Source organism: Kribbella sp. NPDC058245 (assembly GCF_042882005.1).
Classification (GTDB): Bacteria; Actinomycetota; Actinomycetes; order Propionibacteriales; family Kribbellaceae; genus Kribbella.
This window is the reverse complement of sequence record NZ_JBHVWY010000005.1, coordinates 168,021-268,031: the sequence shown is the minus strand read 5'-3', so window position 1 is coordinate 268,031 and position 100,011 is coordinate 168,021. Positions and strand designations below refer to the sequence as shown.

Here is a 100,011-nt window from a genome sequence, read left to right as displayed (position 1 = left end):
AGTTGTGTGGTGACTGACCAAACCAAAAGAAAAAGACTTCCCTGGCGGAGGTGGTGCGCCGGCCCGCACCGGCGGGGGGGTCCCCCCCCCCCCCCCCCCCACGGCCGAGGCGGTCGGTCAGGTACGCGTAGGCGAGCTGACGGTCCGGATCGGCCCAGCCGACGCAGCAGTTGCTGCCGTTGTGCCCGAACGTCCGCGGACTGCTCAGCTGACCGAACGCAGCGTCGACGGTCGGCACAAACACGGCTGCGACCGACTCCGGCCGCAGTACGCGGCCCGCCGTACCGATGCCGTTGTTCAGCAACATCAGGTAGAGCGCAGCGAGGTCGTGAGCTGTCGCCGACACACCTTCACCGGGTACGACGGCCTCCCGGGTACTGCGGCGGTTCACGAGCCGGTCGCTCTTGACCGGGACATGCTTGCCCCAGAGCTGTGGCGGCAGACCCAGGTGTGTGTCCGTCAGCGCGAGTGGGCGGAGCACCGCCTCCTGCAGCACCACCTGAATCGGATGCCTGGTGATGCGCTGGATCACCTCAGCCAGGATGAAGCCGTAGGCGAGTGAGCTGATCGGGTTGTGCAGCGGCTCCGCCTCGATCCGGCGCACGGACTTCGCCCAGTCGGCCATCGCCCGTGGCTCGTACCGCTGCGGACCGGTCGATCGGTAGTGCAGTACGTCGCGGACCGTGACCCCGTCCTTGCCCTCCCCCGCGAACTCCGGCCAGTACGCCGCCACCTCGTCGTCCAGATGCAGTGCACCGGACTCCACGAGCTGGTGCACGAGAATCGCGACGTACGGCTTGCTGGCCGAGAACAGCCAGAACAGGGCATCCGGTTCGCACCCGAAGGACTGGTCGACGACCACGCGTCCGTCCCGGATGACGCACAGCTGAGCCACCCCGCGACGTGTCTGTACCTGCTCGATCGCCGTCCGCAACCGAGCAGCGTCCAAACCGACCTCTCGCGGTTCACACTCGCCGCCGAACTCCACAGCTCCAGAGTGCAGGGTGGGGCAAGTAAGGTCGATGATGTGAGCGTTCCTGCAGCTAATCCCCGTCCTGACAGCGAGATCGAGCGGGTGCTGGCGGTCGTCGCCCACCCCGACGACATCGACTTCGCCGCCTCGGGCACCGTCGCCGCCTGGACCAAGGCTGGGATCGAGGTGCACTACTGCATCGTCACCGACGGCCAGGAGGGCGGCTTCGAGCCGGACCGGGACCGCTCCGAGATCCCAGCGGTGCGCCGCGCCGAGCAGACCACCGCAGCCGAGCACGCCGGCGTACAGGACCTGCACTTCCTCGGCTACCACGACGGCGCTGTTGAGCCGACGGCCGAGCTGGTCCGCGACATCGTCCGAGTGATCCGCCAGGTGCGTCCGCAGCGGCTCATCACCTCGTCCCCCGAACGCAACTGGCAGCGCCTGCCGGTCTCTCACCCGGACCACCTCGCCACTGGCGAAGCCACCCTCCGTGCCTTCTACCCGGCCGCCGGCAACCCCTACGCGTTCCCTGAGCTCACTGAGGAGCCGTGGGACCTCAACGAGCTCTGGCTGGTTGAGCACCCCGAGGTGAACCACTACGTCGACATCACCGACACCATCGACCAGAAACTCGCCGCTCTGCTCTCCCACACCAGCCAGCACCGCGACCCCGAGTGGCTGGCCACCCACATGCGCCAGCTGTCCCAGCGCCGCGCAACCCTGGCTGGCTTCCCCACCAACCACTACGCCGAGCCCTTCACCGTCATCCGCCTCTAATCGAGTTGCGGTGCCGCGTCCGCACCCGAGAAGGTGCGGACATGACGATCTCGTACGACGTAGTGGGCAACGGCCCGCCCATCCTCCTGGTACACGCAGGCGTGGCCGACCGCCGCATGTGGAGCGCCCAGGTCGAAGAACTTAGCCACACCCACCAGGTCATCACCCCAGACCTCCGCGGCTACGGCGAAACCCCGGTGGCGCCCAAGTACTCCGACGCCGGTGACCTCCTCGACCTCCTGGACCACCTCGGCCTCACCCACGTGACCGCAGTAGGAGCGTCGTACGGCGGCTATGTCGTCCAGCAAGCCGCCAGCCGCCGCCCCGACCTCTTCACCCGCCTGGTCCTCATCTGCGCCCCCACCGACAACGTAGAGCCCGACGACGCCCTCCGCGCCCTCTGGGCCGAGGAGAACGCCCTCATCGAGGCAGGCGACGTAGAAGCCGCCACCGAGCTCACCGTCCAGCGCTGGATCGGCCCCGAAGCAGACGACGAAGCACGCTCCCTCCTCCGCACCATGCAACGCCGCGCCTACGACCTGCAGATCCCAGCCGGCGACGTAGACAACGAGGAGTACCCCGTCACCCCCGAAGCCCTCACCATGCCCGTCCGCCTCATCACCGGCGCCCACGACTTCCAGTTCTTCACGGACTCAGCGACGTACCTGCAAGACCGCCTCGCCAACGCCGAGCGCATCGACCTCCCCTGGGCGGGCCACCTCCCCACCCTGGAACGCCCCGCTGAAGCCCTACAGCTGATCCTCTAACGCAAGACCTCACGCCAAGTGTGATTTAGCGTCCGAAGAATCGCCGACCTCGTGCACCGATCCTTCGGACGTTGGCGTTGGGTGACCTAGTCGGCGAGGGCGCCATCGGGTCCCAGGCGCGGAGGACGATCGGCGCCGAAGCGTTTCAGCCGACCGCCTTCAGCGGCCGAGGTCGCGCGACGGCCGGGGTCGCACGGCAGCCGGGTCAGCGCGGCAGCCGGGGTCACGCAGCAGCCCGGGTCACGCAGCAGCCCGGGTCACGCAGCAGCCCGGGCACGCGGCGGCCGGGTCAGCGACTCGGCCGGCTCGGTGGTTGCTGCCCGCAATTTGAGGGGATCTCCCCTCAAGTTGCCGGTTCTCCCCTCGTTTTTTGACCAGAGAAGGGTCAACTTGAACGGATACCCCATGAGCTGGGGGGTTGCCCACCGAGCTGGGGGGTTGCCCACCGAACTGGGGGGATGCCCACCGAACTGGGGGGATGCCCACCGAACTGAGGGGGTCGCCCACCGAACTGGGGGGATGCCCACCGAACTGGGGGGATGCCCACCGAACTGAGGGGGTCGCCCACCGAACTGGGGGGATGCCCACCGAACTGAGGGGATGCCCACTGGGCTGGCGGGTTGCCCATCGAGCTGAGAGGATCTCCCCCCAAATTGCCGGTTCTCCCCTCGCTTTTTGACCAGAGAAGGGTCAACTTGAACGGATACCCCATGAGCTGGGGGGTTGCCCACCGAGCTGGGGGGTTGCCCACTGGGCTGGGGGGGTTGCCCACTGGGCTGGGGGGGTTGCCCACCGAACTGGGGGGATGCCCACCGAACTGAGGGGAATGCCCACCTGAGTCGTGAGTGGGCGACCCGCCAACGGAGTGGACATCCCTGCTCGCTGGGAGCCGGGGAGGTGGTCAGCACGACGACGGCGGTTGTCAGTGGCCGTTTTCCGTGGAGGTCCCGGGGGTTTATTAGGAAACGGCGGCCGTGAACACGGCATAACTTGTTCAACGCCCCCACCAGACCCGCGCACCCCGACGCCTGGACCCGGAAACGTACCCACACTGGCGCAAGACCTCACGCCAGCTAGCGCAAGAGCTCACGCCAAGTGTGATTTAGCGTCCGAAGAATCGCCGACCTCGTGCAGCGATCCTTCGGACGTTGGCGTTGCCGGGTGATCTAGTCGGCGAGGGCGCCCATCGGGTCCCAGGCCGGGAGGACGATCGGCTCGTCGGTGAGGCGGGCTTGGAGGTCGGCGGGGAGGGCGGAGCGGCGGACTGCGATCTCGAAGACGTGTTCGCCGTACCAGGAGTCGTTCATGGTCCAGAAGCCGCTGTCGGCCTTCTCGTCGCCCCAGCTGTTCTCGACGCGCCAGCGGCGGGGTTCGCCGTCGACCACGTCGACGCCGGTGAAGAGCATGGCGTGGGTCATCAGGGTCTCGTGATGGAGGAGACGCTCGGCCTTGTTCAGGGTGAAGGTCGTGTCGTAGACGGAGCCGAAGTCGTAGAGGTTGGCGTCCCAGATGCCGAGGTCGCCGTTCATCTGCTTGCCGACGTCGCAGCCGAACCAGACCGGCTCGCCGCCGACGATGGCGTCCTGGGTGAGCTTCTTCATCAGGTCGATCTCGACGTTCAGGTAGACGACCGGCGGTGCGTCGATGACGTTGCCGAGGTAGTCGACGGTGAAGGTCTTGCCGACCGGGCTGGACTCGCGCGGGTCGTGCACCAGGCAGACGTAGTCGTCGACCGGGACCTGGACGTAGGCGGCGGCGAACTCGGCCGGAGTGGTCCAGCCGTCGCGGTGGAAGCCCTTGTCGCTGTCCTTCCACTGCCACAGGAACTTCTGCGGCGGGGTGCCGAGGTGGATGCTCAGCGCGCGGTGGATGGTGGTGAGGAGCTCGCGCTTGCGCTCACGCTGCGCCTCGGTGTCGCCACCGAGAGCACGCAGGTCGCGGGCGCCCTGGCGGAGCAGTTTGCGGAGTGTGTCGTTCAGCTGACCGGTCGAGGACGAGCTCTCCGTCTCGGGCATCGCCGACTTCGGCACCAGGCCGTGCTTGCGGACCAGCGCGACGAACATGTTCCACTGGCCGCCGTCACCGATCGGGTCGGACAGCAGGTGCGCCACCGTCCGGTCGTCGACGTCGCGGTCCGCGGTCTCGATGATCGCCTCGAGGAAGAAGTTCGAGCGCTCGAACTTGTCCCAGAAGAGCAGATAGTTCTGCGAGAACTCGAAGTCCTTCACACCGAGCTTCTCGGCGGCGCCGACGCGGAGCAGGTTCAGCCCGGCGAACAGCCAGCACCGCCCGCTCTTCTTCTGATTGGTGACCTTCCAGTCGTCCAGCAGGTTCGACACCGAGTGGTCGATGGAGGTGACGACCTGACGGTCGAGTGCGATGGCGTTCACCGGCGTCTGCGTGACGGCGTTCTGCATCACCCGGTACTGCGGGTTCGACGCGAACTCCTTCTCGAAGAGCGCGAGTTGTTCAGCTGTGAGATTCCGCTCCATAAGGATCGACGGTATCTCAGCAGCCAAGCCTCTACCGCCCCTGCCGGGGTGGCGAATCTGTGCCCTGTCCACAACCAGCCACCCAGTCCGTCGGGCGGTCTCAGGAGATGAGACCGCGTTGGTAGGCACGGACCAGCCGGCGCGGCACGCGCAGCTGCTTTCCGTTCACCACGATCGGCACCAGGTCGACCGGAGCGGCCTTCCACTGGGCCCGCCGCTTGCGGGTGTTGGACCGGGACATCTTGCGTTTCGGGACAGCCATGGCACTATGCTAAATGAAAACGACATTCAATACCAAGGGAGCTCCGAGCAATGGCGCGACGACCACCGGTCACCGGCAAGCGCAAACCCAAGCAGAACCCGCTGGACCGCGACGGCATCACCTTCATCGACTACAAGGACACCGCCCTGCTGCGGAAGTTCATCTCCGACCGCGGCAAGATCCGCTCCCGCCGCGTGACCGGCCTGACCGTCCAGCAGCAGAAGCAGGTCGCCCGCGCCATCAAGAACGCCCGCGAAATGGCGCTACTCCCGTACAGCTCCGCCAACCGCTAAGTCAGCTGTACGGCGCTCGACCAGGCTGACCGCGATGGCGCCCAGCCCGCCGACGAGGGCGAAGGCGTAGAAGCCCCAGGGGAACGCCAGTCCGGCGGAGAGTAGTGCGCCACCGAGGATCGGGCCGGCGATGGCGCCGAGCCGGCCGACACCTGCGGTCCAACCGAGGGAGGTCGCTCGGTTCGCGGCTGGGTACATGCGACCGACGTACGCGTAGACGAGCACCTGTGCTGCGAAGACGAAGACACCGGCCAGCAGCACAACGACGTACAGGATCACGCTGGGGAGCCGGATGCTCAGCAGGGCCAGAGTGATCGTCGCCCCGACGAACCAGCCGAGCGTGACGGGCCGTAGCGCGACCTTGTCGGCAATGCGACCAGCCACGAGCAGTCCGGCCACTGCGCCGAGGTTGAGCACCAGCAGCAGGCTGAGCGCCGCACCAAGCGGGTAGCCCGCCTCACGCATGATCTGCGGCAGCCACGTGTTCAGACCGTAGACAAGCAGCAGGCCCATGAACGACGTCACCCAGAACGCCAGCGTCGGACGCCGGAACTCCGGGCGCAGCAACGACTTCACCGACTCCAGCGCCGGACTGGCCGCCTCACGTGAGAACGAAGGCGACTCCGGCAGGTAGCGCCACATCAGCGGCAGCAGCACCAGCGCAGGTGCCGCACCGATCACGAACATCGCCCGCCAGCCCAGCGACGGGATCACCAGGATCCCGAGCAGTGCAGTGACGACAGCGCCGACGTGGTACCCGGTCATCACCAGTGTGGTCGGGCCACCATTCCGGCCGTGTGGCGAGTACTCCGTCACCAGAGTGATTGCCGTCGGCAAGCAACCGCCCAGACCGAGACCAGCCAGGAAGCGCAGTACGCCGAATGTCCCCGCGTTCGGCGCGAAAGCGCACAGCAGGGTGAGGAACGAGAAGCCGGCGACAGCCAGTAGCAGTGCGCGCCGACGGCCGATCCGGTCGGTGACCGTCCCGATCGTCAACGCACCAACCGTCATACCGGCCAGACCGGCTGTCGAAACGGCCGCAGCGATCGACGGCGTGTAGCCCCAGACCTTGTCACCGAGCAGCACCGGGGTGATCGTCCCCAGCACCACCAGGTCGAATCCGTCCAGCAGGACGGCACTCCAGCACAGCGCTCGAACCCAACTGCCGCGGGACATCGGACCTCCGGTCAGCCGGACGGGCGGATCCCGGCCAGGCTTGACAGCAAGGTCCCGGTACGGCGCCTTACGCGCCAGCCCGCCTTTCACTCAGTGAAAGGCGGGCGCTGAGTGGAAGCGCGTCAGACCAGACGGCGGTCCGTCGCCCAGCGGGTGAGCTCATGGCGGTTCGAGAGCTGCAGCTTGCGCAGTACAGACGAGACGTGGGTCTCGACCGTCTTCACCGAGATGAAGAGCTCCCGCGCCACCTCCTTGTACGCATACCCCCGCGCGATCAGCCGCAGCACCTCGCGCTCACGCTGTGAGAGCCGGTCCAGGTCCTCGTCGACCGAGGCGATGTCGATCGCGCCGGAGAACGCGTCCAGCACGAACCCGGCCAGCCGCGGCGAGAACACCGCGTCGCCCTCGGCGACCCGGTTGATCGCGTCGACCAGCTCGGTCCCGCTGATGTTCTTGGTGACGTAGCCCCGCGCACCGCCCCGGATCACGCCGATGACGTCCTCGGCGGCGTCCGACACCGACAGCGCGAGGAACTTCACCTCGGGGTGCCGCTGGTGCACCTGCTTCATCACCTCGGTCCCACCGCCACCGGGCAGGTGCACGTCGAGCAGTACGACGTCCGGCTCGGCCGCGACGATCGCCTTCACCGCGGAGTCGACGTCGTTGCCCTCCCCGACGATGTCGACCGACGCACCGATCTCGCTGCGCACCCCGGCCCGGAACATGTCGTGGTCATCGATGACGACAACGCGCCTGCTGCTCATCTGTCCATCTCCAGTCGCACTTCGGTCCCTGTCTCCGGATCGGAGCGCACTGTCGCGCGCCCGCCGTGCCGTTCCATTCTGCCCATCACACTGTGCCGCAGGCCGAGCCTGTCGTCCGGTACGCCGTCCACGTCGAAGCCCTGGCCGCGGTCCCGGACGAACATCTCCGCCCGGTCACCGTCCACCTCGACGAACACATCGATCTTGGCCGCACCGGAGTGCTTGGCCGCATTCACCATTGACTCACGTGCAGCCCGCACCATGGCCGACAGCGGCTCACTCATCTCACAGTCGCCGACCGTCACCACCTCGATCGGCACCCCGTGGGAGTCCTCGACCTCAGCAGCAGCCCGCTTGGCCGCTCCGGACAGCGTCTGGTCGGTCAGGTCGTCCTCGTCGTACAGCCAGGACCGCAGCTCGCGCTCCTGGGAGCGGGCGAGTGTTGCGACCGCCTTCGGGTCACTGGCCTGCTTCTGGATCAGGGCGAGCGTCTGCAGCACCGAGTCGTGCAGGTGCGCAGCCATGTCGGCACGCTCCTGGGACCGGATGCGCTCCGCGCGCTCCGCGTTCAGGTCTCTGGTCAGCCGCTGCACCCACGGCCCGGCGATAACGCCCAGACCGACCACTGCGAGCAGCAGAGCGATCAGTACGTCGCCCACCTGCGACAGCCGGCCGTTCTGCACCAGGAACACGGCAACCGCCGTACCGAGCAGGATGAGGCCGACAGCGAGCCGGATCAGCGACTTGGCACCACCCTTGCCGAGCAGTACGCCGAGGACCGGGACGCGGACGCCCTTGGTCCACTCCGCCTTCTGACCCTCGTCAGCCTGCCGCCAGATCAGCGCCAGACCGGTCCCGGCGAAGATCAGCGGCCAGAACATCTTCCCGGCGATACCGATGCCGGCGACCTGCAACAGGAGCAGTACGGCGGCTCCGACGACCACCAGCGCGGTCACCTGCCCGCTGCTCTTCTCCCGCTTCCGCGCCTTCGCCTCGGCCACCGGGGGCGGCGGCTCATCCGAACGCAGCCCGCTCCGAGTGTGGGCGGCCAGACCAGGCGCAGCCGGGGCAACCGGCGTACCGAGAGGCATCAGGAACCACAGCACGGCATAGATCAGCACTCCGAACCCGCCGAACACCGTGGCAGCGATCAGCACCAGCCGCACCAGAGTGTCCGAGATACCGAGGTGGTCCGCCACGCCGCCGGCCACACCGGCGACGACACGCCCCTCGGTACGGCGGTAGGCCCGGCGTACCGGAGGCAGTTCGTTCGGACGGCTCTGACCACCAACTGGGCCAGGCGGAAGCGCCCCCGCTGAGGCACCAGCGGCGGCCTGCCGCGCGGCGTAGGCGGCGTACGGGCCCTGGTACTGCCTGGGACCCTGCGGTCCCCAGCCCTTGTAGCGCCACGGCTGCTCCGCTTCGGGGGCAGGCGGTGCCTCGGCTGGGGCTCCGTGACCGGATGTCCCACCCGTCGGCGCGGCGGAGGCTGGCTGACTCATCACCACGATCGTCTCAGGCGGACAGGGCCGACACCAGCAGGCTTCTCCCCGGCCGGCTCCTCAACACCCCACCCTGAGCGGTCAGGGTCCCCTCGGGGGAAACCCCGACCGGGGCCGCCACCCGGGGGAGGTCAGGGGAGATCCCCGATGTCTTGGCGACCGTCAAGGCGTCAGTATCGATGTCATGGAGCAGAACTCGAGTGGACCCGGAGGGTTCGACCGCAGCCGCCTGCAGAACGTGCAGAACTGGCAACGCAGTCGGTCGGACCGGATGCTGGCCGGTGTCTGCGGCGGGATCGGCCGAGCGCTCGGCATCGACCCGGTGCTGATCCGGGTGGTGATGGCGGTGCTGATCATCAGCGGCCCCGGCGTCATCTTCTACATCGCCGCCTGGGTGCTGATGCCGGACGAGGGCTCCGACCGCTCCCCCGCGCAGGGCCTGCTCGGTGACCGCATCCGCCCGGACCACCCGTGGCTGGGCCCGATCGTGGTCGGCGTCGCCGTGTTCGTGGCCATCGCGATGATGTCGTCGTTCAACTTCGGCCGCTTCGTCCCCGGGCCGCTCATCGTGCTCGCGATCATCGGAGTGGTCGCCTACCACCGCAAGGGCGGCCGCCGCGGGCGCAGCAACACCCGTAGCGAGTGGGCCGGCCCGTCCGGGAACTGGACCCACGGACAACCCGGCTGGACGCAAACGCAGAGCCAGACCCAGCGCCCGGTCCAGGACACCCCTGCGCCGGCTGCAGCTAGTCAGCGACCACAGGACCGTGTGAGTGAGCCCGTCCAGCCGGTCTGGACCGAGGCCGACCCACTAGGCCTGTACGTCGATGAGGCGCCGGCCGCACCACCCTCCACGACCCGTACGGCGGAGCCACCGGCCAAGGGTGTCCGCGGCGTGAAGTCGATCGTCGTACTGCTGACCGGTGCTGCCATCGGCATCTGCGCACTGGTCGGTGTGGCCACGCCGACCATGCTGATCATCGGAGTCGCAGTCCTGGGCGCTGGCATGCTGCTGGGCGGTTTCGTCGGCCGGACGGCCGGACTGCTGCCGCTAGGCCTGCTGCTCGCGGCAGGAGCAGTGCTGAGCAACCTGTTCCCGAGCGTCCCGCACAACTTCGCCGACGTGAACTACGTGGCGCCGGCCGGACAGGTCATCGACGCGACCAGTTCGACGTACAACTTCGATGCCGGAACCGTGCATCTGGACCTGACCAAGGCCACGTTCGCTCCGGGCGCCAAGATCGACGTCCACGGCCGGGCCGGGGACGTGGTCGTCAAGCTGCCGCAGAACGTCGACGTCGACGGGCAACTGAACGCCGAACTGGGTGAGCTGGACGGACTGACCAGCAAGCAGAGCGGTCATGGTGCACAGTTGACGCTGAAGGATCTCGGCGCCGACCAGAAGGCCGGACCGGAGCAGGTGGTCCTGGACCTGGACCTCAAGCTGGGAACGATCAGAGTGGAGCGGGGATGAGCAAGCCGAAACCGGATGTGGCCGGCATCATCGCCGGCACCGTGCTGACCGGTGGCGCGTCGATCTGGATGCTGAACGACCACGGTGTCCTGCAGACCAAGGACCTCGGCCTCACCGGCGCCCTGCTGCTCCTTGCCGCAGGCATCATCGGCCTGGCCGCGTCCCACCGCGGCTAGCGTCCTAGGGCTCGGATAAGCTGACGTCCGCTATCCGAGGGGCCTGGGTACGACGGGTCCCGTGGTCACAGGAGTTCCGATGGTGCGCGGCACCGTGAAGTGGTTCAACGCCGACAAGGGCTACGGCTTCCTCGCCGTGGACGGGCAGGACGACGTCTTCGTCCACTGGAGCAAGATCGTCTCCGACGGGTACAAGACCCTCGAGGACGGCCAGCCCGTCGACTTCCAGATCATCGACGGCCCCAAGGGCCGCGAGGCAGAGGCTGTCACGCCAGTCTGACTTCCCAGACTGCGTGTCGGCGTAGCACCCGGTAACCTGACCACCTCACCGTGGGAGGGGTCCGAGACGTGACAGAGCCGGTACACGTGGTCCGGAGGCTGGAGAAGGCGCTGGCCGACGACGACTTCTCGTGGACGTTCGTGCTGGTCGGGGAGGACCAGACCGACAAGCTCGCCACGCTGACCGGTGATCTGCGCGGTCCGGTCTCGGAGACCGGCGACGGCAAACAGATCACCTCGGGCTTCTCGTACTGGGGCATCGGCCCGACGATCGCCTGGGCGAACGCCACCAACGACCCGTTCTACCTGGTGATGAAGGCCGGTAGCGAGTCGTTCCAGCGGCACTGGCGCAAGGTCAAACCGCATGTGGACAAGGGCGGCTTCCACTTCGTCAGCCTGGGCATCGGCACCGGGGTGAAGGACCGCACGATCCTGGAGGACCTGCGCCGGCGCAGCCCGGACATGTTCTACGTGCCGGTCGACATGAGCTCGGAGATGCTCCGGCTCGGCGCGCAGGAGTCGGTCCGCAGTGGCCACTTCCCGATCTCCCAGGTACTCCCGGTCCAGATCGACTTCTCGATCCGGGACAACATGTCCGAGCTGGCCCAGATGCTCAACCGGCTGGTCGGCGACGAGCCGCTGCTCTACAGCCTGACCGGGAACACTCTGGCCAACTTCGACGATGACGAAGACCTCCTGCAGCTGATCACCGACGCACTGCGGCCGCAGGACCGGCTGCTGCTCGAGGTGGCCACCACGATCCAGCTGGACGACCAGACCGCCAAGGCGGCCGCCGACGAGTACCACCAGACCAGGGCCTTCGCGGAGTTCGTCACCAGCGCCCTGCGCTACAACACCGATCTGAAGATCGACAACGAGCGGGTCAAGTTCATCGGCGAGATCGAGGACGACGACGCCCTGCTGGTGAAGGTGCTCTGGCAGAACGACACCCGGGAACCGATCCGGATGGGTCTGCCGGACCACACCGAGGTGGTGCTGCCGATCGGCGACACGATCCGCCTCTACACGACCCGGAAGTACTCGACCGCCCGGCTCAAGCGGCTCACCACCGCCTGCAAGCTGACCCCGATCGAGGCGATCCAGTCCCAGTTCCGCTACATGCGCCGCCCGAACCCGTTCGGCCTCGAACTGCTCCTGCTGGCGCCGGAGTCCTCCGGCGAGCGCGACCACACCCTGGCCGACGACATCTGGGCGCGATGACTGTACACATGCGACGCCTCCGGCGCCGCGCGTCATGGGGCTGTAACTCCAGCCCTTCCCTCGTCACTCCAGTCGCTGCGCTCCCTCCGCTCCTCAGTCCAGGTCAGGAGGCCCCATGACCGGCTGGGCCAAGCACCGCCGTACCGTCGTCACGGCGATCAGCTACGGGCTGCTCGGCCTGGCGTTCGTACTGGGGGTCATCTGGTTCTTCTGGCCGAACAACTCCCGCTGGGAGCCCGCGGTGAACTCGCTGACCCTGGTCGCGGGCCTCACCGGCATCTTCGTCGAACGGCTCACGGCCGAGGCAGAACGCCGTACCGAGGTGCTCCGGGCAGTCACGGACGAGTTGCAGGAGAACACCCGGCTGCTGAACGACGCGCGGTTTTCCCCGCAGGCACCGACCACCCGGCAGATCTACCCGCGGCTCGTGGTGTCGGCGGTCGACGCGGCGCTGGTCTCTGGCGCACTCGGTCTGCACCGTGACTCTGAGCTGGTCGGTCTCCTGCACCGCTGGCGCGACACGGTGCACCTGTTCAACCGCCGGCTCGACCTGACCGAGATCAGCACCTTCTCCGCGACCACCTCCGCCGACGAGCTGGCCGCGTTCCATCGCGCGCTGCATCGCAAGGACAGTTTCTTCACCGGGACGCGCGAGCAACTGGAAGCGTTGGTCGCGAAGCTGCTCTAACGGGCAGGCCCGAAACCGGAGCGCACGCTGCCACAAGTGGCAATTCATGCCGAACCGTTGACTTAGTCATGCCCTCCGGCGCTTACTTTCGGACAGGACCGTAAATACGGCACCCCGGAGGCATCCCTTGCGCCCATTCCGCCCGCTCCTCGCCCTGACCCTGGCCGTCTCACTGGCCATCGCGCCCGTCGCGACGGCCGGCCCGCCACCGCATGCAGAGGCGGTATCCCTCGGCGTACCGCTGTCCGACGTCCTGCTGATCGGCGGCACCGTCGCGCCCGGCCCGAACGGCAAGACCGCGATCTGGAACGTGTCCACCGGCGGTCCGGCGTACCTGAACGCCGTCGACCCGGTCACCGGCAACAGCCTGCTCTCGACGCCACTGCCCGGCGCCGAGGGCAGCTACGCGGTGGCCGCGACCCCGACCGGCACCATCTACGTCGGCACCTACAACAACGGCCACCTCTACCGGCTGCGCCCCGGCGCGACCACGGTCGAGGACCTCGGCCGACCGATCGCCACCGAGACCTTCGTCTGGCGGATCACCACCGACGAGCAGGGCAATGTGTACGGCGGCACGTATCCGAACGGGAAGGTCTTCCGGTACGACGACCAGACCGGCGCGGTCCGGGACTACGGCCGGGTCCTCGCGACCCAGACGTACGTGAAGAGCATCGGCTACGCGAACGGGAAGGTGTACACGGGCTCACTGCCCGACGCCCGCTTCACCGAGCTCGACACCACCACCGGAGCCATCACCGAACTGCCTCCGCCGCCCAACCTCGGCGACCCGAAGGGCAAGTCGGTCTATGACCTCAACGTCCGCGGTGGCCGCGTCTACGTCCGCGTCGGTACGGCGTTCCCCGGGCCGATGTATGTCTGGGACATCGCGTCGCGTGCCTGGGTCGACGAGATCCCGACCGCGCACGGTCTGGACATCTCCCCGCTCGACCCCGACGGCAAGCTCTACATGATCCAGGCCGGCGAGCTGAAGAAGTACGACCCGGCCACCAAGGCGCTGACCGGCACCGGGCTGACCTTCACCGGCCGGGTCCAGAACGCGCGCGCGATCGGGTTCGCCGACCTCGGCCTGCCCGACTACCCGGGGACGAGCGTGGTCGGCACGCTGTGGCGCGGCGAGGAGTTCCGCTACAACCCGCAGACCGGCAAGTCGGAGATCTTCCAGACCCAGGTCCGCCGCGAGCCGATCGAGATCCTGTCGGTCTCCGGCGGCGCCAAGACGGTCTATACCGGCGGCTACCTCAACGGCGGCATCTCGCTCACCGACCCGAAGACGGGCAAGACCACCTTCAACCGCTTCTCGCAGACCGAAGCGACCCTCGAGGCCTCCGACGGCAAGGTCTGGATCGGCACCTATCCCGAGGCCCGGCTGTACTCCTACGATCCACGGCTGACCTGGAACAGCAGCGAGTACTCACCGGGCCCGCCCGGTACGCCGCAGAACCCGGTGCTGGCGGTGAACCTGAAGCCCGAGGTCCAGATGCGCGCTCGCGCCCTGGTCGAGGTGAACGGCCAGATCGCGGTCGGCACGGTCCCCGACGGCGATCGCCTGGGAGGTGCGCTGGCCTTCTACGATCCACGGTCCGGCGCCACGACGACGTACCGGAATGTTGTGCAGGACGAGAGCGTGTTCGGTCTGACCACTCGTCAAGGGATCGTGTACGGCGGTACGTCGATCACCGGCGGACTGGGGACGACCAAGCCGACTCGGGAGTCCGGCACGGTGTTCGCGTGGGACGTCGCCGGGAAGCGCAAGCTCTGGGAGACCGTGCCGGTGGCCAAGGCCGCGACCGTGTCGTCGGTGACGTTCGGGCCGGACGGCACGCTGTGGGGCGTGGCCGGGAAAACCGTGTTCGCGTTGGACCCGCGATGTGGGACAGTTCTGAAGTCCTTTGTCCTGGGGACGACGACCCAGACCGGGGACATCGTCGCGACCCGGGACGGGGTGTACGTCAGCATCGATCTGAACAAGATCTACCGGATCGCGCCGGGCCGCTGGCAGACCCCGCAGCTCTACCTCGAGCACCCGCACAAGCGGCTCGCCGTCCAGGGTGGTCAGCGGCTGGTCTTCAGCGACGGGCCCGAACTGTTCCGAGTCGATATCAAACGTTGACAGCAGAATTTCCTTCCCATTAGTTTCGGTCCTGACCGTTATTAGGTCACTACCCAGGGGGTTGTGATGAAATCCACCGTCCGCCGTATCGCGGCACCGCTCACCGCACTCGTCCTCGCCGCCGCGCTCAGCTCGTGCGGCGGTGGCGACGACACGAACTCCGCCGGCAAGAAGACCGTCACCCTCTGGATGTACCCGGTGATCGCCGACCAGGCCGCCAGTGACACCTACTGGAAGAAGGTCGAGACCGACTTCGAGGCGGCCAACACAGGTATCGACCTCAACATCGAGGCGCAACCGTGGGACAAGCGCGACGAGAAGCTCGCCACCGCGTTCGCCGGCGGCAAGGGTCCGGACGTCGTCCTGCTGATCCCGGACCAGATCCCGCAGTACGTGAAGAACGGTTCGCTCGAGCCGGTCGACGACGTGGTCACGCCGGACAAGGACAAGTTCCTGCCGAACGCGATCCCCGGCCTGACCGTCGAGGGCAAGGTGTACGGCGCGCCGATCTACCACACCGTCACCACGACGATCTACAACAAGACCGTGCTGACCAAGGCCGGCATCACCAAGCCGCCGGCCACCTGGGACGAGATCAAGGCGGCCGCGCCGAAGCTGAAGGCCGCCGGGTTCACCACCCTCGACTACTCGGCCTCGACCGAGTCGACGCTGAACCTGAGCTTCTACCCGCTGCTCTGGCAGGCCGGCGGCAAGGTGTTCGCCGATGACGGCAAGTCGGTCACCTTCGACCAGGCCCCGGGCCTGGAGGCGCTGACCTTCCTGAAGACCCTGTGGGACGACGGCGCGATCCCGAAGACCGCGCTGAACAACGGCAACGCGATCGAGAACCAGCCGATCGGCAAGGGCACGGTCGCGATGGGCTTCACCGCCACGCCGGCCAACGCCGCCACGGCCGCCAAGGGCTGGGGCGACGCGAACATCGAGGTCGGCGCCCCGCTGACCGGCGCGAAGCAGGTCGGCTACGGCATCCCCGGTGGGCTGTCCGTCAACGCCGGCTCGAAGAACCTGGCCGAGGCGAAGAAGTTCCTCTCGTTCATGATCCAGCCGCCGCAGCTGCAGGCCCTGAGCAAGGCGACCGGCTACTTCACCCCGCGCACCGACGCGAAGGTCGAGGTCACCGATCCGCTGACGCTGAAGTTCGGCCCGGCCCTGCAGTACGCCTTCCCCGGTGAGCCCAACCCGGCCGCCCGCCAGATCATGTCGCTGCTGAGCGTCGAGATCCAGGCTGTGCTGACCGGCAAGAAGACACCGCAGCAGGCGCTCGGCGACGCTGCCAAGCAGGCCAACGACCTTCTGAAGCGATGACCCAGGTCGGCGTCGGCCAGAACTCCCCCGTCCGCCGTCCGCGTCCCGCGCCGCTCAGGGGGCGGCACGGTCCGCGGCGGCGGGCGTGGGTCGGACTGGTGTTCGTGGCGCCGATGCTGGCGCTCTTCCTCGCCTTCCGCTTCCTGCCCGCGGTCGGCGCCGTCTGGCTGTCGCTGACCGACTACCGGCTCAGCGGCCGCTGGAAGTTCATTGCCTTCGACAACTACACCCGGCTACTGCAGGACGACCTGTTCCACCAGAGCCTGGTCGTCACGCTCACCTACACGGTGATCTTCGTTCCGTTGACCGTGCTGCTGTCCCTCGGTACGGCGTTGTTGCTGCAGCAGGTGGTGTGGCAGCGCGGGTTCTTCCGGGGCGTGTTCTTCCTGCCGTACGTGACGAGCATCGTGCTCGCCGCCGTGATCTGGAAGTGGATCTACGACGCGCAGGACGGGCTGCTGAACGCCGTACTCGGACTGGTCTCGATCGGCCCGATCGACTTCCTCGGCTCGGACAACACCGTGCTCGCGTCGATCGCGGTCACCTCGGCCTGGAAGGGTTTCGGGTACTCGATGCTGATCCTGCTCGCGGGTCTGCAGGCGGTACCGAAGTCGTACCTGGAGGCCGCGATGATCGACGGCGCCTCCGCCTGGCAGCGGTTCCGCTACATCACGGTGCCGCAGATCCGGCCGGTCCTGTTCTTCGTGCTGGTGATCGAGACGATCAGCGCGTTCCAGGTCTTCGACGCGATGTACGTGATGACCGGTGGCGGTCCGGTCCGGGCCAGCTACTCGCTCGTCTACTTCCTGTACGACAGCGGTTTCAAGTTCTTCGACTTCGGCTACGCGAGTGCGATCGGCATCGTGCTGTTCTTCATCGTGCTGATCATCTCGCTCGTCCAACGCCGCCTCGTCGGGAGGGACGACTGATGGTGAACCTCCTCGACCGACCACCAGTTCGCCGTACGACGTCCTCGGCCGCGAACCGCCGTACCGGCCGACCGGTAGCGCGGCTGACCTTGCCGACGCTGCTCGCACTGACCGCGATCATCACCGTGGTGCCGTTCGTAGCCATGGTCCTGGTCGCCTTCGCGCCGCCGAGCGGCAACACGTTCCCGGACGCCTTCTACCCGTCGCACTGGACCTTCGACAACTTCACCCGGGTGCTGTCCAGCTCCGACATCCCACGCTGGACCGTCAACTCGCTGCTGTACTCACTGGTCTCGGTCGTCTTCGTCCTGCTGTTCGCGGCGATGGCTGGCTACGCCTTCGCGAAGAAGCGTTTCCCCGGTCGCGAACTGATGTTCTGGGCCTTCCTGGCCACACTCATGGTCCCCTTCCAGGCGACCCTGATCCCGTCGTACATCCTGGTCTCGCGCCTGGACTGGGTCGACAGCTACTGGGGCTTGATCGTCCCCACCCTCGCCAACTCCCAAGCCGTCTTCCTCCTCCGCCAGTTCATCGGCCAACTCCCCGACGAACTCTTCGAAGCCGCCGAGATCGACGGCGCCCCGGAGTGGAAGATCTTCACCCTGATCGTCATGCCCCTGATCCGCCCAGCCCTGGCCACGCTAGGAATCTTCGTCTTCCTCTGGCACTGGAACGACTTCCTCTGGCCCCTGGTGATCGGCCAATCCGCCCACATGCAAACCCTGACGGTAGGCCTGGCCACCCTCCAGACCCAGTCAGTCCCCATCAACCAGATCATGGCCGGCGCCACTATCACCGTAGTCCCCAGCCTCCTGGTCTTCGGCTTGTTGCAGCGCTACCTCACCGACAGCATCACCATGTCCGGCCTGAAGGGTTAATTTTCCCAACGCGTGCTGCGCAGTCGCTCCTCCGTCGCGCCCGCTACGCGCGCTGCCCGCCCACCCTGAGCTCTCATCGGGGCTACCGCCCCGGACCTGTGCGCTACCGCGCACACCTACGCGCTACCGCCCGCCCACCCGCGCCTCCGGCGCCCACCCACCCCGTTGCGCGCTTATCGAGCGGCCGACCCCTCCCGGCGTACTGGAGTTCGTGGACTGCGGCAATCTCGTCACACCCAGCCAACCTGGACCAACGATCAACAGGTCCCAGTCGGCATCGTGCGGTGTTGTGCATACTCGGTCAGTTCTTGACTCTGCCCAGGAAACTCTCACACTACGGTCTTCGACCCGGCACCCTGCTGCACGTATATGTCAGGCCAAGGGACGCGCCCAGAACGGAGCGCTCGTGCAGTGGAGGGTAGACCTCGAGGCGGCCGTCTTGAAGACGTAGAGAAAGGTTGTCAGCTGGGGCCTTGCAGGCGGGCAATTGCTGTACGAAGGTTAAGGCTCGCAAGAAGGCCGGGGGGCCTTGGCCAGTTTGGTCATGTGGTCTGGGAGGGAACATGGCAAAGCGGAGTCGTAGAGATTCCAGTCTAGAAACTCGCGTGCAACTACCGAAGGACGCCCTCAAGAGAGTCAAGCTTGGGCAATCATTTGCCGAGTACGATCTGGTCTTGGCAAAAAATGACGTCTTCGTCCGAACCAACGCGCTGATGGCTGCGGACGACCCGACCGGCAGCAAGTGCTTCTTTATTGGTCGGCGCGGCACCGGCAAGACTGCAATCACGAAATATCTGGTAAAGAGCCCAGCCAAGACGGCACTGATCAACCCTGAGCTATTCTCCCTCTTCGAAGTCCGCCTTGGACTTGACTCCCTGGACGACGCTAAGCAGCGACCATTCCGGAGTTTAGTGTCCGCCTTTCGCAGAGCACTCCAAATCGAAATCCTCCGAGACTGGCGTCGCCATCAACGTCTATACAATAGGATGCTTCCGGACTTAATAGTTGATGAACTTGATTTATACGGAGGTGTCGATTTTGATTCAAGGTGCCTACAACTAATCGCATTGCTCGCGCGCCCGCTTCAAGAACGAGATGACCCTACATGGCTGACCGAGATCAAGGTCGCCAAGAAGCTGGGCCAGGAGATGACCGCGTCCTACGAAGGCAGACCGGGGGAATACACTCTCTTAATCGACAGCATCGACGATTCGTGGGACGGATCATCCCAGGCGGTTTTCTATCTGGCCGCCCTAATGCACGCTTGTTTGGAGATGACCGCGAGCGTTCCTTGGGCAAGAGCCCTCGTCTTTGTGCGCGAGAATATATTTGAGCGGGTAAGAGAGATCGACACGGAGTTCGCCAGGCTCGAAACTTGCGTCGTCGGCCTGGACTGGACCAAAGAGCAACTTGTCGAGATGATCGAGCGGCGATTGAACGTTCCGTTCAATACAAGACTCCCACTGAAGGAAACCTTCGGTCGCTTCTTCGAAAACTCAGAGAAGGCCCAAGAGCTCATCTTTGGCTACTGCCAGAATCGACCTAGGGACGTACTAACCTACTGTGACCTCGCCGTAAGTACGGCACAATCTCACAATCATGAGCTCGTTCAACTGCAAGACATACTCGATGCTCGTAGAAGATTCTCCGATAGTCGCCTCAAGGATCTTGGCGACGAATATTCCGAGAACTATCCGATGCTGCAGGTGGTGTTGTCGCGATTCTACGGTTTGGGCAGGCGCTGGACGTTGAGCGGTGTCGCCGCCTTCATCAGCAAACTCCTCGCCGATAATGAGGTAAAAGAGCTTTGCTCCGACTGGATATTTGATCACACGTCACCCGAACTGTTTGTGCGCCTCTTCTACAACATCGGATTCTTCGGTTTCACCCGCCATCGAGGCGTATCATTCCGGTCCCTTGGCCCGCGCGACACGTCCCCACCGGCAGTAACCGCCAAGACAGACATAGTGATTCATGAGTCTTATTGGGATGCACTCGACCTACAAGACATGATCATCGGGGCACTCGATGACACAAAAGAATTCGGGCGCACGGGAGTTGTATCCGAGCTACCTGGGGGCATCGACCTCACCAGCTACCATGAGCGCCTTGCCGACCTATCCGAAGAACTGGACACACTCCCCACTGGAACCGAGCACGCCGCCAGCTTTGAGAACATCATCGGCGAAATAATACGGCTTTGCTTCTTTCGCTCACTTCTCAACGTAGAAGCCAAAGTGCGCGATGTAAATGGGCGCGTGATTCGCGACTGGATCGCCTCAAACCGAGCGAGTGGCGGATTCTGGGAGCTAATGCGCCACAGGTATGATGCAACGCAGATCATATGGGAATGCAAGAATTACGAGAACTTAAGCGCCTCAGATTTCCACCAAACTGCATACTACACGACACCCCAGGGAGGGCGACTCGTAATCCTTGTATTCCGCGGAGATGTACAAAAGTCTCACTACGAACATGTACGGAGGATTGCCACCGAGAAGGATGGGATGGTTTTATTGTTGACGTCGAAGGATCTGAAGGTATTTCTCCGACAGGCAATGAACGGGAAGGTCAAAGAAGACCATATTCAAGAGATCTACGATAGGACACAGCGCGAAATATCGTAAGGCCGGATTTCGCACTATCACATTCAATAATTCAGTGGCGACCGCTTCGGCTTGCTTAGCCGGCCTACCTTAGCCCTGAGCCCGGGCAGATAATGCAGGCAACAGGGGTCTGAGTTATCCATGTATCACGCCGGGCCTTGCTCGAGCTCCCCGCTAGAAGCGCCTGTCCACTCTACGCCCGTTGGCCGGTGACCGCCGTTAGCCAGGAAGGTCTTGACGGCCTTCCGCAGTGTGTCGATGGTGATCTCAGAAGCGCGAGGAAACTCGCGATCGTTACCCATGTAGTAATAGATGACCTCATCGTGACGGCTTGGTTCGCCAGCGGAGAAATAGGTACCGCCGTCTCCCATGAACCGCAGTCCGCCGACCCGGTCTTCGTGGTTCACGGCGACTAGGAGTTCGTGATCCGGAACGCCGGCAGCGTTGAGCCGTCCCTCGACGTACAGGGCCGCGACCGAGTTCTCATACGGCTCGGCGAGCAGGGCGTCAACCAGCGCGTCTAGGTCCTCGTCCGTCTGAATCCGAACGGGCTTATCTCCGTGCTCGTGACGGTAGTACGCCTCAATGGTTGCCATCTGTCTCTGCTTCCCCTTCGTACGTCTCTTCGAAATCAAAGTCTGGAGCGTAGACCGTCAGTCTGCTGCCCGCTGGGAGGAAGCGCTTCAGCAGCGCCTGACAACTCAATCTGCCCGTGCAGGGTTCGTTGTTCAGCACGATCCGCACGTCCATGATGCCTTCGCGTCGCATACGCATCGCAAACTTCAGTTCGACGTCGGCCGCCGTCGACAGCAGGTTCGGCGAAGTTACGAGGCCAAGTCGCTCTGCGAACCGTTGAGCGGCTTGATAGTCCTCCTCGTGCTGGCCACTCACCAGCTGATGATCCTTGCCGCTGTCGTCGCGCCAGACCCCACGCGTCTTAGCCCTGCGTCCGGGACCGACCTCGCGTTTGGGCAGAAGTTTCAACAGTTCGATCGGGTCGAAGTCGCCGCCCGGTTCCGAGCCGCGTGATCCAGGCGAGCGCTCGGTGTCAGGCTCCGGAGATGGTTCGCTGCCACGGTTAGCGGTTACATCGTCGTCGCCCGGCGACGCCTTGTCAGATGTAAGGCCGCCGCCGACAGGTCGAGTTGTAGACTCCTCCGATCCCGACCCGACGAGCGGATTGCGATCTGCCGATTCGGAGGCCGTCCGCTTTGTGTCGTCGACCTGTGCTCCGGTCAGACCTATCGCCCACGCGCGTGCCTTTGGGGGCGCCTTGGAGAGATAGTGGGCTGCGGCTTCGCATGCGCAGGCGGCTGCATCGAGCTGGTGCGCAGCCGTAGTCGCGCCGAGCTGGCCAGCGATTGCACCATTCTCGCGGCAGCGTGCAGCGGTGCGCTGGAGATGTGCCACCACCTGTGGGACCTGATCGAGGCACTCGACCAGTCCCTGGGCTACTCGTTGGAGATCGGAGGACATATCGCTGCCCTAGATTTGGTCGGCATAGCTCTTGCATCCGGCCGAGGCGATCTCCAGAGCCTCGACGGCCTGCTCGACTGCCCTTCCTGCCGCGTCCAGGATCTCGGAGATGTCGCGGTCAACGCCGGTCGCGGTGCCGGAGATGAGGCTCTCGACTTGCTGGCTGTGTTGGGTGAACCGCAGCTTGAAGCCGGCTAGGCCTCCAGCGGCCTGTTTGGCTTCCATGGAGACTTGGAACAGTTGCTCTTTCAGGCGTTGCACGTCGGACATGACGGCTCCTCACTTCGAGGGCGGTTGGTGAGTTTCAGGCCAGCAGGGGTGCGGATCCACTCTTCGAACACTCGGTCCATGTCTCCCGCGCCCGCTTTCAGGAACGAGGAGCCGAACAGGTTGCCGAGGATGTCGGCCACCAGGTCCTCCTCCTCTTCTCGGGTGTCTCTGACGGGACGGTTGGTGCAGCTCTGCCTACAAGCACGCGCGCGATGGTCCTTGTCGATCGCCGCCGGGGTTCCGAGGGTGACGCGTTGGTGTGCATGGCTTCTGGCTTGGCGGCCCCAGAAGTGAGATCACCTCGGGGGCCGCTCTCTGGTTGTGTCCGAGACGGGGGAGGCTCCGACACAAACACTTTGGGCGGGTTGGAATCGGCGGAGCGGCCGCGGTGCACTTTCCCGTTGTGAGGGGTGGGATGGTCATGCCGCGCCGCTCCGCCGGCGCCAGGATGGTCGGGCGACAATGCGCCGTCCTGCGCTATCGCGCGCCAATCAACCTGGCGAGTCGGTCACTCCTGGTCGTGTTGGGGCCCGGCATGCCGGGAGTCGTCTCGGGATGTCAGTACCTTGATTCCTCGACTCTCGAGGTCGCGGCGGACTTCCAGGGGGTTGTTGAACCCTGCGAAGTGCAGGAGGCTCGGGACGATCAGATAGGACTCGTCAGCGTCAAGCAGAGCATCGATGCATGCCACGAGCTCTACAGAGTTCCTGTCGAGATCTTCTTCGTAGATCCTGTCGATCGCTATGCCGTGAGAGACCGCGCACGCCACGATCTCCTGGCGAAGTGTCGCAAGTTCGGTGGCTGACATCAGAAACCCCTTTCTGATGTATCCGCCAACCGCGCGTGTTTTCATGGCGTCCCCGTCTGGATGGTCTGAGCGCTGGTGTCCCGGACCGCTCGAAGTTGCCAGCGCACGCGACGACTCACTGATAGCGGAGACGTCTGGAACTGGCTCATTGGTAACTCGCAGACTCTGGAAGCGACGCCGCATGGCATCGGCGTACCTGTCTGCCAACGGCCCGTCGTCCGTGAAGTCCGCAATCGGGTGCCGGCCGAACCACACCCGCACCCGATGGCGCGGCTGCGGAAGTGTCTCCGTCATCGCGTCCGCGGCCCGACGTACGGGAGTGTTTCCAACTCGAGCGCTCTCTTTGCATAAGGTGCGAGGTCCAGAATTTCGACAGGCACTTTCTGTCACATCCCAACGTGGTGACGATGAGGAGGCCGTGGGTCGAGCGCTCGGTCGGCAACGATTGAGGTGATGACCGAACGATCGCTTCACTGAAACAAGCAAACCGTCTACGCTGCGTAGTTGCCAGCGCAGAAAAGCCGCACCCGCGCTGCATCATTGACATATCAGCGAGGCGGCGGGGATGGGTCGTACTGGGGCGGGGATGGGGCGATGACCACCAAACGGACGCGGCTGGCTCAGCGGCGGAGGACTCTCGGCCTTAGCCAGGAACGCCTCGCCGAGATCCTCGGCGTCGATCGTTCAACCATCGGTCGATGGGAGGCCGGCGATACCGAGCCTCAACCTTGGCTGCGACCAAAGATGGCCGCAGCGCTTGGGCTCAGTAACAGCGACCTTCAGGTGCTGCTCGACGGTTCGGAAGCCGTAGCCGACACCCGTCAAGCAGCCGTTGCCCGGCGGTCACTCCGTGAGACGTCCGCGATCAGCGGACGGGGAGTGCAGGTTCTTCATGATGCCCGGCGCCACTATCAGCGCATGTATCGGAACTCGGGCGGACTGCCGGCAAAGGTGCAGCTTGAGCGCTTCCTGAGCGAACATGCCACGCCTCTGGTCACCGGAGGTTTCGGATCTGGTGATGACCAAGAAGTTCTGCGCGCGATGGGCTCTCTTGTCGCTCTCGCCGGGATCTGCGCCTACGACTGCGAGGAGTACGGCACCGCAGAGCGGCATTTCGATCGCGCTTTTCAGTTCGCCGACTCGTCAGGCGATCTCCGCTTTGGCGCATATATCTACGCACTCAAAGCAAATCAGGCGCTTGCATTGAAGGACTTTCGTCAGGTAGTCGATCACGTGGAGACTGCGGTTACATATGCCGCAGCGTGCATCTCGCCGGCTCTCGAAGCGGATTTGTGGGCAATGCAGGCTAATGCTTATGCACAGATAGGTGATCGAAAGTTGACCTATCTCACCATTTCTCGATCTGAGTCTTCGGCGAGTCGCATTCGCGACGACGAGGAGCCGGCGGAGACGAGTTACGTCCAGGCCGGCCTCATCGAGGCCAAGCTCGGCGAGGCCTTGGTTGGCCTGGGAGATTTGAGCCCAGCCTTCGACTACGCCCAGAAGGCACTGGACTCCGATGATCACCCTCGCGGCCGCGTCAATCGACTGGCATCGATGGCAACTCTTGAATTGAAGGCGCGAGAAATCGAGCACGCTTCGAGCCTGACCGTGGAGATGGTCGACAGCGCCGAAGGCATGGAGTCGCGTCGCCTGCACTCAAGGTTCAGAGAGTTGCGGATAGGGTTGAATAACAGTAGATCTAACGTCAGTGAAGAAGCAGTCGCACGGCTCGACCGCGTCCTGCAAATCTCCCCATGGTAGGGTTGAAGTCGATTTCTGGCCCGCCAGCTCAATGAAGGACGTCCGATGGAGTGGAAAAACCTCGGCGAAGAGACCAAGTATGAGAACCCTTGGTTCCGCGTAAATCTCGCTGACGTTGAACTGCCTGATGGGCGCCACCTCGACCACTTTCTGATTCGCCAGCGTCCGGTGGCTTTGACGGCGGCGGTCAATGAGAAAAACGAGGTCCTGCTGCTGTGGCGCCACCGGTTCATCACCGAGACCTGGGGGTGGGAGCTTCCAGCGGGCGTCGTCGATGACGGGGAGAGTCTTGTCGAGGCTGCGGCGCGCGAGATGCTTGAGGAGACCGGATGGCGGGCTGGTCCCCTGGAGCCTTTGATTACCGTCGAGCCGGCAAATGGCCTGTCGGACGCTCTGCACCACATCTATTGGGCCGATGGCGCCGAGTACGTGAGTCATCCTGAGGACGACTTCGAGTCGGACCGTCGAGAGTGGGTTCCACTCAAGCTAGTGCCGGACTTGATCCGTCGAGGCGAGATCAGGTCGGCCAACACCGTGGCCGCGTTGTTGCTTCTCCATCACATGCGTGAGGTTTGATCCCGAGCGCCGGGGGCGGTAGGTCGACATCCAGACGGCATCGCACCGGCAAGCACTCAACTGTTGCAGTAGGCAACGACCTTCCGCCACGGATGTAGCGGGGGCAACCGCTGCACCTTTGCGCGGCAGCGTGGAATGCGCGACAGCGCAAGGTCCGCGCGTAGCGTCAGGTGCGCGCGGTAGCACGCACCGTCTTCGGGTGGGTGGGAGCGTCGCGGAGCACGGCGACGGAGGAGCCGGGCGTAGTCGACGCGTGGGCTTGACCGCCGTACCCATGACCTGTCAGTTGTAGTAGCCGTCGATGGGGACGCGAGCCTCGTCGTACAGGGAGGGGCCGGATTGGGGGACGGCGGGGAAGCTGCCGGTGGTCTTCAAACCGTTCAGTTGCTTGCCGGAGAGGGCGTAGACGACGTTGCCTAGGCCGGAGCGGGCTAGGGCGCCGGTGCACATTTCGCAGGGTTGGCAGCTGGTGTACATGGTGGTGCCGGCGGCGATCTCCGGGGTGAGTTCGCGGGCGGCCCAGACGGCGAGCTTCAACTCGGGGTGGTGGCTGATGTCGCCATCGGTGATCGTCGTGTTCTGGGCTTCGGCGAGCACTTGGTCGTCGGGGCCGACGAGGAGGGAGCCGAAGGGTGGGTTGCCGGCTTCGCGGGCGGCGGCCGCCAGGGCGATGGCTCGGCGGAGGAAGGTTTCGGGGGTCATGTCAGCTCCTGCTTCAGCGTGGCTAGGTCTCGCCAGGCGGTTTCGGGGTGTTCGGTTTCGGCGGGATCGCCGTGAAACGGATCCAGTACGACGCTCTGAGCGCCAAGCTCACGCAGTACGTCGAAATCGGCGCGCACCTGGTCGATCGAGCCCTCGCCCGCGACCCGCGTCTCCTCAGGCAACGGCGATGAGGTCAGCCGAAGCAGGATCCGCGGCGCGAAGGCCGGCACCGGCCGACCCTCGGCGGTAGCGATCTCACGCAGCTGACCAGTTGCCGAGCGCAACCAATCGACGCGTTCCCGGAGCGGGTGCCACGCATCACCCAACAGCACGGCCCGCCGCATGGCCGCCGTACTGCGGCCGCCGACCCACAACGGGATTCGCCCAGGACCGTAGTCCGCTGCGTCCGACCACGCCGAACGCAGCGAGACCAGCAGCTCGTCCGTCGCCCGCCCGCGCCGCGCATGCGAGGCCCCCAGCGCCTCGAACTCCTGCCGGGCCCACCCAGCGCCAACTCCGAGCACCAGTCGCTCACCGCTCAGCTGATGAAGGTTCGCCGCCATCCGCGCCACCAGCAACGGATGCCGGTACCCCGCGATGAGTACCGTCGTACCGAGTCGCACGCGCGAGGTGATTCCGGCCAGCCAGCTCAACGTCGTGAAGGGCTCGTAGAACGGCGCCGGGTACTGCTCCGCGACGTCCGGTGTGATGACCACATGGTCCGACACCATCAGCAGGTCGTACCCGAGCTCTTCGACCACCTGAGCCCACTCACGCAGCCGCGCCGGATTCGTGCCGGGCCCGAAGTTCGGAACGTTCACACCGATTTCCACCCCGTCAGGCTATCCAGGCAGCAGGCCAGCTTTGAAGAGACTTCTCCCGGCAAATCCGGCGCTTCACCACGGATTCACCGGTAGATTGGCCTCATGACCGAGACCCTCGATTCGATCGACTGGGCTGTGCTGGCCGAGCTCCAGGCCGATGCCCGGATGTCTCTCAGCGAGCTCGGCCGCCGCGTCAGTCTGAGCGCCTCGGCCACCACCGAGCGGGTACGGCGACTGGAGGCGCTCGGCATCATCACCGGCTACCGGGCAGACGTCGACCTGGCGAAGGTCGGCTACCCGGTACTGGCCGTCGTACGGCTCAAATATCCCGGCAACAAGCATGAGCCGCTCAAGCGGCTGCTCGCCGAGCGCGGTGAGTTCCTCGAATGCCTACGCACGACCGGCGACGACTGCTACACCCTCAAAGTCGCCGCCACGTCCATGCCGCACCTCGAGCAGCTCGTCAACGAGCTGACCGAGTTCGGCAGTACGACGACCAACTTGGTCTACTCCCAGACCCAGTCCTATCGCGGTCCGACGAAACCTAGTTGAGCTCGCCGAAGGCTTCGATCGCGCGGAGCGTGTCGGTCTGCGACATCCCCGGCGGCTGGATGCGGAGGATGATCCCGTCCGCGCCCATCTCCTCGTAGTGAGCGATCCGCTCGGCGCACTCGGCCGACGATCCGATGATGCTGCGGTCGACGATGTCGTCCCAGCCCTGCGTGTAGCGGCTGGCGTCGGCGGATGTCCGCTTCCAGCCGGTGTAAGCGTCGTACAGGTCGCGCAGCGGCTCTTCCAACGCCTTCCGCGCGTCCTGCGAGGTCGGGGCCGCGTAGCCCTCCCGGCACAGGATGACCTCAGCACCCAACGTGCCCTCGCCCCGCGGATAGCCCTGGTACTCCGCGATCTTCGGAGGCAGGACCTCGTCGGGTTGGTTGAACGACGTCGTCCAGCCGTCACACATCCGCGCGGTCCGTTCCAGTACGGCGGACACCTGGCCGCCGTTCCACAACCGGGGCCGCGGTGATTGCAACGGCCGCGGCGACAGGTAGGCATCCTGGATGCTGGTGAACCGGCCCTCGTAGGTCACCGACTCCTCGGTCCACAGCCGCGTGACGATCTCGAGGCACTCCTCGAACCGCGCGACCCGCTCGCGCTGCGTCACGCCGTACAGGGCGAACTCCTCCGGGCGGTACCCGAGCACGAAGCCGGCCGTGACCCGCCCGCCGGACAGCACGTCCAGATGTGCGAGCGTCTCAGCCAGTACGACGGGCTGGTACAGCGGCGCCACGATCCCTGCCGTGGCGATCCCGATCCGCGAAGTGTGCGCCGCGAGCCAGGTGAGAGAGGTGAGAATCTCGTGGTACCCGGGCCGGTGCAGATGCCGCTCACCGAGCACCACCCACTCGAACCCGGCCTGCTCGGCCAGCCGCGCCTGCTCGACCGCATCGGCCAGTTGCGGCCGTTCGCCATCGGTGCCGTACAGGTTGAGATACAGACCCAGCCGCATCAGGGTGCCACCTTCCGTTGACAGAGAGCACTCAGGGTATTTACGGTCTTGACCGTAAGTCCTTTTGTGTCGGAATGCGACCCCTAACCGCCTGAAGGTGTCCCTAAGGAGCCGACCTTGACTGTTCTATCGCATCCGGTCGGCGTTCCAGCCGGCCCGGGAACCGCCCCGATCAGCGCGATCCGGACCCGCGTCGTGAGCGCGCCGTACCGGCGTCCGTTCCAGATCAGCAGTGGTGTCAGTACGGATCTGATCAGCCTGGTGGTGGAGATCCATACGGCCGACGGCGTGGTCGGGATCGGCGAGACGTCACCCATGACGGCGTACACCGGGGAGACCCTGGCAGGTGTCACCGCCGCGATCGAGGAGCACCTCGCGCCGGCTCTGATCGGCCGGGACCCGCTCGACCGGGCCGGTGCGCACGTGGTGATGGACGGCGTCCTGCGCGGCCAGAACGTGGCCAAGTCCGGTCTCGACATCGCCCTGTACGACCTGGCCGGCCGCCTCAGCGGCTGGCCGGTGCACGCACTGCTCGGCGGCAGCATCCGGACCCGGGTGCAGACCGCCTGGGTGGTGGGGCTCGGCACGCTCGACGAGATGGCTGCGGAGGCCGCTGAGTACTCAGCACGTGGTTTCTCGCATCTGAAGCTCAAGGGCGGCCATGACCCCGCCAAGGACCTCGAGCTGGTCCGTGCGGTTCGTGCGGCCATCCCAGCCGACACAGAGGTCTGTCTGGACGCCAACGAGGGGTACGACGCCACCACCGCGCTGCCGTACCTGGCCAAGATGACTGAGGCCGGCCTGAACCTGCTGGAGCAGCCCCTGCCCCGCTGGGACCTGGCTGGCATGGTGCGGCTGCGTGAGCGGCTCGACGTCCGCCTGATGGCCGACGAGAGCATGCACTCGCTCCACGACGCACTGGAGATCGTACGGCGCGGTGCGGCCGACGTACTGAACATCAAGATCCTCAAGGTCGGCGGACTGCACCGGGCGCTGCAGATCGCCAATCTGGCCGAGGCTGCGGGTCTCGCGGTGAAGATAGGCTCGATGCCGGAGCTGGGCGTCGCCACTCTGGCCGCGGTCCACCTGGCGGCCGCCGTACCGGGTGCAACCGTTGCGGCCGACCTGGTCGGCCCGCTGCTGGTTGAGGAAGACCCACTGGCTCCGAGTGTGTTTGCCGACTGCAAGGGCTGGATCGACGTACCCACCCGACCTGGCCTCGGCCACGACGTCTGAGAGGTCTCATGCACCCGCTGGTCGAACAACTCCGCGGCACTGTCCTCCCTGCGGTCTTCACGCCGATGGACAGCTCCGGTGTCATCGCGTACGACGCTCTGACCGCGTACGCCGGTGCTATCGCGGGCCAGGACATCGGTGGGGTCGCAGTGTGGGCCCACACTGGCCGGGGTCTGTACCTGAGTGCCGCAGACCGCTCCAAGGTGCTGGAAACGTGGCGGCAGGCGACTGCGGCTCCGATCGTGGCCGGAGTCGGCGTACCGCGGTCGGAGTCCCCGAAGAGCCTGGACGACGCCGCAGATCTGACCGTGGCGATGGCTCTGCAGGCCGCAGACGCCGGAGCGGACGCAGTGATGGTCTATCCGCTGGCTGGGCTCGCAGAGCTGTCAGACGGGCACGCACAGGCCGTGAAGCTGCACGAGCGCGTGGCTGTCGAGAGCGGGCTGCCACTGGTCGGGTTCTACCTGCACGGGGAGGCCGGCGGGTACCCGTACCCGCCGGAGCTCATCCGGGACCTGCTGAGCCTTGATGCGATGCTCGGGGTCAAGACAGCGACGCTGGACCGGGCTATCGGCACGCAGGACGCCATCTGGGCCGGACGGGACACTGGCAAGCTGCTGATCACCGGCGAGGACCGGATGTACGGTCCGTCGTTCATGTGGGGTGCAGATACGGCCCTCGTGGGGATTGCGTCAGCACAGGTCGAGCTGTCGGTCGCCGTACTGCGGGCTTGGAAGGCAGGCGACCACAGCGCGTTCCTGACTGCGTCGGACCGGCTGGATCGGTTTGCCGCAGCGACGTTCTACGCACCGATCGAGGGCTACGTGCAGCGGATGATCTGGGCAGCCGTCTGGGAGGGACTGATCCCGGAGGAGGCCGCGTACGACCCCTACGGCCCGTCCTTGCCTGCCGCTGAACGCGAGCTGGTCATCAGGACTCTGGAAGCACTGCAGAGCTGACAAGTGAGGTGGCGCGCTCCCTCCATCGCTCCACCACACCTCGTCCGCAGCCGACCACTCACCGGCGTACCGGCAATTATGGTCTTGACCGAAACTAAAAGACTCTGCTTCGATCGTCAAGAGGTTGACCGGCCCTGCATTACAGTGCGTGGCATGGGGGTGTGCTGATGGCGGTCGTGGTCGGCGTTGTCGGCCCGGAGGATGTCGTGCAGCGAGTGATCGCGACCGGTCCGCCGAGCGGTGCCACCTTGCTACCGCTGTCCTACCGGCACGAGACCGAGACGGTCGAGCTGGTCGCGCAGTCCCAGGAGAAGGTCGACGCCCTGCTTTTCACCGGCGTCGTCCCGTACACGATCGCCACCGAGGCCGGCGCCGTCGGCCGCCCCGCCATGTATGTCTCGTACGACGGCGCCACCCTCCTGCGCGCGTTGGTCGAGTTGCTGCGGCTCGGCCACAACGTCACGCAGTTCTCGATCGACACGCTGCGGCGCAGTGAGGTCCTGGAGACGCTGATCGAGGCCAAGCTGCCGACCGACCAGATCCAGGTGCTCCCGTACCGGGCCGGTCTGACCTCCGACGACATCGTCACGTTCCACCGGAGCGCCCGCGACAAGCACGACACCAAGATCGCGATCAGCTGCCTCGGCTCGGCGTTCCACCTGCTCGACAACGAGATGCCGTCGGTCCGCCTGGTCCCGTCGCGCTACTCGATCCGCTCCACCCTGCAGGCGCTCGTCCTCACGACCAGCGGCCAACACGTCGGCGACGCGCAGGTCGCGCTCGGCATCGTCGATCTCCCCGAACCCGACGACGCCCTGGCCGGTGACCTGATCACGCTTGGCGGCAGCCTCGCCCTGCTACCCGACGGACGGTACCTGGTGGTCACCACGCGCGGCCTGCTTGAGCAGGCGACCGAACAGTTCACCCGGATGCCGCTGCTCGACCACCTCGCCGCACGCCACAGCACGGCGTACGTCGGCTTCGGCATCGGCCGCACTGCCGCAGAAGCCGAAGCCTTGGCACGACGCGCAGTCGGCCGCGCCGGTTCGATCGGCAGCGTGGCCGGCGTCGTATCGATGTCCGACGACGTCGAGATCGTCATCGAGCTCTCCGGCGATCAGCCCGCCATCCCCCGCGGCGCCGAAAGCCTGCCCTTGTTGGCTCGTCGCGTAGGCCTCAACCCGGTCACCCTCGCCCGCATGCGCGAACTCACCGCCAAGAACCCCGACGGCCTGACCACCCAAGACGTCGCCGACCACCTGGCCGTCCAGCTCCGCACCGCCCGACGAGTCCTCAAACGCCTAGAACGCGCCGGCCTCGCCGACCCCATCGCCACCCAGCAACACGGCCGAACCGGCCGACCCCCCACCATCTACGCCATCCGCCTCTAACCCGTCCCCCCTGATGGCTTACCCCACGAGCTCATGTGCGACGCCATCTCATGGGTTCACCCACGAACTTGCCGGCCCCGGTCACCTCCCCACCCCATTTGATGGGCTGACCCGCCCCGTTGCGGGTGAGCCCACCGCATGCGGCTAGCCCGCCCACCACCAGATGGGCGGGCCAACGAAATGGGGATGGGTGGGCGACGCCATCTCATGGGTTACCCCACGAGCTTGCGGGTTCTGCACCCACATGCGGGTCCAACACCCACAACCTGATGGGTGAACCCATCAGGTGACCGGGGCCGGAAACGGTCACCACCTCCGCCGACCATCGCCCGCCACCCCACCCCAATTTGATGGGCTGACCCACGCCGTTGCGGGTGAACCCACCGCATGCGGCTGGCCCACCCACCACCAGATGGGCGGGCCAACGAAATGGGGGGTGGGTGGGCCCGCGAAATGGAGGGGGTGGGCTAGGGGGTGATGATGGTGACGCCGGCGGGGGTGCCGTTGCTCAGGGCGGCTAGGGCGGCGGGGGTTTCATCGAGGGTGATGGTGCGGGTGATGAGGGCCGCTGGGTTTAGGTTGCCTTGGGCAACTTGGGTGAGCATCTCGGGGTAGGCGTGGGCGGGCATGCCGTGGCTGCCGAGCCATTGGAGTTCCTGGCCGATCAGGCGACTGACATCGAGCTGTACGCCGGAGGGCAGCAGCCCGATCTGCACATGCCGACCGCGCGGCCGGAGTACCCGCAACGCCTGCTGGACAAGGTCATTCGAGCCCAGCGCGTCGAAGGTGATGTGAGCACCGACATCACCCACCTCCGATGTCGTCTCCACAGCGCCGTACTGGCGGGCCAGCTCGAGCGCGGCCGGATTGGTGTCAACGGCAACCACTCGCGCCCCGGCCGCCGCCGCGATCATCACCGCCGACAACCCGACCCCACCACAGCCGAAGACGACCACGGTCTCGCCGGCCTCGACCTTCCCGACCTGCCGGACGGCCCGGTACGACGTCGCAAACCGGCAGCCGAGTCCAGCCGCCGTACCGAAGTCGAGTTCGTCGGGCAGCCGCACGAGATTCACCTGCGCATACGGAATCGCGACATACTCGGCGAACGAGCCCCAGTAGTTGAACCCCGGCTGCAACTGATTCGGGCACACCTGCTGATTGCCACTAAGGCACTCGGCACACGACCCGCAAGCGCAGATGAACGGCGTCGTCACCCGATCGCCGATCTCCCACCCCGAGACGCCGGCACCCACGGCCGCGATCGTCCCCGCCAGCTCATGCCCCGGCACATGCGGCAACACGATGTCGGAGTCATGCCCCATCCACCCGTGCCAGTCACTCCGGCACAGCCCGGTCGCCTCAACCTTCAGTACGACGGAACCCGCCGCCACCTCCGGCTCCGCAACCTCCCGCACCTCAGGCACAACGCCGTACTCCGAGATCACTACAGCGCGCATGGCGTCACCCTACGCAGAACTCGTTGCCCTCGGGGTCGAGCATCACGATGTGACCGAGCTGGTCACCATAGAAGTCCTCGCGCACGAGCGTCGCCCCCAGCTCCACGAGCGCTGCAGCCTTCGCACGCATCCGTACGGCGGACTCCGGCGACCGCTCACCGGGACCTGCGACCCGGATGTCGATGTGCAGCCGGTTCTTGGCCGTCTTCGGCTCGGGCACCCGGAGGAACCCAATCGCCGGCAACTCGTCGTCAGGATCGATGATCGACGTGTTGTCGGGACTGTCGAAGCCGGGCTCGATCACGTAGCCGAGCGCCGCGGCCCAGAATCTCGCCAAGGAGGGTGGGTCCGCGGCATCGCGGCCGATTGTCCAGTTCGTCGCCATACCGGCGACCGTAGTCCTTGTTCCGGACGTTCTCCGACCGGAACCGTCAGCCGCCGGCGACGGCCGGGATGATCGAGACCTGACCGCCGTCCTTGATCGCGGTCTGCAGACCCTCGGCGAACCGGACGTCGTCGTCATCGACGTACACGTTCACGAAGCGGCGCAGCTCGCCGGACTCGTCGAGCACCCGGGACTTGATCCCCGGGTACGACGCGTCGAGCGAGTCCAGCACCTCGGTCAGCGTCGCACCCTCGGCGGACACCTCGGAGACTCCCTGGGTGTAGGGCCGGAGGATGGTCGGGACTCTGACACTGACGCTCACTGCAGTCCTGCCTTCACGAAGGCGTCGTACGACGCGGGGATGGTCACCTTCGGGCCGACCCGGTCGGCCACGGCGTCGAGCGTCTTGAGCCCGTCGCCGGAGTTGATGATCACGGTCTCGGCGTCGGGGTCGATCTGGCCGGTCTCGATCAGCTTCTTCAGCGTCGCGACGGTCACCCCACCCGCGGTCTCGGTGAAGATGCCCTCGGTGCGGGCGAGCAACTGGATGCCGTCGACAACTTCCTCGTCGGAGACGTCCTCGATCACACCACCGGTACGGCGGGCGACGTCGAGCACGTAGGGACCGTCGGCCGGGTTGCCGATGGCGAGCGACTTCGCGATCGTGTCCGGCTTGACCGGCTTCACCACGTCGTGGCCGTCGCGGAACGCCTGCGCCACCGGCGAGCAGCCGGTCGCCTGGGCGCCGTAGATCTTGTAGTCGGTGGCGTCGACGAGCCCCAGCTTGCCGAGCTCGGTGAAGCCCTTGTCGATCTTGGTCAGCTGCGAGCCGGACGCGACCGGGATCACCACCTGCTGCGGGATCCGCCAGCCGAGCTGCTCGGCGATCTCGAAGGCCAGCGTCTTGGAGCCCTCGGAGTAGTACGGACGGACGTTGACGTTGACGAACGCCCAGCCCTCTTCCTCACCGGCGATCTCGGAGGCCAGCTTGTTCACGTCGTCGTAGTTACCGTCGACGGCCACCAGCGTCCCGCCGTACACGGCCGTCGTAATGATCTTGGGGCGCTCGAGGTCCTTCGGGATGAAGACGACCGAGCGGATACCGGCCCGGGCGGCGGCCGCGGCGACGGCGTTGGCCAGGTTGCCGGTGGAGGGGCAGGCGAAGACCTTCATGTCCAGCTCGCGGGTGGCGCTCAGCGCGGTCGCCACGACCCGGTCCTTGAAGGAATGGGTCGGGTTGCCGGAGTCGTCCTTCACCCAGAGCTTGCGCAGACCCAGCTCGCGCGCGAGGTTCTGGGCGTCGATGAGCCGGGTGTAGCCGGGCTCGGTGTTCGGGAAGCTGGCCACGTCGACGGGGACGGGCAGCAGCGGCTGGTAGCGCCAGATGTTCTTCGGGCCGGCCTCGATCTGCTCCCGCGTGATGGTCGGGTACTCGTACCCGACCTCGAGCGGACCGAAGCACTCCATACAGGCGTAGAACGGACCGAGCGGCGACTTCGCCCCACAGGCGCGACAGCTCAGATGCGTTCCGTTGCCGAAGGCACCTTCACGGATGGTGTGGGCGGCGGTGGCCAGGCTCATGGCTGAGGTTCCCCTCTCATCTTCCCCGCGAACACCGGATCTCGATGGCGGGACGGATTTGGCACCGTTCCACCGTGAGTTACCCCGGGCGGGGTCTCGACGGGGAGGGTTGCCGGGACTTCAACGGGCCGTTTCCCTCAGTCCCTCTGGATGAGCTGCCCCGAGGTTACCCAATCGGGTCCGGATCGCGCCTTCCGCCTTCCAGCATCCGAGACGCCATCTCATTTCCACCAGATCCCCCGCGTACGGCGTGATTCACCTCTCTCACCGAAGTCGATGGGTAGCGCCAGGCGTATGGGTCGGCAGGGACTTCCGCGGACCGTAGCGGGGGTGGCCGATGCCGGCCATCTCCAGCAAGCGCTGCACCCGAAAGCGATGGCCGCGATACGGCTCGATGAGCTCCGCGCAGCCGTCGTCGTCCAGCTCCTCACCGATCAGCGCATACGACACGTTGCGGGACACGTGATAGTCCGCGAACGAGAACGCATCCGCGTCCCCATGCGCCCGCTGCCGCACCTCCGCCGCCGTCCACACTCCGACACCAGGCAACGACCGCAGCCGCCGCTCGATCTCGGCCGAGTCCGTCAGCTCGAGCGTCCGCTCCAAAGCCTTCGCCCGCGTCGCCGCCGTCACCACCACCCGCGACCGCCGCCCTTCGACCCCGGCCCGCAACCACTGCCACGACGGGATCAGCCGCCACTCCTCCGGCGCCGGCGGCACCATCATCGCCCGCCCCTCCGGCCCACCCGGTCCCGGCGCAGGCTCGCCGTACTCCCCGAGCAGCAACCGCCACGCCCGGAACGCTTCCTTCCCCGTCACCACTTGCTCGATCCCCGCCGCCGCCATCGCCTCGAACACCGCCCGCGTCCGCGGCACCCGCACATCCGGGAACCGATGCGCCGCATCCACGAGCGCCCGATGCTCAGCCAGCGGCTCGAACCCGTCCCAGCTGTCCGCCTCCCCCAACAACTCCGGTACGCCGTCCAGCGCCCACTCAGCACCCGGTCCCCAGGCCTCCGCCTCTACATCCCCCCGCCTCGGCGTCAGCCGCAACAACACCGGCCCCTCCGGCGTCCGAGTAGCCCGCCAAACAGTCCGCCGCGCCCCGTCGTACACATAAGCCGGATCCCCCGGCCCCTTCCGCAACCCACCGATGACCGAGTGCGGATCGACCACCCGCCCCGCCCGCCAAACCCGCACCATCGATCCCACCCACCAAGTCTTACCCACCCCACCGACAGAACTCATACTGAGGCGTATGACCGGGTGGCAGTGGGTGAAGTTGGTGGGGAACTTTGTGAACCTGTCGACGTTTGCCGGGTTGCTGGTGGCGAAGCTGGGGCGGGCGACGGTGAGTCGGGGGCCGCGGGGGTTGTTCTTCGCGAACGGGTACCGGATCGGGTTTCCGGTGGCGGGAGCGTTCACGATCGGGAACGTGGTGCTGAGCAAGCACCCGGTGAGTTACTTCGACCGGGAGCTGCTGGTCAAGCACGAGGAGCGGCACTCGTGGCAGTACTTCTGCTTGCTGGGGTTGCCGATGTTGCCCTTGTACGTCGTCGGCGTCGTCTTCTCGTGGTTGCTCACCGGGTGTCCGGCGTCGCGGAATCCGTTCGAGCGGATGGCCAGCCTGAAGGACGGTGGGTACGTCGAGCGGCCGGTGCAGCCGATCGGCCGGACGGTGACGCAGGCGTTCAGCGGGCTGCGATCGCGTCCGAAAGGGCCGTGAGGACTGTGACGACGCCGGTCGGGTCGTCGACGACGATGTCGGCGGCTGCGATCAGCTCAGCCGCGCCAGAGGAACGAGTAGCGACCAGTACGGCGTTCAGACCGGTCTTGCGGTGTTCGTCGACCGCTCGGAAGGCTGCGAGGTCGCCGAGGTCGTCACCGGCGTAGAGGATCGACCGTGCGCCCGTCGACTCGAGCAGGCGGCGCAGTGCGACGCCCTTGTCGATTCCGGGCGGGCGGAGCTCCAGGACGAGGTTGCCGGGCTCTAGGCGCAGTTCGGTCGCGTCGGCCAGCTCGGCGAGCGGCGTACGGAGTCGGTCAAGTGCGCCGGTCGGATCGGCCAGGCGACGCGTGTGGACGGCCAGAGAGCTCTCTTTGTCCTCCACGAAGGCATCTGGAACACCAGCAACGCTCAGCAGCTCAGGGAGCCGCTCACGCGCCACTGCGACGCCGACCGGGACCGGGTCGCTGGTGATCTTGCCGGTGGACGCTTCCCACTGCTCCAGGCCGTAGTGACCCAGTACGACGAGGCCGCCGAGCCCGGGATGTCCGGTGACGCCAGTGAGCTCTGTGGCGACCAGGGCCGGGCGGCCGGTCACGATGGCCACCTGACGCACCGAACGCGCCAGCCGGGCCAGTGCGTCGAGTGCGCCGTCAGCAGGACGGGCGCGGGCCGGGTCCTCGACCAGTGGGGACAGCGTGCCGTCGAAGTCGGAGGCGATCACCGCACTGGCCGGATCGGCGACGATCGCCTGCCAGCCGCTGTGACCGAGGTCGGTCTGGATGACCGGCGTACTCATCCGGTGTAGTCCGAGGTCAGGATCACGGTCAGGCGATCCATCTTCATGTTGTCCAGGGCCGGCTTGGTCCGGCCGACGCCGAGGTCGCGAGCCAACTGGTTGGCCGCCTGCACCATGCCCGGCGGGTAGTAGACCGTGCTCTCCACGACCTTGCCGTGCCAGTTGTCCACACCGGACACAGTCCAGCCGGCCTGCCGCGCACGCCCGGCCACCTGGTCGGCCAGCCCCTTGCGCGGGGTGTTGTTGTACACCTCGGCGGCAGGCCGCTCAGCGGTCGGAATAGTCGTGGGCTGAGTGGCCGGAGGCTGCGTCGCAGGCGGCCCAGTGGTCGGCGGCTCAGTAGTGGGCGGCACCGTCGTCGGAGCCGTGGTGGGGGCAGTGGTCGGCGCTGTGGTCGGCTTGCGCGGCGGCACGCTCGCGATGATCGTCGACGGCCCACCAGACGGCTTGGCGGACGGCTTCGGCGTACTGGTGGTCTTCGGCTCGTCCGCACTGCTCTCATGCCCGCGCGTGCCGAACAGGACCAGCAGTCCGCCGACAATGGCAACGACGGCAACCACAGCGACCAGGGACGAGAGCACCTGGCCCTTGTCGCCCTTGGGGCGGCGCATACTCAGACCTCGATACCCAGTCGACGTGCGGAGCGAGCGCGCTGGCGGGCGGCGCGCAAGCGGCGCAGGCGCTTCACCAGCAGCGGGTCGTGCATCAGGGCCTCGGGCCGATCGATCAGCGCGTTGAGAACCTGGTAGTACCGCGTCGCGGACATCTGGAACTGGTCCCGGATCGCCTGCTCCTTGGCGCCGGCGTACTTCCACCAGTGCCGCTCGAAGGCGAGGATCTGTCCATCACGCTCGGAAAGCCCGGCAACCACTGGCGCGGCTTCGGCGGGCTCGGAAGAGCTGGCGTTGGCGCTGTCCATCTGCTGCTGACTCCTGTGCGGTCGGTGATCGTCCGTCCGCGTTCCACTCTACGTGCCGAACAACAGCAATGTCATTCACCGGTGGAACGACACGGAGCGTGTCGTACGCGGGCGGCCGGGCAGGGGTAACTCTGGCAGGATCAGAGGGTGAGCTCAACTGTTTCCAGCCAGGCGCTGGTGGAAGAGCTGCAGGCCAGGAGCCGTGAGGTGGACCCGCTGGTCAACGCCATCTGCACGCCCAACCCCGCCGCTCTCACCGACGCCGTCCGACTCGACACGGAGCGTGACCAAGGTCGCGTCCGCGGTCCGCTGCACGGCGTCCCGATCCTGGTCAAGGACAACATCGACACCGCCGGCCTGGCGACCACCGCCGGCTCACTGGCACTGGCTGAGCAACCACCTCCCCCAGAGGACGCGCCTCTGATCCAGCGGCTGCGCGCAGCCGGCTGTGTGATCCTCGGCAAGACCAACCTGAGCGAGTGGGCGAACTTCCGCGGCTCTGCGTCCTCCTCCGGTTGGAGCGCGTACGGCGGCCTCACCCGGAACCCGTATGCACTCAACCGTTCTCCGGGCGGCTCCTCCAGCGGCTCCGGAGTCGCAGTGGCCGCCGGACTCGCCGATTTCGCCATCGGCACCGAGACCAACGGCTCGATCGTCTGTCCGGCCGCTCTGAGCGGCATCGTCGGTCTGAAGCCCACAGTGGGCCTCATCCCGCAGCAAGGCATCATCCCGATCTCGCACTCGCAGGACACCGCCGGTCCGATGACCAAGACCGTCATGCAGTCCGCAGCCCTGCTCACCGTGCTCACAGGTGGTGGGACCGACTACACCGAGCACTGTCGCGGTGACGACCTCAGCGACGTCCGCATCGGCGTACCGCGTGGTCCGCTGTGGGGGTACTCGATCGGCCTGGACCGCGTCACCGAGCAGGCGCTGGAGCTCCTCAGCCGCTGTGGGGCCACTCTGGTCGACCACCTCTCACTTCCGGCTCCAGGTGGTGACGAGGACCAGCTCAACGTGCTCGCCCACGAGATGAAGATCGACATGGCGGCGTACCTGGCCACTCGCGTTCCGGGCGGCCCGAAGACGCTGGACGACCTCATCGCCTTCAACCGGGCCCACGCGGACGTGGAGCTCCAGTGGTTCGGCCAGGAGCTGTTCGAGCGCTCAGCAGCCACCGAAGGGCTCGATGCACCCGCCTACGTCTCTTCCCGGCTCACTGCGCTCGCCGCAGGCCGCGACGGCATCGACAACATGCTCCGGGACAACCAGCTCGACGCCCTGGTCAGCCCGTCGTACTCCCCGGCCTGGAGCATCGACCTGGTGAACGGCGACAACGTCATGGGCGGTTCGTCCTCACATGCCGCGCTGGCCGGCTATCCGCTGATCTCCGTCCCCTCCGGACTCGTCGGCGGCCTGCCCGTCGGCATCACGTTCAGCACGACCGGCGGGGGTGACGCCACGCTCATTCGCTTGGCTCACGCCTTCGAAACCGCCAGAATCAAGGAAAACGGACCGTTCCCGACCCCGGAGTTCACACAGTGGCTGTAGATCGTGTCAGATGGGGCATCGTTGCTACTGGCAACATCTCCACGTCGTTCACGCGTGATCTGAAGCTGCTCGACGACGCGGTCGCGACCGCCGTCGCCTCGCGGTCCCAGGACAGCGCCGACCGGTTCGCTGCCGAGCACGGCATCGAGCACGCGTACGACGACTACCGCCGGCTGATCGACTCCGGCACCGTCGACGTGATCTACATCGGCACTCCGCACCCCCAGCACTACGCGATCGCCCGTACGGCGCTCGAGGCCGGTATCGCGGTGCTGTGCGAGAAGCCGGTGACGCTGACAGCGCCTCAGGCCCACGATCTGATCGCTGTCGCCGCCGAGCACAAGACGCTGTTCGCAGAGGCCATGTGGATGCGGACCAACCCGGTCATCCAGGCTCTCTTCGCGGATCTGGCCACCGGAGTGATCGGTGAGCCGCAGCAGGTTGTCGCGGACTTCGCCTTCCACAAGCCTTCGCTGCCCGCCCGGCTGCTGGACCCGGCGCTGGGCGGCGGCTCGCTGATGGACGGCGGCATCTACCCGATGACGTTCGCCTACATGGCGCTGGGCCGCCCGGCCGAGGTGAAGGCGGTGGCGTCCCTCAACGAGGACAACATCGACCTGAACGTCGCCATGGCCTGGCGCTACGACTCCGGTGCGGTCGCGGCCCTCACCTGCGGCCTGAAGTCGCAGAACCCCTGGGTGGCGTCAGTGAGCGGTCCTGAGGGCAGCCTGCAGCTGCCACACCGCTTCCACCACCCCGAGTACTACGTCCGGCACACGGCTGCCGGAGCGGAGCGCATCGACGTACCGGCGCATGGGCTTGGGTACCACTACGAAGCCACCGCCGTGATGGATGCGCTGCGTGCTGGGCACATCGAGGTGCCTGCGCTGCCGCACACCGGAACGCTCGAGATTCTCGAACTGCTCGACGAGACACGGAGCCAGATCGGGGTCCGCTACCCCGGTGACGATGACGACCTGACTGGATGACATCAAACATGCCCGACGGACGAAGTTCCTTCGTAGTGGTGGCCAACCGGCTGCCTGTCGACCGAATCGAGATGCCCGACGGCAGTACGGCGTGGCGCCGCAGCCCAGGCGGTCTGGTGACCGCCCTGCACCCGGTGATGCAGGCGCACGAAGGCGCGTGGATCGGCTGGACCGGCAGCGCCGACGAGAAGGTGGACCCGTTCGACAACGACGGGATGCACCTGGTTCCGGTGATGCTCACGGCCGAGGACGTGGAGCTGTACTACGAGGGCTTCTCGAATGCGACGCTCTGGCCGCTTTACCACGATGTGATCGTCGCACCGGAGTTCCACCGCGAGTGGTGGGAGTCCTACGTCGCAGTGAACCGCCGGTTCGCCGAAGCGGCCGCAGAGGCTGCCGACGACGGTGCTGACGTCTGGGTGCACGACTACCAGCTGCAGCTGGTGCCCGCGATGCTGCGGCGGCTCCGTCCGGACGTCCGGATCGGGTTCTTCCTGCACATCCCGTTCCCGCCCACCGAGCTGTTCGCCCAGATGCCCTGGCGCCGGCAGATCCTCGACGGCCTGATGGGCGCGGACCTGGTCGGTTTTCAGCGTCCCGGCGCCGCCTCCAACTTCGCGCGGCTCGCCCGCAACCGGATGGGCCTGCGGACCCGCGGCGACCGCATCCACCTCCCGGACGACCGCGTGGTGCGCGCCAAGGCGTTCCCGATCTCGATCGACGTCGGTGAGCTGGAGGACCTGGCCCGCAAGCCGGAGACCGAGCAGCGGGCGCGTGAGATCCGCGACGAGGTCGGCAACCCGGCCCACATCCTGCTGGGCGTCGACCGGCTCGACTACACCAAGGGCATCCGCCAGCGCCTGCGTGCGTTCGGTGAGCTCCTGGACGAGAAGCGCATCTCTGTCGACGAGGCGGTCTTCGTGCAGGTGGCGACGCCGTCCCGGGAGCGCGTGGAGCAGTACCGTGTGCTGCGCGACGAGATCGAGCTGCTGGTCGGCCGCATCAACGGTGAGCACGGCCGGATCGGCACTCCGGCCATCAACTACCTGCACACGTCGTACTCGCGGACCGAGATGGCTGCGCTGTTCCGGGCCGCGGATGTCGCCGTGGTGACCCCACTGCGCGACGGCATGAACCTGGTCGCCAAGGAGTACGTCGCGACCCGGTACGACGACACTGGCGCGCTGGTGCTGAGCGAATTCGCCGGTGCGGCCGACGAGTTCCGTCAGGCGTTCCTGGTGAACCCCCATGACATCAACGGCATGAAGGACACCATCGTCGACGCCATGAACACCGACGACCGCCAGCTCGGCCGCCGGATGAAGGCGATGCGCAAGCACCTGGCCGCTCACGACGTGAACCTGTGGGCCGCCACCTTCCTCAAGGCGCTGCATGCCGAGGACTGACGGCCGGATCCTCGCGCTCGACCTCGGTACGTCGTCCGCCCGCGCACTGGTCCTGACCGCCGCAGACGCGTCACCGGTGCCGGGTGCACTGGCCCGGCACAAGATCAGTCCGACGTACGGGCATGACGGCTCCGCAGTGCTGGACCTGCATGAGTACGTCGAGGGTCTGCTGGGCTGTCTGGACGAGCTGGAGCAGAACGGTCACCTCACAGACATCCAGGCGATCGTCCTGTCGACACAGTGGCACTCAGTCGTCGCCTTGGACAGTCACGGCGCCGCACTGACGCCAGTGATCACCTGGGCGGACACTCGCTCGATTGACCTCGATCTGGGCTCGTCGTTCGACGAGAAGGCCTTCCACGCGCGCACCGGCAGCTGGCTGCACCGGCTCTACTGGACGCGCCGCATCCCTTGGCTGCTTGCCGAAACCAGCCCTGCCAGTTTCGCCGGTCTCCCCGACCTGGTGATCGAGCGGCTGACCGGAGAGCGAGTCACCTCGGTCTCCGTCGCATCCGGCACCGGCACACTCAACCTGGCCACCGGTGAGTACGACGACGAGGCCCTGGCGATCGCGGGCGTGAAGGCCGACCGCCTGCCGCCGATCGTGCCCACCGGGTGGACCGGACATCTGTCGACCGAATACGCACGACGCTGGCCCGGACTGGTCGGCGTACCGGTGCATCCACCGACCGGCGACGGTGCTGCCTCCAACGTCGGCACCGGCGCTTATGACTCCGGGACCGCAGCAGTCACAGTCGGTACGTCGGCCGCCGTGCGCGTCGTGCACCCGATCGACAACGCTCCCGAGCTCCCGTGGGACCTCTGGCGCTACCGGGTCGACGACAAGCGTGCAGTGACCGGTATGGCGTTCTCGGCCGCCGGAAACATGCACGCGTGGCTGACCGACGTACTGCGGCTCGAACACTCGGAGCCGACCACTGAACTGATCGGCGCGTCCCAGGTGATCGCCGTACCGTTCCAAGCCGGCACTCGGCCCCCGGCGACCGTGCCTGGTGGTTCTGGCGTCTACTTCGGTCTGTCGTTCGATGACTCCGCCGAAACACTGCTCGCGGCATCTCTGCAGGGCGTCTCACTCGAGGTGGATCGCGGTCTGCGCATGCTGGACGAGCTGTTCGGCCACAAGCTGTCCGTGGTGCTCGGCGGCGGTGGCATCGACGCCTCGGCGTGGTGGCGGCGATGTCTCACCGCCACCTTCGCCCGCCCCACTGACGTCTGCGCCGAGCCCGAGGTCGGCTGCCGCGGCGCCGCCGCAGTAGCCCTCGGTCTGTCCCCCCAACCAGGTGGCGAGCACCTGGACCCATCCCCCGACGACCTAGCCCGCGTGGCCGCCCTGCGCCCCCGCTACGAATCCCTGCGAGCTCTCGCCGTCCAAGCGAGCACTACGGCGTGATGCTGAGCGTCTGAGTCGCGGTCTCGAGGACGTTGCTCAGGATCTTGTTCTGCGCCGGCGTCCCGCCCACAGTGATCTCGGCGTCGGCGCCGACGTGACCCTTGAGGGAGACATAGCGGGTGGCGACCCAGCGGGTCGTCTTGCCGCTCGTGTAGGTATAGACGACGGTGCTGACCCGGACCGGGTTCTGCCCGACGGTCGAGGTGCCCCTGACGGTGGACGCGGCAACGATCTTCAGTCCCGGCGTGCCCTTCAGCGACGCGATCTTCCGGTTCAGCTGCGACCGCGTGGTGGTCGGGCCGAGCCAGGTGTTGAACCGGATCATCCGGTTGTTCGCCGTGTCGTCGAACCGGGTCTCGTGCGGAGCGACCTTGGACTCTTTCCAGGTCTTCGGCAGCTTCGCGTGCGAGATGTACTTGCCGTCGCTCTTCTTCTCGAAGTTCCGCATCACAAAGCTGATCGGCGCCGCCTGCGCCGCCGTCACCTGCTGCTCGGCCGCGTCACTCTGCAGCGCGCCGCCCAGGAAGAGCGCCCCCGCGCCGGCCAGTGCCGCAACCCCGGAGACCGCACCCGCCACAATTCCGTACCGCTTCATTTTCGTGGTTCCCCTCTGCGCCTCCACCCTGGCCGCGCACCACCTTCGACTACCGATCTGCCCAAAGAGTTCGCCTTTTCGTCCAGACAAAAAGGTTCGGTCCGGCACGAACCGAACGGACCCGGCACGCGTCCGTGCGCAGCGTCTAGATTGGCCAGTCACCACGCTCAAGGGGGTACTTCGATGCGTTTCCGCCTGCCCATCGCTCTGGCCGCGGCACTCGCCCTGGTCGCACCGGCCGCTCCAGCGGTCGCCTCCCCGGCCGGACATGCACCGGATCCACTGGTCTTCGGTGCGTGCCCGGCCGATATCGCACAGCCTTACCCCGCACTGACCTGTGCCACCTTGCAGGTGCCCGTCGACTACAAGCGCCCGTACGGCGCGACTCTGCCGCTGCTGGTGACGAAACATGCCGCCAAAGACCCGTCCAAGCGGCTGGGCGCTCTCCTGGTGAACCCGGGCGGTCCGGGTGGTGGTGGCGCGGACTACATCGGCATCCTCACCCGTGCTGACGGCACTGGCTTCACCCGGCTGCAGCCCGCCGTACTGGACGCGTACGACGTGATCGGCTTCGACCCGCGTGGTGTCGCGCACAGTGCGCCGATCAGCTGCACGGAACCGACGTACTTTCCCACTCCGCAGCCCGATTCGGCTGCACCGGAGAACCGCGACGCCCTGTGGAACCTGTGGAGCGGCTACGCCGACGCTTGCGGCGCCAGGGCCGGCGCGCTGCTGGCGCATCTCGGCACCGACAACGTCGCTCGGGACATGGACCGGATCCGAGCCGCTCTGGGCGAGCAGAAGCTCAACTACGTCGGCTTCTCCTACGGCACCTACCTGGGTTCGGTGTACACCGCTCTGTTCCCGCAGCGGGTCGGCCGGATGATCCTGGACGGCAACCTCGACCCGACACCGGCTGACCTTTGGTACCAGGCCGGACTGGCTCAGTCAGTTGCCTTCCAGAAGCGGTTCGACAGCTACCTCGGCTGGCTGGCCAAGTACGACGCGGTGTTCCACCTCGGCAGCACTGTCGAGGTGGTCCGCGCCCGGTGGGACAAGACACTGACCGACTTCCGCACCACGCCACACGGAGCGGTCGGTAGCCACGAACTGATCACCCTCGCGGTCGGCGCGATGTACTCGGAGACGATCTGGATCGCCTTCGGCCGAGCACTCAGCAGCTATGCGATCGGCGGCGACGACAGCGCACTGGTCGAGTTCGCCGCGCCGGACACCAGCGCTGAGGGCGAGCAAGCGACCGCGGCTTTCAACGCGGTGGTCTGCGTCGACTCGTTCTGGCCGGCGAGCAAGGCCCGCTACGAGCGGGACGGGGACCGGCTCTCGAAGGTCGCCCAGTTCGCGTGGGACAACATCTGGGTCAACGGCAGCGCCTGCCGCAACTGGCCCGTGCCGAACCACCCACCGGTCCAGATCTCCGGCCGCGGACTGCCCGGCATTCTGATGTTCAACAGCGTCGGCGACCCGGCCACGCCGTACGCCGGTGCCTTGAAGCTGCACAAGGTCTTGCGCAGCTCAGTTCTCGTGACTGAACAGGACTCCGGCAAGCACTGCGTCTTCGGCAACACACGGGTCATGGTGAACACAGCAGCGAACGACATCGGCACGAAGTACCTGTTGACCGGAGTGCTGCCACCGGCCGACATCTCGATCCCGGGCCACGCGATCCCAGTACCGACCGCGGCCGCACTGAAGGCTCCCATCGTGAAGGTGTCGCCGCTGGCATGAACCGGACAGGCCCGGCGGGCGTCCCCCGCCGCCGGGCAGGGTGTGGCGGTATCGCATTCACACCCTGGGGGTACTCCGCATGCGTGCTCGTCTTCCCGTCGTCACCGTGGTCGCTTTGGCGCTGATCACTCCGGCAGTTCCCGCGGTGGCCGGACCGCCGCCACCGAGTCCACTCGTGTTCGGGGCGTGCCCGGACGACGTCGCTCAGAACTACCCCACGCTGACCTGCGCGACGTTGCAGGTGCCTGTCGACTACCAGCAGCCGTCCGGTGCGACCATCCCGTTGCTGGTCACCAAGCACGCCGCCAACAACCCGTCCAAGCGCCTGGGTTCGCTGGTCGTCAACCCTGGCGGCCCGGGTGGTAGCGGCGTGATCATGGCCGGCTACGTCGCCACGCCCGACGAGACCGGCTTCACGCCGCTGGAGCCCGCCGTACTGGACGCGTACGACGTGATCGGCTTCGACCCGCGGGGAGTCCGGCACAGCGGGGCTATCAGTTGCGCGGCTCCGGACTACTTCCCGGTCCCGCAACCGGATCCGGATGCTCCGGCCAGCCGCGACGCGCTGTGGAAGCTGTGGGACGGCTACGCGGACGGCTGTGGCGCCAAGGCCGGCGCACTGTTGCCGTACCTCGGCACCGACAGCGTCGCTCGGGACATGGACCGCGTCCGGGCCTCCTTGGGCGAGCAGAAGCTCAACTACCTCGGCTTCTCCTACGGCACCTATCTCGGCGCGGTGTACACCGAACTGTTCCCGCAGCGGGTCGGCCGGATGATCCTGGACGGCAACGTCGACCCCACCCCACCTGACCTCTTCTACAAGATGGCGCTATCCCAGGACCTCGCGTTCCCGAAGCGGCTCAACAGCTACCTCGGCTGGGTGGCCAAGTACGACGCGGTGTTCCACCTGGGCACCACGGTGCGCGCAGTCCGCGCCAACTGGAACAAGACGCTGGCCGACTTCCGTGCCAAGCCGCATGGTGCCGTCGGTGCCCACGAGTTCCTCGGCGCCACCTTCGGAGTCATGACCGCCGACGAGCTCTGGATCCCGTTCACGCAGGTGCTGAGCGCCTACGTGGTCGGCGGTGACGACAGCGGGCTGGTCGACTTCGCCACCCCGAGCACCAGCGCTCAGGCCGAGCGCTTCACCGCGAGCTTCAGCGCGGTGATCTGCGGCGACTCGAAGTGGTCGCACAGCAAGGCCACCTACGAGCGAGATGCCGCCCGGATCGCGAAGGTCTCCCCGGTCGCCTGGGACAACATGTGGATCACCGGCAGCGTCTGCCGTAACTGGCCCGTGCCGGACCACGCGCCGATCAAGATCACCGGCCGAGGGCTGCCCGGGATTCTGATGTTCAACACCGTCGGCGACCCGGCTACGCCGTACTCCGGCGCTCTGAAGCTGCACAAGGTGTTGCGGAGCTCGGTTCTGGTGACCGAACGGGACTCCGGTGCGCACTGCGTCTTCGCCAACCCACAGTCCATGGTGAACACCGCAGTGAACGCCATCGGCACGAAGTATCTGCTCACCGGCGAGCTCCCGCCTGGCGACCTGTCGGTACCGGGCCACGCCCTGCCGGTACCGACCCCGGCGGCACTGAAGGCGCCTATCGCGAAGTCGCGAGCCGCCTTAGTGCGTTGAAATAACGCTTAGCAGCAAGCCCCTGCAGCGTGCGCGTGGCCGGTCCGCCCAGACGGGCGTACCAGGCCGCCGCACGGCTGTAGGCGGTCACGGTGAAGTAGACGCCGTCGGACTCCCGCGTCACCACGAAGGACTCCTCACCGGACTCCGGATGCCCTTCCAGCGTCCCGTACGCAAACCCGATCCGGTCCGGCTCGTCCACGGTCCACACCACCCGGCAGGGAATCGCCAGCCCCACAAGCCCGATCGGTACGGCGGTCCGCAGCCGGCCGATCACCATGCCGGGCCCGAGCCGCCCCAACGCGTTCACACCGATTGCCGCCGTACCGTCTGCAGTGAACGGCAGTCCGGCGAGCCGGTGCATCCGCCAGGCCAGCAGGGCCTCACCTGCCCGCTGGAACACCTCATCGCCGTCGCCAAGGCGGGCCCGGTGCTCCAGCCGGTGGTAACCGGGCGGAGTCTTGTCGAACCGGGTGGAACCGACTACGTCGTACGTGAAGTGCAGTTGGGGCAGATCATCGAGGCGCATCAGGTCAGCTGCTCTTCAGACCGCTGGTCTTGCCGGACTTGATCGCAGTGAACAGCGCCTTCGCCTTGGCCTCGTCCCATCCGACACCGATCCCGCTACCGACCCGCACGCTGTCGTCACCGATCGGCACGGTCAGCGTGATGCCACCGCTACCGGAGACCGCACGCATGCCGCGGGCGAACTTGATGAAGTCGAACAGGCTCATGTCCTTGTCGACGGTGAGCGCGTCCACACCCTTGGTCGCGACGTTGAAGTAGCGGACCGGGTTGAGGAACGTCGACGGCGACGTCGCCTTCTTGCCGACCGCGCCGACCATCTGCCGCTGCCGCTCGACCCGGCCGAAGTCGTTCTTGCCGTCCGCGTGCCGCGAGCGCACGTAGCCCAGCGCCGTCACACCGTCCAGGTCCTGGCAGCCGGCCTTCAGGTTGATGTGCGCCTTGTCGTCGTTCAGTGCCTTCGGCAAGCACATGTTGATCCCGCCGACGCTGTCGATGACGGAGGCGAAGCCGCTGAAGCCGATCTCGACGTAGTGGTCGATGCGCAGGCCTGTCTTGGTCTCCAGAGTCTTGATCAGCAAGGCCGGATTGCCCTTGCCGAGCGCGAAGGCCGCGTTCACCTTCTGCTTGCCGTAGCCCGGCACAGTGAGGACGCTGTCGCGCGGGATGCTGACCAGCACGGTCGGACCGGACTCCGGGACGTGCATGATCATGATCGAGTCCGTGCGCGACCCAGATGCCTTCCCCGTGTGCAGGCGAGCGCGCTCGGCCCGGCTCAGGTTCTCGCGGCCGTCCGAACCGACCATCAGGTACGTCGTACCGGACGTGGCGGCCGGCCTGGTCCCGGTGGGCATCGCGTCGACCTTTTCGATCCGGCTCCAGGCATAGAGCGGGACGGCGATCAGCATCAGCACGAAGAGCAGGATGAGAAGCCCCAGCGTCCTCAGAAACCAGTTCTTCCGCTTCTTCGGCCGACGTGCGTAGCGCTGGTCCATGGGCTGCGGTTGACTCATACCTGAACGGTATCGGTGCCCGCGGCTCCACACGTCACTCCAGTGAACGAATCTAGCGGTCTGAAAGTAGCGGCCGCCTCCTTCAGAAGGAGGAAATCGGCCCTGGAAACGAACCAGACCGCCGGAACGCGCGCGGTGACTCGCCGGTACGCGCAGTGAACAGCCTGCTGAAGTACGCCGGATCCTCGTACCCGACCCGTCTGGCTACCGCAGCGACCGACAACTCCTCCTCCGCGAGCAGAGCCTTCGCCGTACTCAATCGAGTCCGCAGCACGAGCTCTTGCGGCGTCACCCCGGCCTCACGCCGTACAGACTCGCGCAGCTCCTTCACTGTGAGCCCCAGCTCCGTTGCGTAGTCCTGGATGGACGCCACCATGCACGCGAGCGCAGCGAGCCGCTCCGCCACGCCCTGTTCGTCCGGCGCTGCAGCCTCCCCGAGCAGGTCATACAACGCACCAGCCGTCTGTACGGCGTTGTGTGCGCTGGCGATTCGGAGTAGTCGACTGAACGCACGGTCGACCGGCCTGGCATCGGCGTACTGGCTGACCGGGCGGCTCTGGTCCAGATGCCCGAGCGCGGTGAGCCCAGTGGTCGCCGTACCGCCGAACAGCACCCATAGCTGCCGCCAGCGCGTGGCAGGCCGGTAGCCGTGCAGAACGCCCGGGTAGAGCCACAGCATCGCGGGCGCCTGCACCTCGTACAGCTGGCGGTCCGCGCCGTGCAGGAGTTGACCTCGGCCCTCTTTGATCCAGACCAGTGCGTGACAGCCCAGCGCACGCTCCGGTGCCGGTACGGGCTGGTTGACCTGCTCACCCACGCCGAGGCAGAAGAGTCCAAGTTGTTGCTCGGCAGGGCCGGGTGTCAGGTAAGTAGCCCAGTTCGGCATGTCACAAGAGTCCAAGAAGTACTCCGCCGTGTCCATTCCGCCCCATCCGCAGGGAGTGTCGAATTGTCGACGTGCTGACATCCAACGGATACGTGCTGGACGAACGACACCTCGGCGAGCTGATCGCCGTACCGGATCAGGAGCGGACTGACCTGCCGGTACTGCGCCAACGACTGCAGGAGGACGGGTATCTGCTGCTCCGTGGGCTGCTGGATCCACAGGACGTGCTGGACTTCCGGAGGTACTACTTCGAGCTCACCGGCGCCGCCACCGACCGAGCGTCGTACCGGAGCACTTTGTTCGAGCAGATCGTGCCAGGACCGGAGTACGCCGCTTTCTGTGCGCTGCTGAAGGGGTGGTTCGGGTGGTTCCTGGACGGGGAGCCGTTTCTGCATCGCCGGAAGATCATCCGGCAGACCGCTCCGGGTGAGAACGGCATCGGCACCGCAACCCAGGCGCACTACGACCTGGTCTACCTGCGCGGCGGCAGCGATCAGGTGCTGTCGGCATGGATTCCGTTGGGCGAGTGCCCGGTGAGCCTCGGCGGTCTGGCCTATCTGGAGGGCAGTCATCACCGAGTGCGCGCAGAGGAGGCCGCGGGCACCCTGAAACGGCCTGCTGCCTCGATCACTGCCGATCTGCCCGCTCTGGCCGAGCAGTACGACGCCAACTGGCTCGTCACCGACTACGCGGCAGGGGATGTGGTCATCCACACCGCTCACACCATCCACGCGGCGCTGGACAACGTCTCGGACGGGATGCGCCTGTCCACCGACATCCGCTACCAGCGGGCCGAGGACGCCATCGACGCCCGCTGGCAGCACCACTGGCACGACCGCGACGGGCTCTGAACCAGGCTCGGCAGGCTGATTTTGACCGGAATGCGGATAGCTTCTCGCTAACGACAATCATTTCGGTTAAGGTTCCGGACGAACCGTCAGTCAGTCGAGTGGTGTGAGGAGAGCCGTGAACCGCAACGAGTTGGTCGCCGGGTTGGCGCAGAAGGCGGGTATCCCGCGGAACCAGGCCGAGCGGGTCCTCGACGCGCTCGGTGACGTGGTCACCGAGGCCGTGCACAAGGGCGACAAGGTCTCCCTCACCGGCCTGCTGAGCATCGAACGCGTCATGCGCGCGCCGCGGACCGGCCGCAACCCGCAGACCGGTGAACCGCTGTCGATCCCGGCCGGCTACTCCGTCCGGCTGTCGTGCGGGAGCCGTCTGAAGGCCGCCGCCCGCGGCGACCTCCGGACGATCTCCTGAACTGTCTCTACTTCAAGAACCTGATCTGGTCGCACTCACCGTCGTCGGCGGAGTGCTTCACGCTCGTCGGCACCGCGGTCACCCAGTACGGCGTGGTCGCGGTCGGCGGAGTGGTGAACCGGGCGTTCGGCAGGTAGAGCCGGTCCCCGAAAGCCGCGGCCGTGGTCGGTACGTCGAAGTCGGTGCTGGTGATCTCGCGCTGCACCGTGCCCTTCGTCCCGGCCGCATTCAGATCGACCACCGCGATCTTGTTGAGCCGGTTCTGAACGACGTACAGGGTCGTGCCGCTCAGCAGCAGACCGTCACCGTTCGTCATCAGGGCGCCGCCCAGATCGACCTTCGCGGCCACACCGGTCCGCGGGTCGACGCGGAGCAGGAAGCCGGTCGAGGACTGCACCATGATCAGCGCCCGGCCGTCCGGCGTCAGCGAGATGCCGTTGGCGTTGTTGCCGGGCAGGTGCTGATAGTCGCCGGTCAGCGCGATGGTCTCGGCCTTGGCCGGCAGCTTGCCGCTCCGGCCGAGCGGCACCTTGTAGAAGACCGGCTGGGTCGAGTCGGTGAACCACGCCGCGTCCTTGCTCAGGATGACGTCGTTCACGAACGTCGGCGTCGCGGTGGTGAACTTGTAGCTCGCGAGCACGCGACCGGTCCGGGTGTCGATCACCCGGCCGTCACCGCCGGCCGCGCCGGCCACGAACAGCCGGCCCTGGTTGTCGATCTTCATCCCGAGGGATCCGGTGCCCGGACCCTGGCTGATCACCTTGCCGGTGCCGGTACGCAGGTCGGCGGCGTAGATGTCGCCGTCCGCGCGGGAGCCGAAGTACGCCGTGCCGCGGGCGATCGCGATGCCTTCGGGCTGGAATCCGGCCGGCAGCTCGATCCGGTCGGGGAAACTGGGGTTGTGGGGAGCCGCCGTCGCGGCCGGGGCGCCGGCCAGACCGAGCAGCAGAGCGGGTACGCCGGCGAGTAATGCCAGCCGGCGGACAAGGTGTGACATGGGCGGGGTCCTCCTGATCAGGGGTCTCATCTGATCAACGGGATCGGCCTGTGGAAAGTTCAGAACGGGCTCGGGCAAACGGGTATGTTCACTGTCAGCAACTCGACACGAGAACTTTGGGGCAGGGATGACAGCAGACATCGAGAGCTCGGGTCCGGCCCGGCCGCAGGACGACCTCTACCGCTCCGTCAACGACCGCTGGCTGGCCGAGCACGAGATCCCGGCCGACAAGGCCATCTACGGCGCCTTCCACGCGCTCTGGGACACCGCCGAGCAGGATGTCCGCGCGATCGTGGAGAAGACCGTCGCCGCCGATCACCCCGCGGGCAGCGAGCCGCGCAAGATCGCCGACCTCTTCACCAGCTTCATGGACGAGGAGACCATCGAGCGCCTCGGCGCGGAGCCGATCGCCGGTCAGCTCGCGCTGGCCGACGGGGTCACCGACGCCGCCGAGCTGGTCGCCGTCCTGGGCAAGCTCGAGCTGGAGGGTGTCGCGGGCGTCTTCCGTGTCTGGGTCGACTCCGACGCGAAGCAGTCCGACCAGTACGTCGTCTATCTGATGCAAGGCGGCCTGAGCCTGCCCGACGAGTCGTACTACCGCGAGGACAGCTTCGCGGAGAAGCGGACCGCGTTCGTCGCGCACGTGACCCGGATGCTCGAGCTGGCCGGCCGGCCTGACCCGGCCGGAGCCGCCGAGCGGATCCTGGAGCTGGAGACGCGGCTGGCCGCGCACCACTGGGACCGGGTGAAGGACCGCGACGTCACGCAGACCTATAACAAGCTCGACCGGGCCGGGCTGGAGAAGCTCACCTCCGGTCTCGACTGGTCCGGCTGGCTGGCCGGCGCCGGCGTACCGGAGAGCGCCTTCGAGCACGTCGTTGTGCGCGAGCCGGACTTCCTGACCGCGGCGGCGGCCGCGCTGCAGGAGATCGACCTTGCGCAGTGGAAGGAGTGGCTGGCCTGGCAGATCGTGCACTCGGCCGCGCCCGTTCTCAGCAAGGCCTTCGTCGACGAGAACTTCGCCTTCTACGGCAAGGAGCTGACCGGCGCCCCCGAGCTGCGGGACCGCTGGAAGCGCGGCCTCGGGACGGTCGAGTCCGCCCTCGGTGAGGCGCTCGGTCAGCTCTACGTCACCGAGCACTTCCCGCCGACCGCCAAGTCCCGGATGGTCGAGCTGGTCGCGAACCTGGTCGAGGCCTACCGGCAGCGGATCGAGGCGGTGGACTGGATGGGTCCGGAGACCCGCCGCCGCGCGCTCGAGAAGCTGGGCACGTTCGTGCCGAAGATCGGCTACCCGGACAAGTGGAAGGACTACAGCGCGCTCGAGATCGACCCGGCCGACCTGTTCGGCAACCTGCGCCGGTCGGTCGCGGTGGAGACCACGCGCGAGCTGGCCAAGCTCGGGACGCCGGTGGACCGCGACGAGTGGCGGATGACGCCGCAGACGGTGAACGCCTACTACAACCCCCGGCAGAACGAGATCGTCTTCCCGGCCGGGATCCTGCAGCCGCCGTTCTTCGACCTGGACGCCGACGACGCCACGAACTACGGCGCGATCGGGGCGGTGATCGGGCACGAGATCGGCCACGGCTTCGACGACCAGGGCTCCCGCTACGACTCCGCCGGCAACCTGAACGACTGGTGGACCGACGAGGACCGGTCCGCGTTCGAGCAGCGCACCGACAAGCTCGTCGCGCAGTACGACGCTCTCTCGCCGACCGAGGTGCCGGATCAGAACGTCAACGGCAAGCTCACCCTCGGCGAGAACATCGGCGACCTCGGTGGTCTGTCCATCGCCTACGCCGCCTACCAGCTCTCGCTCGACGGTGCCGAGCCGCCCGTGATCGACGGCAAGTCCGCCGCGGAGCGGTTCTTCGGCGCCTGGGCGCACGCCTGGGCCACCAAGACCCGTCCCGAGGAGGCCGCCCGCCGGCTGACGATCGACCCGCACTCGCCGCCGGAGTTCCGCTGCAACGCGGTCGTGCGCAACATCGACGCCTTCCACGACACCTTCGGCACGGCCGAGGGCGACGCGCTGTGGCTGGCTCCCGAAGATCGGGTGCGGATCTGGTGACAGCCGATCCCGGACCTCTCGGGCGGAACCTGCGCGCCTGGCGCGAGCGGGTTCGGCCCGAAGAGGTCGGGCTGCCGGGAACCGTCCGGCGCCGGACTCCCGGTCTGCGCCGGGAGGAGCTGGCCACGCTGGCCGGCGTCTCCCCGGAGTACGTCGTACGGCTGGAGCAAGGGCGGACGACGCACCCGTCACCACAGGTGGTGTCGGCACTGGGCCGAGCGCTGGAGTTGTCGCCGTTCGAGCTCGATCATCTGTACTGGTTGGCCGGGCTGTCGGCGCCGGACAGCGGGCTGATGCCGCGGCACATCACGCCCGGGGTGCGGCGGCTGGTCGACCGACTGGGCGACTCCGTGCCGATCGCCGTCTGCACGTCGTCCTGGGAGACGGTGTACTGGAATCCCTTGTGGGCGGCGCTTCTCGGCGATCCGGCGAGAGCTCCGAGCGGTCGGGAGCGGAACTTCGCGTGGCGACATTTCACCGGCCTGCTGGGTGGGATGTCGCTGCCGCCGGAGACGCTGGCCGAGTTCGAGCACGACCTTGTCTGCGACCTTCGTCGTACTGTCGATCGCTATCCAGGTGAGCACGAATTGGCTGCGATGTGCCAGGAGTTGCGCGAGCGGTTCGACGGGTTCGCGCGGTCCTGGGACAGCGGCGACGTGCCCCGGCACCGGACGGTCCGCAAGATGGTCGAGCACGACGAGCTCGGCACCATCACGGTCGACAGCGACATCCTCACCGCCCCCGACAGCGAGTTGTATGTCACCGTGCTGACCGCCGAGCCCGGGTCCGAGGACGCGTCCCGGCTCAGCCTGGTACTGGCGTTGTCTGGATGGAGTTCGGTTCCGGGGTGATGGTGGTCGTATGACCATCACGCTCATCACCGGGGCCAACAAGGGCCTCGGAAACGAAACAGCACGCCAACTAGTTGCCCTCGGCCACACCGTGTACGTCGGCTCCCGCGACCCCGAACGCGGTCAGGCCGCGGCCGCCGAGGTCGGCGGCACCTTCATCCAGCTCGACGTCACCGACCAGTCCTCGGTCGACGCCGCCGCCAAGACCATCCAGGAGGCCGAGGGACACCTCGACGTACTGGTGAACAACGCCGGCATCCAGGGCGGGATGCCGTCCCCGGCCGAACTCACCGCCGACCGGTTGCAGGCCGTCTACGACGTCAACGTCTTCGGCCTCGTCCGCGTCACCCAGGCGTTCCTGCCGTTGCTCGAGGCATCGGATGCACCGGTGATCGTGAACATCGGCAGCTCGCTGGGTTCCACCACGATCGTCACCGACCCGGCCCGGATGGAGTCGAACCTGACGCTGCTGGACTACGCCTCCTCGAAGGCGGCCGTCATCATGCTCACCGTCCAGTACGCCAAGGCCCTGCCCAAGCTCCGGATCAACGTCGTCGAACCCGGCTTCACCGCCACCGACCTGAACGCCCACCGCGGTCACCAAACCGTCGAAGAGGGCACCGAGATCATCGTGCGGATGGCCACCATCACCCCCGACGGCCCCACCGGCACCTACCAGGACCGCAACGGCCCCCTCCCCTGGTAGGTCGCCCTCCACCCCTCCCAATTTCGCTGGCTAGCCACCGAAATTGGGGGTTAAGCACCGTGGTTCAGGGTGCTTAACCCCCAACGGGAGTGCCTAGCCAGGCAAATGGGGTTAGGAGGACATCCAGTTCTGGAGGCCTTCGATGGTGCGGGGCATGGCGTCGGAGAGGTTCTCGGCGCCGGTCTCGGTGATCAGGATGTCGTCCTCGATCCGGATACCGATCCCGCGCAGGTCCTCGGGGACCGTGAGGTCGTCGGCCTGGAAGTAGAGACCGGGCTCGACGGTCAGGACGTAGCCGGTCTCGAGGTCGCCCTTGCGGTAGGTCTCTTCGCGGGCCGAGGCGCAGTCGTGGACGTCGAGGCCGAGCATGTGGCTGGTGCCGTGCAGCGTGTAGCGCTGGTGCAGCTTGATGTCCGGGTCGAGCGCTTCCTCGACCGAGACCGGCAGCAGCTCCATCGCGTCCAGCCCGTGCACGATGACCTCCATCGCGGCGTTGTGACCGGACTGGAAGTGCACACCGGGCTTGAGTGCGGCGATGCCGGCGTTCTGCGCGTCCAGGACGAGCTGGTAGAGATCCCGCTGGCGCGGCGTGAACTCGCCGTTCACCGGCAGGGTCCGAGTGATGTCGGCGGTGTAGAGCTGCCGGTTCTCGACACCCATGTCGAGCAGCATCAGCGTGCCGTCGACGACCGGGCCGTCGTTCTCGATCCAGTGCAGCGTGGTCGCGTGCGGTCCGGCCGCGGCGATCGACGTGTAGCCGACGTCGTTGCCCTCGGCGCGGGCGCGCCGCCAGAAGGTGCCCTCGATCCAGCGCTCGCCGTACTGGCGGACGCGGTCCATCTCGGCGAAGACATCGGAGAAGCCACGGTGGGTGATCGCGACCGCCTCGCGCAGCTGCTCGATCTCCCACGGGTCCTTCACCAGGCGGAGCTCGGACAGAGTCGTGGCCAGCTCCCGGTCCCGCGTCTCGTCGGTGCGGGCACCGGTCAGCAGGGATGCGATCGAGTGGTCCTCCGCACGCCGTACCCGAGTCGGTACGTCGTACTTGAGCGCATCGTCGAGCTGGTCGAGATGCCGGGTCTCGATGCCGAACTCACTGGCGGTCTCGGCCAGCGACGGACGGCGTCCGGCCCACAGCTCGCCGTACGTGCGGTCGCGCCAGAACTCCGAACCCTGGCTGCGATCCGAGCGCGGCCGGAAGTACAGGACCGAGTCGTGGCCGCTCGTCCCGTTCGGCTCCAGCACCAGGACGGCGTCCGACGTCTGGTCACCGGCCAGCCAGACGTAGTCGGTGTGCGGCCGGAACACGTAGTCGGTGTCGTTGGACCGAACCTTGTACGTCCCGGCCGGAATCACCAGCCGCTCACCAGGGAACGCCTGCGACAACGCATCCCGCCGCTTCGCCGCCCAACCGCCGACATCGCTCAGCGTCACATCCTGTCGCTCGGAGTCGGCCCACCCCGAGTTCATGAACGCGGCCAGCTTCTCGCTCGGCACGGAGTCGTGTGACGCAGTCTTCGGCGCAGTGGTGTTCTCGGTCATCGTCGACCTGTCCTCGTTTCGGCGCAGGGGCTCGATGTCAGCCCCGGGTGTGCAGTTCGTCACCGCGGGTCAAACCGCTGTCCGGCAGCGCTTCCGCGGGATCCGAGCCGATGCGCGTGATCGCATTCTGCTCGTCCACGAAGACTACGCTCGGCACGAAGCTCCGCGCCTGGTCGGACTCGAACATTCCGTACGCGATCAGGATCACCACGTCCCCCGGGTGGATCAGATGCGCCGCCGCCCCGTTGATCCCCACCACCCCGGACCCCCGCGGCCCCGCGATCAGGTACGTCGACAGCCGCGCCCCATTGGTGACGTCGACAATGTCCACCTTCTCGCCGGCCACCAGATCCGCCGCCTCCATCAACGCCACATCCAGCGTGCAGGACCCCACGTAGTGCAGATCCGCCTGCGTCACCGTCGCCCGATGAACCTTCGACTTCATCAACTCACGCCACATGCGCGCCATCATCCGGCCCCACCCCACCCCTGTCAGTGGCCCCCATCACCACCCCCACCTTGAGCACCCCTCAACCGCCCCAGCGCCGCCCAAACGGTTGACCCGTGCACAAGGTGCGCCCACCTCCACTTTGAGCACCCCTCAACCACCCCAGCGCCTCGCCAATGGTCGAACCGTGCACAAAGTGCGCCCACCCCACGACCTTGAGCACCCACCAACCATTCCGGCGGCCCGCAGAAGGTTGACCCGTGCACAAAGTGCCCCACCCCCACTTTGAGCACCCACCAACCACTCCCGCGCCCCGCAAACGGTCGAACCGTGCACAAAGTGGGCGTGCAAAGGCCTCGCAAGCTCATACCTTGCGAGGCCGGGTCTTTTGTATCGCGCACGGCCACACCGGCGGCTGTCCGACACGCGAACGGTGAGCGACATCACGAGGTCGCACGATGCCCGGCACGCTCCGACGGATCTGCCTGCGGCACGGTCGCGCGGGCGGTGGAGACCGTGACGCGGTGAGGACGGGGAGAGCGTCGTACGGCGGGCGACGGGGTGCCGCGATTGGCGGGCAGGGTTCGACGGCTGACATGCTGTGGCGGGTGAGCCCGAAGACGTTGACGGATTTGGTGGCGCCCGACTGGGCGGAAGCGTTGGCGCCGGTCGAGGCGACGGTCAGCCGGATGGGGGAGTTTCTCCGCGGTGAGATCGCGGCGGGGCGGCCTTATCTGCCGGCTGGGGAGAACGTGTTGCGCGCGTTCAAGAGTCCGCTGGAGCAGGTGAAGGTGCTGGTGGTCGGCCAGGACCCGTACCCGACGCCGGGTCATCCGGTGGGGTTGAGCTTCTCGGTCGCTCCTGACGTGCGGCCGATTCCCCGGAGCCTGCAGAACATCTACCGCGAGCTGATGGCGGACGTCGGCGTACCGGCTCCTTCCAATGGTGACCTGACGCCGTGGGCAGAGCAGGGCGTGCTGATGCTCAACAGAGTGCTCACCGTGGAGCCCGGCAAGTCCGGATCGCACCGCGGCAAGGGCTGGGAGTCGGTCACTGAGCAGGCGATCCACGCGCTCGTGAACCGCGGCGGACCGCTCGTCGCGATCCTCTGGGGACGCGACGCGCAGACGCTCAAGCCGATGCTCGGCAAGATCCCGTACGTCGAGAGCGCGCACCCGAGCCCGATGTCGGCCGACCGCGGGTTCTTCGGCTCCAAGCCGTTCAGCCGCGTCAACGCACTCCTCGTCGAGCAAGGCGCCACCCCCATCGACTGGCGCCTCCCCTAACAACACTCCCCTCCCGCCCCATGCCTCCCCGCGTCGCAAGTCGCAGCCGGAGACAGTCCGTGGTGACCCGAGACCCCGCACCACAGGTCCCAGCCCACCATTGCCTGTCCCCGGCCATCAGTAGTGGCACGAGACAGCAAGTGGGGGCCGGGGACGGTGGGCCATAGGTCTCCAGCCACCGTCGCCTGTGTCAGGGCGTCTGTGGTGGCACGCTGAGGGCATGACTCGGTTCACGATTGATGCACCTACTCTGCTGCACTTGGTCGAGGGCGCGCTGAGCGTCGACGCTAAGCACCAGCTCGTCGCGCCGAGCTCGATTCGCTCGGAGGCGCTCACCACGCTCCTGCGGGACGTCCGGGCCGGCCGCCGTACCGAGCCTGAGGCCCGGCAGTTGCACACCCGGATGACCGAGGTGAAGATTCGCGTCCTCGGCGACCGCATGTCGCGCTGGACCGCCTGGAAGATTGCCCAGGAGCACGACTGGGACAACCTCCGGGACGCGGAGTACCTCGCGGTGACCAAGCTCCAGGCCGACGCCCTCGTCACGGTCGACCCGGTCCTCGCGGCCAAGGCCGACGGCGTCGTACCGATCGCGCCTCTGGAAAACCTGACAAGGTAACTTGTTCGAATGATCTATTGCAGGATCGTTCAACAATCTCCTATGGTGACGGGAATCGCATCCAGCGGGTCCGTCCCTGGGAGGAACCATGTGGGTTCTGCTCGCCATCGCGGTGGTCGTCGTCGGTTTCGCGCTCAAGCTGAACTCGATGCTGGTCGTCACCGCCGCCGGCATCGTGGCCGGTCTGATCGGCGGCATGTCGCCGGTCAAGATCCTGAACGCGTTCGGCGACGGGTTCGCCGGTAGCCGGTCCGTCACCGTCTTCATCGTCACGCTGCCCGTGATCGGGCTGATCGAGCGCTACGGGCTGCAGCATCAGGCCCGCAAGCTGATCGGCAAGCTCGCGGTCGTCACCACCGGCCGGCTGCTCGCCCTCTACCTGCTGATCCGGCAGGGGACGGCGGCGCTCGGCCTGACCAGCATCGGCGGTCCCGCGCAGGCAGTGCGGCCGCTGATCCACCCGATGGCGGCCGGTGCCGCCGAACGCCGCTACGGCAAGCTGCCGGAGAAGCTGCAGGAGAAGATCAAGGGCTTCGCCGCCAGCGCGGACACGGTCGGGCTGTTCTTCGGCGAGGACATCTTCGTCGCGATCGGCTCGATCCTGCTGATCACCGGTTTCGTCGACACGACGTACGGGCTGCACCTGGAGGCGATCGACATCGCCGTCTGGGCCATCCCGACCGGTATCTGCGCGCTCCTGATCCACGGCGCCCGGCTGCTCTATCTCGATCGCCAACTGGACAACCTCGCGCGTGAAGTCCGGGCCGAGGCCAAGGAGGCGGCGAAGTGATCAAGGTCGAGTGGTTCTACTGGCTCTGCGGGATCTTCTTCGTACTGATCGCGCTGCAGGTCCTCAACGACCGCACCAATCCCAAGCGGCTCGGCAGTGCGGCGTTCTGGGGCATCCTCGGGCTCTCGTTCGGCTACGGCACCTTCGTGGTGAACAAGACCGCCCCCTCCTGGATCCTGGGCATCGCGGTGATCGGTCTGGCTGTGCTGGCCGGCTCCGGCTTCCCGGGCAAGGGCGAGGAGCGTACGACGACGCCGGCCGAGCGAGCGACGTTCGCCGACAAGTTCGGCAACAAACTGTTCCTGCCCGCGCTGGTCATCCCAGTCGTGGCTGCGCTCTTCGGGGCGTGGCTGGCCAAGGTGAAGCTCAGCGACGGCACACTGCTGCTGCAGTCCGGCTCTGCCACGATCATCGGTCTCGGCGTCGCATCCCTGCTGGCACTGGCGGTTGCGGCCGCACTGCTCCGGCCGCGCTCCCCCGCCGTACCGCTGCATGAGGGTCGCCGACTACTCGAGCACATCGGCTGGGCGGCCATCCTGCCGCAGATGCTCGCCACACTGGGCCTGCTGTTCAACGCCTCCGGCGTCGGCAAGGCAGTCGGCCGCGTCACTGACCACCTGGTCCCCAAGGGCTCGCTGATCGCCGCAGTCGCCTTGTACTGCATCGGTATGGCGGTCTTCACGATCATCATGGGCAACGCGTTCGCAGCGTTCCCGGTGATGACAGCTGCGGTCGGTTGGCCGCTGCTGGTGCAGCAATTCGACGGTACGCCGGCGGTCGTGTTCGCGATCGGCATGCTGGCCGGCTTCTGCGGCACGCTCTGTACGCCGATGGCCGCGAACTTCAACCTGGTTCCAGCGGCGCTACTCGAGATGAAGGATCAGTACGGACCGATCAAGGCCCAGATCCCGACCGCGATCCCCTTGCTGGGTTGCAACATCGCCATCATGTACTTCTTCGCCTTCTAAATCTCTAGCGTCCGAAAACACGCCGACCACGTACTGCAGTCCTTCGGACGCAAGCAAAGGAGAGAACATCCATGAAGTACGCCGCTGCCTGGTCCGCGATCGCCTGTGAGGTGCTCGAGACGCCCTACCCGTACGGCGCCGCGCACGCCTCACGTGGTCCGGAGGATGTCGACGTCACGCCGCAGAAGCTGCACCCGGCGTTCCACGGCTCCTACGACTGGCACTCCAGCGCGCACATGCAGTGGTCGTTGGTCCGCCTGCTCACACTGGCCCCGGACGACGCCGGCACCCGACCGGTCGACGTACTGGACCAGCGGCTGACCACAACAGCGATCGCGACCGAAGCGGCGTACCTCAAGGAGCGCCCGTCGTACGAGCGTCCGTACGGCTGGGCGTGGGCGGCGATGCTCGTCGCCGCCACCCGCAACACCCAGTGGGCCGAGGCAACCAAGCCGTTGGGCGATGTGATCGCTGACCTCGTGCTCGACTGGCTGCCACGCCAGGCGTACCCGGTGCGCCACGGCGCCCACCTGAACAGCGCGTTCGCCCTGTCGCTGCTGCTGGAAGCGTACGACGACCTCGGCCGGGGCGAGGTCGTCGACGCCATCCAGGCTCGTGCCATCGATTGGTTCGGCAACGACACGGCCTACGACACTCGCTTCGAACCGTCCGGCACTGACTTTCTGTCGCCGGCGCTGTCCGAGGCCGAGCTGATGCGTCGCGTCCTTCCCGCCAACGAGTTCGCAGAATGGCTGCATGCCTTCCTGCCGGGCCTGGGGACGGACAATCACCAGCACCTGCTGGAGGTTCCGGTCACTGACGACTCCGGCGACGGCCAGCTCGCGCACCTGTCCGGGCTGGCGCTCTCACGCGCTTGGCAGCTCCGCACGATCGCACCGAGCCTGCCTGACGTCACCGACGTACTAAAGGCCGGTGCCGACCGTCAGATCGACGCCGTCCTCCCGACAGTCACCGACGGCGACTTCATGTCGACGCACTGGCTGGTGTCGTTCGCCCTCCTAGCTGAGCAGGCCTAGGGCATCCCGACCCAGCTGTGCCACAGCTGGGCGTACCGCCCACCGTCCTCCAGCAACGACTTGTGCGTACCGGTCTCGACCACGCGACCGTGGTCGAGCACCACAATCCGGTCGGCCTGCTCAGCCTGCGTCAACCGGTGCGCCACGATCAGCGTCGTACGCCCCTCGGTCGCAGCCACACTGGCCCGCTCCAGCTCACGTGCGCCCGCACTGCCGGCCTCAGCCGTTGCCTCGTCCAGTACGGCGATTGGCGGGTCCGCGAGCACCAGTCGAGCGAACGCGAGCTGTTGTGCCTGCGAACCGGTCAGCTGGTGACCGCTCTCGCCCACAACGGTTTCCAGCCCATCTGGCAACGCACGCACCCACGCCAGCGCACCAACCCGCTGCAGCGCAGCCTCCACCTCCGCCTCGGTGGCATCGGCCCGCGCGAGCCGCACGTCCTCCACCAGCGTTCCGGAGAAGACGTGCACCTCCTGGCTGAGCAGAGCGACCTGTGCACGCGTCCGGTCCTCACCCAGCGCCTGGACGTCCACACCGCCGAGTCTGACCACCCCACCGGTCGGTGCGAACACTCCGGCCGCAATAGCAGCGAGCGTGGTCTTACCCGCACCGCTCGCACCCACGAGAGCAACGCGCTCGCCCGGCTCCAGCAGCAGCGACACGTCCGCCACCACCTGCGGCCCGTCGTCGTACGCGTGCCCAATGCCGACAAGCTCCAGCGACGCGTCGCGCGGCCCAGGACCGTCAGGCGGCTCCGGGATCGGATCCAGCTCCAGTACGCCGGCCAGTCGCGCCATACCGGCCCCCGCGGTCTGGATCTGATCGAACTGCATCAGCAACACGTTGACCGGGTTAAACAGGCGGTGGAAGTACAGCGCGGCCGCGGTGACCGCACCAATGGTCACGGCATCCGCGCGAACCAGGAAGAACCCGGTGACCAGAGTCGCGGTCAGTCCGGTGAACTCGGCGTGGTTGATCCGCGACGAGAAGAAGCTGAACAGCTTGAAGACCTGTACGGCGAGATCACGCGCCCGGGCCGAGGTGGCGCCGATCGTCTCCAGTTGCCGGTCTTCGAGCTTGTACGCACGGACCGTCCCGCTGCCGCGCAGCGACGCGATGATCGCCTCGGACCGGTCGCCCATCGCGATCCGCTCCTCGCGGTAGTACGGCGCGGACCGCGGCAGGTACCACCGCAGCGCCACCACATACATCGGCAACGCGAGCAGACCGGCCAGCCCAAGCCGCCAGTCCAGAGCGAATAGGCCGGCCGCGGTCAGCACGATCGTCAGCGACGCACCGAGCATCGCCGGGCCCACCTCGGTCAGCGCTGTGGCTACCGCACTCACGTCGTCCCCGACGCGCGACAGCAGGTCACCCATCCGCACCTTGTCCAGCACCGGCGCGGGCAACTGCAGTGCGCGGTCCAGTACCTTCTCCCGGATCCGTGCGAGCACCGTCTCGCCGACGCGAGCCACCAGCGTCACTCCGAACGCAGTCAGCAGTCCGGACACCAGAGCCGCGCATCCGATCAGCAGCACCACCTTGAGGATCGCCGAGCGATCACCCGCCGAGATGTCATCCACCAGCACACCAAGGGCCCACGGCGCGACCAGTCCGGCCGCACTGCCACCAGTGATCACCACAGCGGCGATCAGCGACAGCCCAGGCAGTCGGCGGATCTCACTCCACAGCACGGCCCATGTCGCGCGCGGTCCGGCAACAGGCAGCAGGTTCATCGCAGTACCGCCTCTTGGTAGGCCGCGTCGGCCGCAGCCAGTTCAGCGTGCAGTCCCTCGGCGACGATCACACCGTCGGCCACGACGACCACGCGGTCCATCTTGCCGAGCAGTGCCGGGCTACTGGTGAGCACCAGCGTCGTCAGACCAGCCCGTACGTCGGCCAGCCCTTCCGCCAGTAGTTCCTCGGTCACCGCGTCTACCGCCGTACTCGGATCGTGCAGCACCAGCACGGGCGGCTCTGCGAGCAGTGCACGGGCCAGACCGAGCCGTTGGCGCTGCCCACCAGACAGTGCTTGTCCCTGGTCGGCCAAGGGCCGGTCCAGCTCGTCAATCAGGTCAGCAGCACCAGCCGCAGTCATCACCCGGTCCAGCGAAGGTGAGTCCACCAGCAGGTTGCTACGCAGCGTTCCCTCGAACAGGTCGGTGTCGTGCTGCTCCAGCAGCACAGTCCCTCGCACCACGTCGATGTCGAGCTCATCGATCGCCGTACCGCCGATGCGCACCGTCCCGGTGAGGTCAGGAGCTCGTCCGGTCACCACTGCCAGCAGGGCGTCCGCGTCGCGTGGGTCGTAACACAGCACGCCTACGGATTCACCGGTCTTGAGGGTCAGGTCTGTTGAGGACAAGGTCTTGTAGGAGACGGCATTCAGCTCCAGCAGCGGCTGGTTGGGGTCCAACGTTGTACCAGTACCGCTGACAACAAGAGGCTCGGCCGACAGCACACCCGCCAGGCGGGCGGCGGACGCCTTCGACATGGCGTAGATCTGACTGGCCCAGCCGAGTCCTCCGACCGGCTCCGCCACGAACTGCGCCAGACCGACCACCGTGATCAGCTCGCCGATGGTGATCCGCCCATTCAGTGCGAACCACCCGGCGACGCCGGCGACCGCAGCGAGCAGCAGTCCACTCAGTGCAGTCGTCACGCCGTCCTGCAGGCCGTTCGTCGAAGCCGCACGCAGCGTCGCGCGCAGAGTCGCCTGGCTGGACTGCCGGTACCGCTCAGCCGCGTTGTGCTGCGCACCGATCCCCCGCAGCGTCCGCAGACCACCAACCAGGTCCGTGGCCAGTGCGGTCGTCTGTGCGACGGCCTCCTGCTGGCTCGACGTCCGCCGGGTCAGCAGCGGCGACAAGGCCTGGATCCCCAGCACCAGCAGCGGTACGCCGATCAGTACGCCCAGTCCGAGCGGTACGTCGACCACCAGCAGTGACACCGAGGACACGATCAGTGCAGTCGAGGTCGCGAACCCGATCGCGACCGCCCGCATGACCACTGCGGCCTTCTCCGCATCGGAGGTCGCAATCGACAGCAGCTCACCCGCTCGCAGCCCGGTCCGCTGTCCCCGTGGATCCAGAACCCGCTGGGCGATCTCCAGCCGCAGCAGATGGGTCTCGTACTCGATCGCCCGCACGACCTGCCGCGCACCGAGCTTCCAGGCGTTCGACAGCACCGCGAACAGCACGACCATCATCAGCACGCACCACAGCAGCGGCTGGATGTCTCCACTCGACACCGCGCGATCCACGAAGATGCCGATCGCCACCGGCACCGCTGCCTCACTCGCCTGGTGCAACGACATGAACAGCACCCCGGCGACCATCCGGCCGCGATGCCGCCGGACCGCCCGCCTCAGCAATTCCCCACTCTGCATAGTTAGGCAACCCTAACTGATCAGTGGAGGCAACGAAGCGGCCGTCCGGGGCGGTGGGGCGGGGAAGGTATCCGGGCCGAAGTGATTGACAGTCGGACGTGATCACCGTACGGTCTCGCGATAATAGGAAACTTTCCTAACAGTTGACTCGATTGCGTCCCACGCAGCGAGCCGACACCACGAGACCGGCGGAGGGAGGCAGGGTTATCCCATGGCAACAACTCCTGGAACTCCTCGCCTGCTCCGCGCGATGAACGACCGGTCCGCCCTGGACCTCCTGCTGTCCCAAGGGCCCCTGTCCCGGACGACGCTCGGCCACCTGACCGGCCTGTCCAAGCCGACGGCTTCCCAGCTGCTCGCACGCCTGGAGGCGGCCAACCTGGTCCGCGCCAGCGGGACCACCGCCGGCCGGCCCGGACCGAACGCCCAGCTGTACGAGATCAACGGCAACGCCGCGTACGTCGCCGGGCTCGACGTCACCCCGACCCGGATCCGCTCGGCGATCGCCGATCTGACCGGCAAGGTGGTCGGCCAGTTCGAGCTGCCCACGCCGGGCCGCAGCGCCAAGGGCACGGTCGAGCGGGTGATCAAGGCGATCGAGGGTGCCGCCGGCGAGGCCGGCCTGAACCGCGCGAACCTGCATCGCGTCTCGATCGGTACCCCGGGTGGTTTCGACCCGACGACCGGTCGGCTGCGCTACGCGACCCACCTGCCCGGCTGGCACGCCCCGCACCTGCTCGAGGAGCTGGCCGCGGCGATCGCCGTACCGCTCGAGGTCGAGAACGACGTCAACCTCGCCGCGGTCGCCGAGCGCCAGGTCGGGCATGCCCAGGACAGCGAGAACTTCGTCCTGCTCTGGGGCGAGGAGGGCATCGGTGCGGCGATCGTGGTCAACGGCCGCCTGCACCGCGGCGCGACCGGCGGCGCCGGCGAGGTCGCCTTCCTGCCACTGCCCGGTACGCCGCTCGTCCGCAACGTCGGCCGGAACAACGCCGGAGGTTTCCAGGAGCTGGCCGGTGGCGAACCCGTCCTGGCCCTGGCCCGTGCGCACGGAATCAAGGCCCGTACGCCGGAATCCGCGATCTCGGCCGCCCTGGCGACCCCAGGGGCCGGCGACGCCGTCCTGTCCGAATTCGCCCACCGACTCGCCGTCGGTCTCGCCGCCATCGTGTCCGTCGTCGACCCCGAGCTGATCGTGCTCGCGGGTGGCGTGATCACCGCCGGCGGCGAACGCCTGCGCGGTCTGGTCCAGGACGAGCTGGCCGATCTCGCCGTACCAAGGCCGCGGTTGCTGATGACCGCGATCCACCTCGATCCCGTGCTGTCGGGGGCACTGCAGTCCGCGCTGAGTGCCACCCGCGACGAAATCTTCGACACCGCTAGTTCTCCACCCATTTCCTAGGAGTCAAACGGATGCAACGCCTGTCTCGTGCCCTTGTCGGCACCGCTGCGGTGGCCCTGCTCGCCACCGCCTGCACCGGTACGTCGGAAGCCCCGAAGGCCAACGACGACGCCACCAAGGACGTGACCATCACGTTCTGGCACGGCTGGAGCGCCCCCAGCGAAGTCGCTGCGATCGACGCCAACATCAAGGCGTTCGAGGCGAGGCATCCGAACATCCATGTGAAGGCCGTCGGCAACATCGCCGACGACAAGATCAAGCAGGCCCTGCGCGCAGGCGGCCCGAACTCCCCCGACGTGGTGTCGTCGTTCACCACCGACAACGTCGGGACGTTCTGCGCGTCGAACGTGTTCGCGGACCTGAAGCCGTTCCTGGACAAGTCCGGCGTCGACCTGGACAAGACGTTCCCGAAGGCGCTGCAGGACTACACGCAGTTCGAGGGCAAGCGCTGCACGCTGCCGCTGCTGAACGACGCGTACGGCCTGTACTACAACAAGGACGCCTTCAAGGCGGCCGGCATCACCGAACCGCCGAAGACGCTGTCCGAGTTCGACGCGGCCGCGAAGAAGCTGACCAAGGCCCAGGGCGACTCGTACTCCCAGCTCGGCTTCATGCCGAACTTCCACGGGTTCGAGTCGACCACCACGCACTTCGCCGCGCAGTGGAACCCGACGTACTTCACGCCCGAGGGCAAGTCGAACCTGGCCGCCGACCCGGCGTTCGGCAAGATGCTGACCTGGCAGTCCGGCCTGGTCAAGGAGCTCGGCGGCTTCGCCAAGCTGGAGAAGTACCGCGCCACCTTCGGCGACGAGTTCGGCGCCAAGAACCCCTTCCACACCGGCCAGGTCGCGATGTCGATCGACGGTGAGTGGCGGCTCGGGATGGCCAAGGAGGCCGGGGTCAAGTTCGACATCGGCGTCGCGCCGTTCCCGGTCCCGGACGACCAGGCCGACACCTACGGCAAGGGCTACCTGTCCGGCACCATCATCGGGATCGCGGGTACCAGCCAGAAGCAGAACGCGGCCTGGGAGCTGGTCAAGTACATGACCACCGACACCGACGCCGTGGTCAACTTCGCCAACGCGATCCACAACGTGCCGTCGACGCTGGACGCACTGAAGTCGCCGAATCTGAAGGCCGACGAGAACTTCAAGGTCTTCCTGCAGATCGCGCAGCACCCGAAGAGCAGCACCACACCGGCCAGCCCGAACGGCGGCGCCTACCAGCTCACGCTGCAGGACTTCGGCTTCGCCTTCGAGTCCGGTAAGCAGACCGATCTGGCCGGCGGTCTCGCGAAGACCGACGCCCAGATCGACAAGGACCTCGCGCAGGCCAAGTGATGACGACCATTCCCTTGGGGCTTCGGCAGAAGCGGCGGAAGGAACGCCTGCGCAACGTGGCGTTCCTGTCGCCGTGGCTGATCGGCGTCAGCGTCTTCTTCCTGTACCCGCTCGTCTCGACGGTCTACTTCAGTTTCATGAAGTACGACGGTTTCACGCCGCCGGTGTTCACCGGCCTGAAGAACTGGACGTACGTCTTCACCGACTACCCGTTCTTCTGGCCGGCCCTGCGGAACACGCTCTGGCTGGTCATCGTGATGGTCACCCTGCGGGTGGTCTTCGGTCTCGGTATCGGCCTGCTGATCACCAAGGTCAAGACCGGTGCCGGGATCTTCCGGACCCTGTTCTACCTGCCCTACCTGGCACCGCCGGTGGCCGCGACGATGGCGTTCGCGTTCCTGCTCAACCCGGGCACCGGGCCGGTGAACAACATCCTGGCCAAGGTCGGGCTGCCGCAGCCGGGGTGGTTCAACGACCCGGCGTGGTCGAAACCGGCGCTGACCCTGCTCGCGCTCTGGGGGATCGGCGATCTGATGGTCATCTTCATGGCCTCGTTGCTCGACGTACCGAAGGAGCAGTACGAGGCCGCGGCGCTGGACGGCGCCGGGGCGTGGAAGCGGTTCGTCCACGTCACGCTGCCGACCATCCAGCCGATCGTGCTGTTCGCCGTGATCACCGGAGTGATCCAGACGATGCAGTACTACACGCAGCCGTTGATCGCCGGAAAGGTCGCGAGCGGGGTGATCGGTGGCTCTGGGCAACAGTTCGAGCCGGGCTATCCGGACAAGTCCACGCTGACCCTGCCGCAGCTGATCTACAACCTCGGTTTCCAGCGGTTCGACACCGGCGGGGCGAGCGTCATCGCCCTGGTCCTGTTCGTACTGGCCATGATCTTCACGGCGTTCCTGATGCGCCGCGGCAGTGGCTTCCTGGCCACGGACGACTAGGAGACTGCTGAATGAGCACCCTGACCGTGGAGGCCGCGCCCTCCACCCCCGATCTCGCAAAGGCCGGTCGCGAAGCGCGGCGGACCAGGTTCCTGAACTGGGTCGCCGTGCACGCGCTGGCGATCGCGGCGGCGTTGTTCTTCGTGCTGCCGTTCGTGTTCGTCTTCCTGACGGCACTGATGAGCGACCAGCAGGCGCTGACCCGCAACCTCTGGCCGGACAGCTGGCACTGGGAGAACCTGCGCACCGTGTGGGAGACCCCGGGCTTCCTGACCTGGTGGAAGAACACCCTGATGTACGCCGTCCTGGGCACGGTACTGACCTTGGTGTCGAGCATCCCGGTCGCGTATGCCCTGGCCAGGTTCAAGTTCCGCGGCCGCAACTTCGCGATGATGCTCGTGATCTCCACGATGATGCTGCCGCCCCAGGTCATCATCGTGCCGATGTACCTGTTCTGGGCCAAGCAGCTGCACCTGTCCGGGACCCTGTGGCCGTTGATCATCCCGCTGGCGTTCACGGACGCGTTCTCGATCTTCCTGCTGCGCCAGTTCCTGCTGACGATTCCCAAGGAGTACCTGGACGCGGCCAAGGTCGACGGCTGCGGCGACTTCAAGACGCTGATCCGGGTCGTGCTGCCGATGACCAAGCCGGCCATCGCGGCGGTCGCGCTGTTCCAGTTCTTCTACTGCTGGAACGACTACTTCGGCCCGCAGATCTACGCCAGTGAGAACCCGGCCGCCTGGACCCTCAGCTACGGCCTGGAGTCCTTCAAGGGCGCCCACCACACCAACTGGAACCTCACCATGGCCGCCACGCTGCTCGTGATGGCCCCGGTGATCATCTTGTTCTTCTTCGCGCAGAAAGCCTTCATCGAAGGCGTCACACTCACAGGGGTCAAAGGTTGAAACTCACAGTCGTAGGCGGCGGATCCACCTACACTCCCGAACTCGTCGACGGCTTCGCCCGGCTGCGTGACACGCTGCCGGTCTCCGAGCTCGTCCTCGTCGACCCGGCGGCCGACCGGCTCGAGCTGGTCGGCGGGCTGGCGCAACGGATCTTCGCCAAGCAAGGGCATCCGGGCCGCGTCACCACCACGTCGAACCTCGACGAAGGCATCGAGGGCGCGGACGCCGTACTGCTGCAGCTGAGGGTCGGCGGGCAGGCGGCTCGCCAGCAGGACGAGACGTGGCCGCTGGAGTGCGGTTGTGTCGGTCAGGAGACGACCGGCGCCGGCGGCCTCGCCAAGGCGCTGCGGACGGTTCCCGTCGTACTGGACATTGCCGAGCGGGTACGGCGCACCAACCCGAACGCGTGGATCATCGACTTCACGAATCCCGTCGGCATCGTGACCCGGGCGCTGCTGTCGCACGGCCACAAGGCGGTCGGGCTGTGCAACGTGGCGATCGGGTTCCAGCGGCGCTTCGCACGGCTGCTGGGTGTGACTCCGGGGCAGGTGCAGCTCGACCACGTCGGACTGAACCACCTCACCTGGGAGCGGGCAGTCCGCGTCGACGGCGTGGACATGCTGCCGAAGCTGCTCGAGAGCCACGTGGGCGAGCTGGCCGACGACCTGCACCTGCCGGCCGGGTTACTGCTGCAGCTGGGTGTCGTACCGTCGTATTACCTGCGCTACTTCTACCAGCACGACGAGGTGGTACAGGAGCTCCTGAACAAGCCCTCGCGCGCTGCGGAGGTGGCTGCGTTGGAGACCCAGTTGCTGGAGATGTACGCCGACCCACAGCTCGACGAGAAGCCCGCCCTGCTCGAGAAGCGCGGCGGTGCGTACTACTCCGAGGCCGCGGTGGACCTGGCGTCCTCACTGCTGAACGACACCGGTGACATCCAGGTGGTGAACACGCTGAACGACGGCACGTTCCCCTTCCTCGCCGACGACGCAGTCATCGAGGTGCCGGCCACCGTCGGCGCAGACGGCGCGATGCCGGTCGCAGTGACGCCACTGGAGCCCCTGTACGCCGGTCTGGTCGCCAACGTGACGGCGTACGAGGACCTGGCGTTGCAGGCAGCCATCAAGGGCGGCCGCGAGCGAGTGTTCGAGGCCCTGCTGGCACACCCGCTGGTCGGCCAGATCACGATCGCCGAGCAGCTGACGGACAAGCTGCTCGCGCACAACAAGGAGCACCTGCCGTGGGCACGATAAGCGGAGCCGCGGTGCCGGGCGGCGTACTGGCCTTCGACGCCGGTAACAGCAAGACCGACGTCGCCCTGGTGTCGGCCGACGGCCGCGTGCTCGGAACAGCACGCGGCGGCGGCTTCGAGCCGCACGTCATCGGCGCTGAAGCCGCTGTGGCCGGTCTGGAGCCCCTGGTGCGGGCTGCAGCCGCCGCTGCCGGTCTACCCCTCGGCGACCGGCCCCTGGTCCAGCAGATCTCCGCCTGTCTCGCGAACGCCGACCTCCCGATCGAGGAGGAGCGGCTGAGCGCAGCCTTCGAGAGCTTCGGCTGGGCCGAGTCGGTCTACGTCACCAACGACACCTTCGCCCTGCTGCGCTCCGGCGTGGACGAGCCCCGCGGCGTAGCCGTCGTCTGCGGCGCAGGCATCAACTGCGCCGGCCTTCTCCCCGACGGCCGCACCGCCCGCTTCCCCGCCGTCGGCCGGATCTCTGGCGACTGGGGAGGCGGCCAGCAGATAGCCGAAGAAGCCTTCGCGGCCGCCGCCCGCTCCGACGACGGCCGTGGCCCGTTCTCGGCCCTGGAGACAGCCCTCCCGGCGCACTACGGCGTACCGTCCGTGCCTGCCCTGATCGAGGCCCTGCACCTGGGCGACATCCCCCTCAACCGCCGCCTGGAAGCAGGCCCCGTTCTCTTCCAGGTAGCGGCAGCCGGCGACACCATTGCCCGCGAGGTCGTCTACCACCAGGCCGAAGAGATCGTCACCATGGCGGTCGTAGCCATGCGCCGCCTCGACATCCTCGACGAGCCCACCGACGTCATCCTCGGCGGCGGAGTCCTCACCGCAGGCCACCCGCTGCTCATGGAGACAGTCATCCGCCTCCTCAACGCAGCTGCCCCCAAGGCGGTCGCCCGCGTCATCGACGTACCGCCTGTCGTTGGCGCTGCATTGCTGGGCCTCGACCACACCCAAGCACCCCCAGAGGCGCACCTCACCCTCAGATCCGCCTACGCGACATCCCCTGCCGCGTAGACGACAGCAGGCGGTCAGGCCCGGACCCCGTGACCGGACCTGACCGCCTGTCTGCTTGCTACGGCTTGCTACGGGGTTGCGCAGACTGCGTAGGCGGTGACGGTCCAGTTGTTGGTGGTGCCGTCCTGGTCTTCCCAGGCGTCGACGCGGACCGACGAGAGGTCGGGGCTGGGGGCTACATCGTCGAGGAGGACCTGGCCTTTGCCGTTGACGATTTCGTGGCCGGTGCCGACGACCTTCTTGCCGGCCGGGCAGGTGGCGGTGACGGACTTGTACGACGCGGAGTCGTTGACCGAGGTGGCGGCTACGCGCTGGATGCCGGGGAGCGGCGCTCCGCAGCGGGCGGCGGCGTTGGCGTTCCAGTTGTCGGTGCGGCCGGCTTGGGTCTCGAAGACATCGACGGTGACGCTGGTGAGGTCGGCGCTCGGTGCGGCGTCGTCGAGGACGAGGCTGCCGCCGTCGGACATGGCGGCGCCCGCACTCGTGGTGACGGTGCCGGCGGGGCAGCGGACGGTGACGATCTTCTCGGCAGTGGAGTCGTAGGCCGTGCCCTGGGAGATGGAGTCGCGGTGCGGGCCGGTGGAGCAGATGGCGAAGGCGGTCAGGCTCCAGTCGGCCGTCGTACCGTCGGCGTCCTCGTCGGCCTGCGTCGAGCCCCACTCACGCTCGATCTGGGTGTACGTCGAGAGGCTGGTCTGGCCACGTCCGCCGACCACCTCGGCACCGGCGCCGAGGATCGAGTAGCCGGGCAGCGGGCATTCGGCGATGGCGCTCTGCGATGTGGCGGAGCCGGGCCCGACCGTCTTGCTGACGAGCTGCAGGTCCGGTACGGCGGCCTGGGCGGGCTGGGCGGAGACGAAGGCGGTGCCGATCAGGACGGCGGCGGCGACTGCGCGCGGGAAGGTCATGCGCCCAAGGGTCAGGGTGACCTCGTGATCACACCAGCTTTTGCAGCGTGCTGGAATTCCCCCTCCACTCCTGCTTGAAGTGTGTTTGGGTAAGGGTGTAATCATGATTACATGAGTACACAGACTGAGACTGAGCGGGTGCGCGGCTGGGTCACCGGCCGGCTGCCCAAGGAGTGGTTCGAGGGCGAGCCGGAGCTGACCATCGACCGGGACGAGATCCTGATCGTCGGCCGCCTGGCCGCACCGGAGCAGAGTGGCGACGCGAGCGCCGCCGAACGGTCCGCCGCCGAAGAGGGCCGGATCAAGCAGTACCGCGAGGACACCCGGGAGCGCCGGATCGAGATCGCCCGCGAGCTCGAGCACGCCACCCGGCGCAAGGTCGCCTGGGGAGTCGAGTGCGGTGAGACCCGCAAGGTCTTCACCTCGCTGTCCGCGCCGGTGATGACGCGGCTGCGGCAGCCCGAGCGTCAGGTGCTCGACACGCTGGTCGACGCCGGCGTGGCCCGCTCCCGCAGCGACGCCCTCGGCTGGTGCGTGAAGCTCGTGTCGCAGCACGCGGACACCTGGCTCGCCGACCTTCGCGAAGCCCTCACCAAGGTCGAGGACGTCCGCAGCGCCGGCCCGGACAAGACCGAGCCGGAGAAAGCCGAGTAGTCATGGCAAACGGGCGGCAACCCGCTCTCGGATTGCCGCCCGCCCTGAAGGGTTTCTACTACCAGTTGCCGTTCGGCGGGGTCCCGTTGGAGTAGCCGCCGTTCTGCGGCGCACCGTGCGCCGCCGGGTACTGCGGGTCAGCCGGCGCCTGGTACTGCTGCTGTCCCTGGGGCTGTCCCTGGTACGACGTCGTGCCGTTGTCCGTGGGCATCGGCTTCTTGATGTTGTCGCGGTCGAACAGGCTGGTCAGCGCCCGGCCGGCCATCTCGCGGCCACCGAGACCGAAAGCAAGACCGAGGGCGAGCGCAGCACCGGCGAGCACGATCAGCAGCGTGTTCCCGGTCAACTGGACCGCGATCCCCAACTGCGTGAGCGCGGCGAAAGCGGCGTACACGAGAATCGCGTACTTACCCACCTTGGCCAGGGTTTCGTTGCCGGTGGCACCGCGGATGATCGCGGCCAGGAAGTTCGCGAACAGCGCGGCCAGGCACAGGATCACGATCGCCGCGAAGATCCGCGGGATGTAGCCGAGCATCGTGGACATGAAGTTCGAGATCTCCGGAACGCCGAGCGCGGAGGCGAACATCGTGAAGCTGATCAGGAACACGAACCAGAACACGACCTTGCCCAGTACCGCCGAAGCGGTCAGCCCCGTGCCGGACCGCTGCAGCACACCGGAGACTCCGGCCCGCTCCATCCATTGATCGAACCCGACCCGGCCGAGTAGTTTCCCGACCAGCTTGCCGAGTACTTTCGCCACGAAATACCCGATCACCAGAATGACCAGGCCGCCGAGCAGGTTCGGAACGAACCCGAGCAGCTTGCTGAACGCGTCCTCGAACGGCCCAGTGAAGTCGATCGCTAACGGACTCATCGGGATTTCCTTCCGATTGGCCCGCATCCGCCATCGCGCACCACACCGCATACGCGACCCCGGCTACGGGCGGATGCAGTGGTGTCTAGTATCACCCGTTCCCCTCGTTGCTCAGGGCAAACGGTTGTCACATGCCTGTAATCATTGGATTGCAAGGCAATGTCGTTGCCTAAACTGTGCGGATGACCGCCGACCTCACCATCCGCCGCGCCACCACCGCCGATCTGCCCGCCATCATCACCATGCTCGCCGACGACCAGCTCGGCACCAATCGCGAGTCCGTCGACGACATGACGCCGTACGAGCAGGCTTTCGCCGCCATCGACGCCGACCCGAACCAGCTCCTGGTCGTTGCCGAACGCAAGGACGAACTGGTCGGCACCCTCCAGCTCACGATCATCCCCGGCCTGTCCCGCCGCGGCTCCTGCCGAGGCCTCATCGAGGCCGTCCGCGTCGCCGCCCCCGCCCGCGGCTCAGGCCTCGGTACGACGCTCATCCGCTGGGCGATCGAAGAATCCCGCCACCGCGGCGCCACCCTCGTCCAGCTCACCTCGGACAAGACCCGCACCGAAGCCCACCGCTTCTACACCAACCTGGGCTTCGAAAACTCCCACGAAGGCTTCAAACTCAAGCTCACTTGATCTGCGCGGCCAAAGCCCCCGCGAGCAGAAGCCCCACCTTTGCCCTCATCATTCGACCTCGTTCGGTGGGGCTGTGAAGGTGTTGCAGGCGCTGGGGGTGGCTTGGTAGAGGCCGGCGAGGGTCCAGTGGGCCTGGCTGGGGCCGGAACCGTGGTCGCGGATGACGGGGGTGTAGAGCTCATCGCCTTGATGTTTGGCGACGTACTGCAACTCCAGGTACTTCGGGCCGAACAGGTTGAAGGACGCGCGGTTCGCGCCGAGGAAGGCGCCGCCGAGGCAGTTGGCCTGGAGTTCGAGCCGGCGTTCGTCCTCGAGCTGAACGGTCTTCGTCGGCTTCTTCCGGTGACCGAGCTCGTAGGAGTCGAGGATGCCCGCGAGGTTCTGCAGGTGGTGGCCGTACTCGTGGGCGACCGTGTCCCGGAAGTATGCCTCGTCGCGGATCGGGAAGGTCCCGATGTGCTCCGGCCAGTTGATACAGATCTTGTCGTCGATGTAGAACGCTCCGGCGCGCTTCGGCGGATCTTCGCACGCCCGCGGCGTCGCGGCCGGCTTGCGTGAGTCGTAGACCTCGACCAGCGCGACCGGCCGGAACTTGAGCTTCGCCGCGATGACCACCGGCTTCCAGGCCCGGTCCAGGCACTTGACCATCACCCGCGCGTACGACAGCAGCTCGGCCTTGGTGAGCGGCGACCTGCCCGGCAACGCACACGGAACCGCCGGGACCTGGCCCTGCGAGTAAAGCCTGTTCGCCACGACCACCTTCGGCCGAGTCGGCTCAACAGTGAATGTAGGCATCGGACTCGGCGCACTCGGCGAAACCGTCGGCCTCGGCACAGGTGTTGGCGTCGGGCTTGACGTCACCACCGGCAGGACAACCGCCGTACCGTCAGTCTGCGTCGCCGCAACCCCAGCCACCACAGCAACCGCAACAGCCAGTACGGCGAAGCCGGCCGCCTTGAGCACTAACCGACTCGCTTGGGCGATGCCGTGAAGGTGTTGCAGGAAGCGGGGCTGGTGGACTTGAACGCAGGGCCTCCCCAGAACCACTGGCTCGCGCGGGAACCGTGGTCGCGCTCCTTCTTCGGGTTGTACTCGTCACCGCTGTGCTTGGTCTGGAACTCCCAGATCTTCAGCCGGGTGCCGGAGTAGCCGAAGGAGGCCTTGTTCGCACCGAGGAAGGCGGCCCCGAAGCAGCTGGCCTGCAATTCGGTACGGCGGCTCCACTCGAGCTTCTTGGCGGCGTTCTTCTCGCCGGCCTCCTGCGACCAGGAGGCGGTGAGCATCTCCGTCATCTCCTGAACGTGGTGCCCGTACTCGTGCGCCATCGTGCTCATCATCCACATCCGGGCGTCGAGCGGCGACTGCTTGTAGCGCTTGAGATCGTCCTGCCAGTCGATGGAGATGGTCTCGTCGGTGGGGCAGTAGTACGTCGTGTCCGTGTCGCCGGTGCAGGACGTCTGCGGGAGCTTCGGGCTCTTCAGGACGACCTTCGGCGAGCGGAACGTGTACTTCGCCTTCTTGATCACCGGCGCCCAGACGTCGTCGAGGCACGGCACCATCGCCTGGTAGTACTCGAGGATCGCCGACTGCGAGTTCGGCTTGATCGAGGGTTCCTTGCAGTTGGCCGAGGCCAGCTTGCCGGTCTTGTAGATCTCGTTCTTCTGCAACCGGACGAGGTTCGGGACGTACGGCTCGGTGACGGTGACAGTCGGGTCCGGCGGGGTGGGAATCGGGGCGGTGGACTTGTGTACCGAGGGGCGGGACAGGGGGCTGTCGACCGAGCTGTCGTAGCTGCTGATCGCCTTGAAGCAGGCGACTCCGACCGACGCGGTGACGACGAGCGTGAGCGCGGACAGACCGGCGATGACCGCCTTCGAGTACTGGCGAGGCGGCGGGGGCGGCGGGCCGATCTGCGTGTACTGCGCGCCGGCCCGCGAGTACGGCCGGTTCCAGCCGACGCGACGGGCACCACCGGTACGACGGGTGCCGGTGAGCGGGGTCGTCGGCGCACCGGGGAGTGGGGCTGCCGGTGGTCCGCTGTAGACCGAGACGGCCTCCGGGTCCACCGGGAGCGGGCGCGCCTTGCGACGCAGCGCCGATTCACCGGGGTCGGTCAGCGCACGAGCCTTGCCGAGGGCGATCGGCTGCGCCCGATTCACGGTGGGGAGTGGCGTGCTCTCACCCTCAGCCAGGAAGTGACCGGCCCCCGGCACAGCGGCGTCGGGCTTCTCGTCAGGCATCGCTCGTCCCCATCGTTCGTGTCATGACTCAACCGACCTTGGCGGCTGGCGCTCCAAAAGTGTTGCAGGTGCCCGGATCGGTCTTCGCAAAGCCCTGGCCCATCCACAACGCGTGGCTCTTGATCGACCCGTGATCGCGCGGCTGCTTCTTGTCGTTCTCGTCGCCGCTGTGGTTGATCAGGTAGGTCCAGTGCTGCGCCAGCTGCCCCTGGAGCGGGTAGCTCGCCTTGGCCGCGCCGACGAACGCCGCGGCGAAACAGTTGCCCTGCAGCGCCTGCCGCCGGTCCTGCTCCAGCTCGACTGCCTTGTTCTTGGCCCGGTCCCGCACGTTGTCCGAGGCGTCCAGGATCCCGGTCAGGTTCTGCACATGAACGCCGTACACGAACGCGATCGACTGCAGCATGTCGATCGCCGTACCGGACTTGTCCTTCGGATAGTCGTCCACGAAGCCCTGCCACGGCATGGTGACGCTGCCACCCTGCTCGTCCGCGCAGTACGACGCGACCTCCTTCTGGACACCGCACGCCGTCTCGTCGCCGTCGTCGAAGATGATCAGCCGCGGCGTGCCGAAGTCGAACCCCGCCTTCGTGACGATCGGCTTCCACGCGTTGTCGAGGCACTTGATCATCGCCTCGAAGTACGAGGCGACGTTCTCGCGGGAGTTCGGCCGGTACGCCGGTTCCTTGCAGCTGACCGCGGCCAGCTTCCCCGCCGTGTAGATCGGGTTCTTGCCCAGCACGTCGGCGTCCGGAGTCACCTTCCGCGGGGGCTTCTCGGTGCCCTTCACCGACGGCGTGACCAACGGATTCGCCAGCAGACCGTCACTCTTGGTGAGCAGCATCGCACCGCCGAACACGATCCCGCCGATCACCACCAGCGCCCCGGCCACGATCCCGGCGATCAGCGCCTTGGACCGCTTCTTGTTCGGGTCGAACGGGATCGGCTCCGGGTGGTAAACAGCCCGGTACGCCGCGGAGGCGTCCTGATTCCCCAGCCGCGAGCCCGACAAGCTAGGACCGTCCAGCCGCGACCCGCGCAACTGCGGCGCCGCAGCGTCGTCCGGCGCCTTGCTCAACCGCGGCGTCGGCGCCTGCAACGGCGCAGCCCCACGCTCGGCAGGCTTGTCCGCGCCGCCGCTGTCCCCCGCCCCGCCCGGCAGGAAATGCCCCACCTTGGGTCCTTCAGGACCGGGCCCTGGCTGATCAGCCATGTCTCTCTTCTCTCCCCATACCGCGTTCCCCGATCCGCCCCCAGACCGGCGGCTGATCCTAAACCTCAACCGGCTCAACAACCCACTCAATTGCACCTTTTGACATTCCCTAAAACTTACCGACAGTTAAGTTGCGCCGGGCCGACGCGTAGGCTGTAGGCATGAGCGAGCGGAGCGAGTTCATCAAAAAGCACAGTGCGATTTGTGCCCCATTCGCGCCCGGAGCGAAGCGAGGACGTGAATGAGCTGGGCTGTGTATGCGGTGCGAGGACCAGGAGGCGTGCGGCGTCTCGAGGACATGCCGGACGGCTACGAACCGCCCTCGGTGGGGATGGCGACCGATGTGATCGACGTGGTCCGCGAGGTGGTGCCGGAGGTGGACGCGAGCAAGCCGTCCTGGCTGACGCTGCGCAGCGCCGAGTACGACGTCGAGATGACGATCGGCAAGGGCGTCCAGGTCCGCGACATCACGTTCTACCTGAACGACGGTCCGCGCTCGATCCCGATCGTGATGGAGATCAGCCGCCGGCTCGGCGTCACGCCGTACGACACGGAGTCCGGCGACTTCCTCACCGAGGAGTCCCGCCCGCCGGTCCCGCCGCCGCTCACCGACGACGAGATCCGCGCCAACAAACCCAAGTGGTGGAAGTTCGGCCGCAAATAACCTCCGCAACGTCCGAAAACACGCCGACCCTGTACGACGTTCCTTCGGACGCTACGAACCGTCACACCCCAACGTCCGAAGGACACGCTTGCCCTGTACTGCGTTCCTTCGGACGCTAGCGGTCGGGCGGGGCGGGTCAGTCGGGCGGTCGCTGGCGATCACGCCGGGCGGGTGGCGGTGAGGGTGGCGATCTTGTTGATGCGGTGTTCGGGGTTGCCGAGGGCGTCGCGCCAGTAGTTGCCTGCGGCATTGTCTTCGGGAGTGGCGCAGGTGGAGATGGTCAGCATCGCCTGCGTCGGTTGCACTCCGGGACGACCCGGTACGGCGGCGTTCTGCTGAGCCTTCTCAGCCGGCTTGCGGAATGAGATCGTCATCGTCTGCGACACCACGTAGTCGTAGACGGTCCCGCCGGTGGCGATCAGGATGTGTGCGCCGTTCGCCAGCCCAGGCACGCGTTCCAGCGGCCGCCCGTGCGAGACACGATGCCCGGTGATGATGAAGTTGCCGATCTCGCCCGCGCCGACACCGCCACCCGGCCCGCGGGGGCTCGCCGCGACACCCCGGTTCTGGATCGTCGTACCGGGCCGGTCGTCGGCTGTCCCTTGGTACGAAACCACCCGCAGCCCGCGCACCCCGATCGACGGGATGCTCATCGTCACCACGCTGCTCGTCGGGCGCGCACTCGGCGAAGGAGTTGGAGTTCGGGTCGACGCACTGGGCTCAGGAGGGGTGCGGGTCGCTGTCGTCGGCGCCGGTACGTCGGCGCGCGGGTCGACCGGCGGCACATCGGTGCACCCGACCAACACCGCCAGCAACATCACAAACGCCCCAGCCAGCCTCACCCGAACGAAGGTAGGCCGACCGACCGAAAACCCTCCGAAAGCTCAGTCCAGCAACTCGAATACAGCAGGCCCGACCTGCAGCACCCCAGACGTCAACGGCGTGGTCCGCACCCCGCCATGCCCCCGCAACGCCTTCATCGCCCCCGCCCCGATCACCACGTTCATCCACGCACACGGATTGGCCGGTCGAAACGCCTGGAACTCCACCGGCCCCGCCCCGGAGTCGAGCGAGAACCGCCGCCCAGCGACTCCACGGCCGGCAGCGAGCGTGTCGATCGGATACCCGCGAACCACGATGTTCCGCCGCAGTAGCACCGGATCCGGTACCGGGTCGAACCCATCCAGCGACGCCGCGTCCAGGATCGTGACCGCCGCATTGTGGTGGACCTTCTGACCGAAGTACCGATCCCCGACGATCCCGAGCCCGGCCCGAACCTCCACCTCGGACCGCCCGGCCGGCTCCGGATCCGGCCGCGGCCCGTCCGCCGGCCGCCCCTCGAAGGCGTGCACGGACGACACCACCAGCGCCACGATCTCCACCGGCGTACTCATCCCCAGGTCAACGGATCCAGCAGCCGGTAGAACTCGAGCCGCCGCCGATCCGGCTCGGTCAGCCCGTACGCCGTCAGGAACGGACCCGGGTCGACCGACCACTCGTCGTACAGCTGGATCGTGGTCAACGCCAGGTCGGAATACCGATCAGCGATCCCCAGCCGCCCCACGTCGATGAACCCCGTCACCCGCAACGTCAACGGATCGAAGAAGACGTTCGGCAGGCAAGCATCCCCATGACACACAACGAGTTCGGTCACCGATTCCACATAGGTGCTCTCGGCAACCACCTGGTCCAGCAGTGACTCCGGCGAGGCCGAACGCCACTCGTCGGTCAGGAACTCCGGGTTCACCGCACCCCGCCGTACGACGTCCCGCGCGGAAGCGATCACCGACGCGAGCGGACGCTCGAACGGGCAGTCCCGGAGCGCGTGGAACTCGCGCAGCGTCCGCCCCAGCGTCTCCATCGCGCCGAGCCAACCCCACGACGGCAGGTCGATCCCAGCAACCCCCGGCACCGTGCTCGTCACCAAACACGCGCCGTCGTCCGACTCCAGCCAGTCGACGACCGTCGCCCCCGGCATCCCGGTCGCCGCCAGCCAGGCGATCCGATCCCGCTCGCCCTCCAACTCGGCGACCCCGGACGGCGCGCAGCACTTGGCGAACTCCGTGCCCCGCCGATACACCGACGTGTCGGACTCACCGCCGTCGACCATGTCCCACCCGTCCCCCGGTGGGATCATGACGACTCCCGCACGATCAGCTGCCAAGGGAAGTCGAACACCTCCCCCGGCGCCCCCTCCCGATCGGTCAACCGGCCGACCATGATCCGCGCCAGCGCCTCGTTGAACCCGACCGGCCCGACCGTCGACAACGACGGATCCAGATGCTCGCCCTCAGGCGTGTTCCCGACCCCGACCACGGCCAGATCCCGCGGTACGTCGATCCGCAACCGATGGGCAGCCCGTACGACGGCGATCGCGGCGAAGTCCGTCGTACAGTAAACGGCGGTCGGCCGATCCGGCTTGCTGAGCAGCGTCATCGCGGCCCGATAGGCGCCTTCGGGGTGCTGCTCGAACACCACGACGTCGTCGTCCAGCAGCGGCTTGCCGGCTGCCTTCAGCGTGTTCACATAAGCGTCGAACCGGGCGAACCCGGAGGTCCGCGAAGTCAGCGCTCCCACCCGGTCATGCCCCGCCAGCAGATGCTCGACCGCCAGATGACACCGCGGTTCGGCCCCGGACCGGATCACGTCGAACCCACGCGGCTCCAGCGTCTCGCTGAAGGCCACGATCTGAACCCCTTGCGCTGCGAACGCCTCGAGCTCGGCAATCTCCGCCGGATCCCGGCTCACCCCGTCGATGAAGATGACGTCCGGCGTGCGGTTGGACAGCACCGCACGCCAGTCGCCGTCGGCAACGATCAGCGCGGTCTTGTTGAGCGGCCGGACCGCCGCGCTGACGGCGTCCGCCACCGCCTGTGACCACGGGTCGGCGAGCACGTTCAGCGACAACAGCACCAGGTCGGACTTCCCGGTCCGGATCGCCCGGGCCGCGTCGTTCCGCCGGTATCCGAGCCGGCTCGCCACCTCCCGCACCCGGTCCGCGGTGGAGTCCTTGATGGTGTGGCTGCGATGCCGCCCGGACAGCACGTAGGACACGGTCGCGACCGAGACCCCTGCCTCCTTCGCAACCATGCGCAACGTTGGCCGGTCCGACATGGGAGTGATTCTCGCAGACTTGTGTACGGAGCAACGGGTAGTAGTCCCTGCCAGTCGGCGCCCGGGAGCTCCCGCACGCCGCAGGATGCGCCGTCCCGACGACCACTACCCGTTCTTCGGTACGCCGCTCCTAGCCTTTGACGGCACCTGTGATGACGCCCTTGGTGAAGTGGCGCTGCAGGAAGGGGTAGACCATCGCGATCGGGACCAGGGCAACCACGACGACCGCCATCTGCAGGGACTGCGGCTGCGGCAGCGGCTCAACCCCGAGCTGATCCGCCGACAACGACTTCCCCTGCAACACGTACGTGCGCAGGATCACCTGGACCGGCCACTTGGACGTGTCGTTCAGGTAGAGCAGCGCGTTGAAGAACGCATTCCAGAACCCGACGGCGTAGAACAGCCCGACCACCGCGATCACCGCCTTCGACAGCGGCATCACGATCTTCCGCAGGATCATGAAGTCACTCGCTCCGTCGATCCGCGCGCTCTCCAGCAGCTCACCCGGCACGTTCATGAAGAAGGTGCGCAGGACAACGAAGTTGAAGGCTCCCAGCGCCCCCGGCAGGATCAGCGACCACAGGCTGTCCAGCAGCCCGAGCTGCTTCACCATCAGGAACATCGGGATGATCCCCGGCGCGAACAACAACGTGAACAGCACCATCAGCAACACCGGCCGCCCGAACAGCACCGGCCGCGACGTCGCATAGGCCAAAGCGATCGTGACCGCGAGAGCGATCGCCGTACCGACGAGGGTGACGAAGACGCTGACCAGGATCGCCCGGCCCATCAACCCACCACTGAACAACGTCTGATAAGCCTTGACCGTCGGATGCGACGGCCACAACACATACCCACCGGCCTTGATGATGTCTTCGTCGCTCGCGAGCGACGTCGAGATCACCACCAGGATCGGTACGACGATCGCCAGCGCGAACCCACCGAGGATGACGGCCTTGATCGCCTGGTAGCCGGGCGATGGATTCTCTTTCCAGATGGGCCTCATGAACCGCCCCTTCGTTGGAAGATCCCCGGCTCACCGAGCCGATGGGCGAGCGAGTTCGCGCCCCACAGCAGCAGCGCGCCGACCACACCCTTGGCCAATCCGGCCGCGGCTCCGCTACTCCAGTCGCCGCCGACCACACCCGCGTAGTACGTGAAGGTGTCCAGCACTTCGGCCGCACCCGGCCCCACCGAATCGCGCTGCAGGATGAACTGCTCGAACCCGACGCTGAGGATGTCGCCGATCCGCAGGATCAGCAGCAGCACGATGACGGTTCGCAGCGACGGCAGGGTGATGTGCCAGAGCCGCCGCCACCGGCCGGCGCCGTCCGCGGCCGCTGCCTCGTAGAGCGAGACGTCGACCGTGGTCAGCGCGGCCAGGAAGATGATCATCGCCCAGCCCGCGTCCTTCCAGACCAGCTGCGCGACCACCAGCAATGGGAAGGTGTCCGGGTTCGTCATGAACGGGATCGGATCCAGCCCCGCCTGCCGGAGCAGGTTGTTCACGAACCCGGCCCCACCCAACGATTGCTGGAACAACGTCACCACGAGCACCCACGACAGGAAGTGCGGCAGATAGGCGATCGTCTGGAACCACCGCCGTACCCGGTTGCTGACCAGCGAATCCACGACCAACGCGAGCCCGATCGGGACCGGGAAGAACAGCAGCAGCTGCACCCCGGCCAGGATCAGCGTGTTCCGCAGCGCATCCCAGAAGTCCGGGTTGTCGTACAGGTTGACGAAGTTCTGGACGCCGTTCCAGGTGCTGTGCATGATGCCCAGGTACGGCTGGAAATCCTGGAACGCGACCACGTTGCCGAGCACCGGCAGGTAGAAGAACACCAGCAGGAACACGACGCCCGGGATCATCAGCAGCACCATCTGCCAGTCGCGGCGCCACCGCTCGGCGAACCTCACGACCCGGTGACCGGCACGCCGGCCGGCAGTACGGCGGCGAACTCGCCGCGCATCTTGTCACCGCCACCGGACTTCCAGCGCTTCAACGCTTCGTCGTACGCGTCGATCTTCTGCCGGCCGGTGACGATGTCCACGATCGTGTCCCGGAAGGCGGCCGTGAGCTTCGGCCCGACCTTGCTGCTGGTGTCGGAGTACGTGCCCGCGGTCGGGTTCCGCATCGCGAACTGCAGCAGCTTCTGCTCGGTCGCGTAGATCTTGCGGGTGTCGTCCGGGAAGGCGGGGTTGAAGATCACGCTCTCCGGCGCGGTCATGATCTGCAGCGCGCTGACCAGGCCGGGGCCCTGCTGGGTGCCGGCCTTGGTCAGCACCGGGTTCTTCTGCGCGTCCAGCTGGTACTGCTGACCCTCGACGCCGAAGTTCTTCTGTAGGTACTCCTTGGTCCCGAACGGCGCCGACAGGTAGTCCATCAACGCGAGCAGCTCGCGGATCCGGCCCTCGTCGGTCTTCTTGAACGGCGTGAATCCGACCGTGCCGTAGCCCATGTCGTAGACCGGTTTCGCCTTACCGTCATGGCCGAACGGGATCAGCGTGTCGACGAACAGCGACGGGTCGAGCGCCCGGAAGTCCGCCGTCGCCCGCGGTCCGACCGTGACCTGTGCGGCGATCTGACCGTTCACGGTCTTCGGGGTCGCGTCGGCCAGGTTGAGGTCCGGGTAGAACACCTTCGCGGCCCACAACTTCGCGGCGTACTCGACGGCCGCCCGGTAGTTGTCGGTCTCGTACAGGTGTGTCAGCGAGCGATCCGAGTTCACGCGCCAGCCGTTCGGCGCACCGAACCACTCGCCGAACATGTGCAGCATGTTGATGATCGACGGCTCGAGCGCGTAGTTCGTGCCGTTGCTCAACTCCTTGCACTTGGCAAAGAACTCGTCCGCACCGGTGCTCTGCAAACCGCCCACTTTGGCCCACGTGCGCGGGTTGCCCATCATCACCTGGCCGAACGGCGTCGACGGGATCGGAGCTCCCCAGATCTTCCCGTTCACCACCGCGGTCCGCCAGGAGGCCGGCTTCAGCGCGGCCAGGTTCGGGTACTCCAGGACCCCATCTCCCGACAGGTACGTCGTCAGGTCCTGGAACTTCGCCTCCAGCATCGGACCGATGTTCGGGATGCCCTGGTTCGGCGGCAGCCACATCAGGTCCGGCAGCGAGTCGCTGGCCAGCAGGGTGGCGAACTTCTCCGGGTAGCCCGGGTCGGTACCGATCGTCAGCTTCAGCTCAGCACCGAGCGCCTGGTTGAGCGCCTGCCACATCGGGTTGCTACCCATCGGCGGCGGAGGCGTCGCGAACGTCTCGGTCAGCGCGGTCACCGCGTTCTTCAGCGGCGGCGCCTTGACGCTCGCGGCCGCGTTGCCCGGGAACCGCAGGAATCCAGGCTCCAGCCCGGACTCGGCGCCCGGAAGATCCGGCTGCAGCCCCGCAAAGGGCTTGTACGTCGGGAGTTTCAGCTCACCGGACGCCTTCGCACCACCACCCGCCGTACCGCCGTCACCACACCCAGCGAGGGCGGACCCGGCGACGACCGCCGCACCGGAGACCTGCAGGAATCGTCGCCGACTGATCATTGCTGCTCCAAGCCACAGTAGAGTGCTCACTTACGAGCACTTAAACGTTAACCCGGACCGTAAACGACGTCACCGGTTGATGGCAAGGGCAAACACAAACCGGCGGCCGCAGGGTGCCTACCCCGCGACCGCCGGTGAGGTGGTGCTCAGATCAGCAGCTCACCAGCAGCCCGAGAAGCGCGCTGCAGGTCTTGCTGGCCTTGTCGTTGCCCGCGGCCGGATCGGTCGGCGAGCTGGCGGTCCGCTGCGCGGTCGCGACGAACGATCCCGTCGTCAGCAGGCCGGTGGCCGCGGTGAACGTCCGGGTCGTGCTCTCGCCGCTGGCCAGCGACGCGACGCCGCAGTTCAGGTTGCGGGTGGTACCGACCCGGGTGCAGCCGCTCGCCCCGACGTAGGTCAGAGCGGACGGGTACGCCGCGGCTACGTTGATCCCAGTCGCCTCCGCCGGCCCGTTGTTCTTCACCGTCACGGTGTAGGTGATCCGGTTCCCCGACGCCTTGCCGGCCAGCCCGACCGCGACATCGGCCGCCGTCGGCGTCTGGGCGAAGGTCAGCGTCGGACCCTCGAAGAGTTCGAACGAGTACTCGTCACCGAGCAGCTGGTGCTGCAGCGTCACGGAATCCGGTGCGGTGTCCAGCACCTTGAAGGTGTAGACGATGACCCGGGTCTCGCCGCTCGGCAGGTCGCCGAGCGAGGCCCGGAACTCGATGTCGAGCGGGTAGCAGATCGTCGCTCCCGTGCAGGACTGCAGCTCGAACATGGTCGGCAGCGAGACGCCGGTCTTGCCGAAGATCGCGGCCTTGGCGCCCACGATCGTGAACGATGCGGAGTTGTGCACCGTCTGGGTGATGGTGAACTCCTGGCCGACGCTCAGCGAGGTATCACTGACCTCGATCGCGCTACTCGGCGGATCGGCGGCCAGCGCCGTCCCCGGAGCGATCAGAAGGGCACTGGCGACGACTGTCACCAGCGCAGCACAAAGCGACTTCACGGCGTGCATGTGTGGCCCCCCACGATTGACTGAAGACTTCCCCCACGAACGCCGGATCGGCGGTCGTGCAGACGAGTATGGTGCTCCCCGTCACAACACACAACCACTCGAAACAGCCGTTTGTTACGGTCCCCGTCCGCGCTGCGGAGGTCACCCGGTGACCTCGGTCCTCAGCGGTCGGCGCCGCTCAACGGTCGGCGGCCCTCAGCGGTCGGTGCCGCTCAGCGATTGGTGACGCTCAGCGGTTGGTGACCTCGAAGGCGACGATCGCGGCCGCGACGGCGACGTTCAGCGACTCGACGCCGGCGTGCAGCGGGATCTGGAGGTCGGAGTCGGTCGCGACCGTGAAGCCGTTGGTCTCGCCGCCGAGCACGTAGACCGCGCGGGGCGCGAGCTCGGTCTTGAACAGCGAGTCCCGCGACCGCGCCGACAGCCCGTAGACGTGATAGCCCGCGGTCCGGAGCGTGTCGACCGCGGTCTTCGCAGTGGACGTGTTCACGATCGGGGCCTGGAACGCGATCCCGGCCGAGGCCTTGATCACGAGCGGCCCGACGTGCGGCGTACCGGCTCGGGGCAGGATCACGCCGTCGAAGCCGGCACCGGTCGCCGTACGGAGAATCATGCCGACGTTGCCCGGGTTGGTGACGCCGTCGAGCAGGAAGACGTTCGTCGGCCGCTTGCCACGCTCCCGGACGAACTCGTCGAGCGGCGTCATCCGCGGTGCGTTCACATCCGCGACCACGCCCTGGTCGTGCTTGCCGTTCCCCGCGAGCCACTTCACGCGGCTCGCGGTGGCCCGCTCGACCGGCGTACCGGTCCGGTCCGCCGCGCGCAGGATCTCGTGCATCGATCCACCGGTGGCGTTGTCCGCCACCACGACCTTCGCCACCGACAGGGTCGGGTCATCCAGTGCCTCGAGCACCGGCTTCCGCCCGTAGATCGTGATCCACTTGTCGCGCGGCGACTTCTTCGACTCCACCCGCCTAACTTACTTGAGCGGGTTCGTGGCCTTGCCATCCAGCCAGAGAGTGTTCGACGGATCGCTGTGCGTGCCGGTGCTGCCGACGTGCTTGTCGGAGATGGTCGGACCGTTCTTGATCACGTGCACCAGCGCCATCGCGTGCCCGCGGCCGAGGTCGTAGTCCGCCTTCAGCCAGTCACAGATGACACCGGCCTTCACATCCTTGGCGTCGTACCCCCGGGCCTGCGCCTGCTGCACGAGCACCCGCGGGGTGAAGCCGGTCTTCTCTTCGATCTTGTCCAAGTACGCCTGGAACGACATGTCGGTCTTCTTTCTCGAGGTTGGCCTTTCACCCCTGCGTCGACCGGGCCTGCTCGATTTCGACACACCTCAGAACGGCTTCCACAGATCGGTCGACATCCGCCTCGCTGGTCGTCCAGTTCGACACCGAGATCCGCATCGCCGCGCGCCCCTGCCACGTCGTACCGGACATCCACGCGGTGCCCTCCTGCTGCACAGCTTTGACCACTCTCCTGGTCAGCTCGTCGTCGTTGCCGAACCGCACGAGCACCTGGTTGAGGTTGACCTCGTTCAGCACGTACGGCGCCAACTGGTCGGCGAACCGCTGTGCCATCGCATTGGACCGTTCAACCAGCTCCGCGATGCCTTGACGACCGAGCGCGCGGATCGCGGCGTACACGGCAAACCCGCGCGCCCGCCGCGAGAACTCCGGGTTGTAGTCGAGCGCGTCCCGCTGCTCGTCGTCATGGATCAGGTACGACGCTCTGACCGACATCGCAGCGCGGTGAGCCTCGGGGTGGGCGCACAGGACGAGGCCGGAGTCGTACGGCACGTTCAGCCACTTGTGCGCGTCAGTCGCCCAGGAGTCCGCCTTCTCGAGCCCGCGCATCGGCGTACTGACTGCACTCCACAAGCCGAACGCGCCATCCACGTGCACCCAGGCGTCTTGTTTGAGCTCACAGATCTCGTCGAGCGGATCGATCGCGCCCGTGTTCACGTTGCCCGCCTGCGCGCAGATGATGGTCGGTCCTCCGCCGAGCTCGCGGGCCAGCGCATCCGGCCGCATCCGCCCCTGCCCGTCCACCGCGATCGGAACGATGCACCGCGTCCCCAGCCCGAGGAACCGCAGCGCCCGATCCACCGTGTCGTGCCGCTCGGCTCCCACAAGCACTTGGATTGGCGGCGCGCCGATGAGCCCGTCCGCCTCGACATCCCACCCAGCCTTGGCCAGTACGGCGTGCCGCGCGGCCGCCAGCCCGGTGAAGTTCGCCATCTGTGCGCCCGTGACGAACCCGACCGATGTCTGCCTGGGCAGGCCGAACAGCTCTACCAGCCACTCAGCCGTGATCTCCTCGACCACTGCCGCGGCCGGTGAAGCGGCGTACAGGCCTGCGTTCTGATCCCACGCCGTCGCCAGCCAATCCGCCGCCAGCGCCGCCGGCGTCGCGCCGCCGAACACGAACCCGAAGAACCTGCCGCTCCCACTGGGCAGCAGCCCGTCCTCCACGTTGTCCGCCAGGCTGCTGATCACCTGCCTTGCGTCGCTCGGGCCCTCCGGTAGCTTCCCGCCCAGCTTCGCCCGGAGGTCGGACGCCGTGTCACGCGGTCCAACCCGCCGTACCGGCAGGTCCTTCAAGTAGCTCATCGCCCGCGCGTACGCCTCGCCGAGCGGCCCCTCCCAATCCGGCTTCATTGCTCCTTTGTACGCCGATTCCGTCGTACAGTTCCCGAAACCTTGTGGGGAGGAGATCGTGGTGAGTCGCTGGTCTGCCATCGTCGGCTATTCACTGGTCGGCGCCGCGACCCAACTCGTCTGGCTCAACTTCGCCGGCGTCACCACCGTCGCCGCCACTCACTACGGCGTCTCCGAGACCGCCATCGGCTGGCTCGCGCAGGTCTTCCCACTCCTGTACGTCGTTCTGTCCATCCCCTGCGGTTTGTTGTTGGACCGCTGGTTCCGCCCAGCCCTGCTGGCCGGCGCCGTCCTCACCACGCTCGGCGCACTCGTGCGACTGGGCGCCCACTTCGCCTGGCTCCTGGCCGGCCAACTCATCGCCTCAGTAGCCCAGCCCCTGGTCCTCAACGCCGTCACCGGCATCACCGGCCGCTACCTGTCCGAGAAGGACCGCCCCACCGGCATCGCCCTCGGTACCGCCAGCATCTTCGCCGGCATGGTCCTGGCCTTCCTGCTCTCCGCCGTCTTCCCCACTGCCGGATCCCTGCACACCATGCTCGTAGTCACCGCAGCCTTCTGCGTTGTCGCGACCGTTCTCCTAGCCGTCGCCCTCCGCCATCCCGGCCACCACGCGCCAGCGGTTGCCGCCGTACCGCAAGCGATCTTCGCCGCCCTCCGCACCTCCTGGGCCGACCCCCTCATCCGCCGCCTCTGCCTCCTGGCCGTCTTCCCCTTCGGCGTCTTCGTTGCCCTCAGCACCTTCGCCCAACCCCTACTGGAACCCGCCGGCGTCACCAGCACCACAGCCAGCGTCATCCTCCTGCTGAACGTCATAGCCGGCGTCATCGGCAGCGCCCTCATCCCCATCTGGGCCGCCCGCCACCACGCCGAATCCCCCTACCTCCTGGTGAGCCTCGCTACCACCGCCCTCTGCTGCGTTCTCCTTGCCTTCGCCCCCAGCACGTGGCTCGCCCTCATCACCATCACCCTCATCGGCCTACTCCTCCTCCCCGCCCTCCCGATCGTCCTAGAACTCGTAGAACGCCGTTCCGGCGACGCCGAAGGCACCGCCGCCGGCCTCATCTGGCTCTCCGGCAACCTAGGTGGCCTCCTAGCCGCCACCGCCGTAGGCCTCCTCGTCAACCACCCCCGCCCCGCCTTCTTGTTACTCGCAGTCCTCCCCCTCATCGCCCTCCCCGGCGCCCACACCCTCCGCCACCGCCTAGCCACCCCCACCCGCTAACATGGACCCCGCAACAGCCCGCCGACGTGGCGCAACTGGCAGCGCACCGCTCTTGTAAAGCGGTGGTTAGGGGTTCGAGTCCCCTCGTCGGCTCCAAGAAATGACGTTGTACGACGTAAGGGAAAGACCTACCCCAGCGTGCTACGCAGCCGCTCCTTCGTCGCGCCAGTTACGCGCGCTCCCGCCCACCCTGAGCTCCGCACCTGGCTACCGCCCGGCCCTCTGCGGGCTACCGCCCGCGACCGACTACCCGTGGTCGGCGTGCGTCCGTCGAACACCGCCGTCACGACGACCGTGTCTCACCGGCGGCACACGACGTCGGGCACCTCACCCTGGGCAAGCCCGGCCACCCAACCACCGAGCAGCCCGGACTGACCACGCTGCCTGCAGCAACCAACCGCAGCCGACAAGGAACAGCGCCAGCGCCCACGCGACCACGCTCTTCGATCGGATCGGGTGGTTCACCTTTCTTTCTCTCCTGGGGACTTTCAGTACGGCGCAGGCAAGCGAACCTGAGCGCGGCCAGCGGCCACGGCAGGATCCAGACCGCGCTGAGGATGTGCAGCCAGAATCTGAACTGCGCGCGGTAGTACCGGACGAGCCAGTTGTGGCGGGGTACAGCGATGTGGTTGTGGGTCATAACGGCTATCAACGGTTGAACCCGGAACTCTCTTGGTCCGGCCGCTCGAAGCAGTTCCAGGCCGCCTGATCGGCCAACTGAAGGCCCGCCTGCTCCGTCGTGGCACCAACCTGCACAGCCGAAGGATTTAGCTGTTTGCATCCCTCCAGGCCGGATTCAAGGCGCCCACGGGGAAACGGCTAGGGCTTCCCCCAAAGAGCTCGGTCAAGCGACTTTCAACGTGCACGTCGTCCCAAACAGCAGCATCTTCGAGGCCGACGCATTCGTCATAGGTGGCCGGCCGTTCGGACCAGTCCCCTGGGACGTCAAGATCCTCGCTATAGATGGACATTCTGCCGCTAATGACATCTCGCTTCCACTGACTGATCTTGGTCACCATCGGAAGGTCGCTACTCGGAACCTTTCCGATCCGTGGCCATCGATCCGAACTCAATGTTGGCCGAGAGATCGCGAGCACGAAGAGCAGTTCACGCGCGCGCAGAGCCCCACTCACGTCATCGGCAACGGACGCGGCGTCTGAGATCGGCTCCGCGTAAAACTCAACCTTGCCTCTTTTGATAACCCTTGCCAACGCCCACCCCTGCTCAACTGGAACAGCACGGACATCACCAACTGCGGGTCGCACCTTGTCATCAGCCAATCTACTAAGGACTAGCCACCAAATTATTCTCGGGTGGCATCCATGTACGTATCGATATTCTTGTTCTTCCGAGCGATTCCCCTGATTGCATTACCGGAGGTTCCACCCTCACTCTGGGCGCCGCAGTTCGCGTCGATTGCGCACGCGCGCGCGTTGCACGTATGTACGCATTCCGGTCACGCGGTCGATTTCTCCAACGCACTGGGTGCCAGGACGTCGTTCATCGGCGGTCTGCGGCATCGATCCATTCACGAAGCGCGGGGACAACCTGGGCGTCGAGGGAAGTCGAGCGAACCGAACTCCTCAATTTGGTCGACGCCGTGTGCCGCGCCCACGAGATAACGTCGAGACTGCCGGGAGGCGTGGCCTCCGGGCAGCGGCCGCCTGGAACTCCTCCAGAAGATCCGACGTGCTCGCTACCGAGGCACATCGCCCACACATGCCTCACCCCGCCACGCTCCACCGACGCGACCGGGGCCCGCGCGACCTGCCCGATGATGGGCAGCGACGCCATGCCCGGCTGGCTCAACTGTCAAGCGACTCGCAATCGACGAGCCGGGCAATGAAGGCGCCAAAGGAATCGGCGACCTTCCGTGGGATCCGATCTTCGTCGATGTAGGTTACGGAAGGCTCCTCATCGGGCCCGCTCGAGTAGTCAAGCATCACGGTGTCATGACCAGCAGATGGGGTATCGCAGATGACGATTCCGATGTCTGGATAGCCCCACTCCGAAATCAGGTAAGGGCTTCCGCCGCCTCGTGAAGAATTTATTCCCCAAGAGCCTCCGATCCCCAAAAGACCACTGATCTCAAAGTGATCATCTGCCCACGATGTAGGAAAATCCGTCGGGCAGCAACATCGCCGCGGACTACCCCCATTACGCTCAAACAGCAGGTCTATATAGGCCTGCGGAAGCTTGTAACCCAGGAATTCCTCAGCATCCCGGATCATCGCCAGCTCAAGGTCTGGACCAGTGTAATAAAGGGAGTCGTCAAAGAATTGACTCAATTTGCGAATCCTCCGGTATGCCCCGTATCTCGGTGAACCGTCCGCCCAGAAGCCCCGTTACGCCGACTGCAAGCAGAGACGAGCGGAGCGGAGCGGGGCAGAGATTGTGCGGCGTACTCATTGTTCGGGCAGTTCGTCGAAGCGAGTCGAGCACGTCTCGCATTTCGGCATCGACTCGTGATCCTGCGTCGGCACGAAGTACACACCACACATCGCCCGAACTGCACGGCCTTCGATAGTGCTGCCCGCCAGGTGCCTGGTATGCACGTAATGACTGGAGGTTCCCAACTGCGAGACTGCCAGCTCATTGGCCTCGACCAATGCAGCGAGCTGGACCGTCCGCTCAGTCCAGGCACCAGGCTCCGCGATAGTCGAGTAGGCGTCCTTGTAGCGATCCCAGCTCTGCACCGGTGGACTGAGCGCGATGAGCATCCTCATCGTTAGCTGCCACTCCAGATTGGTGCCGATCGAGCCATGGACCGTATCGATCTCCAGCAGAATTTCGTCTGCCTCGTAGCCCTCATCCCGCACTGCAGTCACAGTCAGATCGACCACCGCTAGCTTTCGCTCGACATGGCGAGGCTGGCGCACCTCAATCCGCCGCGTGCCTCCATCATGGACGCATCGCAGCGCTTCGAGGACCTGGCGTTGGACCTCAAGCTCCCACTCGGTCATCAGTCGCGCAGCGGTCTCCCGCCTCAGCAGTCGCTTGTCCTCGTCGGCCGGCAGCCAACGAGCGACGTCCCCAGAATCGTTCTCTCGCTTGGCATGCTGGTAGAAATCGTCATGATCCTTGTGCTCGCCCTTGGCGAGGCCCGCTGCGACCAGCCAGCACACGCCGGACTCAGGATCCTCCCACACGGCACCACGCCACTGCGCCGACTTGATCTCCAGCAGGCGCAGCCGAGTCACGGAGACGATCTGTCCGACGAAGGTGTCCTCTTCCGGATCAGCGCCGAACGAACCCGCGGCCTTGGCGATGATCGGATGGGGCAGCTCGCTGAGCGGATGCAACTCGTCGTACCGCTTGTCGCGCAGGTAGCGCTGCGGCAGAGGCGAGGTCCAGCCGCTCGTCAGATCGTCGGCAAGAGCGCGAAGGGTAGGTCGGGCGCGGCGGCTGTGCACCTGACAAATCTTGCCCAACCGATCGCCGAAACGCCCAATCAGATCAAGCCGTCAGCGATCTCGTCGATCGCACTAGAGGCTGTGCTTCGCTGATGCGCAAAACGTTCGGCGAGTTCGCGGCGGTCAGCATCGCGCTGCGACTCGAACGAGGCAAGATCGCGCAGCCGGATACGTCGATCCCGGCCAACGCGATGCGACGCGATCTCACCGCTGTCGAGCATCTTGTACAAATGTGTACGACTCATACCGAGTCGCTCCGCGGCTTGATTCGGCGTGACTGCCTCAGAACCGCCACTGACCACCAGGGCATCGTCTTCGCGAACGCATCGGCTAAGACTTAACAGCGCAGCGCGGAGCTCTGGTCCAGCCTTCGAGACAGCGAACTGCTCCAGCGCATCGAGCTGTTCAGAAGGGATCTTTGCCGTCTCGAAAGTCTTCATAGCAGTCCCCAACCAGTCACAGATGCCTCAGATGTCATAGATGACACTACAGCTGGTTTCAGAAACTCTCAAGAGTGAATAACGTCCGGGCTGCCGCGTCGGGGGACTGGCTGCCCCCTCTTCGATCATGGCGAACTGCCAGTACTACCCCAGCCCCGTTGAGTCCAACCAGGCGGAGATCAAATGCGGATTCTGGCGTGACCTGGATCCTGAGCCAGACGCAGCCGCGCATCGAGGTATATCCGATCGTCGTGCCGGACAGGCCCGATGAGTACAACCTGAAAGCTCGGATCCTCCTGGAAGGAACTCACCAGGCCGGGCTGGATGCCACCGGAGATCCGTGGAGAGTAGAGGTCTGGCTCGAGGACGGGACTCCACTCGTAGCGCGGGGCAGTTCCGCCGGCTACGGGGACGACCACATCGACATCACCGCCGACTTCGACCCAGTCCCCGCGGGCAGCCGGGTCGGCCGGGTCTCGGTTCCCAACGAGTCCGTAGGGGAATGGAGCCTCACCCTTCCGGCAGCCGAAAGCCAAGCCGGTCTAACCGACAGCTAGGACCACCCTGGCCCAGGGCCTGGCGAAGTCGACACCCGCGGTCGGGCGACGTTCGATTAGGTGCCGACGGCGCACGGCGCATCCCTTGTGTCCCTGCGACCGCAGGTCCGCTATCAATGATGCCTGGCCGCTGCCATCGTCGCCGCAGAACACGGCGTCTGGGGCCGGACGACCGAGGATGAACGCGATGCGATCCTTGAAGAGCTTGTAGCCCGCGGCCAGACCTCCGCCGGCCGTCCATGACACCGTCGTACACGGCACATCCGGCAGTGAGACTAAAACTTTGCGTTGCCTGCGCCTCTTGGCCACAGGCAACGCTTGCGGTGGTTCCGAGACCTCTGGTACCCAGCCTGCGGCCGTAGTGGGACAGAAGCAATGCCCTAGATGCCGTCAGCGAACGCGCTCCGAATGCTGTCCCCGTACTCGTCATCCGAAAGCGCGTCCAGGTTCGCTTGCCCCAGTTCAAAGTGGCGACGAGCGTTGGCATCATCGCCTAGGCGTCGATAGTCCACGGCCAAGTTCAGATGTAGGGACGGCAGGAGAGCGTTCTTGCCCCCAGGATTGTCTCTCTCGATGGCTTGTTGGTCGGTCAGTTCATCCATGAAGGCGAGCGCTCGAAGGTCCCACGCGAGTTCATCTTCCGGGCGCTCCTGCACATCAGCCAGCGAGTGAGCAAGGAAGACCTTGGCGAACGCGTCGTCTCCGCTTTCGACATCAGCGACCAGGAACTCCATGAGAATCTTTGCCTCGGGCGAGCGGCCCTGTTCGCGGAGGGCGATCCCCTCGCGGATAGTTGCGTACGCGGGCGACTCGGGCGGGGTAGGCATGCTGGTCCTCTGATCGCGGATGGGTGCAACTCGCGAGTTGTGCAGGATCAAAACAGTAGCCGCTACCTAGTCGCCAAAGGTTGAATAGCACTGCGCCCGGTGTCGCATCGGAGCGTAGCGGTGGGCCACACACTTGATCGCTGACTTGTGCGGCCCTCGTCTCTCCACTCAGATTGGTTCAGTCAATGAAGCCGTCCCACTTCACCTTGTAGCGGGCGCCTCCAGGCAGGCACATGCGTTGGCCGCAACGAGCGTGGGCAGCGGATCGAGGTGACTGCCCGGGGCATGCAATCTGAGTGGACGCTGAATCGGTGAATCAGCGCTTGAACCAGCTCCCCCAAGATCTGTCACCATCCGAGTCGACGTATCGCTCGAACACAACCCGTACCGCCGAGTGTGCATTGAGAGACTTCATGATCTCGGCGTGGCGATCTCTTGCTGTCGACCAGAGCGCCACCCCGACGCCCGATCGGTCATTGAGGGGGCCAGCGGACATGACTACGTCGCCGTAGTCCGTCACGAGTCGCTCGGCGACCGGATCGAGCTCGGCGAGCGAGTAACTGCGCGGCGAGTCGTCGGAGTGGCTGTTACTCGGCATGTCCGCTCCTGGGATCCCTAGCTCCACATGAAGCTACTGCCACTACAACTTAGCCACGTGCGGGCTTTGACCGATAGTGCTGGCGCGGGGCCCCGCCCGCAGGGGGACAGGGGCTACCTTCGACGCGTCATTGACGCTTCGGCAGGTCAGGTGGCTTCTATCTCGTCGTAGCGCGGGTTGCTGAGTCTGCGGCTGCGGTCGTCGGCGACGGGAACAGGAATCTGTGAGTGACTGCGGCCAGGAGGCAGCCGGCCAAGGGAGCCACCAGGAAGACCCAGACCTGGCTGAGCGCGGCGCCGCCGCCGGCGCTCCATCGCTCGTTGAAGGACTTCTCCAACTCGATGATGGTCCTGCTGATCTCTTCCTTGCTGACGCTCATGCCATGTCCCTTTCACAGGTGCTGTAACCGGAACGCCTTCCCCGCCGGCTGCGAGGGGCCAGCGTGAGAAAGAAGACGCTCCTGACGTTGAAACTGCGAGCCGCAGCAGGCTGTCGAGCTCGCCGGCCTGCGCGCTTCGACGCCAAGGACAGTCGCGACCATGAGACGGGACCGCCAGGGGCACCTACGGCGCGGGCTCGGATCAGCTATGGGCGGTCGATGCCGGCGAAGATTTCGAGTACGTCCTTCGCGTGGGTGGTGGCGTCGTAGGCTACGTCCCCGATGCCATGCGCGTTGGGAACGGTGGTCACGGGCTCCCACAATTTGTTGGTGTCGCCCGTTGCGAGGGCGAGCAGAGCGTCGCGAACGAAGGTGTCACGGGCAATCTGCTGGTCGCTAGCGCCAGGTCGCGTCTGGCCGACGATGCCGTACATCTCGGTTCCGTGAACGGCGTGCGCTCCCTCGACGGGGCCGATGGAGAGTAGGTGTGCGTTGCCTCCGGACGCGGCGTGCGCGAGCGCGCCACGGGTCTGAGGCAGGGTGAAGGTGAGGTCGGTGAGCAGCGCACCACGGACCTGGATAGGAGTGCGCCCGTCGACGTCGTAGGCGGCGATGATCTTGCGGGCGCGGCTGCGTGGGATGCGGTTTCGGTTGGCGAACTCCTCGAGGAAGCCGTCGATGCTGCCGGGGTCGAAGTCCTCGGTCCTGTGCAGGACCCACCAGTCGATCTCGTGGGTGGTGCTGCTGAAGAGGATATCGACGTCGCGGTGCTGACCGGACTCGAGGACTCGCAGGGGGTGGTCGGCGAGGACACCGTTCGGCTGGTTTCGGTCGTCGACGATGGCGATGAGGTCGTTGTCTACCCCGTGCGCTGCGCCGGGGTCTGACGACTGCGTTTTGGCCATCGTTTCAGCGAGGAGGTGCGCGTCGACGTTCAGGAGCTGCTCGGGGTCGTTCTGTAGGCCGAGCGCGGTGAGGACGGCGAGCGCGCGTTCCTCCGCCCCCCAGGCCGGTACCTGGCGTGCCGGCATACCGGAGAAGGCGGCCAGTCGGTGGTAGAGACCGTCGGCGGATGGTGCGGCGAGGAGGCTGAGGGTGGAGTAGGCGCCGGCGCTGTGGCCGGTGACGGTGACGTTGTCGGGGTCGCCGCCGAACCGGGCGATGTTCTCGCGGACCCATCGCAGGGCGGCGATGATGTCTTGCAGGCAGAGGTTTGTGGCTTCGGCGAGTGCGCCGCCGTAGTGGGACAGGGAGAGCGCACCGAAGGGGCCGAGCCGGTAGTTGAGGGAGACGCCGATGGCTCGCCCGGTCGCGGCGAGCCCGGACGCGTTGGAGGTGGTTTGCGTGTTCGAGCCCAGCATCCACCCGCCGC

General features: G+C 66.6%; 101 protein-coding genes, 1 tRNA gene and 1 riboswitch (1 of these 103 cut by a window edge). Of the genes, 48 read left to right on the top strand and 54 right to left on the bottom strand.

Annotated features, from left to right (window positions below; all coding sequences use genetic code 11):
* The coding region (locus ACFVWG_RS13520) for a serine hydrolase domain-containing protein (RefSeq protein WP_391543525.1) at positions 1-988 on the bottom strand (988 nt) is incomplete at its 3' end.
* A gap of 39 nt (positions 989-1,027) precedes the next feature.
* Between ACFVWG_RS13520 and ACFVWG_RS13515 the strand changes: the two genes are divergently transcribed.
* Complete coding sequence (locus ACFVWG_RS13515; RefSeq protein ID WP_391543524.1) at positions 1,028-1,753, top strand: PIG-L deacetylase family protein; 726 nt, start codon at positions 1,028-1,030, stop codon at positions 1,751-1,753.
* Positions 1,754-1,794: 41 nt separating this feature from the next.
* Positions 1,795-2,520 (top strand): alpha/beta fold hydrolase, encoded by a 726-nt coding sequence (locus ACFVWG_RS13510; protein ID WP_391543523.1) that lies wholly within the window; start codon positions 1,795-1,797, stop codon positions 2,518-2,520.
* A gap of 1,166 nt (positions 2,521-3,686) precedes the next feature.
* Here the strand turns inward: ACFVWG_RS13510 and ACFVWG_RS13505 are convergent.
* Complete coding sequence (locus ACFVWG_RS13505) at positions 3,687-5,012, bottom strand: aminopeptidase C (RefSeq protein ID WP_391543522.1); 1,326 nt, start codon at positions 5,010-5,012, stop codon at positions 3,687-3,689.
* 100 nt (positions 5,013-5,112) lie between these two features.
* Positions 5,113-5,274 (bottom strand): 50S ribosomal protein L32, encoded by a 162-nt coding sequence (gene rpmF, locus ACFVWG_RS13500; RefSeq protein ID WP_391543521.1) that lies wholly within the window; start codon positions 5,272-5,274, stop codon positions 5,113-5,115.
* Positions 5,275-5,324: 50 nt separating this feature from the next.
* On the opposite strand from rpmF, the gene rpsR reads away from it, so the two are divergent.
* Positions 5,325-5,567, top strand: a complete 243-nt coding sequence (gene rpsR / locus ACFVWG_RS13495) for a 30S ribosomal protein S18 (protein WP_391543520.1) — start codon at positions 5,325-5,327, stop codon at positions 5,565-5,567.
* On the opposite strand, the gene ACFVWG_RS13490 is transcribed toward rpsR, so the two are convergent.
* From ACFVWG_RS13490 to ACFVWG_RS13480, 3 genes are all read right to left on the bottom strand, one after another.
* Positions 5,538-6,743, bottom strand: coding sequence for an MFS transporter (locus ACFVWG_RS13490; RefSeq protein ID WP_391543519.1), 1,206 nt, complete (start codon positions 6,741-6,743; stop codon positions 5,538-5,540). The genes rpsR and ACFVWG_RS13490 overlap by 30 nt on opposite strands.
* Positions 6,744-6,865: 122 nt before the next feature.
* A complete protein-coding gene (locus ACFVWG_RS13485) occupies positions 6,866-7,507 on the bottom strand; it encodes a LuxR C-terminal-related transcriptional regulator (RefSeq protein ID WP_391543518.1) in 642 nt (213 codons plus the stop codon).
* Entirely contained in the window at positions 7,504-9,009 is a 1,506-nt protein-coding gene (locus ACFVWG_RS13480) for a PspC domain-containing protein (RefSeq protein ID WP_391543517.1), read from the bottom strand. The genes ACFVWG_RS13485 and ACFVWG_RS13480 overlap by 4 nt, the downstream gene beginning before the upstream one ends.
* A gap of 184 nt (positions 9,010-9,193) precedes the next feature.
* Here ACFVWG_RS13480 and ACFVWG_RS13475 point away from each other — a divergent pair, with 184 nt between their 5' ends.
* The 10 genes from ACFVWG_RS13475 to ACFVWG_RS13430 all read left to right on the top strand — a co-directional run bounded on the left by ACFVWG_RS13475 (position 9,194) and on the right by ACFVWG_RS13430 (position 20,741).
* Entirely contained in the window at positions 9,194-10,483 is a 1,290-nt protein-coding gene (locus ACFVWG_RS13475) for a PspC domain-containing protein (RefSeq protein ID WP_391543516.1), read from the top strand.
* Entirely contained in the window at positions 10,480-10,659 is a 180-nt protein-coding gene (locus ACFVWG_RS13470) for a hypothetical protein (protein ID WP_391543515.1), read from the top strand. The genes ACFVWG_RS13475 and ACFVWG_RS13470 overlap by 4 nt, the downstream gene beginning before the upstream one ends.
* A 79-nt stretch (positions 10,660-10,738) precedes the next feature.
* The gene (locus ACFVWG_RS13465) at positions 10,739-10,939 is read left to right on the top strand and encodes a cold-shock protein (RefSeq protein ID WP_132410129.1); all 201 of its coding nucleotides are present in this window, start codon (positions 10,739-10,741) and stop codon (positions 10,937-10,939) included.
* Between the two features lie 68 nt (positions 10,940-11,007).
* Complete coding sequence (locus tag ACFVWG_RS13460) at positions 11,008-12,159, top strand: L-histidine N(alpha)-methyltransferase (RefSeq protein ID WP_391543514.1); 1,152 nt, start codon at positions 11,008-11,010, stop codon at positions 12,157-12,159.
* 115 nt (positions 12,160-12,274) lie between these two features.
* Entirely contained in the window at positions 12,275-12,847 is a 573-nt protein-coding gene (locus ACFVWG_RS13455) for a hypothetical protein (protein WP_391543513.1), read from the top strand.
* Between the two features lie 127 nt (positions 12,848-12,974).
* Entirely contained in the window at positions 12,975-14,981 is a 2,007-nt protein-coding gene (locus tag ACFVWG_RS13450; RefSeq protein WP_391543512.1) for a hypothetical protein, read from the top strand.
* A 66-nt stretch (positions 14,982-15,047) separates the two neighbouring features.
* On the top strand, positions 15,048-16,307 hold the full coding sequence (locus tag ACFVWG_RS13445) for an ABC transporter substrate-binding protein (RefSeq protein WP_391543511.1): 1,260 nt from the start codon (positions 15,048-15,050) through the stop codon (positions 16,305-16,307).
* On the top strand, positions 16,304-17,236 hold the full coding sequence (locus ACFVWG_RS13440; protein ID WP_391543510.1) for a carbohydrate ABC transporter permease: 933 nt from the start codon (positions 16,304-16,306) through the stop codon (positions 17,234-17,236). Before ACFVWG_RS13445 ends, ACFVWG_RS13440 begins: the two co-directional genes overlap by 4 nt.
* The gene (locus ACFVWG_RS13435; protein WP_391543509.1) at positions 17,236-18,114 is read left to right on the top strand and encodes a carbohydrate ABC transporter permease; all 879 of its coding nucleotides are present in this window, start codon (positions 17,236-17,238) and stop codon (positions 18,112-18,114) included. The genes ACFVWG_RS13440 and ACFVWG_RS13435 overlap by 1 nt, the downstream gene beginning before the upstream one ends.
* Before the next feature lie 605 nt (positions 18,115-18,719).
* Complete coding sequence (locus ACFVWG_RS13430) at positions 18,720-20,741, top strand: P-loop ATPase, Sll1717 family (RefSeq protein WP_391543508.1); 2,022 nt, start codon at positions 18,720-18,722, stop codon at positions 20,739-20,741.
* Positions 20,742-20,866: 125 nt separating this feature from the next.
* On the opposite strand, the gene ACFVWG_RS13425 is transcribed toward ACFVWG_RS13430, so the two are convergent.
* From ACFVWG_RS13425 to ACFVWG_RS13405, 5 genes are all read right to left on the bottom strand, one after another.
* Positions 20,867-21,316 carry an Imm1 family immunity protein gene (locus ACFVWG_RS13425; protein ID WP_391543507.1) on the bottom strand — a complete coding sequence of 150 codons (450 nt, stop codon included), beginning with the start codon at positions 21,314-21,316 and terminating at the stop codon, positions 20,867-20,869.
* Complete coding sequence (locus tag ACFVWG_RS13420) at positions 21,303-22,196, bottom strand: DddA-like double-stranded DNA deaminase toxin (RefSeq protein ID WP_391543506.1); 894 nt, start codon at positions 22,194-22,196, stop codon at positions 21,303-21,305. The genes ACFVWG_RS13425 and ACFVWG_RS13420 overlap by 14 nt, the downstream gene beginning before the upstream one ends.
* 9 nt (positions 22,197-22,205) lie before the next feature.
* Entirely contained in the window at positions 22,206-22,466 is a 261-nt protein-coding gene (locus ACFVWG_RS13415; protein WP_391543505.1) for a hypothetical protein, read from the bottom strand.
* On the bottom strand, positions 22,445-22,606 hold the full coding sequence (locus tag ACFVWG_RS13410; protein WP_391543504.1) for a hypothetical protein: 162 nt from the start codon (positions 22,604-22,606) through the stop codon (positions 22,445-22,447). The genes ACFVWG_RS13415 and ACFVWG_RS13410 overlap by 22 nt, the downstream gene beginning before the upstream one ends.
* Positions 22,607-22,974: 368 nt before the next feature.
* Positions 22,975-23,274 (bottom strand): hypothetical protein, encoded by a 300-nt coding sequence (locus tag ACFVWG_RS13405; RefSeq protein ID WP_391543503.1) that lies wholly within the window; start codon positions 23,272-23,274, stop codon positions 22,975-22,977.
* 594 nt (positions 23,275-23,868) lie between these two features.
* Between ACFVWG_RS13405 and ACFVWG_RS13400 the strand changes: the two genes are divergently transcribed.
* Together ACFVWG_RS13400 and ACFVWG_RS13395 are read left to right on the top strand one after the other, a co-directional pair.
* Positions 23,869-25,038: a helix-turn-helix transcriptional regulator gene (locus ACFVWG_RS13400; protein ID WP_391543502.1), complete on the top strand. Its 1,170-nt coding sequence runs from the start codon at positions 23,869-23,871 to the stop codon at positions 25,036-25,038.
* 45 nt (positions 25,039-25,083) lie between these two features.
* Complete coding sequence (locus tag ACFVWG_RS13395) at positions 25,084-25,614, top strand: NUDIX hydrolase (protein WP_391543501.1); 531 nt, start codon at positions 25,084-25,086, stop codon at positions 25,612-25,614.
* A 282-nt stretch (positions 25,615-25,896) separates the two neighbouring features.
* Here ACFVWG_RS13395 and ACFVWG_RS13390 read toward each other — a convergent pair whose 3' ends face one another.
* Positions 25,897-26,316, bottom strand: a complete 420-nt coding sequence (locus ACFVWG_RS13390) for a nucleoside deaminase (protein ID WP_391543500.1) — start codon at positions 26,314-26,316, stop codon at positions 25,897-25,899.
* The gene (locus ACFVWG_RS13385; protein WP_391543499.1) at positions 26,313-27,149 is read right to left on the bottom strand and encodes an LLM class flavin-dependent oxidoreductase; all 837 of its coding nucleotides are present in this window, start codon (positions 27,147-27,149) and stop codon (positions 26,313-26,315) included. Before ACFVWG_RS13385 ends, ACFVWG_RS13390 begins: the two co-directional genes overlap by 4 nt.
* 93 nt (positions 27,150-27,242) lie before the next feature.
* On the opposite strand from ACFVWG_RS13385, the gene ACFVWG_RS13380 reads away from it, so the two are divergent.
* A complete protein-coding gene (locus ACFVWG_RS13380) occupies positions 27,243-27,692 on the top strand; it encodes an Lrp/AsnC family transcriptional regulator (RefSeq protein ID WP_391543498.1) in 450 nt (149 codons plus the stop codon).
* Here ACFVWG_RS13380 and ACFVWG_RS13375 read toward each other — a convergent pair.
* Positions 27,685-28,650 (bottom strand): LLM class flavin-dependent oxidoreductase, encoded by a 966-nt coding sequence (locus ACFVWG_RS13375; protein ID WP_391543497.1) that lies wholly within the window; start codon positions 28,648-28,650, stop codon positions 27,685-27,687. The genes ACFVWG_RS13380 and ACFVWG_RS13375 overlap by 8 nt on opposite strands.
* Before the next feature lie 117 nt (positions 28,651-28,767).
* Between ACFVWG_RS13375 and ACFVWG_RS13370 the strand changes: the two genes are divergently transcribed.
* From ACFVWG_RS13370 to ACFVWG_RS13360, 3 genes are all read left to right on the top strand, one after another.
* Positions 28,768-29,886 (top strand): mandelate racemase/muconate lactonizing enzyme family protein, encoded by a 1,119-nt coding sequence (locus ACFVWG_RS13370; RefSeq protein ID WP_391543496.1) that lies wholly within the window; start codon positions 28,768-28,770, stop codon positions 29,884-29,886.
* A gap of 8 nt (positions 29,887-29,894) precedes the next feature.
* A complete protein-coding gene (locus ACFVWG_RS13365) occupies positions 29,895-30,845 on the top strand; it encodes a dihydrodipicolinate synthase family protein (RefSeq protein ID WP_391543495.1) in 951 nt (316 codons plus the stop codon).
* A gap of 167 nt (positions 30,846-31,012) precedes the next feature.
* Positions 31,013-32,236 carry a hypothetical protein gene (locus tag ACFVWG_RS13360; protein ID WP_391543494.1) on the top strand — a complete coding sequence of 408 codons (1,224 nt, stop codon included), beginning with the start codon at positions 31,013-31,015 and terminating at the stop codon, positions 32,234-32,236.
* A gap of 467 nt (positions 32,237-32,703) precedes the next feature.
* On the opposite strand, the gene ACFVWG_RS13355 is transcribed toward ACFVWG_RS13360, so the two are convergent.
* The 5 genes from ACFVWG_RS13355 to ACFVWG_RS13335 form a co-directional block, all read right to left on the bottom strand.
* Positions 32,704-33,696 (bottom strand): alcohol dehydrogenase catalytic domain-containing protein, encoded by a 993-nt coding sequence (locus tag ACFVWG_RS13355; protein WP_391543493.1) that lies wholly within the window; start codon positions 33,694-33,696, stop codon positions 32,704-32,706.
* A 4-nt stretch (positions 33,697-33,700) separates the two neighbouring features.
* On the bottom strand, positions 33,701-34,081 hold the full coding sequence (locus tag ACFVWG_RS13350; RefSeq protein ID WP_391543492.1) for a VOC family protein: 381 nt from the start codon (positions 34,079-34,081) through the stop codon (positions 33,701-33,703).
* A gap of 46 nt (positions 34,082-34,127) precedes the next feature.
* Positions 34,128-34,403 (bottom strand): ubiquitin-like small modifier protein 1, encoded by a 276-nt coding sequence (locus tag ACFVWG_RS13345; protein WP_391543491.1) that lies wholly within the window; start codon positions 34,401-34,403, stop codon positions 34,128-34,130.
* Positions 34,400-35,662, bottom strand: coding sequence for a threonine synthase (gene thrC, locus ACFVWG_RS13340; protein WP_391543490.1), 1,263 nt, complete (start codon positions 35,660-35,662; stop codon positions 34,400-34,402). The genes ACFVWG_RS13345 and thrC overlap by 4 nt, the downstream gene beginning before the upstream one ends.
* Positions 35,663-35,675: 13 nt before the next feature.
* A riboswitch (SAM riboswitch) is annotated at positions 35,676-35,819 on the bottom strand.
* A gap of 107 nt (positions 35,820-35,926) precedes the next feature.
* Entirely contained in the window at positions 35,927-36,865 is a 939-nt protein-coding gene (locus tag ACFVWG_RS13335; RefSeq protein ID WP_391543826.1) for a DNA-3-methyladenine glycosylase family protein, read from the bottom strand.
* A gap of 55 nt (positions 36,866-36,920) precedes the next feature.
* On the opposite strand from ACFVWG_RS13335, the gene ACFVWG_RS13330 reads away from it, so the two are divergent.
* Entirely contained in the window at positions 36,921-37,388 is a 468-nt protein-coding gene (locus tag ACFVWG_RS13330; RefSeq protein WP_391543489.1) for a hypothetical protein, read from the top strand.
* Here the strand turns inward: ACFVWG_RS13330 and otsB are convergent.
* From otsB to ACFVWG_RS13315, 3 genes are read right to left on the bottom strand one after another with little or no spacing between them, the layout of a single operon-like run.
* Positions 37,354-38,187, bottom strand: a complete 834-nt coding sequence (gene otsB / locus ACFVWG_RS13325; protein WP_391543488.1) for a trehalose-phosphatase — start codon at positions 38,185-38,187, stop codon at positions 37,354-37,356. The genes ACFVWG_RS13330 and otsB overlap by 35 nt on opposite strands.
* On the bottom strand, positions 38,184-38,798 hold the full coding sequence (locus ACFVWG_RS13320) for a LytR C-terminal domain-containing protein (protein ID WP_391543487.1): 615 nt from the start codon (positions 38,796-38,798) through the stop codon (positions 38,184-38,186). The genes otsB and ACFVWG_RS13320 overlap by 4 nt, the downstream gene beginning before the upstream one ends.
* 2 nt (positions 38,799-38,800) lie before the next feature.
* Positions 38,801-39,106 carry a DUF3263 domain-containing protein gene (locus ACFVWG_RS13315; protein WP_391543486.1) on the bottom strand — a complete coding sequence of 102 codons (306 nt, stop codon included), beginning with the start codon at positions 39,104-39,106 and terminating at the stop codon, positions 38,801-38,803.
* A gap of 147 nt (positions 39,107-39,253) precedes the next feature.
* Between ACFVWG_RS13315 and ACFVWG_RS13310 the strand changes: the two genes are divergently transcribed.
* From ACFVWG_RS13310 to ACFVWG_RS13295, 4 genes are read left to right on the top strand one after another with little or no spacing between them, the layout of a single operon-like run.
* Positions 39,254-40,657 (top strand): amidase, encoded by a 1,404-nt coding sequence (locus ACFVWG_RS13310; protein WP_391543485.1) that lies wholly within the window; start codon positions 39,254-39,256, stop codon positions 40,655-40,657.
* Positions 40,648-41,646, top strand: coding sequence for a Gfo/Idh/MocA family protein (locus tag ACFVWG_RS13305; RefSeq protein ID WP_391543484.1), 999 nt, complete (start codon positions 40,648-40,650; stop codon positions 41,644-41,646). Before ACFVWG_RS13310 ends, ACFVWG_RS13305 begins: the two co-directional genes overlap by 10 nt.
* An 8-nt stretch (positions 41,647-41,654) precedes the next feature.
* A complete protein-coding gene (locus ACFVWG_RS13300) occupies positions 41,655-43,052 on the top strand; it encodes a trehalose-6-phosphate synthase (RefSeq protein ID WP_391543483.1) in 1,398 nt (465 codons plus the stop codon).
* Positions 43,039-44,463 (top strand): FGGY family carbohydrate kinase, encoded by a 1,425-nt coding sequence (locus tag ACFVWG_RS13295; RefSeq protein ID WP_391543482.1) that lies wholly within the window; start codon positions 43,039-43,041, stop codon positions 44,461-44,463. Before ACFVWG_RS13300 ends, ACFVWG_RS13295 begins: the two co-directional genes overlap by 14 nt.
* On the opposite strand, the gene ACFVWG_RS13290 is transcribed toward ACFVWG_RS13295, so the two are convergent.
* Positions 44,453-45,058, bottom strand: coding sequence for a hypothetical protein (locus ACFVWG_RS13290; RefSeq protein ID WP_391543481.1), 606 nt, complete (start codon positions 45,056-45,058; stop codon positions 44,453-44,455). The two genes, ACFVWG_RS13295 and ACFVWG_RS13290, sit on opposite strands and share 11 nt — an antisense overlap.
* 183 nt (positions 45,059-45,241) lie before the next feature.
* Between ACFVWG_RS13290 and ACFVWG_RS13285 the strand changes: the two genes are divergently transcribed.
* Together ACFVWG_RS13285 and ACFVWG_RS13280 are read left to right on the top strand one after the other, a co-directional pair.
* Entirely contained in the window at positions 45,242-46,804 is a 1,563-nt protein-coding gene (locus ACFVWG_RS13285) for an alpha/beta hydrolase (RefSeq protein WP_391543480.1), read from the top strand.
* Positions 46,805-46,883: 79 nt separating this feature from the next.
* Complete coding sequence (locus ACFVWG_RS13280; protein WP_391543479.1) at positions 46,884-48,446, top strand: alpha/beta hydrolase; 1,563 nt, start codon at positions 46,884-46,886, stop codon at positions 48,444-48,446.
* Here the strand turns inward: ACFVWG_RS13280 and ACFVWG_RS13275 are convergent.
* From ACFVWG_RS13275 to ACFVWG_RS13265, 3 genes are all read right to left on the bottom strand, one after another.
* The gene (locus tag ACFVWG_RS13275) at positions 48,412-48,975 is read right to left on the bottom strand and encodes a DUF1990 family protein (RefSeq protein WP_391543478.1); all 564 of its coding nucleotides are present in this window, start codon (positions 48,973-48,975) and stop codon (positions 48,412-48,414) included. The genes ACFVWG_RS13280 and ACFVWG_RS13275 overlap by 35 nt on opposite strands.
* A 4-nt stretch (positions 48,976-48,979) precedes the next feature.
* The gene (locus ACFVWG_RS13270; RefSeq protein WP_391543477.1) at positions 48,980-49,984 is read right to left on the bottom strand and encodes an LCP family protein; all 1,005 of its coding nucleotides are present in this window, start codon (positions 49,982-49,984) and stop codon (positions 48,980-48,982) included.
* Positions 49,985-50,066: 82 nt separating this feature from the next.
* Entirely contained in the window at positions 50,067-50,870 is an 804-nt protein-coding gene (locus tag ACFVWG_RS13265) for a helix-turn-helix domain-containing protein (protein ID WP_391543476.1), read from the bottom strand.
* Positions 50,871-50,941: 71 nt separating this feature from the next.
* Between ACFVWG_RS13265 and ACFVWG_RS13260 the strand changes: the two genes are divergently transcribed.
* Together ACFVWG_RS13260 and ACFVWG_RS13255 are read left to right on the top strand one after the other, a co-directional pair.
* The gene (locus ACFVWG_RS13260) at positions 50,942-51,721 is read left to right on the top strand and encodes a phytanoyl-CoA dioxygenase family protein (protein ID WP_391543475.1); all 780 of its coding nucleotides are present in this window, start codon (positions 50,942-50,944) and stop codon (positions 51,719-51,721) included.
* A gap of 115 nt (positions 51,722-51,836) precedes the next feature.
* Entirely contained in the window at positions 51,837-52,130 is a 294-nt protein-coding gene (locus tag ACFVWG_RS13255; RefSeq protein ID WP_132168503.1) for an HU family DNA-binding protein, read from the top strand.
* Positions 52,131-52,137: 7 nt separating this feature from the next.
* Here ACFVWG_RS13255 and ACFVWG_RS13250 read toward each other — a convergent pair whose 3' ends face one another.
* On the bottom strand, positions 52,138-53,127 hold the full coding sequence (locus ACFVWG_RS13250) for an SMP-30/gluconolactonase/LRE family protein (RefSeq protein WP_391543474.1): 990 nt from the start codon (positions 53,125-53,127) through the stop codon (positions 52,138-52,140).
* Between the two features lie 127 nt (positions 53,128-53,254).
* On the opposite strand from ACFVWG_RS13250, the gene ACFVWG_RS13245 reads away from it, so the two are divergent.
* Genes ACFVWG_RS13245 through ACFVWG_RS13235 form a run of 3 tightly spaced genes read left to right on the top strand, consistent with a single transcriptional unit; the run spans position 53,255 to position 56,758 of the window.
* Positions 53,255-55,201 carry a M13 family metallopeptidase gene (locus ACFVWG_RS13245; protein WP_391543473.1) on the top strand — a complete coding sequence of 649 codons (1,947 nt, stop codon included), beginning with the start codon at positions 53,255-53,257 and terminating at the stop codon, positions 55,199-55,201.
* Positions 55,198-56,052, top strand: coding sequence for a helix-turn-helix domain-containing protein (locus tag ACFVWG_RS13240; protein ID WP_391543472.1), 855 nt, complete (start codon positions 55,198-55,200; stop codon positions 56,050-56,052). The genes ACFVWG_RS13245 and ACFVWG_RS13240 overlap by 4 nt, the downstream gene beginning before the upstream one ends.
* A gap of 10 nt (positions 56,053-56,062) precedes the next feature.
* Positions 56,063-56,758: an SDR family NAD(P)-dependent oxidoreductase gene (locus tag ACFVWG_RS13235; RefSeq protein ID WP_391543471.1), complete on the top strand. Its 696-nt coding sequence runs from the start codon at positions 56,063-56,065 to the stop codon at positions 56,756-56,758.
* 111 nt (positions 56,759-56,869) lie between these two features.
* Here ACFVWG_RS13235 and ACFVWG_RS13230 read toward each other — a convergent pair whose 3' ends face one another.
* On the bottom strand, positions 56,870-58,300 hold the full coding sequence (locus ACFVWG_RS13230) for an aminopeptidase P family protein (protein WP_391543470.1): 1,431 nt from the start codon (positions 58,298-58,300) through the stop codon (positions 56,870-56,872).
* A 37-nt stretch (positions 58,301-58,337) separates the two neighbouring features.
* Positions 58,338-58,760 (bottom strand): aspartate 1-decarboxylase, encoded by a 423-nt coding sequence (panD, locus tag ACFVWG_RS13225; RefSeq protein WP_391543469.1) that lies wholly within the window; start codon positions 58,758-58,760, stop codon positions 58,338-58,340.
* A 584-nt stretch (positions 58,761-59,344) separates the two neighbouring features.
* Between panD and ACFVWG_RS13220 the strand changes: the two genes are divergently transcribed.
* The 5 genes from ACFVWG_RS13220 (at position 59,345) to ACFVWG_RS13200 (ending at position 63,448) form a co-directional block, all read left to right on the top strand.
* A complete protein-coding gene (locus ACFVWG_RS13220) occupies positions 59,345-60,034 on the top strand; it encodes a uracil-DNA glycosylase (protein ID WP_391543824.1) in 690 nt (229 codons plus the stop codon).
* Between the two features lie 220 nt (positions 60,035-60,254).
* A complete protein-coding gene (locus ACFVWG_RS13215) occupies positions 60,255-60,653 on the top strand; it encodes a type II toxin-antitoxin system VapC family toxin (RefSeq protein WP_391543468.1) in 399 nt (132 codons plus the stop codon).
* Between the two features lie 88 nt (positions 60,654-60,741).
* Positions 60,742-61,443 carry a DUF969 domain-containing protein gene (locus ACFVWG_RS13210; RefSeq protein WP_391543467.1) on the top strand — a complete coding sequence of 234 codons (702 nt, stop codon included), beginning with the start codon at positions 60,742-60,744 and terminating at the stop codon, positions 61,441-61,443.
* Positions 61,440-62,411, top strand: a complete 972-nt coding sequence (locus ACFVWG_RS13205; protein ID WP_391543466.1) for a DUF979 domain-containing protein — start codon at positions 61,440-61,442, stop codon at positions 62,409-62,411. Before ACFVWG_RS13210 ends, ACFVWG_RS13205 begins: the two co-directional genes overlap by 4 nt.
* Before the next feature lie 71 nt (positions 62,412-62,482).
* Positions 62,483-63,448: a DUF2891 family protein gene (locus ACFVWG_RS13200; RefSeq protein WP_391543465.1), complete on the top strand. Its 966-nt coding sequence runs from the start codon at positions 62,483-62,485 to the stop codon at positions 63,446-63,448.
* On the opposite strand, the gene ACFVWG_RS13195 is transcribed toward ACFVWG_RS13200, so the two are convergent.
* Complete coding sequence (locus ACFVWG_RS13195) at positions 63,445-65,184, bottom strand: ABC transporter ATP-binding protein (protein ID WP_391543464.1); 1,740 nt, start codon at positions 65,182-65,184, stop codon at positions 63,445-63,447. The two genes, ACFVWG_RS13200 and ACFVWG_RS13195, sit on opposite strands and share 4 nt — an antisense overlap.
* Entirely contained in the window at positions 65,181-66,836 is a 1,656-nt protein-coding gene (locus ACFVWG_RS13190; RefSeq protein ID WP_391543463.1) for an ABC transporter ATP-binding protein, read from the bottom strand. Before ACFVWG_RS13190 ends, ACFVWG_RS13195 begins: the two co-directional genes overlap by 4 nt.
* Positions 66,837-67,047: 211 nt before the next feature.
* Here ACFVWG_RS13190 and ACFVWG_RS13185 point away from each other — a divergent pair, with 211 nt between their 5' ends.
* The 6 genes from ACFVWG_RS13185 to ACFVWG_RS13160 are packed head-to-tail and all read left to right on the top strand — an operon-like array spanning position 67,048 to position 73,687.
* On the top strand, positions 67,048-68,238 hold the full coding sequence (locus ACFVWG_RS13185; RefSeq protein WP_391543462.1) for an ROK family transcriptional regulator: 1,191 nt from the start codon (positions 67,048-67,050) through the stop codon (positions 68,236-68,238).
* Positions 68,239-68,249: 11 nt separating this feature from the next.
* The gene (locus tag ACFVWG_RS13180; RefSeq protein ID WP_391543461.1) at positions 68,250-69,578 is read left to right on the top strand and encodes an ABC transporter substrate-binding protein; all 1,329 of its coding nucleotides are present in this window, start codon (positions 68,250-68,252) and stop codon (positions 69,576-69,578) included.
* Positions 69,578-70,525 carry a carbohydrate ABC transporter permease gene (locus ACFVWG_RS13175; protein ID WP_391543460.1) on the top strand — a complete coding sequence of 316 codons (948 nt, stop codon included), beginning with the start codon at positions 69,578-69,580 and terminating at the stop codon, positions 70,523-70,525. The genes ACFVWG_RS13180 and ACFVWG_RS13175 overlap by 1 nt, the downstream gene beginning before the upstream one ends.
* A gap of 11 nt (positions 70,526-70,536) precedes the next feature.
* Positions 70,537-71,430, top strand: a complete 894-nt coding sequence (locus tag ACFVWG_RS13170) for a carbohydrate ABC transporter permease (protein ID WP_391543459.1) — start codon at positions 70,537-70,539, stop codon at positions 71,428-71,430.
* Positions 71,427-72,683, top strand: coding sequence for a 6-phospho-beta-glucosidase (locus tag ACFVWG_RS13165; protein ID WP_391543458.1), 1,257 nt, complete (start codon positions 71,427-71,429; stop codon positions 72,681-72,683). The genes ACFVWG_RS13170 and ACFVWG_RS13165 overlap by 4 nt, the downstream gene beginning before the upstream one ends.
* The gene (locus ACFVWG_RS13160; RefSeq protein WP_391543457.1) at positions 72,671-73,687 is read left to right on the top strand and encodes an N-acetylglucosamine kinase; all 1,017 of its coding nucleotides are present in this window, start codon (positions 72,671-72,673) and stop codon (positions 73,685-73,687) included. The genes ACFVWG_RS13165 and ACFVWG_RS13160 overlap by 13 nt, the downstream gene beginning before the upstream one ends.
* 68 nt (positions 73,688-73,755) lie before the next feature.
* On the opposite strand, the gene ACFVWG_RS13155 is transcribed toward ACFVWG_RS13160, so the two are convergent.
* Positions 73,756-74,595, bottom strand: a complete 840-nt coding sequence (locus tag ACFVWG_RS13155; protein ID WP_391543456.1) for a hypothetical protein — start codon at positions 74,593-74,595, stop codon at positions 73,756-73,758.
* A 111-nt stretch (positions 74,596-74,706) separates the two neighbouring features.
* On the opposite strand from ACFVWG_RS13155, the gene ACFVWG_RS13150 reads away from it, so the two are divergent.
* On the top strand, positions 74,707-75,249 hold the full coding sequence (locus tag ACFVWG_RS13150) for a hypothetical protein (protein WP_391543455.1): 543 nt from the start codon (positions 74,707-74,709) through the stop codon (positions 75,247-75,249).
* 58 nt (positions 75,250-75,307) lie between these two features.
* Here ACFVWG_RS13150 and ACFVWG_RS13145 read toward each other — a convergent pair whose 3' ends face one another.
* Complete coding sequence (locus tag ACFVWG_RS13145) at positions 75,308-76,123, bottom strand: hypothetical protein (protein ID WP_391543454.1); 816 nt, start codon at positions 76,121-76,123, stop codon at positions 75,308-75,310.
* Between the two features lie 182 nt (positions 76,124-76,305).
* On the opposite strand from ACFVWG_RS13145, the gene ACFVWG_RS13140 reads away from it, so the two are divergent.
* Positions 76,306-76,764, top strand: a complete 459-nt coding sequence (locus ACFVWG_RS13140) for a GNAT family N-acetyltransferase (protein WP_391543453.1) — start codon at positions 76,306-76,308, stop codon at positions 76,762-76,764.
* 48 nt (positions 76,765-76,812) lie between these two features.
* Here ACFVWG_RS13140 and ACFVWG_RS13135 read toward each other — a convergent pair whose 3' ends face one another.
* Genes ACFVWG_RS13135 through ACFVWG_RS13125 form a run of 3 tightly spaced genes read right to left on the bottom strand, consistent with a single transcriptional unit; the run spans position 76,813 to position 80,214 of the window.
* Positions 76,813-77,727: a neutral zinc metallopeptidase gene (locus tag ACFVWG_RS13135; protein ID WP_391543452.1), complete on the bottom strand. Its 915-nt coding sequence runs from the start codon at positions 77,725-77,727 to the stop codon at positions 76,813-76,815.
* Positions 77,727-79,004, bottom strand: coding sequence for a neutral zinc metallopeptidase (locus ACFVWG_RS13130; protein ID WP_391543451.1), 1,278 nt, complete (start codon positions 79,002-79,004; stop codon positions 77,727-77,729). Before ACFVWG_RS13130 ends, ACFVWG_RS13135 begins: the two co-directional genes overlap by 1 nt.
* Before the next feature lie 28 nt (positions 79,005-79,032).
* On the bottom strand, positions 79,033-80,214 hold the full coding sequence (locus ACFVWG_RS13125) for a neutral zinc metallopeptidase (protein WP_391543450.1): 1,182 nt from the start codon (positions 80,212-80,214) through the stop codon (positions 79,033-79,035).
* Positions 80,215-80,494: 280 nt separating this feature from the next.
* Between ACFVWG_RS13125 and ACFVWG_RS13120 the strand changes: the two genes are divergently transcribed.
* Positions 80,495-80,878: a hypothetical protein gene (locus tag ACFVWG_RS13120; RefSeq protein WP_391543449.1), complete on the top strand. Its 384-nt coding sequence runs from the start codon at positions 80,495-80,497 to the stop codon at positions 80,876-80,878.
* Positions 80,879-81,036: 158 nt separating this feature from the next.
* Here ACFVWG_RS13120 and ACFVWG_RS13115 read toward each other — a convergent pair whose 3' ends face one another.
* The 11 genes from ACFVWG_RS13115 to ACFVWG_RS13065 all read right to left on the bottom strand — a co-directional run bounded on the left by ACFVWG_RS13115 (position 81,037) and on the right by ACFVWG_RS13065 (position 91,200).
* Complete coding sequence (locus ACFVWG_RS13115) at positions 81,037-81,720, bottom strand: sortase domain-bontaining protein (protein ID WP_391543448.1); 684 nt, start codon at positions 81,718-81,720, stop codon at positions 81,037-81,039.
* A 42-nt stretch (positions 81,721-81,762) separates the two neighbouring features.
* The gene (locus tag ACFVWG_RS13110) at positions 81,763-82,272 is read right to left on the bottom strand and encodes a molybdenum cofactor biosysynthesis protein (protein WP_391543447.1); all 510 of its coding nucleotides are present in this window, start codon (positions 82,270-82,272) and stop codon (positions 81,763-81,765) included.
* A complete protein-coding gene (locus ACFVWG_RS13105; RefSeq protein ID WP_391543446.1) occupies positions 82,269-83,015 on the bottom strand; it encodes a phosphotransferase in 747 nt (248 codons plus the stop codon). Before ACFVWG_RS13105 ends, ACFVWG_RS13110 begins: the two co-directional genes overlap by 4 nt.
* Positions 83,012-83,992 carry a LacI family DNA-binding transcriptional regulator gene (locus ACFVWG_RS13100; protein ID WP_391543445.1) on the bottom strand — a complete coding sequence of 327 codons (981 nt, stop codon included), beginning with the start codon at positions 83,990-83,992 and terminating at the stop codon, positions 83,012-83,014. Before ACFVWG_RS13100 ends, ACFVWG_RS13105 begins: the two co-directional genes overlap by 4 nt.
* A 130-nt stretch (positions 83,993-84,122) precedes the next feature.
* Positions 84,123-84,998, bottom strand: coding sequence for a carbohydrate ABC transporter permease (locus tag ACFVWG_RS13095; protein WP_391543444.1), 876 nt, complete (start codon positions 84,996-84,998; stop codon positions 84,123-84,125).
* Positions 84,995-85,912, bottom strand: coding sequence for an ABC transporter permease (locus ACFVWG_RS13090; RefSeq protein ID WP_391543443.1), 918 nt, complete (start codon positions 85,910-85,912; stop codon positions 84,995-84,997). Before ACFVWG_RS13090 ends, ACFVWG_RS13095 begins: the two co-directional genes overlap by 4 nt.
* Positions 85,909-87,534 (bottom strand): sugar ABC transporter substrate-binding protein, encoded by a 1,626-nt coding sequence (locus tag ACFVWG_RS13085; protein WP_391543442.1) that lies wholly within the window; start codon positions 87,532-87,534, stop codon positions 85,909-85,911. Before ACFVWG_RS13085 ends, ACFVWG_RS13090 begins: the two co-directional genes overlap by 4 nt.
* A gap of 151 nt (positions 87,535-87,685) precedes the next feature.
* Positions 87,686-88,501, bottom strand: a complete 816-nt coding sequence (locus tag ACFVWG_RS13080) for a DUF11 domain-containing protein (protein ID WP_391543441.1) — start codon at positions 88,499-88,501, stop codon at positions 87,686-87,688.
* Positions 88,502-88,763: 262 nt separating this feature from the next.
* A complete protein-coding gene (locus tag ACFVWG_RS13075; RefSeq protein WP_391543440.1) occupies positions 88,764-89,504 on the bottom strand; it encodes a TrmH family RNA methyltransferase in 741 nt (246 codons plus the stop codon).
* 9 nt (positions 89,505-89,513) lie between these two features.
* Positions 89,514-89,807, bottom strand: a complete 294-nt coding sequence (locus ACFVWG_RS13070) for a DUF4287 domain-containing protein (protein WP_391543439.1) — start codon at positions 89,805-89,807, stop codon at positions 89,514-89,516.
* A gap of 28 nt (positions 89,808-89,835) precedes the next feature.
* Positions 89,836-91,200, bottom strand: coding sequence for a pyridoxal phosphate-dependent decarboxylase family protein (locus tag ACFVWG_RS13065; RefSeq protein WP_391543438.1), 1,365 nt, complete (start codon positions 91,198-91,200; stop codon positions 89,836-89,838).
* Positions 91,201-91,261: 61 nt separating this feature from the next.
* Here ACFVWG_RS13065 and ACFVWG_RS13060 point away from each other — a divergent pair, with 61 nt between their 5' ends.
* Together ACFVWG_RS13060 and ACFVWG_RS13055 are read left to right on the top strand one after the other, a co-directional pair.
* Complete coding sequence (locus ACFVWG_RS13060) at positions 91,262-92,425, top strand: MFS transporter (RefSeq protein ID WP_391543437.1); 1,164 nt, start codon at positions 91,262-91,264, stop codon at positions 92,423-92,425.
* A gap of 20 nt (positions 92,426-92,445) precedes the next feature.
* Positions 92,446-92,521 (top strand) — tRNA-Thr (locus ACFVWG_RS13055).
* A 1,709-nt stretch (positions 92,522-94,230) separates the two neighbouring features.
* Here the strand turns inward: ACFVWG_RS13055 and ACFVWG_RS13050 are convergent.
* From ACFVWG_RS13050 to ACFVWG_RS13040, 3 genes are all read right to left on the bottom strand, one after another.
* Positions 94,231-94,713 (bottom strand): SMI1/KNR4 family protein, encoded by a 483-nt coding sequence (locus ACFVWG_RS13050; RefSeq protein WP_391543436.1) that lies wholly within the window; start codon positions 94,711-94,713, stop codon positions 94,231-94,233.
* Between the two features lie 117 nt (positions 94,714-94,830).
* Positions 94,831-95,838: a DUF3039 domain-containing protein gene (locus ACFVWG_RS13045; protein WP_391543435.1), complete on the bottom strand. Its 1,008-nt coding sequence runs from the start codon at positions 95,836-95,838 to the stop codon at positions 94,831-94,833.
* Between the two features lie 38 nt (positions 95,839-95,876).
* Complete coding sequence (locus ACFVWG_RS13040) at positions 95,877-96,278, bottom strand: helix-turn-helix domain-containing protein (RefSeq protein WP_391543434.1); 402 nt, start codon at positions 96,276-96,278, stop codon at positions 95,877-95,879.
* Between the two features lie 197 nt (positions 96,279-96,475).
* On the opposite strand from ACFVWG_RS13040, the gene ACFVWG_RS13035 reads away from it, so the two are divergent.
* Entirely contained in the window at positions 96,476-96,835 is a 360-nt protein-coding gene (locus ACFVWG_RS13035; RefSeq protein WP_391543433.1) for a hypothetical protein, read from the top strand.
* Between the two features lie 380 nt (positions 96,836-97,215).
* On the opposite strand, the gene ACFVWG_RS13030 is transcribed toward ACFVWG_RS13035, so the two are convergent.
* The 4 genes from ACFVWG_RS13030 to ACFVWG_RS13015 form a co-directional block, all read right to left on the bottom strand.
* Complete coding sequence (locus tag ACFVWG_RS13030) at positions 97,216-97,662, bottom strand: hypothetical protein (RefSeq protein ID WP_391543432.1); 447 nt, start codon at positions 97,660-97,662, stop codon at positions 97,216-97,218.
* Positions 97,663-97,978: 316 nt separating this feature from the next.
* On the bottom strand, positions 97,979-98,260 hold the full coding sequence (locus tag ACFVWG_RS13025; RefSeq protein ID WP_391543431.1) for a hypothetical protein: 282 nt from the start codon (positions 98,258-98,260) through the stop codon (positions 97,979-97,981).
* Positions 98,261-98,417: 157 nt separating this feature from the next.
* Positions 98,418-98,639 (bottom strand): hypothetical protein, encoded by a 222-nt coding sequence (locus ACFVWG_RS13020; protein WP_391543430.1) that lies wholly within the window; start codon positions 98,637-98,639, stop codon positions 98,418-98,420.
* 206 nt (positions 98,640-98,845) lie between these two features.
* Positions 98,846-100,011, bottom strand: partial view of a carboxylesterase family protein gene (locus ACFVWG_RS13015; protein WP_391543429.1) — the 3' portion only. Its footprint extends 268 nt past the window's final position; 1,166 of the gene's 1,434 nt are visible here — the last part of the coding sequence; its start codon lies beyond the right edge, outside the window — the gene reads right to left on this strand; its stop codon occupies positions 98,846-98,848.

Excerpts from the sequence above, each read along its gene's own strand:
- ACFVWG_RS13355 (WP_391543493.1), bottom strand. The coding sequence starts at position 33,696 with ATGCGCGCTGTAGTGATCTCGGAGTACGGCGTTGTGCCTGAGGTGCGG.
- rpmF (WP_391543521.1), bottom strand. The coding sequence starts at position 5,274 with ATGGCTGTCCCGAAACGCAAGATGTCCCGGTCCAACACCCGCAAGCGG.
- ACFVWG_RS13145 (WP_391543454.1), bottom strand. The coding sequence starts at position 76,123 with ATGAGTCCGTTAGCGATCGACTTCACTGGGCCGTTCGAGGACGCGTTC.
- ACFVWG_RS13425 (WP_391543507.1), bottom strand. The coding sequence starts at position 21,316 with ATGGCAACCATTGAGGCGTACTACCGTCACGAGCACGGAGATAAGCCC.
- ACFVWG_RS13335 (WP_391543826.1), bottom strand. The coding sequence starts at position 36,865 with ATGGTGCGGGTTTGGCGGGCGGGGCGGGTGGTCGATCCGCACTCGGTC.
- ACFVWG_RS13470 (WP_391543515.1), top strand. The coding sequence starts at position 10,480 with ATGAGCAAGCCGAAACCGGATGTGGCCGGCATCATCGCCGGCACCGTG.
- ACFVWG_RS13065 (WP_391543438.1), bottom strand. The coding sequence starts at position 91,200 with ATGAAGCCGGATTGGGAGGGGCCGCTCGGCGAGGCGTACGCGCGGGCG.
- ACFVWG_RS13245 (WP_391543473.1), top strand. The coding sequence starts at position 53,255 with ATGACAGCAGACATCGAGAGCTCGGGTCCGGCCCGGCCGCAGGACGAC.
- ACFVWG_RS13185 (WP_391543462.1), top strand. The coding sequence starts at position 67,048 with ATGGCAACAACTCCTGGAACTCCTCGCCTGCTCCGCGCGATGAACGAC.
- ACFVWG_RS13395 (WP_391543501.1), top strand. The coding sequence starts at position 25,084 with ATGGAGTGGAAAAACCTCGGCGAAGAGACCAAGTATGAGAACCCTTGG.
- ACFVWG_RS13130 (WP_391543451.1), bottom strand. The coding sequence starts at position 79,004 with ATGCCTGACGAGAAGCCCGACGCCGCTGTGCCGGGGGCCGGTCACTTC.
- ACFVWG_RS13320 (WP_391543487.1), bottom strand. The coding sequence starts at position 38,798 with ATGCGCCGCCCCAAGGGCGACAAGGGCCAGGTGCTCTCGTCCCTGGTC.
- ACFVWG_RS13150 (WP_391543455.1), top strand. The coding sequence starts at position 74,707 with ATGAGTACACAGACTGAGACTGAGCGGGTGCGCGGCTGGGTCACCGGC.
- ACFVWG_RS13220 (WP_391543824.1), top strand. The coding sequence starts at position 59,345 with ATGCTGTGGCGGGTGAGCCCGAAGACGTTGACGGATTTGGTGGCGCCC.
- ACFVWG_RS13485 (WP_391543518.1), bottom strand. The coding sequence starts at position 7,507 with ATGAGCAGCAGGCGCGTTGTCGTCATCGATGACCACGACATGTTCCGG.
- otsB (WP_391543488.1), bottom strand. The coding sequence starts at position 38,187 with ATGAGTACGCCGGTCATCCAGACCGACCTCGGTCACAGCGGCTGGCAG.
- ACFVWG_RS13155 (WP_391543456.1), bottom strand. The coding sequence starts at position 74,595 with ATGACCTTCCCGCGCGCAGTCGCCGCCGCCGTCCTGATCGGCACCGCC.
- ACFVWG_RS13085 (WP_391543442.1), bottom strand. The coding sequence starts at position 87,534 with ATGATCAGTCGGCGACGATTCCTGCAGGTCTCCGGTGCGGCGGTCGTC.
- ACFVWG_RS13250 (WP_391543474.1), bottom strand. The coding sequence starts at position 53,127 with ATGTCACACCTTGTCCGCCGGCTGGCATTACTCGCCGGCGTACCCGCT.
- ACFVWG_RS13375 (WP_391543497.1), bottom strand. The coding sequence starts at position 28,650 with ATGCGGCTGGGTCTGTATCTCAACCTGTACGGCACCGATGGCGAACGG.
- ACFVWG_RS13465 (WP_132410129.1), top strand. The coding sequence starts at position 10,739 with ATGGTGCGCGGCACCGTGAAGTGGTTCAACGCCGACAAGGGCTACGGC.
- ACFVWG_RS13105 (WP_391543446.1), bottom strand. The coding sequence starts at position 83,015 with ATGATCCCACCGGGGGACGGGTGGGACATGGTCGACGGCGGTGAGTCC.
- ACFVWG_RS13400 (WP_391543502.1), top strand. The coding sequence starts at position 23,869 with ATGACCACCAAACGGACGCGGCTGGCTCAGCGGCGGAGGACTCTCGGC.
- ACFVWG_RS13435 (WP_391543509.1), top strand. The coding sequence starts at position 17,236 with ATGGTGAACCTCCTCGACCGACCACCAGTTCGCCGTACGACGTCCTCG.
- thrC (WP_391543490.1), bottom strand. The coding sequence starts at position 35,662 with ATGAGCCTGGCCACCGCCGCCCACACCATCCGTGAAGGTGCCTTCGGC.
- ACFVWG_RS13475 (WP_391543516.1), top strand. The coding sequence starts at position 9,194 with ATGGAGCAGAACTCGAGTGGACCCGGAGGGTTCGACCGCAGCCGCCTG.
- ACFVWG_RS13420 (WP_391543506.1), bottom strand. The coding sequence starts at position 22,196 with ATGTCCTCCGATCTCCAACGAGTAGCCCAGGGACTGGTCGAGTGCCTC.
- ACFVWG_RS13020 (WP_391543430.1), bottom strand. The coding sequence starts at position 98,639 with ATGAGCGTCAGCAAGGAAGAGATCAGCAGGACCATCATCGAGTTGGAG.
- ACFVWG_RS13360 (WP_391543494.1), top strand. The coding sequence starts at position 31,013 with ATGGCGGTCGTGGTCGGCGTTGTCGGCCCGGAGGATGTCGTGCAGCGA.
- ACFVWG_RS13510 (WP_391543523.1), top strand. The coding sequence starts at position 1,795 with ATGACGATCTCGTACGACGTAGTGGGCAACGGCCCGCCCATCCTCCTG.
- ACFVWG_RS13300 (WP_391543483.1), top strand. The coding sequence starts at position 41,655 with ATGCCCGACGGACGAAGTTCCTTCGTAGTGGTGGCCAACCGGCTGCCT.
- ACFVWG_RS13025 (WP_391543431.1), bottom strand. The coding sequence starts at position 98,260 with ATGCCGAGTAACAGCCACTCCGACGACTCGCCGCGCAGTTACTCGCTC.
- ACFVWG_RS13070 (WP_391543439.1), bottom strand. The coding sequence starts at position 89,807 with ATGTCGTTCCAGGCGTACTTGGACAAGATCGAAGAGAAGACCGGCTTC.
- ACFVWG_RS13490 (WP_391543519.1), bottom strand. The coding sequence starts at position 6,743 with ATGTCCCGCGGCAGTTGGGTTCGAGCGCTGTGCTGGAGTGCCGTCCTG.
- ACFVWG_RS13285 (WP_391543480.1), top strand. The coding sequence starts at position 45,242 with ATGCGTTTCCGCCTGCCCATCGCTCTGGCCGCGGCACTCGCCCTGGTC.
- ACFVWG_RS13275 (WP_391543478.1), bottom strand. The coding sequence starts at position 48,975 with ATGCGCCTCGATGATCTGCCCCAACTGCACTTCACGTACGACGTAGTC.
- ACFVWG_RS13180 (WP_391543461.1), top strand. The coding sequence starts at position 68,250 with ATGCAACGCCTGTCTCGTGCCCTTGTCGGCACCGCTGCGGTGGCCCTG.
- ACFVWG_RS13380 (WP_391543498.1), top strand. The coding sequence starts at position 27,243 with ATGACCGAGACCCTCGATTCGATCGACTGGGCTGTGCTGGCCGAGCTC.
- ACFVWG_RS13095 (WP_391543444.1), bottom strand. The coding sequence starts at position 84,998 with ATGAGGCCCATCTGGAAAGAGAATCCATCGCCCGGCTACCAGGCGATC.
- ACFVWG_RS13110 (WP_391543447.1), bottom strand. The coding sequence starts at position 82,272 with ATGAGTACGCCGGTGGAGATCGTGGCGCTGGTGGTGTCGTCCGTGCAC.
- ACFVWG_RS13140 (WP_391543453.1), top strand. The coding sequence starts at position 76,306 with ATGACCGCCGACCTCACCATCCGCCGCGCCACCACCGCCGATCTGCCC.
- ACFVWG_RS13505 (WP_391543522.1), bottom strand. The coding sequence starts at position 5,012 with ATGGAGCGGAATCTCACAGCTGAACAACTCGCGCTCTTCGAGAAGGAG.
- ACFVWG_RS13330 (WP_391543489.1), top strand. The coding sequence starts at position 36,921 with ATGACCGGGTGGCAGTGGGTGAAGTTGGTGGGGAACTTTGTGAACCTG.
- ACFVWG_RS13350 (WP_391543492.1), bottom strand. The coding sequence starts at position 34,081 with ATGGCGACGAACTGGACAATCGGCCGCGATGCCGCGGACCCACCCTCC.
- ACFVWG_RS13390 (WP_391543500.1), bottom strand. The coding sequence starts at position 26,316 with ATGACCCCCGAAACCTTCCTCCGCCGAGCCATCGCCCTGGCGGCCGCC.
- ACFVWG_RS13125 (WP_391543450.1), bottom strand. The coding sequence starts at position 80,214 with ATGGCTGATCAGCCAGGGCCCGGTCCTGAAGGACCCAAGGTGGGGCAT.
- ACFVWG_RS13280 (WP_391543479.1), top strand. The coding sequence starts at position 46,884 with ATGCGTGCTCGTCTTCCCGTCGTCACCGTGGTCGCTTTGGCGCTGATC.
- ACFVWG_RS13175 (WP_391543460.1), top strand. The coding sequence starts at position 69,578 with ATGACGACCATTCCCTTGGGGCTTCGGCAGAAGCGGCGGAAGGAACGC.
- ACFVWG_RS13440 (WP_391543510.1), top strand. The coding sequence starts at position 16,304 with ATGACCCAGGTCGGCGTCGGCCAGAACTCCCCCGTCCGCCGTCCGCGT.
- ACFVWG_RS13415 (WP_391543505.1), bottom strand. The coding sequence starts at position 22,466 with ATGTCCGACGTGCAACGCCTGAAAGAGCAACTGTTCCAAGTCTCCATG.
- ACFVWG_RS13040 (WP_391543434.1), bottom strand. The coding sequence starts at position 96,278 with ATGAAGACTTTCGAGACGGCAAAGATCCCTTCTGAACAGCTCGATGCG.
- ACFVWG_RS13170 (WP_391543459.1), top strand. The coding sequence starts at position 70,537 with ATGAGCACCCTGACCGTGGAGGCCGCGCCCTCCACCCCCGATCTCGCA.
- ACFVWG_RS13265 (WP_391543476.1), bottom strand. The coding sequence starts at position 50,870 with ATGCCGAACTGGGCTACTTACCTGACACCCGGCCCTGCCGAGCAACAA.
- ACFVWG_RS13195 (WP_391543464.1), bottom strand. The coding sequence starts at position 65,184 with ATGAACCTGCTGCCTGTTGCCGGACCGCGCGCGACATGGGCCGTGCTG.
- ACFVWG_RS13230 (WP_391543470.1), bottom strand. The coding sequence starts at position 58,300 with ATGACCGAGAACACCACTGCGCCGAAGACTGCGTCACACGACTCCGTG.
- ACFVWG_RS13290 (WP_391543481.1), bottom strand. The coding sequence starts at position 45,058 with ATGAAGCGGTACGGAATTGTGGCGGGTGCGGTCTCCGGGGTTGCGGCA.
- ACFVWG_RS13030 (WP_391543432.1), bottom strand. The coding sequence starts at position 97,662 with ATGCCTACCCCGCCCGAGTCGCCCGCGTACGCAACTATCCGCGAGGGG.
- ACFVWG_RS13270 (WP_391543477.1), bottom strand. The coding sequence starts at position 49,984 with ATGAGTCAACCGCAGCCCATGGACCAGCGCTACGCACGTCGGCCGAAG.
- ACFVWG_RS13100 (WP_391543445.1), bottom strand. The coding sequence starts at position 83,992 with ATGTCGGACCGGCCAACGTTGCGCATGGTTGCGAAGGAGGCAGGGGTC.
- ACFVWG_RS13235 (WP_391543471.1), top strand. The coding sequence starts at position 56,063 with ATGACCATCACGCTCATCACCGGGGCCAACAAGGGCCTCGGAAACGAA.
- ACFVWG_RS13365 (WP_391543495.1), top strand. The coding sequence starts at position 29,895 with ATGCACCCGCTGGTCGAACAACTCCGCGGCACTGTCCTCCCTGCGGTC.
- ACFVWG_RS13480 (WP_391543517.1), bottom strand. The coding sequence starts at position 9,009 with ATGAGTCAGCCAGCCTCCGCCGCGCCGACGGGTGGGACATCCGGTCAC.
- ACFVWG_RS13210 (WP_391543467.1), top strand. The coding sequence starts at position 60,742 with ATGTGGGTTCTGCTCGCCATCGCGGTGGTCGTCGTCGGTTTCGCGCTC.
- ACFVWG_RS13200 (WP_391543465.1), top strand. The coding sequence starts at position 62,483 with ATGAAGTACGCCGCTGCCTGGTCCGCGATCGCCTGTGAGGTGCTCGAG.
- ACFVWG_RS13315 (WP_391543486.1), bottom strand. The coding sequence starts at position 39,106 with ATGGACAGCGCCAACGCCAGCTCTTCCGAGCCCGCCGAAGCCGCGCCA.
- ACFVWG_RS13445 (WP_391543511.1), top strand. The coding sequence starts at position 15,048 with ATGAAATCCACCGTCCGCCGTATCGCGGCACCGCTCACCGCACTCGTC.
- ACFVWG_RS13295 (WP_391543482.1), top strand. The coding sequence starts at position 43,039 with ATGCCGAGGACTGACGGCCGGATCCTCGCGCTCGACCTCGGTACGTCG.
- ACFVWG_RS13455 (WP_391543513.1), top strand. The coding sequence starts at position 12,275 with ATGACCGGCTGGGCCAAGCACCGCCGTACCGTCGTCACGGCGATCAGC.
- rpsR (WP_391543520.1), top strand. The coding sequence starts at position 5,325 with ATGGCGCGACGACCACCGGTCACCGGCAAGCGCAAACCCAAGCAGAAC.
- panD (WP_391543469.1), bottom strand. The coding sequence starts at position 58,760 with ATGTGGCGTGAGTTGATGAAGTCGAAGGTTCATCGGGCGACGGTGACG.
- ACFVWG_RS13215 (WP_391543468.1), top strand. The coding sequence starts at position 60,255 with ATGACTCGGTTCACGATTGATGCACCTACTCTGCTGCACTTGGTCGAG.
- ACFVWG_RS13405 (WP_391543503.1), bottom strand. The coding sequence starts at position 23,274 with ATGTCAGCCACCGAACTTGCGACACTTCGCCAGGAGATCGTGGCGTGC.
- ACFVWG_RS13190 (WP_391543463.1), bottom strand. The coding sequence starts at position 66,836 with ATGCAGAGTGGGGAATTGCTGAGGCGGGCGGTCCGGCGGCATCGCGGC.